The sequence below is a fragment of the Paenibacillus sp. S-38 genome (assembly GCF_049942825.1).
GTDB lineage: Bacteria > Bacillota > Bacilli > Paenibacillales > NBRC-103111 > Paenibacillus_G.
Genome location: NZ_CP187970.1, coordinates 2342053 through 2457395, shown reverse-complemented (window position 1 = coordinate 2457395; position 115343 = coordinate 2342053). Strand labels below are relative to the sequence as shown.

The window sequence follows — 115343 nt, the reverse complement described above, 5'->3', positions numbered from 1 at the left end:
AGACCCGGTGCTTTGGACTTCTGCGGCGGGATGAAACCGGAAGCTTCCACATAGCCCGCTTCCTCCACCATGAACTTTACCCAAGCCTCCGCAAGCGGCTTGTTCTTGCTGTTCACGTCGATGCCGTAGAAGTAGTCGGCGCTGAGCGGGGCATTCAGCTTGCCGCTGTTATCATATGGGAACGGGAAGTAGCCGATATCTTCCTTGGCCGCGCCCGCGCCGATCACCTGGTTGATCACCCAGTTGCCGAGGAAGTACATGCCGGCTTTGCCACTGGCGACTTCGCCTTTAGAGGCTTCCCAGACGTTCGAGTACAGATCCTTCTCCACGTAGCCTTTTTCCTTCAGCGTTCTGACGATCGTGAAGCCCTTACCGAACGCACCCTCCACCTTGAAAGGCTCGTCGGTCTCGGTCATCTTGTCAAGGTACTTGGCGTCCCCGCTCGAGAACTGGACGAGCACCTCGCCCCACTCCTTCATCGGCCACTGCGCCCCGTTGTTGATGTAGATCGGAACAATGCCTGCCGCTTTCAATTTCTCGCAGGCGGCGTAGAATTCATCAAGCGTCTTCGGAATGGAAGTGATGCCCGCTTTCTCGAACGCCTTTTTGTTGTACACGATCCCTTCCGTCGACACGCCTGACACGATCCCGTAGATTTGGCCGTTATCGGCCTTGTAATCCTTGAAATACAGGTCGCCGAGGCTGTCGGCCAGACCGTTCACCGGAGCGAAGAACTTGCCGAGATCTTTGTTGGCGATGTTCGTCGGGATGAGCATGACGTCCCCGACATTGTTAGCGGACAGCCGGACGCGCATATCCGATTCGTAGTTCGTGATCCCTTCAAATTCGATGTCTTCGACCTTCGGATATTTCTTCTTGAAGGCTTCTTCATACTTGTCGAAGGTGCCGTCATTCACGAGGTCCGTGCGCTGGGTCACGAAGGTAATCTTCCCTTTGACTTCCCCGCTGCCTCCTTGGTCACCTGCAGGAGCCGCATCCATCGACGGCTCGGAATTGCCTCCGCAGCCTGCCAGAGCGGTGGAAGCAAGGGCAACAGCCAGCATCGTACCGAACATTTTGTTCATGTGTAGAATCCCCTTTTCGTCTGAAAATGAATGTTATCGCTTACAACCCTATTGTATAAAGCCCAGCTGCAAATTTCATTGTATTCTGTTATCAAAAATTGTCCTAAAATACTGACTAAATATCATTAAGAAAAATAACAATAATAACGTATTATCAGTGCGAATCCCTCTACTCTTTGACCGAACCGCTCGTCACACCCGCATAAATGAACTTCTGAAGGAACAGGAACAGGATAATCGCCGGAACAAAAATAACAATGATCATCGCCGCAATATAGTTCCAGCTGGCCGCATTGGGTCCGACGAATTGGAAGATTGAAGTGGATACGACCTGCAGGTTCGTCTTCGTCATGTACAGGAACGGAATGTAGAAATCGTTGTAGATATAGATCGTCCGCAGAATCACAACCGTAACCGTCGCCGGCATCAGCAGCGGGAAGATGATATTCCAGTAGATCCGGAACAGGGACGCCCCTTCGAGCATCGCGCTCTCATCCAGCGAGTAAGAGATATTGCGGATAAACTGCAGGTAGATGATGATCGAGATGACGTCCGCCCCCAGGTACAGCAGGATCGGCGCGTGAATGTTGTTGATCAGCCCCAGAGAATTCATCAGCCCGTAGGTGGCGACCTGTGTCGTTACTAGCGGCGTCACGGAGGCGAGCAGGTACATCCCGATGATGACCTTCTTCAGCTTGAAATCAAAGCGCCCCAGCGCATAAGCGACCATGGTGCCGAGGATGATATTGCCCGCCACCGACAGCCCGATGATGTACAGCGTATTCGGGAACGCCGTCGTCAGGATTTTCGTTTTGGTGAAAATATACTCGTAGTTCTCCCAATGCAACCAATCCGCCGGAAGGGCAAACCGGTTCTGCAGGTATTCCTGTTTCGTCTTCAGCGAGGTAATAAATACCGTATAAGGCGGGAATAACACGACGAATACCCCGATGAACAATGACACATACTGCAGCGTCCGGATGAAGACCGACTGCTCTCTCATCTACTCGTCTCCTCCTTTCAGCAGCAGGCGCTGCAGTCCGACAAACACCAGAACGATCAGCAGCATCACGACGGCGAGTGCGGAGCCGAGGCCGACCTGCTGGAACTTGAACGCCACGTCGACGGTCTTGATGATGAATGTCTCCGTGTTGTTTGCGCCGAGCATCATGATGTACGGAATCTCAAACGCTTCCAAAGCACCGGTAAGCGTCAGCAGCAGCAGGAGCTCCATCACCTTGCGGATGCTCGGCAGCGTCACATGCAGGAACTGCTGCGTGGAGGAAGCGCCGTCAATGCGGGCGGCCTCATAGATATCGCCCGGAATCGACTGCAGGGTGCCGAGGAAGATGACCATGCTCAGTCCCATGTACTTCCACATGGATACGAACGCAAGCGCGAAGTTGACGATCGATGGGTCGCCGAGCCAGTTCTGCTTCCAGCCGGAGAGTCCGACGAGATCCAGGAAGGCGTTAAGCGTGCCGTATTGGTTGTTGTACAGCGCCTGGAACATGAACACGATGGCCACACTGTGCATGATGTAAGGCAGGAACAGGATGACGCGGAAGCCGTTGCGCCCCTTGAGCTTGCTGTTGAGCAGCACGGCAAAATACAGGGCCAGGCCCGTCTGGAGGAGCCCGCCGATAAAGTAATAGGCGTTATTCTTCAGCACACCGAAGTATTCCGCATTGCCGAAGATCTCCCGGTAGTTCTGGAAACCGACGAATACTTTCTCGGTTAACCCGTCCCACTCCAGGAAGCTGTAATAGAACAAGCTGAACAGCGGATAATACGAGAACGTAAGAAGCAGCAGCAGCGGCAGGCTCAAAAAACTGACCAGAATAATGGATCTTTGCGTGTTGTAGCTGAAATTCATAGGCCGCAGCCCCCTCCCATCCGAATGTCTTTACGTCTTTCTCTTTTGACTAAGTATGCGCTTTCTTCATTGCTGCAAAGCATAATGCTTAGTGTTCCACGAGGCTTTTCTCCCCCGGTATCTGCTCTCCATCTGCCTGTGCTGACCTCCCGGCTCCATTTGTTATCGCTTGCATGCTTTGATTATAGAGGGGTTCATCCCTTGATAAAATGCACTCAGTAAGCATTTCTTGTCTTCAATTATCCAAATGGACCGCTAATGGATCCATATAGTCTTAAGGGACATGGAATGGAACCCCGGGGGGCAGCGATGCGCCAGTAATAATAACACATATAACAAAATATAGGCATGCTTCCCCATTTTCAATAGTAAACAGGCTTCTTTTTGGATGAAACCCTGTAGATACGCCGACTTTAAGCTAAGTAAACGCATTCAAAAAATGTATTGACTTTTTCATCCAGCCCATTTTATGATAAATTAACGCTAACAGATCAAACTACGCATCGCAGTTACCTTCCATCGGTTCCCCTATGTTAGCGATTCATTCCGAGGAAAGGAGTTCGGTGAGAGTCTGATATCCGTTATTTGCAAGCGCTTTATTTATTTCATGTAGAGGAGATGCGATTCATGAAAAAAACTCTGATGCTCTTCACCCTGACTTCCCTGCTCGTCAGCGGGGTCCCGGCTGCTTACGCCCACACGGCTGCGCCCGTGGACACCTCCGCCTCTCAGAAAACCAAGGACACTTACAATTGGCTCACCCACCTGCCGAACCGCACGGATAACCGGGCCGTTTCCGGCTTCTTCGGCGGATACAGCAACAATGGCTTCTCTACCACCCAGCTTGAAGAGTTAAAAACGGCAACAGGACAGTATCCCGGCATCTTCGGCTGCGATTACGGGGCCGGCTGGGCTTCAGCCTCGGATCCCACTACGCTCATTGACTACACCTGCAATTCCACGCTGAAATCCTACTCGACTAGCGGCGGACTGATCACCGTCAACGTTCACTATCCGAGTCCCGGTTACGCGACGGGGGGCAACCTGAACACGAAGCTGACGAACTTCAGCGATCTCACGAACCCGAGCACCGCGACCGGCCAGCGTTGGAGATCCTACCTGGATAAGACGGCCGCCGGCCTGCTGGACCTGCAGAATGCCGGGGTAACGGTGCTGTGGCGTCCCTTCCACGAGATGAACGGCGACTGGTTCTGGTGGGGCAGCCAGGATGCGGCGGCGTTCAAGGCGGCGTGGATCGACATGTACAACTACTTCACGAACACCAAGGGCCTGCATAACCTGATCTGGATCTATGCACCGGACTTCAGCAGAGGCAATCGTACGGCATACTATCCTGGCGGCAGCTACGTGGATATTGTGGGCCTGGACGCGTATGACGATAATCCGGAGACGGCTGTAACCGGCTACGACGAACTGGTGGCCTTGGGCAAGCCGTTCGCCCTCACCGAGATCGGGCCGGATACATTCGGTACGTTCGATTACACCAAGTGGCTGAACGCGATCAAGACCAAGTTCCCCAAGACGGTGTATTTCTTCGCCTGGAATGACAGCTGGGCACCGCACCGCAACCAGAATGCCTCCGCTCTTTTCAACGACTCCTGGATCGTCAACCGGGGTGAGATTAACCTGAGCTCGGTCACGGAGAGCGGAGGCTCGACGCCAGGCACAGGCACCGCCACGACGCTGTATAACTTCGAGAGCTCCACCGAGTCCTGGGCCGGCACGAACATTACCGGCGGCCCCTGGACCACGACCGAGTGGAAAGCCAGCGGGAGCTCTTCTCTCAAAGCGGATGTGAACCTCGGCGCTGCGACCAAGGAATACACGCTCAGCCGTGCCTCAGCACAGAATTTGTCCTCCAAATCCACACTGAAGGCCGCTGTCAACCGCGCTTCCTGGGGAACCGGCACCGTTACCGCCAAGCTGTACATCAAAACCGGAAGCACCTACCAGTGGTACGACGGCGGAGCCGTAACGGTCCCTTCGACGGGCACAACGCTCAGCCTCTCGCTGGCCGGCCTCGCGAACCTGTCCGACGTGCGGGAGCTCGGCGTCCAGTTCACGGCGGCATCCGGGAGCAGCGGCACGAGCGCCATCTATGTGGACAACGTGACGGTGGAGTAATTCTGCGGTCTGCAGGTTAAGATCAGGACAAATGCTCCTGGCATCTGACCCTTCAGGTGCAGCACCAACAGGGCAGGTTTCCACCTCCTTTCCGGAGGGAAACCTGCCCTGTCTCTATCTGTCTGTATTGCTATGTGGCTATAGGCATTGCTGTGATGCCCTGCTTATTCGGCAAGCCCGCCAAGCATGGCTGCGATCTCATCCATGCAGTCCTCGGCCTGCGGATAGCCCTGTGCTTGTCGAAGAAGGCGTCATCCATTCCTCTGTATCGGATCAGCCGGGTGCACACCCCGGCTTCTGCCAGACGGGCGGCATATGTCTCCCCTTCCAGACGGAGCATATCGTATTCTGCCGTCACGATCAGGGTCTCCGGCAGCCTCTCCACCGACTCCTGCAGCAGTGGAGAGACAGCGGATTCGCCGGATCGTGCCCCTGCAGATACAGGGCGTTGAACAGCTGCCCCGCCCCCCGCAGCGCTTCCAATCCAGGGAGAATATACTCCTTATCGGCGCTCGGGCATATCTTTTTGCGCTCCGTTATGCTTCGCATAAAGGTCTCTTTCAAAAAGATATCTCCTCGCTCATAACAAGCGAACAAAACCAATAAATGATCTGAAGAAATTCCCCCTTCCGTCTGGAAGCTTCGGGGTAAGTCTTCATAAGCAGCACAAAATAGCAGCGGCAGCCGGAGGGATGGATTCAACCCCCGTCTGCCGCTGTCCTGGCTGCAGGCTTTGCTGTTTTTAGACAGAGCAGCAGGCATTCTTGCTTTTGCCGCACAATTTTATATGGATTTCGTTGGGATGGTGCATGTTCAACTTGGATGACGGTTGCCGTAACTGTTCTACGGGCCGATGATACCGATATGGTTGTTAAAGTCATCCAGAAGCCACAGTCCCTGCTCTTTCTTCAGAACGAAGGTATCCGTAATCTCCTTTTCTTTCTCATTTGTGGTAATAACCCGCACCTTCACGTTCTTCTTTGTAGGGCTCAGCCCACATATGCTTACAATTTCGTAGCTCTGAATCTCACCATACCACCATCTATCGTTCATCAGTTTACCGTGGCTGGAAGCTGCCCCTTTCATGAAATAGGGAGCATCTGCCATTCGGCAAACTACTCCCTGTTTATGCGCTATCGCATCCCGTTTACTTAAGCCTCACTGCTAATCAAACGATCACGGACTTCTGTCAATGCGAATCCAAGCCAATTTTTTCCCGGCCATAACATGGGGTTAAGTGCATTGGGATGATCTTTAGCAAGCCCAATCCCCCATATCTTGTCAACAGGACTCGCCTCAACAAAGATCCGGTTTCTACAGCTTTTCATGAAGCTCCAAAGGCTGTTGTTTTGACTGAACTTAGCCAGATTTCCTTTTCGCACTATATCGTAACAACGGCTTTCCCAGATCTCATTGTCAAACCCTTTAACGGCCCGTCCATAAGCCTTCATCTCTTTGGGATCTTTTGCATTCATAATGGCTTCAACCATTCGATCGTCCCTGAAAAGTCTCGCTTTTTCAGCCATCATATACTGTTCGGCACAGCTATATTGTTCGCCTTCCACAACAAAGCGGCTTTCCCACCACTGACTAAAGCAGCTGGCATTCATGCTGCCATCAGCTGCAGGCGTATGGCCCCAGAAGAAAAGAAACTGTATTTCCTCCCCAGCTTGATAAGCATGCCGCAGTTCTTTAATTGAATAGTACATCCCAGGCCCTCACTCTCTGCACTTTATTGGATTTGGTTATTCGAATAGGAGGGAGGCACTACGAGATTCAAGCATTTCTACCGCACATTGCTCCAGTAATGCAACCATTTTACGGTATAAGGATCCTCCTAAACTTAGTCGTCTAACCCCCAGTTTCTGCAGCTGGATCCAATCGGTAAGGCCGGGAAGCGCCATTACATTGAGTGGTGCAGTGGTGCTGGATGCGATGGTTTTGATTTCTTCTTCATTCTTCAGCCCGGGTACGAAAATCCCGGATGCTCCGCTATCCACATATTCTTTCATCCGAATCATGGTTTCGTTGAGCGGATTCAGATTCAGAAGATAGGCATCGATCCTTGCGTTGATAAAAAAATGGTCGAAACCGTTCTTATCTAAGGCCGCTCTTATTTTGGTAAGTAGATGGCATTGTTCCGAGAGCGGCTTCAGTCCTGTGGCACCTTTCATGGAATCTTCGATGTTGATTCCGGAAACCCCTAGATTCGCCACCTTCAGTACATTGCTGACAATCGTCTCATCGTTATGGCCATAGCCTGACTCTATATCCGCTGTGACGGGAATCTGTACATGATCAACAATTCGCTGAATCACAGAAAGCTGCAGTTCGAAATCGATCGCTTCCCCGTCCGCGTACCCCAGACTTTCGGCTATCCCCCAACTCGTTGTACCGATCGCTTTGAACCCCGCTTTTTCGAGCATACGTGCAGAAGTTAAATCCCATGCGTTTCCCAACACGAGCAGTTCGTCCGATTCGTGCAGCTTTTGAAACAGCTCCCTTGTACTCATATTCTTTTCCTCCCAGATGTATCGTTTAGGCCCCCATACTCCCCCAAATAATACCACATCATGGAACGGTCCATACCGACGTTTTTTCGGGAAGTACAACAGAAGGAACTACAACGTGAAGGCACTCTCTACTAGAGCGGTTGCTCTCGTACTGTGTTGAATTCCTTTGGGGTGACCGCGTTCGTACTCAAACACAGAATGCCGGGCGACGGCCATGGACAATCGCTCGATGTTCCTTTGCAGGATGGGCAAAGAGCCGTTAGGCTTGTGCGGAGCATGGCCTCCCACTATGGGATCCATCCGGATAAGGTAGGAGTGATGGGATTCTCTGCGGGCGATCATCTCGCCTCGACTCTGGGCACCTGCTACGACAGAATCGTGTATGAGCCTATTGATTCGGTGGATCGTATTAGTGCCAGACCCGATTTTCTCGTATTAGGTTATCCCTGCATTTCTTGCGATGGATGGGACCAGAACGACGGACGAGACCGCTCCCCCCCCCCCCCCGCTTATGGAAGTGTTAAAGAAATATAGTACCGGTAAGTTGGTTACAAGGGATACGCCCACAACTTTTATTATGGTTGCAGATGATGATACCGTAACTCCGGCAGAACATAGCGTCAACTTCTATCTTGCACTGCGACAAGCACGCGTCTCAGCGGAACTGCATGCGTATAGGGCGGGAAGACACGGTTTTGGCATGGGGAAAACCAAAGGACCCGTGCAAAGCTGGACGGACGCATGTAAAAGTTGGTTAGATACCGTGACTGCTACATAGGTTCATTGCAACGGAAATGAGACCTTGCCGGACGGTATGCCGCTACCGAAGCTTCCTAGTCTGCTGAATCTACAATAAGAAAAAAGACGCAGCCTATTTTTAAAAACGACTTGGCTGCGCCTTTTTGTGCTGCCTTTTTGGCTTTTAAACCGGCCTGGATATTCGATTCTTAAGCTAGGTCGTTCATTGGCCGTCCAGGGCCTCTCCGAGCCGTTCCAACAACACTCTAGTTCCGTGTTCACGCTGTTCAGGCGTATCGAGACCGTCCAGAAAAACGCCCTGCTCGGTATAGATCAAGCGCGTGCCGTCGCCCACGGACTCGAATTCCACCGTCGTTACGGAGACAGACATCCGCTTGTCTTCCATATCCAGCGTGTATGAGTATACAATGCGCCTATTCTGAACAATCTCCTGATAGCAAGCATCAAATATGTAAACCGGTCCCCCAGGCGGACCACCGCGATTGAATTCGCGTCCACCGACGCGGAAGTCGAACTCGTCGGCTTTGGGAAACCAGCTGGCTTTGCCTGTCTGACCTGCCCATGCAGCGAATACGCGGGCAGGAGAATGGTTATAGTTTCGTTCAATGACAAATGTGGAATGCTTGGCAGATCTTTCAGTCACAGTCGAAGCCTCCTTCTTGTCCGGGTTCATCCGGATGCTCGTCTAAATATTCCCCAAGGCGGTCGAGGTGGAGATCCATACTCGATTTTCGCTCGGCGAAAAACTTCTCATGATTCATTCTCATCGTTCGCATGATGTTCATACAATGCTCAACGGTAAACGGTTCGTTCCTTTGCATCCGCGTCGATATACTCTCAAGCTCGTGCAAGAGTTTCTGCTGCATGCGGATATTTTCTTTCAGGCGGTCTATTTGAATAGCAACAATGTCTGACAAGCTGAGTTGATCTCCGACCATAACGGCTTTAATCTGCTCTAGCGACACCCCGAGCTCCTTTAAGGACAAGATTTGCTGCAGGCGTGAAATGTCCTTTTCGGTGTAGAGTCTGTAGCCGGACGGCGAATGGCCGGATGGTGAAAACAAGCCGATCCCGTCGTAAAAACGCAAAGTTCGTATTGTGACTCCCGCCATTTTTGCAAGTTCTCCGACTTTCCACCGTCGTTCCATGATCAGCCCCTTTCTTGATCGCTAGCATTTCACCGGTAACTTCACTATAAACCGTTACGTTACGTAATGGTCAAGAAATCATAAGAATTTTTTTCCAATGCCGCTTGTTCACGTATAACTTGCCTTCAGAAAGAGGGCGTCGCTAAGCGCCAGGAATCTCTCTTTGTGCTGATGCGAACGAGTTGAGATAACCAGTCTCCCATATATCCTATACCGGACGGACCCAATCAGCACTAGAGTCACGAGCAGCTTGATCAAGATCCAGTAATGCTTGAAGAGCCCTCCAATTCGCCCCAAGGGTGTCAATAATTTTCCAAATAGACCAGGAGGATGGTCTCCTGGCATTCGTATTCCGTCTCATTCCCCAAGAAAAAGACAGCTAAAAGACGCACCGATACATAAACCTATCGGGCGCCTTATCATTAGCTGTATTTTATTTTCCAGTTTCCACCTTCACATCTGCGTCGAAGCCCCGGCACCGTTCCTGGCCGCTGCCGCGGCTTTTCTTCCCGTCGGCTCTTCCGTTATGCCGTTCCCTTCGCCCGGTACTGCCCCGGCGTAACCCCCGTCCATTTCTTGAAGGCGTTCTGGAAGGCGCTCGGCTCGGAGAAATGCAGCAGATAAGCGATATCCCCGACGGAATATCCCGGCTGCTTCAAGTAGCCTAACGCCAGTTCCTTGCGGAGGGCGGCCGACAGCTCGTTATACGACGTATCCTCTTCTTTTAACTTGCTCTGCAGCGTCCGCGCGCTCATGCCGAAGGAATCCGCCGTCTCCTGCAGCGTTGGAAAGTGAACCGGCATGCATTTCATCATCCAATGATATACCCGGTCAGAGAAGGTGTTTCCCTGCAGCAGCCGGTTCCGCGCTTCGTCCGCGATCGACTCGAACATCCCGCGCAGCTTCGGGTCCGAGTAGAGGATGGGATAATCCATCACCTCGCGGCTCATCCGCAGCACCGTCTCGGCTTGACCGAACCGGGGCTCTACTCCGAAGACCTGCAGGTAAGGAGCCGTATCAGCCGGTGCCTCGTGCATAAACTCCACCCCGGTCAGCGGTACTCGCCGGTGGCTCAGCCTGCCGATCAGATGATAGATCGAAGAGGCCATATCCTCCATGCAGTGGCGGGATAGCCGGCCCTTCGGGTCATCGGAGAACAGCCGGAGCAGCACGTGCTCCCCCTCCTCCTTCCAATCCAGGTTAAAGCCGCTGCACAGAATGACATTATACCGCCGGTAGGCTGACAGCGCGTCAGCTACCTTCCCCGAGTGCATCATCACATAGCCCAGAATTCCCATATCCATCACATCCATCAGCCGGCCCTGGTGCAGTCCAAAATAATCATCCTGCGTATACTCCACGGCTGCGATATTCAGCCGCTCCAATTCCTCTGCCGGGATGCGGGCTTCCACATCCTGCAGCAGGCTGTAATCGAAGGATGCATAGCGGCAGAAGCACTCCGGGTCGAACCCCTTATGGACGATCGTCTTCATCACCGGGTATACCATGGAGATCGCCATCGTCTGGCTGCTCACGTCCACTCCTCCTTTTGCGTGATTAAGCAGGTTCGCTGCGCCTCAGATCATTGGTTCCTTTGGCCAAAGGCCCTATGATGAGTATAACGCACCGAAACGAAGGGGAGAACCGAAATGACAACGAAAATTCTAGTAATCACAGGACATTCCGACCCGCAGAGCTTCTGCACTGCCCTGTCTCAAGCATATAAGGACGGAGCTGCAGGCCGCAGCGCCGAGGTCAGGGAGATCGATCTCAGCCGGATCACATTCGATCCCGTGCTGAAGTACGGGTACCGCCAAAGAACCGAGCTGGAGCCCGATCTGCAGGAAGCCCAAGAGCTCATCCGCTGGGCCGATCATCTTGTGATCGTCTATCCCACCTGGTGGGGGGCAATGCCCGCGGTGCTCAAGGGATTCATCGACCGGATCTTCCTTCCCGGCTTCGCCTTCCAGTACCGGAAGAACTCCGTGCTGTGGGATAAACTCCTCACCGGCAAAACCGCGCGGCTCATCGTCACGATGGATACGCCCCCTTGGTACAACCGCTGGATCTACGGACACGCCGGGCACAACGTCATGAAGCGCAATATCCTGCACTTCTGCGGTATCAAGCCGGTGCGCATCACCGAGATTACGCCGATCAAATCTTCGACGGCGGAGCAGCGCGCCGGGTATCTGGAGCGGGTGAGGCGGCTCGGCGCCAAGCTGGCATAGCGCCAGGAAAGCCGGCCGGCAATCCAGGGCAGGCCGCCTGCCGATCACCCATACCACAGAAAAACAGCCCGATCCTCCCGATCGGACTGTCCAAAGAACGTCTGCAAACCTTCGCTTCGTTGGCCACTGTGCCTCTTACACCGTTCGCTCCTGCCCAGAGCCAGAGCCTACGTTCTGTGCCTGACTTACCTTCCGTCTCTTCATCCCTTCCGCCCAGTAAGCCGTCAGAATCGGCACAATGATGGAGGTGACGATGACGCAAGCCGCGACTAAAGCGGTTGCAGACTGCGCCGCGGGCATGAACTCCGGCTTCATGTTCGCAATAATCATCGGATTGGCAACCGCCGCGCCTGCCGTACTGGAAGCCGCAAGACCGGCTGTGCCGTTCCCGCCGCCGATCCACTTGTCGGCCAGGATCAGCGGGATGCCCGTGATCACGATGACCGCCGCACCCAGCAGAATCCCCAGGAAGCCGGTCTGCAGAATGACGCCGAGGTCGATGGAGTTCCCCAGCGCGAAGCCGAAGAAGGGAATCATCGTATGGGTCGCCTTGCCGAAAAATTCCCGCAGGTCGTGATCCAGGTTGCCCAGGATGAAGCCGATCAGGAACGGCAGGACCGCGCCGACGAACAGATGCGGCTCGAAGGAGGCCAGCCCCGTGGTGCCGAGGATCAGCATCGTTACGAGCGGGCCGGATTCGAGAGACATGAGCACGAAGGCCCCTGCCTCTTCCTTGGTGCCGTACTGCTGCATGATCGAGGCGTACAGGCCGCCGTTGGTCATGTCCATCGCAGCGATCAGCGCCAGCACCGAGAGCCCCGCGAAGAAGCCCGACTGGATCCCGCCTTCCGGCAGGAATTGTCCGGCAATGAGCGCGACGATCCAGGCCACGGCAATCTTGGTGAGCACCAGCGTCCCCGACTTGCGCAGCACCGTGCCGGTGGCCCTAACGTCGATGCCGGCTCCCATACAGAAGAACCAGACCGCCAGGATCGGCACGGTTCCGGTCATGAGACCGTTCGTGAAGGAACCGAAATACTTGCCCGAATCGGGCCAAAAGGTGTGTACTACCGCCCCGATGAACAGCGGTACGAGCATCATGCCGCCGGGGATTTTATCCAAAGCTTTCTTGATAGCCATCTGACATCACCACTTTCTTCCTCAGTAGCATATTTCGCTGCTGGTTCCGGGAAGGCCCGGCTTATCTCCGGCTTAATCCCAGCTCCGGGATCAGCTTGGCGAAGGCATCGTGGCTGGTCTTCATCTGCTCCCGGAAGCCTTCGCCGTCCCGGACAAGCAGCCCGAGCCCGTTATCTTCCATGTACCTGCCGAATTCTTCTTCTCCCGCCGCCTTCATGAACGCATCCGCCAGCACCGCTGTCACTTCATCCGTCGTATCCTTCGGCACGGCAAGCCCTCTCCATGTACCGGTGAACTGGACGCTGAGACCCGTGGCCTCCTTCAATGTCGGCACACCGGGCAGCGCTCCGGACGGCTGCTCCGCATTCACCGCGAGCATGCGCAGCTTCCCCTGCTCCACATAGGTCTTCACTTCCGCCGGGCTTACCGGCACCGCGTCGACGAAGCCGCTTATCAGCGCGGATACGGCGGGCCCGGCTCCTTCGAACGGAATATGGCTGAACTTGACCCCCGTGCCCTTCTCCAAGGTGGCCGCCGCCAGATGCCAGATGCTGCCGGTTCCCGCGTTGCCCATCTTCACCTTCCCTGGATGCGCTTTCGCAAAATCGAGAAACTCCGCCGCCGTAGTCCACGGCGCTTCCGCCCTCACGGTAATGGCCGACGGGTCCAGATTCGTCTGGGCGATCGGCTTGAAGTCCTCGTAGGTGACCGGCAGCAGTCCCAGATGCGGCAGCGTCGTCAGCTCCGCCACGAGATAGGTGACCGTGTATCCGTCCGCTTTGGCCCCCGCGCCTTCCATCAGCCCGATGGAGCCGCCGCCGCCCGTCCGGTTGACTACCGTGATCGGCTGGGGAAGATGCTTCTCCGCCGCCTTGGCCAGCGCCCTGGCCGTCAGGTCCGTCCCGCCTCCGGCGGCATACGGGACGATCAGGGTGATCGATTTCCTGGGAAATGCCTCCGTCCCGCTCCCCGTTCCTTTCGCCGGAAGCCACTCTCCCGTGCAGGCTGTCAGCAGCAGAAGGAGTGAAGCGGCAGCGCCGGCCCTCCGCAGGCAGCGGCTCGATCGTCTTGTCATCACGTTCATGCCTCTCTTCTATAGTAGGATGTGCCCTATCACCTCCCGAGGTTATGGATGGTTAACAATTCACCACAGCATAACGGGAGTGTAACGCATACCGGCCCATCGGCCAATCGTTCAATCTTACGGAAGATCCTCCGATATGCCGGAGGGGCGGGGTTTCGGCTGATCTGCATACCCGCCGGAAGATTTGGTGCCTTCCCGGTACCTGCCCGGCGTAATGGATTTAACCCTGCGGAACGTACGGATGAAGCTGTTCTCATTCTGGTAGCCGACCCTCTGGGCGATGTCGGCGATCTTCATCGGGGTCTCCTCCAGCAGCCGGCAGGCCTTGTCGATTCGAAGGTGCGTCAAATAGTCGTAGATCGTGCTCCCCGTCTCTTCCTTGAACATGCCGCTCACGGACGACACCCCCATCCCCACACTGTCCGCGATATCCTGCAGTCCGATATTGCGGTCCAGGTGGGCCGCCATATAGTCCTGCATCCGCTGCACGAGCTGGTATTCCCTCGTCTGTCTCCGGCTGCCGAGACCTTCGGCCACAGCCGTCAAGCTGTGTTCGAGCAGGTCCGCGATCTCTTCAAGCGCCAGGGCGGCGCCCTGGCCCGGGGTATAATCGGCGAGCCCGGCCGGAGGAACCAGCCCGTGAAGAGCAGCGGTTCTCAGCAGCTCCTCCACGAGCGCATCGACCTCCTTGTATACGCAGGAGGGTCTCGTTCCGCGCACCCGGAAGGCCTCCGCCCAGCTCCGGGCCCACTCCCCCCATGACCGGCTGCCTCCAGCCGCCAACGCGCCGAGCTCATCCGCCGGCCCTGCGTCCCCATGACCGGCCGGCTCGTCCTTCGCGATGAGGTCCATCGCCTCCGAGTAGACCTGGATGCTGCCGTACCCGGCATAGAGCCGGTACGATAACGCCTCTCTTGCTTCCGATAAGGAGCGGGCCGCCTGGGTGACCACCGGTACGGCGGTCCCGATGCCGAACGACACCGACATATTCAAATACTGCGAGAGCGCTTCCCGAAGCCGTCCAGCTTCGTGCTGCAGCGCCTCGGTACCGCCCTCCGACTCCGCATTCCTCGGCTGCAGCAGCAGGACGGCCCCATCCGGCCCATTCCCTATACATACCGCTCTCCAGGCAGGCTCCAGGGCCTCGAAGAGAATATTGTTCATGGCATACTTCAGCAGCATCCGGTCCTCTACCGGATAACGTGAAGCCCACTCCCCGTACCGGTCGACGGATACGACGATCACCGTCAAGTCGCCGTTGCTCCAGTCCTGAAAATACTGCTCCCACTTGGCCTGCGCCTCCCGGGCGCCGAGACTTCGGTCCAGCAGATCCTCAAGAAACTTGGCCCGCAGCTCCGGCAGGCTCTGCCGGGCGACCATCGACTCCCTGTGCCAGTCCTCCACCAACTTGCCGATGACCGGTTCGAGGTCATATAGATCTCCCTGTGCGGCCGGGTCTCTTTGCACCGGATGCAGCAGCTTCTGAATCCGCTTCAAGGGACGGAAGGCCGCGTAGTTATAGGAATACACGGCCGCGCAGCCCACCGTGATGGAGAGCAGGGAGAGCAGCAGCATCATATCGCGGGCGAGCTTGGCATTCTTCAGCAGTTTCTCCATGGGCACGAGGGAGATCATCCTCCAGCCCGTCACGTCGGAGAAGGTCTGGTTGGCCATATACTCCTGCCCGTCCGCCTTCACATAGGCGAAGGGCCGGACATCGAGTCCTCCGGTCACGGCCTGCATCTCGGAGAGCGGTATCGGCATATTCAGCTTGGGGTAGATCAGATCCCCATCCAGATTGTAAACATACAGATAGTTTGTGGATGGGGTATACATCTTGGAGAACAGCCGGTCATAGTCCAGATTGACGATCACGGCCCCGGTGACCTGCCCATTCTGACGGACCGCCCTCGCTAAGCTGAGGAGCTCGGTCCGTCCCGCACCCGCCGGGCCGTCCGTAGTTCTGCGTTTCACGAGCAGGGGTTTGTCATTCAACTCCTGGAGCCAGGAGTCCCACGGCTCCCCTGCACTCCAGAGGGCTTGAAACCCGTCCAGACTCGAGACGCGGGAGCGGCCTTCCCTGGCCAGCACCTCGATCGAATGAAGATCCGGCTTCTCGGCAAGAGCCAGCAGGTAAGCCTGAAGAGAAGCCGACCGGGCTCCCCGTTCCGAAGCATCCGCCCCGATGAAGCCGAGTGCAGACTCCTGGTAAGACAGATCGACGGCCTTATTGTCCGCTTCCCGGAACGCCCGGTTGGTCACATCCAGATTGATCTGGAGCAGCTCCACATTCGGAGTATTGAGCTCCGTATCCAGCACGCGGCGGTACTGGGCATAGGAGAACAAACCGATCGCTCCGATGCATACCGAAATGCAGAGAGCGAGCAGCAGGATCAGCCTTGTTCTTTTGTTCGCTAGTATATAGTGGAACCGGATTCGAAGCATTCTTCCGCCCCCCTTCTTCTGCCTCTCTGGCAGAATTTCTCTCTTATTCTATTTATTCTGATCTGGTTGAAGGGGGAAGTCAAGAAATGGGAATACAGAACCACAAGACCTGCAACATACGACCTATATGTTCGCAGAATAATGTCGAACAACTCTATGATTCGGGCCTATCCCCTGATATAATAGCTTGGAAATGCTAGCCAAGGAGGCCTATCTTGTTGAAACGTTATCCCTTTTGTCTCAGTTTACTCCTCGCCGTTTCCTTGACCGCACAGGCGGGTGCGGCCGCACTTCTGCCGCCGGAGGCCCAGCAATCCTATGCTCGGACAGAGCTTCAGGAGCTGGCTGACCGCGGCGTGCTGGGTGACGAGCTTCTGGCCCGGCCCCAGGAGGCGATCAGCCGCGCAGACTTCATCGGGGTGCTCGTCAGAGCGCTGGCTCTTGATGTGAGCTCCCCGCCAGAGGTGCCAACCTTCACCGATGTGCCGGATGACCACCCGTCCTATCCATACATCGAAGCTGCCGCGAAGGCCGGCCTCGTCCAAGGCGTCGGAAGCGGTCTCTTCGGAAGCGGACTGCCGCTGAACAGGGAAAGCATGGTGGTCCTGTATGTCCGCGCCCTGGGTCTGCCGGTCGGCGGCAAGGGCGACCTGCTGACGTTCACGGACAAGGACGCCATCTCCCCGTGGGCGCGCGATGCGGTTGGCGCCGCGGTGGAATACGGTCTGATCTCCGGCTTCCCGAACCATGAATTCCAGCCTCAGGGTACGACGACGCTTGAACAGGCCGCTTCCGTCACCGCACGGTATATCCGGGCGGAAGATGCGGCTGCACAGGACAAGGAACAGAAAGAGCCGAAGAAACCGGAGCCGGCACCGGTTCAGCCGGGCCCTGACGACAGCAGCCCCTCCTCAGGCGGCAGCGGCGGTTCCAGTTCCGGTTCGTCTTCATCCGATGGTAAAGGCAGTTCAGATTCCGCCTCGGACCACGATGACGATGATGATGAAACCGATGACTCGGCATCGGCACCTGTACCGTCTCCAGAGACACAGGACGTCGAAATTATTCAAATCTATTAAAGGAGTCCCCTTACTTATGACAGCAAGACGTGTGCACTCCCTGCTATTATCCGCTTTCCTTGCCGGCAGCCTGCTGCTTGGGGCGGCTGCTCACCCTGCTCCAGCAGCGGCTGAAGACGAAACCTCGGTCTGTGCTTCGGCCGGAGAAGAGACCGTTTCTTCGAATGTGTATGACGGCAGCATCGCCCCGGTGCCGCAGAGCGATCTCGAGATGGTGCGCATGTGCCTGCAGAATAACTATCTGTATGAAGTGCCCGCCGATATCCTGGAGATGGACTCCATCAAAGACATGATCGCCGCGGTGCAGGGGCGTTTCGGCGAGCCCTATACGCGATACATGACAGCAGCAGAGTATGAGGACTACCTGGGTCGCATCAACCGGGAGTACGGAGGAATCGGCGCTTTCATTCAAGGCGTCTCCGAGGGACTGGTCATTACGGATGTGTATCCGGACACACCTGCCCAGGAAGCCGGTCTGCTGGTTGGCGATTTCATCAAGGCTATCGATGGGAACCTCCTTGCCGGTATGCCCGAATCGGAAGCGGCAGCCCTCCTAAGAGGCGAGCCGGGAAGTGTCGTGTATCTATCCGTTCAACGGGACGACCGAACCATTGAAATTCCGGTAACCCGGGAATTCATCGATCTGCCCGTAGTAACGGGTACCCTGCTCGATGGCCATATCGGATATATCCGGTTAATAACGATGGCGGATGATACAACGGAACAGTTTCTCGCTGCAGCAGACAGCCTGGCCCAGGAGAACACCGACAGCTACATCATTGATCTTCGGGGGAATACCGGAGGATTGGTACTGCCCGCCCTCGAGATCGCAGACTTGCTGCTGCCTCCCGGCAGTGGAATGATTCAATTGAGCACCAGGCAGGATGGGAACACTTTGGAATCGGCCTCCGGTCCCCTTTGGAATCCCGGCAAGCCTGTCTTCCTGCTGGTCGACCGTCTTACTGCAAGCGCAGCCGAGCTTCTGACTTCCGCTCTCCAGGAGAATCAGGCGGTTTATACCCTTGGAGAAACCACGTTCGGCAAAGGAGTCAGTCAACTGCATATCCCGCTTCCCGAAGGCGGCGTACTGATTCTCACGGATATGGAATTTCTCGGTGGTGTCAGCGGTGAGAGCTATAATCACATCGGCCTGAAGCCCGACTTGTCCCTGGCTTCCCTGCCTGCGGAGGATTGGCTGCGGATCGCCGCCATGCTCATTCACCCCGAAGCAGGCACGAAGGACGGCGACCTCCGGCTCCGACTGGATGGTCAGGAGCTCATGCTCTCCGGAGAGGTCCTCCGGCAGGAGCAGAACACGGCCGCCTTCCGCCATCTGCTCCAGAGAGCGGAGCCCGGCTCAGTGGAGATAAGAAGCAAAGAGGCCTGGATTCAGGCAGGCGAGGCCGCACTGGAGCAGCTTTGGCCGCTCTACTACCCAGGGTTCAAGGATATGGGAACCATGGGCCAGGTGCCGCTCGACAAGACGTTCCATGTCGTCTTCTCACAGAGCATGAACCCGGATTCCGTGACAGCGGACCGCGTTCGGCTGGTTGAGCAGGAAACGGGCCATGAGGTACCCGTCGCGGTCAGCTGGAGCCGGACGGACGAGCTGCATGTCGTTCCTGCTGAGGCCCTGAAGGCAGGAACAGCGTACTGGCTGGCGATCCAGCCCCCGATGCAGTCCGCCCAAGGGAACCCGCTGAAGAGCGGCGCCGTTCTTGAAGTAACCACGGTGGAGTAGCTCCCTTACTCAGTCAGTCCAAATACCCCCATTTCCCGTCAGGCGGTGTGAGCTTCTCACTCCGGCCTTTTGGGAAATGGGGGTTATTTGGTTAAACGCCTGCTCTATCACTGCGGTGTCCAACTTAAACGGTGTAGGCCAACTTACAGCAGGTTATAGAATAATACCGCTCCGGCGATAACCGCACCGATCATGACAGGGAGAGTCACCCTTTGGTTCAGAAGGCTGACTTTGGTGCTGAGCTTAGCCAGCAGGTAATCCACGAACCCGAGCCCTACAGAAATGAGGAGAATCCAGATCAACCCGTTCGGACCGTAGAACATTTCGTATTTGCTGATGAAGACCATAAAGATGAGAAATAACTGCCAGTGGATGAGATACTTGACGTCCATGCTTCTCTCCCCCTCACCATCAACCTTATTATACCAGTTTATTGCCCGGAAACTCTCCACGCCATATCCATTCCCTCTCTAATCTACTCCGCTCTACCGGGACCGCTGAGAGGCAGCAGGCCTCTCTACTTCAACCTGATCTGGTAGGAGCCCTATCTCACCGCCGTCCATACGAGGACAGAGGTGCGAGTAGTACGCCTACCGGACGGATGGCCTCAGCTGCAGCGGCTGCATGCGGAGCTGATCCGCTATGTGTCTCGGGCGGCAGCGATCCGCGACCTACAGTTCGCGCCGAAGGTATGCGCTCAGCCTCCGCATCCGGTGACCGATCGTTTCAGCACGGCGCCCCAACGTTCGTTTTACAGTAGGAAGTGTGGTATCTTATCGGGCTGTTTTCCAGCATTACCCTGTTGATAACGCACCGGACTTCCGCTATTTTCATCAATTGAATAATAAAAAAATACCGCCCTATAGGCGGTATCTCGGTTGAAAGCAAGGGTTGTCCCCTTACGGGATGAGTCTGCTCAGCTATGCCTTAGAACAGCGGCTTAATCAACGAATAGCCGATGATGATGGACAGCAGGATCGTAATGTGGTTCAGCGAGAAGATGAACATCGCCTTGGCCCAGCCGCCGGGCTGCATGCGCCGGTAGCCGACAAGACTGAGGATAAACCAGCTCAAGCTGAGCACAGCCGCCGTCACGGCAATAAACGGACTGAACGGCCAGAACAGAATACTGGACACCAGCAGCGCCGCGAGGTAGAAATTCGTCTGCAGATAGGTGCGGTGGAGTCCTTTGACTACCGGAAGCATCGGAACATTGGCCGCGCGGTACTCTTCGGTCCGGCGGATCGCGATGGCATAGAAGTGCGGCATCTGCCAGACGAGCATCAGCACGAACAGCGCGGCGATCCCCCAGTGCATCATATCCGGTGTAATGGCGGCCCAGCCGATCAGCGGCGGCGTGGCCCCCGAGAGGCTGCCCACCTCGGTATTATAGACCGTGCGGCGCTTGGTCCACATCGTATAAGGGACCACATACAGGAACAATCCCAGGAAGCCGAAGAGCGCGGCCAGCGGAGTAGCTAGATATAGTATGATCAATCCGGCGGCAGCCATTCCGATGCCGATCGACAAGCCCGTGCCTGTGCCGATCCGCCCTGTAACCGTAGGCCGCTGCTTGGTGCGTTCCATAATGATATCGATATCCCTGTCGTAGAGATTATTGAACGCACCTGCCGAGCCGATGACCAGTGTCGATCCGACAAATGCCAATGCGATCTCTATAACCTTATCGAAGAACGGGATGTCCAGAACAAACAGCGCCATACTGAGCCCCGCGAACATTGCGATCAGATTGGATTTGATAATGCCGATCTTGATGGTATCGAACAGTACCTTCGTGAACGGAATGGCCGCGAGGTCATAGCCCGCACCAAGTTGATTTCCTTTTAACGTGCGCATGAATCAAACACGCCCTCCCTGCTCTCTTTGTTCCTCTATCTTATCACATTATCGCCCTCAAATTGCGATTCATCCGCAAACCATCATCATTCTGTCATAATCCTGTGGCAAAACGGTTAAAACAAAGAAAGCCACCCTATATAGGATGGCCATAACTTAGAGGTTATTCCGCTTCCGAAACCACGGTAAACCGTTCCTGGAGGTGCTGGGGATTCTCCACCTCATCCAGAATCGCTACCGCATAATCGGCATAGCTTACATAGCTGTCTCCTTTTTCGTTGACCATCAAATGGTCCTTGCCCTTCCGGTAAGCTCCCGTGCGCTTGCCCTCCGGGTTGAAGAAGGCCGCCGGGCTGACGAAGGTCCACCGAAGCTCTTTCTCCTGCTGCAGATCCTCAAGGTTCCGGCCTTGGTTGGATGCCGTGGCGAAGTATTCCTTGGGGAACTGTGGCGTGTCCATCAGCCTGGTCGTCTTCGCTTCATCCACATAGAGGCTGCCCGCTCCCCCGACAACGATCAGGCGGGTGCCGGGTGCGCCTTTCAGCGCTTCGATGAGCGCTCGGCCCGCTTCCACGTGAAGGTGCTCCTGCCCGGGTGCGGCACCGAACGCATTGACTACAACGTCGAAGCCCTGCAGATCGCCCGAAGTCAGATCGAAGATATCCTTCTCCAAGATGGATGCCTGCAGTCCCTGTGCTTTCGATGCATTTCTGACGATGGCGGTCACTTCGTGTCCGCGGCTCACCGCTTCCTTGGCAATGACGGTACCCGCTTTACCTGCCGCTCCGATAATTCCGATGTTCATATCAAAACCTTCTTTCCGCATTGGTGTAACTAACATTGCTACATGTAACTATATTAGTTACATGTAGTGCTTTTGTCAACCCTTTTTCGCTCCCTATGATCGATTATCGTTAAAATGCGCGGTACGACAAAAAAAGCCGGGGGATCATGCGATCATGTCCCGCGGCTGTGCAGCGTGATGGTGCCTGTCTTTCCTTCCTGCAGGGTCCTTCCTCCCGGCCTCCCCTTGTCTTTATAGGCAGAACTGCACGAATACCGGGGAGCGGAGCATGCCAGCCCGGGTCCAGCTTTGCATTTTCACCTTAGCCTTCAGCTTCGGTTCCAGGTACACGAACTCCCCGTCTTCGCCGGTTGTGAGCTGCTCTCTTACGCCGTCGAAAGCCGACCGGATCTTCGGGGTCACGCCAAGCTCGATCAAGCCGGCAGGATTCAGCTTCCCTCCCGGCCCCGCAGCGGCGGCCAGCCACCCGAATCCTTCTTTCTTATAGCCGGTAAGATACACCTCCGCGTACTGCCAGTTGGTAATCTTCAGCCAGGCTTCGGACCGGCGGCCGACATAGACGGAATCCAACCGCTTGGCCACGATGCCTTCGAGCCGCCTTGCCGCAATCTGCTCGAAGAGCAGCTCGCCCTCCTTCGGTACAACCGGCACCTTGGCCATATACGGATTGCCGAAGTCGATCCCGGCCAGGATTTCCTTGCGCCGGTACAGCGGCAGGCCCCGCAGGTCCGCTCCGTGATAGCGCAGCACGTCGAACACTATGTAGTTGACCGGCCGCTCGGCGGCAGCCCGGCGCACTTCGTCCGGCTTCCGCAGCGCCAAGCGGTCCATCACGGCCTCAGAGTCGATCGCGCCGGAAGCGTCCGTGACCGCCACCTCCCCGTCAAGGACAATGTCGTCCAGAGGGATCGGACCCAGCTCCGGATACTGGAAGGTGCAGTCATGGTGATAACGCGTATACAGCCGCGTCTGCCCTCCTTGGCGGGACAGAACAAGACGGTGGCCGTCGATTTTCGGTTCGAACAAATATTGGTCATTCGAGAATGGATGCTTCGCCGTCTCGGGCAGCATCGGAGAGATAAACACGGTTCAAAACCACCTCATTACCGAGTATATAGCGGCAGACACCCGCCGAGTATCGGTAAATTATCCCGCAGGGCATGCCACGGCGATGCATAAAAAGAAAAAGCACCTCCTTTCCTTCAGGAAGGGGTGCTATATGGAGTCCCGCCGGACCAAGACGCTCGGCAGCAGGAGTTCCTTCGATTTTCTTTTTGGTGAAGCAATACGCTCCAGCAGCAGCTCGGCCGCCTTCTCCCCGATCTCGTAGGCGGGCTGCCGGATCACCGTCAGCGGCGGTGTAATGACTTCCGTCCATTCATAATCGTCGTAGCCCAGAATCCCGAAGTCCTGCGGAATGCGGATCCCGTGTTCCTTCAAATAACTGGTCGCTCCCAGACATAAGGTGTTGTTGGCGGCAAAGAGAGCCGTCATCCGCTGCTGCTCGAACAGCTCTGCCGTCATCCGGTAGCCTGTCTTCCAGGTGGTGTCGTAGGTTCTGCGCGTAAGCTCCTCATCATAAGGCAGGCCGTGATCCTTCAGCGCCTGGACATACGCCTGGTACCGCAGGCTCGTCGAGGAGATGTCGAGCCCCCCGGAGAGAAAGCCGATCCGCCGGTGCCCCTTCTCGATCAGAAGCTTCATGCCCTCGTAGCTGCTCCGGAACCCGTCCGCGATCACGCAGTCACTCTCGAACCTGGAGGGCTTCCGGTCGATATACACCACGGGATAGCTGCCGAAGGGGGGCGACTCCTGTTCTTTGCCGAAGCCGCTCGTCGGAGCGAGGATCAATCCCTCAATATGCTGGGAGTTGAACACTTTGATCCGTTCGATCTCCTCTTCCGGGCTTTCCATCGAGTTGCTCAATAACAAATGGTAGCCGCTCTTTTTGAGGACGCTCTCAATTCCACTCGCAATCGCCATAAAATACTGGTGCGTGGAATCGTTTTTCTTGATCGGAACGATCAGTCCGATAATATTCGAGCGCTGGCGCCGCAAAGAGCGGGCCGCCGGATGGGGCAGATAGTTCAGCTCCTGCATGGCATCGTTTACTTTTTGTTTGACTTCATTCGACACATACCTTGTATTGTTGATGACGTGGGATACGGTTGCCGTCGACACCCCGGCGAGACTCGCCACATCCTTGATTTTAGCACCCATTTCGTTTCCCTCTCGATTATCCGTCTTCCCTGATGATGGATTGATGATAATCCTAATCATACCGCCGCCTCCCCGAATCTTCAAGTGGCCGTCCCCGTATAAGATAAACGGCTTGGCCGTCCTTTATGGACGATGAGCGTTGATTAAAAATATAAGATTACGGGATCGAGCCTTCGAGAGATATAAATTCTTAGATTTGAAAAAAAGGCATTAGAGCGGGTCTAATGCCTTCGTCATATCTCTATGAACCCCCGCTCCGCTTGCCTCCGAGCGCTGATCCGGCTTCGTTAATTGCGGAGTTTATCCAGCAGCACGGCAATCACGATCACGAGCCCCTTCACGATCAGCTGCCAGTAGTAGTCGACATTGAGAAGGGTCAACCCATTGCCGAGCACCGCCATGATCAACACGCCGATAATGGTGCCCTGAATGCGCCCGATCCCGCCCACAAAGCTCGTGCCGCCGAGGATGACGGCCGCAATCGCATCGAGCTCGAAGCTGATCCCCGCATTGGGCTGTCCGGAGATGACCCGGCCGGCCATGACCACGCCTGCAATGCCCGCCATCAGACCGCTGAGGGAATACACGTGAATCAGTGTCCGTTCCACCTTGATACCGGTTAAGCGGGCCGCCTCCTCATTGCCTCCGATGGCGTATACGTGGCGCCCGAACATCGTGTACTTCAGTACAAAGAACATCGCGATATACACCACGGCCATGATATAGATCGGGGTGGGAATTCCCAGCAGGGTGCCGGCACCGAAAAAGATAAACAGCTTATTCTGAAGCACGACAGGCAGCCCGCTGCTGATGACGAAGGCGATGCCCCGCAGATAGGTCATGCTCCCCAGCGTGACCACGAAGGACGGCAGCTTCGCCACGGCCGTCAAATAGCCGTTAATCGCTCCAGCTACGTAGCCTACAACAGCTCCGGCTGCCATCGCAGTGACGGGGTGCACTCCGCTGTTGGACAGCATCACGGAGATCACTCCCGCCAGGGCCAGCGTGGCGCCTACCGACAGATCGATGCCTCCCGTCAGAATGACGAGAGTCATGCCCGCTGCCAGGATTGCCGTAATGGAGGACTGCTTCAGGATGTTCAGCATATTGCTCGCCTCTGTAAAGTAAGGAGCGAACAATGCCAGCACCAGGCACAGCAGAACCAGGATGATCAGCATGCCGAGCTGATTCCATAGGGGAATCATTTTCTTCCTTAACGAGATGGATGGACTTGCGGTAACCTGCGTATTCATGCTCATGGCCTGCTCTCCCCCGTTGCATAATACATAATCTTCTCCTGCGTCGCTTCCCCGCGGGATAATTCCGCCTTGATTCTTCCCTCATGCATCACCAGAATCCGGTCACTGACACCGAGGATCTCCGGCAGCTCGGAAGAAACCATGAGAACGGCCAGCCCCTTCTCGGCCAATTGGCAGATGATCTTGTGAATCTCCGTCTTGGCTCCCACGTCGACTCCCCTTGTCGGCTCATCGAGCAGCAGCACCTTCGGCCCGATCGACAGCCACCTGGCAATGACGACCTTCTGCTGATTCCCGCCGCTCAGCCCCATGACATTCTGTGCCGACGTCGCCGTCTTCACACCGAGCTCCCGGATGTACTGCTCCACCTCGGCATCCATCTCTTTGAATCTGAGCATCCCGCCCTTGCGGTAGTGGTGCATCCGGTTCATGATAATGTTCTCCTTCACCGAGAGGTTCGGGAACAAGCCCTGCTCCTTTCGGCTCTCCGGAACATGGGCGATGCCGAGTCCGATGGCGTCCAGCGGCGAAGCAATATGCACCTGCTGCCCGTCCAGCAGAATTTGGCCGCTGCCCAACCGGCTCACGCCGAAGATCGTCCGAAGCAGCTCCGTTCGGCCGGCCCCCACGAGTCCTGCCAGCCCAACGATCTCGCCGGGGTACAGCTTAAGCGACACGTTCCTCACGATGCTGCGGTCCGACACCTCTTTCAATTCGAGCACCGGCTTGCCGTCGCGGCGGGAGGAAGGAGAGTCCTGCACGGTCTCCTTCCGGAACAAATGATGCAGCTCCCTTCCCACCATGAGCTTCACCAGGTGATTCGGGTTGGTCTCCTTGATCGGCAGACTGGCAATGTACTGCCCGTCTCTCATCACCGTGCAGCGGTCGGAAATCTGGAAGATCTCCTCCATACGGTGCGAGATGTACACGATGGCCACGCCTTTTCGCTTCAAATCTTCAATAATCACAAACAGCTTGTCGATTTCCTTATCCGTCAAAGAAGCCGTCGGTTCATCCATGATCAGAATTTCGGAATTAAAGGACAGTGCTCTCGCGATCTCCACAATCTGCTGCTGGGCGACGCTCAGACTGGACACCTTCATTCTCGATTTCAGCGTGGACCCGATCGACTGCAGCACCTCCTCGGCCTTCTCATGAATCTCATTCCACTTGATAAGACCGAACCGATTCTTCGGAAACCGGGTTCCCATGAAAATATTCTCTCCGATCGTCAGGTTCGGCGACAGGCTGATTTCCTGATGAATGACGCTGATCCCCCTGAATCTTGCTTCTAGCGGACCGTTCCAGGCAACCTCGGCACCCTTGTAGACGATCCTGCCGGAATCGGGGCGGTGGATGCCCGACATGATCTTCATTAGAGTCGATTTGCCCGCTCCGTTCTCGCCCATCAGCGCATGGACCTCGCCCTTGTACAGCGTCAGGTCAATTCCCCGCAGGACCTGTACGCCTGAAAAGGATTTGCTGATTCCCTGCATCTGCAGCACCGCCAGACGCATATTCTTTCCATCCTGCAGCATCACTTCCGGTTCCCGCACTACGGTCATGCCGCCACACTCCTCTCCGTTCTTGCCGCATCTTTGGCCGCAGCGGCCGGTGATGTCTCGGGGGACACCACCCATGCTCCTGACTTACCGGTTACCAGCCCCGGTACTGTTCCACATTCTCCTGCGTAATCAACTCCACCGGAATGAGCACCTGGGCATCAAGGGTCTTGCCTTCCTTGAGCTGAAGGCCAAGTTCGACAGCCTTGATCACCATCTCGTTAGGAAATTGGGCGGAGGTGGCTGCGAAAGCTTTCTTTTCTTTGAGGGCGGTTACCGCATCCGGAGCCCCGTCCACCCCGACGATGAAGAATTCGCTGTCCCGGCCGGCCTGCTCGGCTGCGATCTTGATACCCACGCCTTCCGGATCGTTGATGGCAAATACGGCATCGATCTTCTTGTTTGCCTGCAGAATGTTCTCCATGACGGACAGCGCCTTCTCCCGGTTGCCTTCGCCGTTCTGCTTCGCGATCACCTTGATGTCCGGATACTTCTTCATCACTTCTTCGAAGCCCTTGATGCGATCCGTTACCGCCGAGACGGGAGGACCGTCCATAATGACGATGTTCCCTTTGCCGTTCAGCCGCTTGGCGAGGTATTCGCCCGCCAGGGTGCCGGCCATCACATTGTCGGACATGACGACCGTTTGGATTCCGCCTTCAGCGAATCCGTCGACCGCGATAACCGGGATGTTCGCCGCTTTGGCCTGTCCTACGGCTGCAGCAATGCCCTTGGAATCAAACGGGCTGAGAAGAATCAAGTCGACCTTCTTCGTAATGAAATCCTCAATCTGTGCGGTTTGCTTGGCCAAATCCTGGTCGGCGCTTACGGTAATCACTTCAGCGTTGAATTTGGATGCCGCCTGCTGGGCGCCCTTGGACATCGCGACGAAGAACGGGTTGCTGAGCGTCGGTACGGTCAGACCGATCCGGATTTTCTTGGCCGAGGGATCCTTGGCGCTGCCGCTTGAGGCAGGCTCGGTGCCTGCACCGGAGGCGCAGGCCGACAGGATGATGAAGCAGATCAGGGACATGATCATAGCGATAGGCTTGGTTACCGTTTTCATTGGTTTCATTGGTTTTCCTCCCGAAGGTAATCTGTTTTCTTTGTTTGTGCAGCTGACCACCGATTGGTTGAACTGTGTGATTAGGGCAATGAATGAAGCTCGGCAGCACCTCCTTTCCAGCAGGATTAGGCGAAAGCGATTGCAATTAGTTAATCGATTACGTAAGAGCAGAACGAAAGAGAAAGTACACGTTGGGTGTAGATGTGGTTAATCTATTGCGCAAGGAGCAGAAACTAATGGATACACTATGGATGCACATGGGATGAACAAGCGGTTAATCGTTTGTGTATGAGCTAAGCGAAAGGATGCAAGTTTGGTGCATATGAAGTTTTTGTTTGGGCCAAGCGAATGGACGCAAGTTGGCCTTGCAGGCGGTTAGATCGATACGGTAATACGATAGGATGCACATTGGATTAGCAGGCTGCCAAGCGATTACGTATGGGCTAAAACTCTATGCGGAAGCGAAAGGATGCATGCTGGTTACATTGCGGTTAATCGATTACGTTTGAGCCAGACAAAAGGATAGGATTCCATTGGAAATAGGCATCCAGTTAATCGATTACGTATGGACTAAGTGAAAGGATGCACGCTGCGCGTTCATGCAGTTAATCGCTTGCGTATAGGTCAAGCGAAAGGAAACCCGCTGCGCTAACATGTGGTTAATCGATTACGTATGGACCAAACCAAGGGCTGAAAGTTGGATACCTATGCAGTTAGTCGATTAGCCCGCAAACAAACTTAGGCTTGTGAACAACCAATAATCCAAGGGTCCGCAGGTACCTCTTCCGCTTGCCAGTTCATAATCGAATGACTGACTTAGTTAATCGATTACGTTTGCTTGCTAATGATATGTAATCGTATTCATTCACCGCTGTTTGCATTATATGTCCTAATAATTGGATATGTCAATCCCTATTTTAGAATTATTCCCCATCACCTAACCCGTTAGCCCTCTCTTCCTCATGATAAATTCCTCTGACTTGGGTTGAGGGGTCACCAGGCCGGCCGGAGGCTCAAGCATCCGCGGAACCGAAAAACGGGAAAGCCCATGGCTTTCCCGCGGAGTTCATTCGCCCCTCTACTCCACTCACTGCCAAGTCCTGCAGCTTCTCCGTTTCGGGTGGTCGAAGAAGCGTAAGGACGAGGGGATGACCGATCCCGGTACGGGCAGCTGCAGGATGCTTGGCGGCCCGACTCCGGCCTTCCGGCCCTAGAGCAGACCGTTCGGATAGACGACCACCTTCAGGCATTCGCTCTTGTGATTCAGCGCCCGCTCCATCGCTTCCTGCGTCTGCTCCAGCATGAAGCGGTCCGTGATCAGGCTCTTCGCATCGACGATGCCCGACGACAGGAAGCGGATCCCCTTCGGATACGTATTCGCATAGCGGAAGATCCCGTAGATATCGACTTCGTTGTCCGCGATAAACGGTACGTTGAGCGGGATCTCATCCTGCGCGGGGAGTCCGACGATCGCAAGCTTCCCGCCCCGGCGGAGCGACCCCAGCGCGGACTGCAGCGCCTTCGGATTGCCGGCCGTCTCCCAGGCGACGTCGACGCCCCGGCCGCCCGTGAACTCCTTGACCGCTTGCAGCGGATCCTGCTCGCGGATGTTAACGGCATGGGTGGCGCCGAGCCGCTTCGCCGCATCGAGCCGCAGCGGCTCCAGGTCGGTCACGATGATCTCGGCCGCCCCGTATGCCTTGGCTGCCGCCACAGCCATGAGACCGACCGGCCCCATGCCCATGATGGCGACGGTCGAGCCCGGCTGAAGCCCCGTACGGGCCGCCGCATGGATGCCGACCGAGAACGGCTCCACCAGTGCGGCCTCTTCGTAGGAAAGGCTGTCCGGGATTGGGAAGAGGAAGTCCTCACGGATTTTGATATACTGCACGAAAGCCCCGTCATAGGGAGGCGTCGCCAGGAACTCGACATCGGGACATAGATTGTACCGGCCTGCCTTGCAGGCTTCGCAGCGTCCGCAGGTGACGCCCGGTTCGACGGCCACACGGTCTCCTACTTCAAACCGGCTTACCGCAGACCCCACCGCCGCAACGTCGCCGGCGCATTCGTGCCCGAGGATGAAGGGCCCCTCCACGACATACGGGCCGATCCGGCCGTGCGTATAATAGTGCAGATCGGAGCCGCAGATGCCTACTGCCATGACTTTGACCAGCACCTCGTGCGGCCCGATCTCCGGAACGGGCATCTCTTCGATCACGATCGACCGCGTACGGTGCATCACCGCTGCCCTCATTGTCTTCGGAAGCTCATGCTCTGCCATCTTCATCCCAACCTCTCCATGGTTATGGTACCGCCGCCGCTTGCTTACTTGACCAATTCCGTCGGATTCATGCCGGTGAACTTCTTGAAGAGCGTGCTGAAATACGGCACATTCTTGTAACCGACCTTCTCCGCCACTTCGTACACGAGCATGTTTCTCTCCAGGAGCAGCTCCCTCGCCTTCTCAATCCGGACACGCGCCAGATAGGAGTTGAAGGCTTCGCCGGTCACATTCTTGAAGATGATCGCCAGGTAGTTCCGCGAGATGAGCAGCTTGTCCGCCAGCTCTCCCAGCGTGATGTCCTCGGCATAATGCTCATGGATATAGCCTACCATGAATTCGACCGCTTTGCGGTGTTTTCCGCTGCCCTTCAGCTCCCGGCTCGAGCAGATCACGGAGATTTTATCCTTGAGCCACTCGGCCAGCTGCCCGGGTTTCGTAAGTCCCGCCTTCTCTTTGGCAATCTGCCCGCCCCCGAACAGGTCGTCGAGCACCTGGCCGGTCTCGTACAGGGTATACGCCAAAATGCCCCACAGCTCGCCCGCCAGCATCTGCAGATCGCCGGGAGTGAGGTCTCCCCGCTCTTCGAGCTGACGCATATAATCGTCCACGATCCCCTGTGCCTGCTGGAGCTGAGAACTCTTGATCGCCCCGGCCAGCTCCAGGTAGAACTTCACCGGCCGCATCCTGACCGGCTGCACGCCGCTCTTCCCGGCGGCTCCGCTGCCATACAGCTCATACCCCGGCGCCATGCGCTCTTCCTGCAGGTCGATGGCCCGGAAGGCTTCCTCCGTGGAGTCCGGAATGTCGGGCCAATGCTCCTTGACGGTCCCGACTCCCACGCGGATCACGAGCTTGAGATAGCCCCCGACACAGTCGATCAGCCGCGTACCAAGGCGCTCAAGCCGCTGCTGCACCCCCTCCGCACTCTCCCCCTTCTGCGGATGAATGACGAGCGCCGAGCGGGTGCTGTGCAGGTCCGTATACTCGAACGCTGCGAACAGATCTCCCGCGATCTCCGAGGCGATATTACTGATCGCAAAGCGGAACAGGTTCCAGTCGGTGAGCGAAACTTCGCTGGCACGGAAGTCGCGGACGACGTCGATCCCGACGACCACATGCTCCCGCTCCGTCCAGAAGCGGTACGCCGGCGGAAGCATCCCCTCCTGGTGATAGAAGCTGTCGAGCGTACCGGCGGCGGCGGACTTCACCCATTCCTTCTGGATGAAGGGCTCATAGACCGCCAGCTTCTGCTCCAGCTCCTCCTGCCGGCTCCGCTGCTCTTCCCCCTTCAGCTCCTCGATGACTTTGCCAAGAATGGTCTTCAGCGTCGGGATGCTGACCGGCTTCGACAGATAGTCGCTGACATTCAGCCGCAGTGCCTGCCGGGCGTACTCAAAGTCGGAATACCCGCTCAGGATAATGACCTTGCCGTGAAAATCCCGCTCCCGCAGCTTCTCGATCATCTCGAGCCCGTTCATGACCGGCATATAGATATCGGTAATCACGATATCCGGGTCGTGGGAGTGGATCATGTGAAGCCCTTCCTCTCCGTTCAGGGCTTCGCCCGCCCACTCGGAATTGAGCTCCTCCCAGGGGATGGCACGTTTCATCCCTTCCAGTACATTCCGGTCATCATCAATAATCGCGATCTTCCACATCCGGTCATCCCCCTCTGCATGCCGGAACCCGGACAGGATCTGTCCGGGCTGCGGCGTGTTCTTATCCTACCTGCCTGATGCTTACTGCCGATCCTTTATTTCTCATAGTTTTGCGCGCTCTTCTTCAGCTGATCGAAGGCGGCCTCCGGCGACAGCTTGCCGAAGCTGAGCTGGTCGCGGACCAGCGGCCAATCCTTGTCGATGAAGTTCGTCCATCCCTTCGCGCCCGGCGTATAGGTCTGTCCGTCCTTCTCCGTGGCGTGCAGCAGCGCCAGACCGATCTTGTCCGTCTCGCTCATGTCCGATTCCAGCGAAGCGGCGATGTCCTTGTTCACCGGAAGGCCGCGGACCGTCTTCAGAATTTTGCCGGCCTCCGGATCGTTCACGAACCAGTTCACGAACTTCTTGGCCTCTTCCGCGTTCTTCGAGTGGGCGGAGACGCCGAAGAACATCGAAGGCTTCAGCCAGCCGCCGGCCTCTTTCCCGCGCGGCATCGTCACGAGAGCGTAGGCGCCTTTCTTGAGGCTGTCCCAAGCCCCGTAGTTGTTGGAGAAGCTCAGGCGGAAAATAATTTTGCCCGACACCATCAGGTCCATCGTCGGGTCGAATTCCTTATCCGACGCATTGAGATCCGCCGGCGGAACAATCCCTTCCTGGCGGAGCTCGGCGAACTTCCTCGTCCACTCGAGGAACGCCTCCTGGTCAAGATTGAACTTGCCGTCGTTCGTAATGATCGTTCCTTTGCCCTTGCTGTACTGGTAGGCGCTGTAAGCGAAGTAATCACCGGCGAAGTCCTTTGTGAAGTATTGGCCCTTCGGCAGCTTGCCTTTGGTTTCCTTCGCCATCGCGAAGAAATCGTCCCAGGTCCAGCCATCCTTCGGAGCGGCAATGCCCACCTTGTCGAGCGCAGCCTTGTCGTAGATCATGCCGTAAGCGACGGAGCCGAGCGGCACGGCCACCTGCTTGCCGCCGGCCTGCCCTCCGGAGAGCACCTTCGGGTCCACCTTGGCGAGATCGACCTCCGGCGTCAGTGTCGCCAGCTGGCTGCGCGCCGCCCAGTCCGAGATCCACCCCGGATCCAGCTGGAAGATATCCGGCGCATTGTTCGACGCCGCCTGCGTGGACAGCTTGTCCAGATACCCGTCCATCCCGGAGAACTCCGGCTCGAAGGTCACGTTCGGATGCTGCTTCGTGTATAGGTCAAGCACCGCCTTCGTCGCATCGTGGCGCTCTGCCGAGCCCCACCACATGATGCGCAGCTTCACTTTGCCGTCACCTGCCGCTGCGGCTCCGCTGCCGCTTCCTTCCGTGTTCGTGCCTGCTCCGCTGCTGCAAGCCGCGAGAGAGCCGGCGAGCGCTCCGACGAGCAGGACGTGTAGAGAACGTTTCCATTTCATCATGCTATCGATCCCCCTGCATTGTATGATAGATGCCGTACGATTATCGTACCAAGACCGATTCTCCTTGGGTATAAGAGAGATGCACAATCTCCTTCAAAATATACGAAGGATGCGTCACGGTTCGGCCGGTCGCTCGGGGGCCGGAGGCTGAGGCAGCTCGGGAATGCGGACCGTCACCCGGGTCCCCCCCTCCTCCCGGTCCTCCAGCATGACCCCGAAGCCTTCGCCGAAGTAGCCGAGCAGCCGCTCTCTGACGTTGCGGATGCCATAGCCCCCGGTCGGGCGCTGCGGCCGGTCCTCCGCCTTCCCGCGGAGCCCGCAGCCGTTGTCCTCGATCCGGACCGTAATGATGCCGCCGTCAAGGGCCAGGCTCAGCCGGATCCGGCCCTCGCGCCGGCCGTGGAAGCCATGGGTGACCGAGTTCTCGATAAACGGCTGCAGCGTAAGCTTCGGGATGTAGAGCGCCTTGAGCTCGGACGGCACCTCGATCTCATACTCCAGGCCGCTGCCCCAGCGCAGCTGCTGGATCTCCAGGTAGCTCTCGACATGCAGGAGCTCGTCGCCGATGGAGATGAAGCTGCTGCCGTTCGACAGCCCGATCCGGAACATCCGGCCCATGAGCTCCAGGATTCGGCTCATCCCCCCCTGTCCCGCCGCAATCGCCATCCAGTTCAGCTGGTCCAGCGTGTTGTACAGGAAGTGGGGATTGATATTGGCCTGCAGCGCCTCAATCTCGGCCTGCCGCTGCAGCTCGTAGCGGCGCTGCAGCGAGAGGTACAGCTCTTCGATCCGCTCGTTCTGCTTGCGGTAGCCGGAGAACAGCACGCCGAACTCGTTGCGGTAATCCTCCGGCAGCTCGGTCTTCTGGCGTCCGGGTGTGTAGGAGCCCATCGCCGAGAGGAGCAGCTTGATCGGCTTCGTGAACTGGCGGCTGAGCCAGTGGGTGAGCAGCAGCGTCAGGACGACCGCCGCCACGCCGATCAGGGCGATCACCTCCGCGAGGCGGTAGCTGCCGGCCGAGATGCGGCTCCAGGGCGTTACCTCCACGATCGTCCAGTGCGTGTCCGGCGACTTCGAGTAGACGAGCAGGGTATCGGCGGCTTTCGGTCCGGTCTTCAGGCGCGCATACCCCGACTCCTTCTGCGCAGGGTCCAGCCAGCCGGAGGGGATCGCTTCCAGGGGAATATCCCCGGACTTCAGCAGCGGGCTGCCGCTGTCGTCCAGCATGACCCGGTTCGCCTCCTCCGCGTGGCCTGCCAGCATGGCCCGGATCGTATCCGCCTTCACGTGAATGATCAAGACGCCGAGCCTCCGGCTGTCCGTCGTCATCACGTTCCGGGAGAAGCTGAGCACGGCCACGTCGCCCTGGACGCTCGGGACCGTATGCTCGGAGGACCAGGCGTAATCGTTGGTCTTCATCACCTCGAACCATACCTCCCCCGGCGCCTGCGACAGGTCCCGAAACTGGATATAGTTCTTCGGATCCCCTATCACCGGACGGTCCATGTACAGGTCGATCCCCTGGATCAGCGGGATCGAGTAGGTGAGGTTGGCCAGAGTCTGGGCCACCTTCTTCGACTGCTGCAGCCGCTCGAACCCGTCCTGCCGTTCGGTCAGGAACGAGATCAGCTCGCCGTCCCGGGAGGTCGACAGCGAGATCTGCTCGACCGTCACGAGCCGGGCGGCAATCTCATTGTTGAGCTCCCCCAGCAGCTGCTGCTGATAATAGGACGTTGTCGTCGCCAGCTCCTTGGAAGAAATCCGGAAGCTGGCGACCGCAGTAATGGCCAGCACGGCGATGATCAGTGCAGCGAAGCTGCGAAAGAACAACCGGTCGACCCGGTATTGTTTGAACGGATTGGTCATAGCTGTGATCACCCGCCTATGCGTCAAGACTCCTTAAGATAGACGGCAATTCATCCTCAACGGACGAGCCTTGGCTAATGCCCCGGATGCAGACAAAAGGCAAAGCAGCGAAAACCCCGCCGCTTCGCCGCTTTGCCCTTGCCGTCTTCGGATAACCTTTTTACTCATGTTAGCCCTTAATCCCCGAGGTTGCAATGCCTTCCACAAAATACCGCTGCAGGAACATGAACATCAGGGTCGCCGGTACGATCGAGACCAGGGACATCGCCAGGAGCTGGCCCCACTGCTGGCCCGCCTGGGAATCGTTGATCATCCGGATCGCCAGACCTACCGTGTACTTATCGACTGAGTTCAGATAGAGCAGGTGGCCGAGGAAGTCGTCCCAGTTCCACAGGAAGCAGAAGATTGTGACGGTCACGATCGCCGGCTTCATCAGCGGCATGATGATCCGCAGGTAGATGCCGAACCAGGAGCAGCCGTCCATTTTGGCCGATTCGTCAAGCTCTCTCGGAATCCCCCGGACGAACTGCACGAGCAGGAAGACGAAGAAGGTGCCGCCGGCCCCGCCCGCCAGCAAATGCGGCACGATGAACGGAAGGTACGTGTTCACCCAGCCGAGCTGGTGGAACATCGCATACTGCGGGATGATGAGCACCTGGCCGGGGAGCATCAGCGTCAGCATGAGCAGCGAGAACCAGAACCGCTTCAGCGGAAAATCAAGCCGTCCGAAGCCAAACGCGACGAGTGTGCTAGAGAGCAGTGTCGCGATCAGCACCGCAATCTCCAGAGTGAACGTGTTCACGTAGAACTCGGTGAAGGAGTGCCCCGGCACGGAGTACCAGCCGTCCGTGAAGTTGCTCCACTTCGGCTCGGCCGGGAAGAGATTCGGCGAGCTCAGCTCGCTGTTCGACTTGAGTGAGGCGCCGATCCACCAGATCACCGGATACACCATGATCAGGCTGAACAAAATCATGAAAGCATGCCGTGCCACGTTCTTCATGCGCCCTTCCTCCCCCCGGCTTCGCCTTCGTAGAACACCCAGTATTTGGACGTGGCCGCCACCGTCACCGAGACGGCGACGATCATCAGCAGCATGACCCACGCCAGTGCCGACGCATAGCCGAGCTGGTAGGAGCTGAACGCCCGCTCATACAGATACATCGCGTACACCATCGTTGAGTTCATCGGACCGCCGTTCGTGATGACGAAGGCCGAGGTGAACATCTGGAACGCATTGATGATCCCCATCACAAGATTGAAGTACAGCGTCGGGGAGAGCATCGGGAGCGTGATCTTCCGGAACTGCATCCACCGGCTCGCGCCGTCCACCGAAGAAGCTTCGTACAGATCCTTCGGAATCTGCTTCAGCCCGGCCAGGAAGATGACCATCGAGGAACCGAACTGCCACACCGTGAGCAGAATGAGCGACCAGAGGGCGGTATCCGGATTCGTGATCCAGCCCCGGCCTTCGATGCCGAAGAGCGCCAGTACGCTGTTGAAGAAGCCGTCGACGCCAAACATGTTGCGCCACAGCAGCGACACCGCGATGCTGCCCCCGATGAGCGAGGGGAAGTAAATCGCCGTCCGGTATGCGGAGATGCCGCGTACCGCCTTGTTCAGAATCACGGCTACGAGCAGCGCCGCGATCAGCTTCAGCGGAACGGAAGCGAGCACATAGAGGAACGTTACTTTTACGGACTGCGTGAACTTCTCGTCGATGGTGAAGATGCGCTCATAGTTGCGGAGGCCCACCCACTGGATCGGCTCCATCAGCGTATAGTCGGTGAAGGAGTAATACAGGGACAGAATCATCGGATAAGCGGTCAGCCCGATAAAGCCGAGCAGCCATGGCATGATGAACAAATAGCCCGCAATCGGAGCGTCCCAGCGTTTCAGGAACGATCCGCGTTTTTTCTGGAGGCCGGAAGCGGCCTGGATAGCCGGACCTGCAGCACGGTTCATACGATCACCTCTCGTTTGGTTTCGCTTGCGCTTGTTACCTTCATTATAGAGAGTGCAGGCGCAGTGCTAAATGAGGGCAATCCTCGAATTCTTTTAAAAAATAAGAAAACCCCCTAATTGGGGGGGCTTTATGATCTCTGCGTGCCAGTCCATACGGTAGGTACCGGGTGTGGAAGGGGTATGGGGTTCCAACCGATCTTGAAGTCGTGTTGGAAAGGACACGATGTTCAAAGGCGGCCCGTAAAATTTCCAGCCCACCATTCCCTCTCCCTCTCTCATCTACCTCTGCGTGGCTCTACTGAACCCAAAGTAAAAGTAGGGCGGAAGACAAGCCCCGCTCTGACTTTTTATTAATTGTAACCCCACTGGTCAGAGGTGTTTTTCGAAGAAGTATATTCGCGGTTTAGCTGAAGGTTATCAACATTTTAAAATAGCGGAAATGAGATGCCTTATTGCGGTATTTCCCTTGGTTTCCCGCGGATTAGCGGAACTCAGGTATCTTATGTGCCTGAAAATCGAGGGATTCTCCCCTTCTGGGCTCAAATAGCGAACCTCAGTTCCGCTAATCCGATGCCGATCACTATTATCCCGGCAATAGCGCACTTCAGTTCCGCTATGTGCCAAGATAACCGACATACCTCCCTTGCTGCTTGTGCGAACGGGCAAGGAACGAGCCGTTTGCTTCACAAGTTATAATGAGCAGGTAAGGAGCGGGCCTTGGGCCATCACAAGTTACAACGAACGGGCAAGGACCAGGCTGTTTGCCGTCACAAGTTACAACGTGCGGGCAAGGAACGGGCTGTTGTCATCAGAAGTTACATGAACGAGCAAGGACGGGCCGTTTGCCGTCACAAGTTACAACGTGCGGGCAAGGAACGGGCTGTTGTCACCAGAAGTTACATGAACGAGCAAGGACGGGCTCTCTGCCGTCACAAGTTACAATGAGCGCGGGGGATAGGCCCGCCGCTGATGACTCCCCCTGTGGAGTGCACTTCTCGTTCATGTAATCGCTTCCGCCATCCATGTCTCTCCTGCTCGCACAGACGCTTCGAGAAGGCAAAGGGTACTTCCGTACCTGCCTTTACTTTTACCGGCTCCCTTGCGGCCCGGGGAGCAGCTTCACCCATCCAACCTGCGTACGGCTTCACGACTCCATGTACCGCAAGAACCATCAAGCTCCGTGTCGGATCAATAAATCGTGCGACCCTGCTCATCCGCGATCCCGCTCTTGCGGAAGAAGTAGGTGTTGATGATGTCCCGCCACTCCCGGGCGTGCTCAACCTGGTGGGTGAGACGCTCGGCCACCTGCCCGTGCAGCTCCTCGTCCATGGTACCGGCAAGGCCAGCCCATGCTTCCTTCAGCCGGTCCGCACGCTCCACGCCTTCGAAGTGCGTGTCATAGATGTGCTGAATGACGGTTTTGCCCGAATGCAGCTTGTGCGTGTACGGCACGTGATGGAAGAACAGCAGCAGCTCGTCCGGGCAGTCGGCCAGCGACTCGTAGACCTCGGCGTTGCGTCCCTTGTACTGTGCAGTGTACCCCGTTCCGGAGGCCACGGTGCGGTCCACGCCGATCCCTTGACAGTCGGCAAAGTGGTACGTGCCCCATTTCGAATATTCGTAGCCGTCCACATTCGGCCCGTAGTGGTGGTCGGGATTGACCATCCAGCCCACGCCGAGCGGCGCCGTATACGACTCGTAGATGCTCCAGGAATCCATGAGCATCCCCAGCACGGTACGGACGACCTGCTCATCGGGGCCGAACGTCTGCCGGATCCACTCTCCGGCAATCTCTTCGGCGGACAGCTCGGGATTCCAGGCCAGCCGGCCGAAGCCGTACAGATTCGCCTGTGCCAGCAGATGCCCGGTCCAGTTCGTATCATCGCCGATGTTGGAGACCGCCGCGAATCCGCTGTGGCGGCTGCCGAGCAGCGAGCCGTCCACGATCCGCTTCACCGGGGAGCCCTCGCCCTTCGCATACGTATCGAAGTCGAGCACTTCCTTCCACTGCGGCACCAGGTAGCAGAGATGGCGCTGCTGTCCCGTATATTCCTGGGTGATCTGGAATTCGATGACCTGGTTCGTCTCCTCCAGCCCGCCGAAGAGCGGGGAGGCCGGCTCCCGCACCTGGAAGTCCATCGGGCCGTTCTTGATCTGCAGGATGACGTTGTCCAGGAAACGGCCGTCCAGCGGCATGAAGTGATCGTAAGCCGCACGTGCCCTGTCCGTCTGGCGGTCGCGCCAGTCCTGCTTGCAGTTATACACGAAGCAGCGCCAGATCACCAGGCCACCGTAAGGCTGCAGGGCCTCCGCGAGCATGTTGGAGCCATCTGCGTGATCGCGCCCGTAGGTGAACGGGCCCGGGCGGTTCTCGGAATCCGCCTTCACAAGGAAGCCGCCGAAGTCCGGGATGGCGGCATACACTTCTGCCGCCGTGCTTTTCCACCACGCGCGAACCTCCGGATCGAGCGGATCTGCCGTGGACAGGCCGCCGATCTCGAGCGGGCTCGCATAGTTAATGCTGAGGAACAGCTTGATCGCATACGCGCGGAAGACCTCCGCTATCTTGGCGACTTCCGGAAGGAATTCCTTCGTGAGCAGCTGGGTTTCGTACCGGTGCACGTTCACGTTGTTGATCGCAATGGCGTTGATCCCCGTCGAAGCGAGCAGGCGGGCATAATCGCGGATGCGGTCCAGGTTCTCCGTGATCCGGTTGTTCTCGTAGAAAATGGACTTCCCGGCATAGCCCCGTTCGATGCTGCCGTCCATGTTGTCCCACTGGTTGATCATGCGCAGCCCGTTCACCGGGTTCTCCACGGCATTCAACTCCTCCGGCGCCGCCCCGGTACGGAGCAGGCGCAGAAGATGGAACACGCCGTACAGTACACCGGCGGGCGTCTTGGCGCCTACAACGATGCGGCGCCGCTCCCGGTCGGCGCGGATGATGAAGCCCTCCGCCCCCGTCACGGCTGCGGCGGCATCCGGGCCGAGCGCTTCATCCAGCAGCGCACTGCTGCCGAATGTGCCGAGGAGCACGCCGCTTCCGGATGCCCCTTCCCCGGCCGCCTGAATCACGGACGGCTCCACGCCGTATAATCCTACTGCCGCTCTGCACCACTCCGCACGAGCGGAGTCGATCGCTTCATGCTGTTCGGTGACGCTAACCGTGCCGAACCAGTCCCAGGCTCCTTCGATTGCCCCTTTTCCTGTTCCTGCCTGGGTTCCAAGCCACGCGTCATAGCCCGCAGCCTGATCTCCCTTCCTATGTGCTGTCATCTTGCCACTCCTCCTGCTTCTGCCGCTTGGATCAAGCGATTGCCTTTCTTTTCATATAGCCATAGAATCGCGGTAACGCCGCGTGGATAATATTTGCTGCCGATAATCTCCCCGGAGAGGATCTGGTCGCTCCAACACCAGTAGGACAGCTGCGGATGGAGCAGCCAGTTCACGTGCGCCTCGTCGGCCTTCGCCCCGCGCTCGTCCCAAGTAACGCCGAGAATCGTTCTGGCGATGAACTGGCACAGGTAGCTTTTGCTGAGCCAAGAGTTATTGCTAGTCGACGACAGCTTCCAGGCGCCGTCCTCGAACAGGCACACGCCCGGAGCGAGCACGGTCTCCAGGTGCTTCGTGAGCGCCTGGATGTACGTACCGAAGCGTCCCTGGGGATCGAGCGCATCCCCGCAGCCCGTGAAGTGAGGGAACACAAGACCCTCGATCGCAGGGATGATCCGGGAATCGTTGTTCTCGCCGATCACAGCCGGAATATTGCCGTCATCCGTCAGCTCGGCGGCGATCGTCGAAGCGCAGCGCTCCGCCTGCTGCCCCGCCTCCCGGGAGAGCTCGCCGAGCCCTTCGCGCGCGAACAGCTTCTCGAGCCCGACATAGACCGCCCAGCACTTGCCGGCGAGGTAGATGTTGTTGCGCGATTGGCCGAGCGACACGTCCAGGCTGTCGTAGGTCGAGATCTCCGCGCCGCCCTGCGTGCGGGTGCTGTCGAGGCCCATCAGCCCGTTGCGCTTCTCCGCTTCGGGATGATCCCGGTGCAGCATGCTCTCGAAGCACTGCCGGATAACCCCAAGCTGCTTCGCCGTGAACTCGCGGTCCTGCGTCTGCTCGATGTAGACGAGTGCGCAGCACAGCCAGTTGACAAGCTCCTCGTGGCTCATGTAGGAGAAGCAGTCGCTGATGCCGGCCAGCTCGTAAGCGGAATACTGCGGGCGGGAGAACACATTGGCCACGCCCATATCGTGCGTGAACGTCAGGCCGCCCGGATATTCCGTCTCATTGCCGGGGAAGCGCACCTTATCCTCGTAGCTGTACCGGTTCACGAACAGCTCGAGCTCATTGCGCACCGTCCACGGGTTCAGGATGAGCTCATAGTACAGCTGGTCCGCCGTCAGATCCAGCGTGTTCATCATGCGGTACTCGCCTTCGTTCACGACCCAGATCGCCTGGCCCGAGGCATCCAGCAGCTGGGTGCTGCCGTAGTAGCTGTGGATCGCATGGTCCAGCATGAACCGCTGGTCCGGGGACAGCGCCTCGGCGCCGATCCACTCGTCGGCTGCGGTGCAGGACGCCGTCAGGTCGGAGAAACGGTCCAGCGCATAACCGGCCACTTCCTCTATGGAGTGGAAAAAGCGTGTGTAGTAATAGAACGCGTCGATCCCCGACGTGACCAGCCCTCCGCGGTAGAAGCATACCGCAAAACGATAGGTGCGCTTCTCCCCGGGAGGCACTTCCATCAGCAGCGCGCCCGTGCCGCCGAGCCCGAAGGCGTAATTGTGCGGGAGCTTCGTCTCCAGGATGCGCTCTAGCGAGAAGCCGAGCGCGCTGATCACGCCTTCATCCTTCGTGGCAATCGCGGTGGACCTTCCTTGCCCGATACCGGTCAGCCCGCCCTGCCCCATGTCGTCGAGACGCCGCATCGCACTGTAAGGGTCACTGCCCTCGTAGCCGAAGAAACCCCGGCGCGCGGTGGTGCCCTGTGTGTTATCGAGCGTCAATTCGGCGAAAACAGCCGGCACGATCGCTTCCTTGAGCAGGACGGGGTCCCCGGTCCCCGGCTCAGGCACGGAGCGGACCGGCGAATACACGCGGAACGTCAGGTCTCCCGCCCGCCACGTATCCGTTCCCGTCCTGAACTCCCGTGAGATCGAGCTCTCCCCGAAGGAGATCAGGCCGCTCGCCTTACCCTTTTCTCCCGCTTTCTCCACGTCATAGCGAGCGCTTGCATCCTCGACCTCTTCATAGAACGGCAGCGCCTCATAATATCCCCCGCTGCGGGACTCGAAGCCGATATAGATGTTCTCGTCGGCCGGCTTGCCGAGCTCGAGGCCCAGTCCGCCGCGCTTGCCGCGGAATCCTAATGTAAAACTGGCAAAAGCGCCGATCGGTGCATGATGCGCGTTAAAAAACAGGTTGGTATTCGACATCGCTGTGTTCCTCCCTCAATGTGCCGGAGCTTTCCGCCGGATCTGTCAGTTTAGGTCCATCCTAGCACAGCCTTCTTGAGTGAAACCATTGTCAAATCGAGCAGTAATTTACCCAAATCGGGCCAGTATGCTATACTGGAACGCAAATAGAGTAAACGCATACATGAATGACATCTGCCGAAACTAAAGAGCCGGCAGAAGCGAAGGAACCAACTGAAATGAAAGAACCAACTGAAACGTTGGACAATCAGCCACTCCCAGACCGTGCGTACGCTGCAAATGCTCACAGCTTACAGCTGCCTCAGAGACGATGCAGTCAGCACGGACATCGCAGTGATTCGCACATCTGCCTGCAGACCGAGTGGAACCCACAATGATTCTCGCATCAGCGTGCAGATCGAGTAGACATCACAAAGATTCGCACATTACCGCAAACCCTGCAAAGGAGCAACCATCCATGGCCGGCTCGTATCCCCCGCCCTCTCTCGGGCACATCATCGACGAAGTCCTCCTTCCCGATGTCAATACCACGATCAACCTGTTCGGGATTCACCTGCGCCGGGTGAGCGGAAGCTGGGATTACCCGATGCATGAGCATTCCCAATTCGAGATCAATTACCTGCTCGAAGGGGAGCAGCTCATGAAAGTAGAGGGCGCTGCGCTGCACCAGCAGGCCGGCGACCTCATGGTGATCCGCCCCGGTCAGACGCATGCCAGCCGGAGCGCGAACGGGCAGCCGTTCACGTATTTCTGTATCCACTTCAGCATCGACGATCCGCTGTTCCTGTCCATGCTGGGGCGTCTGCAGCAGACGCTGTTCCACCGGGACAGCCCGCTGACCCGGCAGGTCGAACCCCTGCTCGCCAGGCTGATCGGGATCACCCGCCTCGCCGGCACAGCGACGATGGCCCAGCGGATGCGGCTGCACTCGGCGATCTTCGATCTGTTCGGCGCCTTGTGGGAGGCGGTATCCCAGGAAGCGGACACGCTGGCCGCCTCGTACGAGAAGGCTGAGCTCGCCCACCAGATCCGCAGCCGCCTGCAGGGGCTCGCCAGCCAGCACTTCAAGCAGGGCATCCCGCTCGAGCGCCACTACGGCATCGACGACATCGCCGCCGAGCTCGGGATCAGCACGTCCCACTGCTCCCGCGTCTTCCGCCAGGTGTACGGCACCGCCCCCCGGGCGTATTTGTCGGAGCTTGTGCTCCAGGAAGCGAAGGTGCTCCTGTCGAACTCCCTGCTCTCCGTCGAGCAGATCTCCTCCGTGCTGGGGTACAAGGACATCGCCCACTTCAGCCGCCAGTTCAAGCGGTGGACGGGGAGCTCCCCGAGCGGGTACCGGAGGCAGCACGCCCAAGTGGAGGAGGAGTCGACTTGAGATAACGGCTTATGCCGTCCTTTTTAGGTCGATGCGCGTTTATTAAAATGGCAGAAACGGGCTAGAGCGAGTAATCCCTTCAGATTTTAATAAAAGAGACTCTCCAAGCTGATTTGGAGAGCCCCGAAAAACACAGGGGACAGCGGCTTGCCACGGCCGTACCGTTCGCCGGTCATGCCTCCCCCTTGTCAGTCTCCAAGTACGGCGCTACACCACCTGGAACACCGGCTTATCCGCGAGGAAGTACACAGGCACTTCAGGGAACCTGCGCCGCAGAAGCTCCGCCAGGTACCGCATGCCGGGCTCTTCGCTCTCCGCATGGCCGAGCATGATCAGCCCCTTGGGCCTTCCCTGGTGGACCGCATCCCGGACGTACTCGGGCGTTTCCCACTCCGGCCCTTCGCCGGCAATGATCAGATCGACCTGCCCCTTCCCGAACAGCGGGATCGCACTGCTCCCTCCGCCCCGGTAGCCGGCCAGCAGGCCAATCCGCGTACACGGTGTGGACAGGTCCCCACTCACCCGGACGAAGGAAAGGCCGAGCCGGTTTTTGACATAGGCGGCCGCCTCCCCGACCGTCAGGGCGGGAACCTCGACGATGGAAGCGGCAGGGAGGTCCTCCACGACATACTTCTCCCAGCCGAGGCTCTGCAGCAGGCCGGTCATAATCCCGTCCGGCCGGTACCGGTGCCAATAATCATGGAAGCGGTAGATCGCCAGGCCCGACGCCTCGATCCACTGCCGTTTCTCCAGATACACGGGATCCCGTTCGAGGAAGTCGGCCGGGTCATGGTGGCTGTAATACGCCCCTTCATGGGCGACCACCAGATTGGCCCCCAGGGCAGCCGCCTGCTCCAAGACGTGCTGCGTCGGCATGAAAGCCGTAACGATGCCGGTCACCACCATATCCGGACGTCCGGATTTGAGGGTGTCGACCGTCTTCTCAAGGAGGCCAACAGGCTCTTCCAGCACTCGGATGACCTCTCTTACCGTCAGCTGCGTCATCGCTGCACTCACACTCCCGCGTAGGCCATGAACCCGCCGTCCACGGGCACAGTGATGCCGGTGACGAACCCGGACATGCTGTCGTCGGCCAGCCAGATCAGCGTGCCGATCAGATCGTCCGGCCGGCCGAACCGGCGCATCGGGGTGTGCGTGATGATCTTGTGGGAGCGCTCGGTGAGCGAGCCGTCCTCGTTCGTCAGGAGCCTGCGGTTCTGCTCCGTCAGGAAAAAGCCCGGCGCGATCGCGTTCACACGGATGCCGACGTCGGCCATATGCACGGCGAGCCACTGGGTGAAGTTGTTGATCGCCGCCTTCGCCGCACTGTAGGCCGGCACCTTCGTCATCGGGCTCGGCGCGCTCATCGAGGAGATGTTGATCACCACAGCGCCGGGCTTGTTAATCATCTGCTTCGCAAACACCTGCGTCGGGATCAGCGTCCCCAAGAAGTTCAGGTTGAACACGAAACCGAAGCCCTCGTCTGTCAGGTCGAAGAAGGTCGTGATCTCCTTGTTGAGCAGATCCTCCGGCTTCAGTGTCTCATTCGTCGTGCTGCCCTTCGGGTGATTGCCGCCGGCCCCGTTGATCAGAATGTCGCACGGCCCTAGCTTCTCGCTGATAGTATCCGCCGCCGCCTTCACGCTCTCCGTGCTCAGAACATCACAAGCGACGGCCAACGCTTCGCCTCCCGCCTCGCGGATCCGCTGCGCGACCGCCTCTCCCTTCTCCACCGTGCGGTTCAGGATCGCCACCTTAACCCCATGGCGTCCGAGCTCCTCCGCCATCGCGGAGCAGAGCACTCCGCTCCCCCCCGTCACGACGGCGACTTTTCCCTGCAGATTCGTATGCACCGGTATCATCAGGCACTCTCCTTCGCATTTCGTTCCAGGGCGTCCCATACCCCCCACAAATACATGATCCCCAGCGCCCGGTCATACAGCCCATAGCCCGGACGGCACTGCTCATCCCAGATATGGCGTCCGTGATCCGGTCTAGCGTAGCCGGTGAACCCGTTCTCATGGTACGCCCGGACAATATCCACAATATCCACGGTGCCGTCGCAGGCCCGGTGGGACGTCTCGATAAAATCGCCGTTCTCATACACCTTCACGTTGCGGATGTGCGCGAATGGAATGCGGTCCGCGAACTCCCGGACCATCGCCGGAATGTCATTTGCCGGATTGGCTCCGAGCGAGCCGCTGCACAGCGTAAGCCCGTTGGACGGGCTGTCGACCAGCTTCAGCAGCCTCCGGAAGTTCTCCCGGCCGGTCATGATTCTCGGCAGGCCGAAGATCGGCCACGGCGGATCGTCCGGATGAATCGCCATCCGGATGTCGTGCTGCTCGGCCGCCGGGATCACCCGCTCGAGGAAGTACTGGAGGTTGGTCCATAGATCCTCCTCCGATACTTCCTTGTAGGCGTCGAAGAGCGGGGCCAGCCTGCGCAGCCGCTCCGGCTCCCAGCCGGGCATCGTGAAGTCGGGGTTCAGCGCGATTTTGCTCACAAGCTCCTGGGGATTCATCTCTTCCACCTTGGCCTTCTCGTAGAACAGGGCCGTCGATCCGTCCTCATGCGCCTTGAACAGATCGGTGCGGATCCAATCGAAGACGGGCATGAAATTGTAGCAGATCGTCTTCACACCAACCTTCGCCAGCTTCTCGATCGTCCGAATGTAGTTGTCGATATACCCATCCCGCGTGGGCAGGCCCAGCTTGATGTCTTCATGCACGTTGACGCTCTCGACGACCTCCAGGTGAAGCCCGTATTCTTCCACCTGCCGCCGGTAAGCCTCAATTTTGTCCATCGGCCATTCTTCGCCGACCGGCACATCATGCAGTGCCCAGACGATGCCTTCGACACCGGGAATCTGCTTGATCTGCTTCAGGGAGACCGTATCGTTGCCTTCCCCGTACCATCGGAACACCATTCTCATCGCTCAAGTCCCCTTTGTTATTCCTGAAAATAGTCCGGATAAACGCTTCGCAGCTCGGGCAGCTCGACATCCAGCTTGCCCAGATGATGCTCGAGCCGCTCGGCCACAAGTGCCTCGTCGCCCTGCTCGACCGCCTCCAGCAGGCCTAGATGCTCCTCGATCATCTGCGGCATGTAGTGGTACTGCCGGAGAGCCAGGCACCGCAGCCGGTTCAGGTGCCCCCGCATCTGGGTGATCACCTGCTGCAGGGTCGCATTGCCTGTGACGCCGATCACGGCCTGGTGGAACGCTTCGTCGAGCTGCAGGAACCGCGCCGCATCCCCAGCCTCCGCCGCTTCACGCTGCCTCCCGAGCAGCTCCTCCGCCACGGCCTTGACGCCCCCGTGCTCGCCGGGATCCCACAGCCTCGCAGCGAGCTGGAACGCGCCGAGCTCAAGCTGCTCGCGGATGAACCGCGCCTCGGCCACCTTGCGCACGGAGATTCGGGCGATCCGGGTCCCCCGCTGCGGCAGCACCTCCAGCAGCCCTTCGCTGACGAGCAGCCGGATCGCCTCGCGGATCGGCGTACGGCTGACGCCGAGCTCTTCGACGAGCTCGTTCTCGTAGATCATGCTCCCGGGTATGAGCCGCAGCGACACGATGTCTTCGCGGATGGCCTCATACACCCCCTGCGATTTGCGCTGGGCTGAGCCTTCCGAAGTTACGTCTGGAATGGGTATCCCCTTCCTTTCTTCGTATGGGATAGCGCTGCTGCGCCCCCTGCTTGTATACAAGATACTAGATAGAGTTATTGTACCCGCTCACCATCTTGTATACAAGTATAAATTTGCACAGTACATTCCCACCCCTTGGTATGCAAAAAGCCCCCCGGCGTCAGCAACAGAGGGAGGATTTGCTATTGGAACAGCCACCGAATGGGGAGATCGATGTGCTGACCAGTTTATACCATGGAAGTCATGCGACATATGTTAAGGGTGGATTTTGCTGTGAAAAATGAAAAGCCCTTATCCGAAATAACCGGCAATGGCCATATTTACAATTACTGGATTCAGTACGATGATATTTAGGCAATATTGGTTAATCCCTATTTAATAGAAAGAAGATCAAAATTAGTAATAGGCCTGCTATCCCAAAAATAGGAATAAAAAAATTGCCGGTTAGACTAACCTCTACAGGGTCCGGATTCCCGTCTACCCTACCAGCCAAATACCCAGCTTTCCATATATGCGAAGATATAGCTGCTGCAGAGCGTTCAATAGTATACATCATACCGCTGGCTGCTAGACTGATAAATCCTAAGATAAGCAACAAGTTTTTTTGAGCCTTCACCGTACCATTCCTTTCCTGTTTCTCTTTCTATGATAGTTATTTTTATATCATCATTATAGTCTATATACAAAGGAAAAGGCTTGGGTGCAATCCCAAGCCTCTTTCAATCCCGTTGGTACCCAGACTCCACCAGTCCTTTTACTCACATACGATGGAGACGCTCGCTTCGTTCAGCCCCTCAGCCGAAGCCGTCAGCCGAATCGTCCCGGCCTGCTTGCCCGCCTGGACCACCACCAGACACCGCCCGTGGTACGCAGATCGGGCATTCGCTTGATACGGCTCGTCGCTGTTCAGATCCCCGTTATCCACACCGAGGATTGCACCTTCCCCTTCCAGCTCGAAGGTTATGGCATGCGCCGCATTCGGAACGGGCACCCCGTGCTCATCCGACACAAGCACTTCCACATGTGAGATGTCGACGCCATCGGCGGCAAGCCGGGTGCGGTCGGCCTGCAGGGTCAGCTGCCGGGCGTCCCCTGCGGTCACGAGCTCGTGGGTGCATACGATTCGGCCCGCTATCCGGCCGATCGCCTTCACCCGGCCCGGCGCATAAGGCAGATGCCAGACCATCAGGCGGTCCGGATAGTCGGCCAGCCGCTTCTCCTCGTAGGACTCGTCGCCTACGACGAGCTCCACGCTCTCGCAATTCGTAAACGTCACGAGCCTGAGCAGCCTGCCTTCATAGTGCGGGAAGGTCCAGTGAGACGCCATCGGCGGCGACATCCAGTGCTTGGTCCACTGCGGAGTATGCCCCTGCTCCAGCGTGTCGTCGAAGACGGCGATCTGCACCATCGGCTCTTCCGACCACAGGCTCATCTGCAGATACGAGACCGGCTTGCGGAAACCGCACGTATCGATCAGACCAGAGGACCAGCCTTTGGAAGGATAGGCGGATTCGCCCAGATAGTCGATGCCGGCCCAGACGAATTGGCCGATGACATAGTCGTGCTTCACGACATCGAACCATGGGTTGACCGGTTCATAGCCCTTGACCCGGCTGCCCTTGCCCCGGTAGAACGGGAACGTCTCCGTCCCGAGGATCAGCGTATCCGGCATCGCTTCGCGGTACTGCCCATACCACTGTTCCTGGTAATTCAGGCCGAGGATGTCCACCCGCTCCGCCAGCTTCCGCGTATGCGCCACCTTCTCCTCCACTGTGCCGCTGCGCAGGCTCTTCGGCCAGTTATGCGGCTCGAGCGCGCAGGTGACCGGACGGGTCGGATCCACGGCATGGCAGCGCTTCACTAGCAGGTCCAGCATCTCGAGCATGGAGTCCTGCCCCTGCTGCTCCACTTCGTTCCCGACGCTCCACAGGAAGATGCTCGGGTGGTTGCGGTCCCTGAGCAGCATCGCCTCGAGGTCGGCCTGCCACCATTCATCGAACAGCTCCGCGTAGTACAGCGATTTCCACTTGTCGAACGCCTCGTCGACCACGAGAAAACCTATCCGGTCGCAGAGATCGAGCAGCTCCGCAGACATCGGATTATGGGCGAAGCGGACCGCATTGCAGCCCATCTCCTTCAGAACGCTCAGCCGGCGCTCCATGGCCCGGTCGTTGTAAGCCGCTCCCAGGCAGCCTAGATCGTGATGGATGCAGACGCCCTTCAGCTTCGTGTTCACTCCGTTCAGGAAAAAGCCTTCCCGGCTGTCGAAGCGGATTTCCCGGATCCCAATAGGAGTGACGTAGTCGTCAACCACCCGTCCGTCAACAGCCACCGAGGTATACGCACAGTACAGCTCCGGACTCTCCGGGCTCCACAGCTTTGGCGTCTCCACGCGAATCTCCTGAGCGTACTCCGCTGTCTCCCCGCCCGGAACGACAGCCTTCGATTCCGCTCGGCCGACGACGGCACCATCCGCATCCACGATCTCCGTGGTGACCGTGCAGGCCCTGCCCTCAGCGTATCCATTGCGGATAGTTGTACGAATATCTACCTTCGCCGATGCCGCCGACACTTCCGGGGTGGTGATGTATGTGCCCCACTGGTCCACCTGCACAGGGTCCGAGGAGATCAGCCTCACGTTCCGGTAGATGCCCGATCCGGAATACCAGCGGTCCGGAGGCATGACCGTATTGTCGACCTTCACCGACAGCACGTTCTCCGCATCCCATTGCAGATACGGGGTGAGATCATACTGGAATGGAACGTAGCCGTAAGGCCTTTTTCCGAGATCGTGTCCATTGATCCATACTTCACTGTTGTTATGGACCCCGTCGAATTCGATGACGATCCTCCGCGCTTGGTCCTCCGCATCCACCGTGAATTTCTTCCGGTACCAGCCTACCGTCCACCGGGGCAGGTAAGCGTGGCTGCCGCCGTGCACCATGTCCGGATCGAACGGTTCTTCGATGCTCCAGTCGTGGGGCACATCGAGCCTCCGCCACTGGCTGTCATCGAAGCCGGGATGTTTCGCCCCCGCATAATTTCCTTTCGTGAACAGCCAGTCCGTGTTGAAGGGAATGACTCTTCGATGCTGCAGGCTTACTTTCGAAGCAACAACCGTCATGGGTACACCTCTTCTTGGGTATTTATTGGCATGCCTTTCAGTCCCCTTGAGCCTCTTCCGCCGGTCAGCTCTTCAACGCCCCGACCATAACCCCTTTGACGAAATACTTCTGCAGGAAGGGATATAGGAGCAGGATCGGCCCCGTCGTTACCATGATCGCCGCATACTTCAGCGTCTCGGCCACGCTCTGGCTCTGCGCCAGCGTCGTCGTCCCGATCATATTCGCATTGTCATTCTCCAGAATAATATTGCGGACCACCAGTTGAACAGGGAACAAAGTCTGATCCCGCAGGAAAATCATCGCAGAGAACCAGCTGTTCCAGTGCCCTACGCCGTAGTACAGGATCATCACGGCCACCACCGGCATCGAGAGCGGAATGAAGATGCGGAAGAGGATCGTGAAGTGCCCGGCGCCGTCCAGGAAGGCCGATTCCTCGAGCTCCTTCGGCAGCGACTGGAAGTACGTCCGCATGATGATCAGGTTGAAGGTGCTGACGGCCGACGGGAGAATCAGCGACCACAGCGTGTTGGTCAGCCCATAAGCCTTCACGATGAGATAGAAGGGAATCAGTCCCCCCTGGAAAAACATCGTGAACACGACAAACATCATGATCGGCTTGCTCAGCTTGACATCATCCCGCGAGAGAAAATAAGCGCCGAGCGACGTCATGGTCAAGTTGATGGCGAGTCCGGCAATCAGCACGAAGAGCGTATTCTTGAAGCCCTGCATCAGGGCCGCGTTGCTGAAGACGGCCTTGTAGCCGTCCAGGGAGAAGCCCTGGGGCCAGAGCAGGATCCCGTCGAAGGAGATCAGCCGGTTGCCGTCGCTCAGCGACGAGAACAAGATATAGAGCAGGGGGTACAGCGTCGCGATAATCAATACAATCATGATCAAATAGTTGACGATGTCAAATATCCGTTCGCCCAGTGTCGGTTTGATCAAGTCGGTCCCTCCTTACCACAAGCTGTTCTGGCTGACCTTCCTGCTTAGGTAGTTGGCTGCCAGAAGTATGCCGAAATTGATCAGGGAATTGAACAGCCCTACGGCGGTGCTGTATCCATAGTTGAACTCCAGAATCCCCTTGCGGTACACATAAGTCGAGATGACATCCGCCGTCTCGTAGATGCTTGCGCTGTACAGCAGAATAATCTTCTCGAAGCCGACATTCATCAGGTTGCCCAGTGCAAGGATCAGCATGATCATGACCGTAGGCAGGATGCCCGGCAGGGTGATATGCCAGATTTGGCCGTGCTTAGTGGCCCCGTCGATCTTGGCTGCCTCATACTGCTGCTGGTCGATGCCGGCGATCGCCGCAAGATAGATGATCGTGCCCCAGCCGACCTGCTGCCAGATCTCGCTGATGACATAGATCGGCCGGAAGGACTCCGGCTGCTGCAGGAACGCTGCCCGCTCCCCTCCGAAGAAGGCGATCACGTCGTTAATCAGCCCGTCGGACAGGGTAAAGTAGCGGATAATGCCTGCCACGACAACCAAGGTAATAAAATGCGGCATGTAGGTGATCGTCTGGGTAATGCGCCGGAAGAGGCTGCTTTTCAGCTCGTTCAGCAGCAGAGCGAGGATGATCGGGGCAGGGAAGCCGAAGAACAGGTTCGTCAGACTGAGCAGCACCGTATTCTTGATCACCCGGAAAAAGTAGATGCTCGAGAAGAAGCTCTCGAAGTGCTTGAACCCGACCCACTCGCTCCCCCAAATGCCTTTGGCGGGTACAAACTGCTTGAAGGCGATAACCGCGCCGTACATGGGCGCATAGTGAAATGCAATGTAGTATGCCAGCACAGGGAGCATCATGAGATACAGCCACTTGTTGCGGGTGAGGTCTTTCCTTAAGCTGATCATCACACCACCGTCCCTTATTCAGCTCATGATGGACAGGACCGGGGATGCCTGCCTGAGGCTCGTCCCCAGCCAGGCCACTGCCACCGGTCTCCGCCTGAATTCACGGTTTCAGATCGGCACTTTGGATTCGCGCCTCCGTCTGCCGCTTCGATTTTACCGCTTCATTTTTCCCTTCGAACTTCCGTTTCGATTTTCTGCTTCGATTTACCGCTTCGCTTTACCGCTTCAGGTACCGCTCGTACGCCGCCTGCTGAATCTCCAACGCCCGCTCAATGCCGAGGCCTTTCATCTGCTCCACATATTTGTCATAGGCTTCCACCGGCTCGGCGCCCAGGATGATCTTCAGCTCCGCCTCCTTGACCAGGGCGTTGATGTCGTTCATGATACTCGCCATCTCATCAGCCTCCTCGGCGGTCGGCGTCACCGGCGGCAGCAGATGCTGGGCATGGTTCGTGTTTCTCCAGACATCCAAGGCGGCTTGGGTCTGCGGATACTTGGCCGGCAGGTTGTTGTCCCGCTGGATCATCGGGAAGTTCGTCCCGTGGGCATACTGCATCATGACCTGGTCGCTGCCGAGCCCCTCCGGATTCTTCACGACGAGATCCTTGTATACGGGCTTGCCGTCCTTCAGCTCATACGTCACGCCCTCGATCCCGAACGTATTGAGCATGCTGCCTTCCTCGGAATAAGCGTAATCCAGCCACCGCATCGCGGCTTCCACGTTCTTCGTCTTCGCCGAGATGACCGCGGAGCTCGTGCCCGCATACGCATTGTCGAGCTGGCCGAACTCCGGCTTCGTGCCCTTCTTCAGCACCGGATACGGCGCAGCGACATAATTGGCCTTCGGATCCGCAGCCTGGGCGGCGGAGTTGTACTTCTCGATGTAGAACTGCCAGCCGAAGGTTGCTCCGCTGACATTGGACGTCATTTTCTTATCCACCGTCGCCGCGTCAATCGAAGCGAAGTCCTTGTCGATCAGCCCTTCCTTGTACCACTGGTTCATCGTCTTGAGGTACTCCTTGTACTGGGGCTCGAGGTAGCCGTAGACGACCTTACCGTCCTTGACATAGTAGCTGCCCATGACCCCGTAAGCGCCTGCGAAGCCGGCTGTGCGCTCCCCTAAGAACATCGTGCGGAAGGTGACGGGGGCCGCGGCGTTCTTCTTCTCCTTGAAGGCCTTGAGCACGGTATACCATTCGTCGATGGTCTCCGGCACGGAAAGTCCGAGCTCGTCCAGCCAGTCCTTGCGGATGATCGGACCGCCGTACACCCGGCCCGCCTCCGAGCGGATGAACGGGAACGCGTAGTAGGTGCCGTTATCGGTCTTGATCATCTTGTCGATCTCCGGATGCTCCTGAAGCGCTTTCTTCAGGTTCGGCGCATGCTGGTCGATGAGGTCGTTCAGCTTCAGGATATACCCCTGCTCCACCGCTTTGTCCGGACCGCCCGGATACTGCAGCCACGTATTGAGGAAGATATCCGGCAGCTCTCCGGAGGCCAGCAGCAGACTGAACTTCTGGTCCGACATTGGCGTGCCGCCGAGATGCTTGATCGCGATGCCGGTCCGCTTCTGGTATTCGTCGTCGATCGGCGCTCTCGCAGGGATGCCGCCCAGGGATTCCGTCATATAAGTCAGTTCCACATTGCCCGGCATCGGATAAGAGAAATTCGCGTTCGCGCTTTGGCCGCTTTCCGCCGTGTTCGGCTTCGCTGACTCTTCGCCGCCCTGCCCGCCTGTACATCCGGCGGCCAGCAGAGCCGACCCGAGAATCATCGTGCATGAAGTGTACAGCTTTCGTTTCGTGAGTGTCTTCATCAAGCATCCATCCCCCACCATGGTATGATTGGCCTTCGTGTTTCCGCTCCCCCACTGTAAGGCACGGGGCTTGCCGCAGACAATGTTCAATTTCGCAACTGCGTTGACCATACGAAAAAAAGACGATCGTTCGTTTGAAACCGGTCGTCTTTTTCCACTAATCCCTCTTGAATCCCTATTGAATGCTCTTGGATCCCTATTGGATGCTCTTGTACTTGCCGGGCGTGATGCCCTCATATTTCTTGAACACCCGGATGAAGGCGCTGCTGCTCGAGAAGCCGGCCTTCACCGCCGTCTCGTCAATCGAGGTTCCCTGGTCGAGATGAGCCTTCGCCCGGCCGATCCGGTACTGGGAGATGAAGTCATGCAGCCCCTGGCCGGCATGCTCCTTGAACAGCTTCGATACATACTGGGGGGTAATGCCGAAGTGGGCTCCGATCTGGGACACACTGAGATTATCGTCCGCATAATGGGCCTTCACGTACTCCTCCACCTGGCTGCCGATGCCCTGGTTCGAGGCAAGAGAGAGCCTTTCGTTCACGCTGCCGCACACCAGCGTCACAATCTCCATGAGCTCCTGCCGGAAATCGGCGCGTGTGGAGCAGGCAAGCAGCCGCTTCACCGGACGCCGCTCCTCCCACACCGGAGACCGTCGAACTTCCGGCGGAATACTCTTCATCATCGTACTGGCGAGATCGATCATCGCGCAGCGGATCATATCGATGGACGCGTGCTGCCCGAAGATGTGGGCCATCAGCCCGTCGATCATCCCGGTCGCCTTGTCCAGCTCGCCGCTTTTGATGAGGTTGATCAGGATCATCTCGTCATTCATCGACACGTAGTAGTCCGTTTCCTCCGGCTTGATCTCCTCGTACCAGATGAATCCGCTCTCCTCTAGCAGCAGGCTGAACTCCTGGGCTTCGAGCGCCTGCAGGAACCCCTGGTGAATGCCCTTCAGCCCGGCCTGCAGTCCGCTCCCCGCCGCGGCGAAGGCCAGACGGTACCTCCGGCCGATGAATTCGAGCGCTTCGGACAGCGCTTCCTCCACATCGTCCTTCCAGGAGAAGGCATGCTCCGGATGAATGTTAATCAGGGCTCCGAGCATCCCGTCAAGGTCCGTGAAGTGAATGCCGTGCCGCTGCCCGATCAGATCCGTCACGATATTCGAGACGATGAACTGGACCAGATCAAGGGCGATACCGCTGTCCTGCCCCGGCTCCATATGAAACAGCAGCACGGCATACTGGTCCGACTTCCAGTTCATGCGGTAGATCCGCGCCGCCTCATCCATGGACATGGACTCCTCCGCTTGTCCTTTGAGCAGGCGCGACAAATAATAGCCCTGCAGCACGCGCAGCTGCTGGTCCTGCCGGATGTTCATCTCTTCGCGCTCCTGCAGGGCCGCGAGCACGTTCTCCCGGATGAAGGTGTATTCATCCGTCGGGCTCCCCTCCCGGTCCTTCTTGAACCGGGAGAAAACATGGACGAGCTCCCGGACCGGACCATAGTTCTTGCGGGCGAAGTAGGAGATGCCCCCCGCCCCGATCAGGCAGCACAGCAGCAGACCAAGCAGGTTCAGATTGCGGATCTGCCGGGCCTTCTCCCAGAAGATATCCGCTGGGAAGACGGAGACGTACCGCCACCTCGCCGTATCCGAATCCAGGGAGGAGATGATGCTCTCGGGCGCTTCGTTTGACGCTGCCAGGTAGGCAGCCGGGACCGTCTCCTCCTGCCGGTTCTGGAACAGCACTTGGTCATGCTCGTCCATAATTACAATGCGGCCCTGGTTCACCCAGTCCACGTTCTCCAGCATGTGCTGTATTTTGTTGCGGTTGATCGGCATCATGAGCGTACCGGCCGGCCGGCCCACTCCCTTGTTCGTTAAGGATTGCTGAAAGACGACCGTCTCGCCCATCCGGCCGGCATCCATGACGGGCATCTGCCGGTACAGCTTGCGGCCCGGATCCCGCACGGCGTTCAGCCACATTTCATAAGTGAACGGGGGCGTCCGGTGCGTCACTTCGTAGAACATCGCGGCATCCGCATAGGTTTCGCTGGAGAGGACCTTGTTCAGCGGATTCGAGTAAATATAGATGCCTTGGATGAAATCATTCAACGCCTTGTACTTGCTGAGCTCCTGCCCGGTCTGGTACACCTGGAACGAATGAGCCGATTCCGTATCGCTCCCAAGCTCCAGGAACCGCTTGATCTCCGGATCGATCGACAGCTGGGCGGCCAGCTTCTCGGTCTGCTTCAGCTCATTGTCGATCACGTATTTGACCTGATTCAGCATGGCATTGCTCGCCCGCCGAATCTCATATTCCACGATCTCCCGGGTCTGCATGTAGACGACCGCACTGATGAGAACGGGTATGATCATGATCACCGCGTAGGATACAATCCACTTAAACGCCACGCTTCGGCTCCACTGCTTCCAGTTTCGTACCATATCCTGCGCTCCCCGAATGCCCATTTTTTCTACATTATATCCGACCCCCCGAAGAATTCAAGGAAACGGTTTCAGAACACGGTCCCCATTTTCGCAACAAAACCGATCTACAATAAGAAAATGATCGACAATTCGTAAACTCGGCCGGGACTGCCGGCGCTCCCGCACGATTCAAAAAGCAAACGCACCCCTGCAGGAGGAGTGCGCCGTGACGCCCGGGATGGTTGTCCATTCTGATCAATTGCCGAGCGGTTTGCGATTCTATACGCTCGATCTTTCGACGAGTTCAAAAGGAATTTCGATCCGGGACGGAGGGGCTGCAGGCTGCACCAATCTTTGGTAAAAGGCCAAAAAAGCCTGCCGGCCGATCTCCTGCAGCTGCTGGTCGATCGTCGTCAGCTGCAGCGCCTCGGAGATCGGCTGGTTATCGAAGCCCACGACAGCCAGCTGACCGGGGATCGGTATGTCCAGCTGCCGGGCGCGGGCCAGGACACCCGCGGCGGCTTCATCGCCGGTGACGAGCAGAGCCGAAGGCCGCTGTGCCATTCCGGCTATGGTATCCATCACCCGCATGCCGTCCCCCAGCATCGTGCAGCCTTCGAAGATCCACTCCGGGTGCAGCGGCTCGCCCATCCCGCACAGCGCGTCCGCATAAGCCGCGTACCTCTGGCGGCTGCTCTCGCTGTCCCGCCTGCCGATGCAGAATCCGATGCTCCGGTGCCCGCGGCGGTTCAGGCAGCGCATTCCCGTAAGGAATGCCTCGTAATGGTTCGTATACACGGATGAGATCCCCTCCAGCCGCACCGACTCACAGGCCGCGATCGGCCCGTCCCCTGCGTAAGGAGAGATCTCGGACCAGGGCAGCTCGTGGGAGCACAGAATCAGGCCGTCCACATGCCTCGTCCGTAGCATATGGAGGTAACGCCGCTCTTCATCCGGGTCATAGTTCGTCTGGCAGAGCAGCGCCGTATACCGGTGCTTCAGCGCCTCCTCCGTCAGACCGCCCAGCAGCGCATGGAAGTACGGATGATGGCTGAACGGAAGCACGACCCCCACCATCCCCGTCCGCCCTGTCGCCAGGTGGACGGCATTGGAGTTGGGGCTGTATCCCGCCCGCCGCATCGCTTCTTCCACCCGTCTGCGCTTCTCTTCGCTGACGTAAGGATGGCCGTTCAATACCCGGGATACCGTCGCAACGGAAACCTGGGCGGCCTTGGCAATCTCCCGGATATTCGCCATGGGTTCTCCTCCTTTTCTTTGCAGACTGTCCGCAGGATGGGAACGTTCATTCTCGCGCGGAGCCTTCCTGCGGCCTGTTTAAGAATGCTTCTGCCGCCATGTTGCCAGCCGCTCCTCCGTCAGCGTGCCCGGCACGGGCATATAAATGCAGCACATCAGGTTCTCGAGGTCATTGATCTGGTTGAAGGTTATAATCTCAAAATGCAGCCGCCCCATGACTTCGTGCTCGATCTCCACCTGCATCCCGTTCTTGTCGGCCACCTCGTGCAGCGGCCACCACGCCGCGAACTCCGCGCTTCGCTCCATCAGCGATTCCGTCAGCTCCGTGTACCAAGGCTGGTCAGCGGCTGGATCGTACACCTTCCGGTAGAACGAGAGCGCCACCTTGGTCGATGACTCCCAGTTGACGATCTTCGTCCGGAAGGCCGGATGCAGGAAGACGAGGCTCAGCATCTGCCGGTCCTCTGGCGGGATCAGGGAAAAATCCGCAAAGATCCCGCAGGCTTCGGCATTCCAGGCGATGAGGCGGTTTTGGGGGCCGATCACGAAGAACGGATAAGGTGTACACCGGACCAGATTCATGAAAGCGGGCGACAGCCGGTATTCGGACAAGTCCCTTGCCGGAGGAGTATAACGCCCGGCTAGCAGGTAGATGTATTGGCGTTCCGTCGCGGTTAACTTCAGCGCAGCCGAGAGGCGGTCGAGCACCTCCGCTGACGCGGAGACCTCGCGCCCCTGCTCAAGCCATGTGTACCATGTCATGCTCACGTCGGCGAGCTGGGCGACCTCCTCGCGGCGCAGTCCCGGCGTCCGCCGGCGCGTATGGCCCGCCGGCAGACCCGCTTGCTGGGGAGACAAGCTGCTTCTCCGTCTTTTCAGAAATTCACCTATTGCTTTTCGGTTACGGCTGGCTTCCATCGAGCGAGACCCCCATCCGGGTATTTTTTATACTAGTTACGTCTCCTACTGTCTCAAGTATAGAAGGCATGCTACCCTCGATTCAAGCGTCGTTACTCACGCGCCAATCTACTGCTGAAAGAAGGAATGCCTTATGCCGCTCCATCCCCAAGCCGAACAGTTTCTGAAAGACACCGCCTCGCTCCCCTTATCCCACGAACTCGAGCCGGAAGCCCTGCGCGCTCTGGTCGCCGGAACGGCCATGTCCGGGACGCCCCCGCTTGCCTCGGTGACGGATACCCATGCCCCCGGCCCTTATGGCGACCTCCCCCTGCGGATCTACCGGCCGGTGAAGGAAGGCCTGCTGCCGGTGATCGTATTCTTCCATGGAGGCGGCTTCGTCCTCTGCAGCGTCGACAAGTACGATCCGCTCTGCCGTAAGCTGGCCGCCGAAACGGGATGCGCCGTCGTCTCAGCCGATTACCGGCTGGCGCCGGAGCATAAATTCCCCACCGCCGCCCATGAAGCCGTATTCACGGTCAAGTGGGCCGCCGAGCAAGGAGCTGCGCTTGGCTTCGATGTGTCCCAAATCATCGTGGCGGGGGACAGCGCCGGCGGCAATCTGGCTGCCGTGGCGGTACAGCAAGCCTGCAGCGATGACTTGCCAGGAACCATCATCGGCCAAATCCTCATTTGTCCGATGACCGATTTCTCCCATGAATACGAATCCGAAAGACAGTATGCATCGGGCTATTTTCTGAACCGGGACATGCTGGATTACTTCACACGCCACTACCTGCGCGGCGATGCGGACCGTCTCGACCCGCTCGCTTCCCCCATGCTGGGACGGCTCTCCGGCCTGCCGCCGGCACTCCTCATCACAGCCGAATATGATCCTCTCCGTGACGAAGGCGAGGCCTACGGCCGCCTGCTGATGGAATCCGGCGTGGGAGTCGTGGGAAGGCGCTACCCCGGCATGATTCACGGCTTCTATGCCATGACCGACTTATTCGATGACGGCCATACGGTATACGAAGACATCCGGCGCATGCTCCACGGCCTCCTGCCTGCTCCCCTGCAAGGATAAGCGGCATCGCCGTCACAGCATAAACAGCCCACCTGTCACAGGTGGGCCGCAGCGCCATATACGCAAGGTTAAGCTTGTGGAGATCAAGAGGTAGTCGACAAGCTCCTGCCTCCCGTCCGGATGACTTCCCGGTACCAGTGGAAGCTGTCCTTCGGGATCCGGCGCAGCGACTTCGCATCGGTCTCGTCCCTGTCGATATAGACAAACCCATAGCGCTTCTGATACCCGTTCAGCCAGCTGAGCACATCGGTGAACGACCAGCTGCAGTAGCCGATCAAGTCCACGCCGTCATGGATCACCTGCTGGCATTGAAGCAGATGGGACTTCATGTAGGCAATCCGGTAGTCGTCATGGATGGTATCGTCCGCCTCCAGCTTGTCGAACTCTCCCAGTCCGTTCTCCGTGATGAACACCGGCAGGCCGTAGCGGCTCGTAATCCGGCGAAGGCCGATCCGCAGACCGATCGGGTCGATTGCCCAGTCCCAGTTCGATGTCTCGAGGTTCGGATTCGGCGCGGTCTTGTACAGGCCCGGCATCCCGGTCGATTGATTGCTGCCCTTCTGTCCTGTCGTATTCATTCGGCCTTCGGCGACGCCATCCAACGGATTGTGTTCGTAGGTGATCGTCTGATAATAATTGACGCCGACGAAGTCCGGCCTGCCCCGGCGCAGCAGCTCCAGGTCCCCCTCTTCGAAGACAGGGGCCAGTCCCTGCTCTTCCAGATACCGCAGGGGGAGCTGCGGATACTGTCCAAGGCAGTACACATCGAGCCACCAATAATTGGTGAACTCCTCCGCATTCTCGAACGCCAGCATATCCTCGGGCTTGCTGGAAGCCGGATAGGCAGGGGAGTAAGCAAAGCTCGGTCCGATCTTGCCGTGCGGCACAAGCCTGCGGAAAGAATCAATCACTCTGGCGTTGGCCAGGAAGGCGTGGTGGTTCGCCTGGTAGAACCGTTTGCGGTTCTTGACGCCCGGCGGATGCATGGCGGTAATGAAGCCGTGGTTCGTATTATAATTTTGCTCGTTAAGCGATACCCAGTATTTGACCCGGTCGGCGTAGCGCTCGAACAAGGTGATGCAGTACCGGTCAAAATCCTCGATAATGCGCCGGGATTCCCAGGCTCCGTATTCATCCATGAGAGCCTGGGGGACATCCCAGTGGTACAGCGTCAGCACCGGCTCAATGCCGTGGGCGAGCAGCTCGTTGATCAGGTTGTCATAGAACTGCAGGCCCGCTTCATTCACTTCACCATGGCCGGAGGGATAGATCCGCGGCCAGCTGATCGAGAAGCGGTACGCCTTCAGGCCCATCTCCGCCATCAGCGCGATATCCTCCCGGTACCGGTGGTAATGGTCCATGGCCATGTCTCCGTTGCTGCCCTTATAGGTTTTGCCTTCGATCTTAGTGAATAGATCCCACACCGACGGCCCCTTCCCGTCTTCGTTCCAAGCGCCTTCAATCTGGTAAGCGGCCGATGCCGAGCCCCAGAGAAACTCCGGCCCGAAGGGGCGCAATTCGCGATGAATCAACTATCGTTCACTCCTCGGTTGAATAAGTATATTCCTTCTGTGCACCCCATCAGTATAAAATATGAAACGCGTTACAGAGCAAGAGCTTCATTTGCACGCTTCATTTGCCCGCATCCTTTGCTCACCTTGGGTACCCTCTAGTCTTCTTCTTGAAGAGCCTGAAGCCATACAGCACGAAGACCGCAAGACATACGGTAAAATCCAAAAACGGCCAGTAGCTGCTTGCCAGATCGTTAAAATACGCGATGTCCGGAAAGGCGACGATGGAAGATACGAGCAGGATCATGCCAAGCGGCAGCGTCATCAGCTTGGGCTCCTTGAACCCGGCAAGCTGGGAGACCCCCAGATTCAGCGCATAGAAGTTCAACACCGTCTTGAAAAAGGTGGTAATGATCCACATAATCCCCAGAATCACTTCAATGCGCTCAAGGAAATTGCCGATCCCGATCTTCTTCGCCAGCGAATAAGCGGGATAAATCTGATTGGCCGCGACTGGAGCTCCGATGACCACAATGGTAAGTACAATGACGATCTCCAGGACGATGCCGCCGATCAGAGCGCCGATAAGCATGCTCCGCGGCATCTTCTCCTTGTTGTTCGTGGAAGACAGAATCGTGAGCATACAAACGGCTTCCGCGAACGGAAAGGTAATGGCCGTCAGCGATCCGTAGAGTACCGGCTTGACGCCGCTGCCCAGAGGGATCATTACATTCTGAAGGTCGATCTCCGGCAGGAGGCAGACCGCCAGCAGGCAGAACAGCAGGAAAAAGTGGGGGAACAGGATCTCTCCCGTACGTGCGATCGTCTCGATCCCGAGCCGTGCTCCAAGCACGACAATGAACAGGAATAACAGCTGGATCGATTGAATGGGGGTCAGCGGCATGATCTGCGTCGTCATGAAATCCCCCATCTCCCGGACCTGTGCCGATACCATGAGCAGAAAATAAAAACAGAGCACGAAGGCAGCCGCCCGCCCCCCCCACTTCCCCAGCTTACGGCTGCTGTACTCATACAGATTCATCTCCGGATGAAGCTTCCCGAGCCTAGCGAACAGATAGATAAAGATCAGGCCGATGATCATCCCGATCAGTCCCGAAATCCACGCATCCTCCTTGGCATACATGGCGGGGAAGGAGGGCAGCACCAGGATGGAGTCTCCGATGACGTACAGCGTCACCAAGACGGTTAGCTGCCGGTTGCTTATTTTCACCTGGCTCTGCATGACACTCACCTGCCTTGGGCTTGAACTCTGCCGCGCACCCAGGTGAGGGCAAGCAGCAGGAGGGGAAGGCCGACCTGAAACGGGAGATGAAGGTACAGCGGGACGATCTTCAGTCCGACTTCGATATGCTTCATAAAGCTGTCCGTCATGACCAGCGAATATAGAAACAGGAGGAGGCCCAGACACAGGGTGAGCTCTCTGCGCCGTTTCCGGATGTGAAACAGTTCCGCGAACCCCAGCATCGAGGCATACAGGAAGACCGTGATCTTGAAAAAGTCTCCGATAATTAATGTAACAATGGCGATCACTTCCATCCTCTCGATAAATTCGCCCAGCCGGATTTTCCCCAGCGTCCGGAGGAGCGGGAAGGTCGCATTCTCGGCCCCGTAGGGGGAGAGTACGCTGATGTTGAGCGTAATGATTATGCTTAGGGCGAAGCCGCTGATGAGAATGACGGTCAGTCCGGTCTTTCTGGCGAGCCGCGGATGTTTCAGGGAAGGCAGCAGCATCGTAAACACAACCAGCTCCCCGAACGGAAACGTGGTGGTCAGCGGGAACGCCGTCTGGAGTACTGGCTTCCAGCCATGCTCCAGAGGGGGAAGCATATTCTCCCACTGGATCGCATTCGAAGCGATAAGGAGGAACAAGGACAGCACCCCCAGAAATGCAATGACGCCCAGAAGAAGCTCGCCCAACCGTCCAATCGTTTCAATGCCGAGCAGACAAGCGTATATCACCGGAAGGACCATCACCAGAAGGACGACAGCCATCGGCGTCAGCGGCAGGATGGAGCTCAGCAGCAAAGCGCCGAAATCCCTCATGTCCCTTGCCGCAATGTAAAAAAAATAAAGCATATACAGCATGGCCGCCAAGCTCCCGAGGGGCCTGCCGAATCCGCTCTTCAGCCAGCCGACCAGAGAATGGTACCCGTGCTTGCGGTACAAGCTGTCATAGATCAGGAATAGGAGCAGACCCGCGGCCATGCCGAACAGAATGGCCAGCGGGGCATCCTGCTTGGCCTGCATACCGAGGCCGACCACCACGGAGGTGCCCATTTCGAATATCAGCATGACCGCGGCAAGTTCACCTGCATTGATTTTCTGCATCACGGTCCCCTTTCCGTTCTTACACCTGGAGCAGCTGCTTCAGCAGATCCGATACCGGCTTGTACACCACGATCATGATTCTCGAAGGGTTCGGCAGCTCCAAATTGGTGGCGAACTCGAGAATGTTGAGGCCCGTTCCGGCCAGCAGCATCCCGAAGAAGACGATCCGTTCCCTTCTCCGCTGCTTCCGCCAGATCGGGGAATCGATCCATAGGAAGAAGAGTGCAGCGGCAACGATAGACAGAACAATGAACGGCATCCCACGTTCTCTCCTTCATCTTTTAAGCTGGAAGATCGGGTTGGCGACGGTACCCAAGCGGCGGATTTGGAAATCGGCTTTGACGTACACCTGCATCTGAGGGAACAGCTTGTCCCATTCGTCTTTGATTTGATCCCAGCCCTTGGGGTCCGATCGTCTGATCTTGTCCCCGAACCCGAAGATATCCGACTTATACTTCTTTTGGGCTGCCGCCAGGGCGGCCTTCACAATCTCCTGCAGCCGCGCACTTGCGACCCGCTCCAGCTCGTCGATCGTTTCGGGCTTGGTCAGATCCACCTCGCACTGGACCTCCCCGATATTGCCCTCATTGCGGACCTCGATGGTGATCTCCGGTTTTCCGCCCACCACCCTCCCCGTCATCACGGTTTTGGAGCGGACGATCTCGAGATTCATCTGCCCCCCTTTGGGACAGCGCATCGATCCCACGGTCCGGTACACCTTATTGGTGATGTAGACATAGCCCTTGCTCTCCTTCTCATCCAGCCATCCGATCAGCTTATCCTTTCGGAATACCGCCAGACTCGAGATCTTGATTTTGGTTTCCGGGTCCGGCATGCTGAGCTCTTTCTTGCTTGAAGCCTTCTTTTTCCCTATAATCTTGACCCCGGTAAGCACTGGATTCCTGCCCTCCTTGACCAGATCGTTAATGAACCGGTCCAGCGTAATGGTCAGTGCCGGGGCCCATGATTTCTCCGATTCATACAGCGAGGTGAACAGTTTGTTCGCCGGCACCTCTTCGATCGCGGTAAGCACCTTCAGGATTTCTTCGGCCCGGGACTCTTTGGCGACCACGATATAGAAATCCGTACGCATCTCATGATTCCTCGACAAAAAATCCAGGATGGGGGCAACACCCTCTTTGGCCAGGCTCTCCCCCAGCACGAGAATGCGCAGATGGGACAAGTAGAGTCTGCGGGGACTTTCCTCGGTGATCCGCCCAATGGCTTCGTAGATCGTTTTGGCAGTGGTCTGGTACACGGTAACCGGTGAGTTGCCGCCTCCGCCCTGCCTCGAGGCTACCTCCCTCGGCTCAACCACCTGTGCGGTGATCCGGTAGCCGCCCTTATCATCCTTATCGATGCCAAGCCCCATATTGATGGCCAACTGGTTCATCTCCCTGCGGTTCCAGCAGCCGGTGAGCAGAAGCGTACAGCAGGCGATCAGTATGGGGACAACGAGCATTCTACTGTACATACAAGCTCCTCCTTACGGTCAAGCGGGGCCTCTGGATTTGCGGACGGGGGCGGGCTCGATCCGGGTCGAATCCTGCTGGGAGATCAGCCTCGGCCGATTGCGCTGCATCCAGCGGGGCAGCCGGAAGAGGGCGTCATCCTGATCCCCCGGGATAAAGGGCCCGAACGGACTCATGTAGGGTACGCCGAACGACCTCAGGGAGCACATGTGCAGCAGCAGGGTGATCGTCCCGATGGTCACCCCGTACAGGCCGAACGAGGCGGCGAGACCCATCAGAATAAAGCGCAGCATCCGGATTGTAATCGATAAATTGTAGGCCGGGAGCACAAAGCTGGAGATGGCCGTGATCGCCACCACGATGACCATCGCCGCAGACACAATGCCCGCTTCGACAGCCGCCTGGCCGATGACCAGGGTACCTACGATGGAGATCGCCGACCCGACGGCCTTTGGCATCCGGATGCCGGCTTCCCTCAGGATCTCGAAGGTAATCTCCATGATCAGCGCCTCAATGAAGGCCGGGAAGGGCACTCCCTCCCTCTGCGCCGCCAGGCTCATCAGCAGGCGGGTAGGAAGCATCTCCTGATGGAAGGTGGTGATGGCGATATAGAGCGAAGGCGCGCTGAGCGCGATAAATAATGCGAAAATCCGGATGAACCGGATCAGCGTACTGATATCCGCCCGCTGGTAATGATCCTCCGCCGATTGATAAAACTGCATAAAGAGCGCAGGGACCATAAGCACGAATGGCGTACCGTCGACCAGGATCGCGACGCGCCCTTCCAGCAGCCCTGCAGCGATCACGTCCGGACGTTCCGTGTTGAATACCGTCGGAAACGGGCTCCACTTGTTGTCCTCGATCATCTCCTCGATGTAGCTTCCTTCCAGGATGCTGTCGAGCTTAATCCGGCCCAGGCGCAGGCGGACCTCCTCTACGATCTTCTCATTGGCCAGCCCTTCTATATACATCACGGCAACCGCCGTTTGGGTAAATTCACCCAGCGAGATGCTCTCCAGCCGCAGCTTCGGATCTTTGATCTTCCGGCGGATCAGTGCCGTATTGGTCCGCAAGGTTTCCGTGAAGGCTTCCTTCGGCCCCCTCACGACATTCTGGGCCGTAGACTCGGTGACACTCCGGTCCTCCCAATGTCTCATACCGATCGACAGAGCCTGCGGAATCCCGTCTGCCAGCAGGAGGACCTGTCCCGACAGCAGCGAGCTCATCAGGCCTTGGCGTTCCTTCATCTCCTCGACCGAGCCGGCGGTCAACACAAGCTCCTTCAAGCCCTGCAGCAGGGAGCCTTCCGACCGCTGGAGCAGGTCCATCTCGTGAGAACCGATCCCGTTCATCAGGGGGGTCAGGACAAAGTGCTGCACCGCATTCGTGTCCGTCAGGCCTTCCGTATACAGGATGCAGAAGTTCAGCTGCCCGTCCGGGCCTGCACGGAAGGTTCTAGACACGATATCTTCGCTGTTCCCCACATCGCGGAGAATCCCGGTGACATTCTCCTCCAGGGAGGAGGACAGGGGCCGGGCAGCGTGCGCTGCCTGCTCCCGGCCGCGGCCCGGAGGGCCGCCGGCATTCTTCAACTCATCCATCCGTGGCATCTTCCTCCATTAAGGGACTTGCTCTGGATATCATTTCCCAAAGAGGACAAATTATGTTTCTCCCCCCACTCGAAGGCTCAACTCTTCGAATCCGATTCGCGGCACCCCGGAAGAAAAACAGACTCCCTCGGCCTTTTCGCCAAGGGAGTCTGTTTCTTGTTCGGTGGGTGAACCGATTAATTGACCAGAGAGGAGGGCCAGGCACCATACCAGGAGTACCCGGTTCTCCGTTCCTGCTCAATCTCACTAAGCTTGTACTTGACCACCCCGTCCCGTCCTGCGAAGATGGGCTTATTCGTGCCGATCTCATAGAAGCGGGCCCAGATCGGAGATGCGTTCGGATCGCTCACGACCACAACATCATCGCTGGTCTTCACGACTTTGATTCCTGTAAGCTTCACTGCGCCAAACCACTTCACCGCAGCCTGAATCGAAGTGGCGATCTGCGGGGTTGAAGGGCGGGTCTGCAGGAATTTGACAATGCCCACGCTTTCCTTGGCGCAAAGTGAAGGAACTTCATACGCTCTGGCACCGGCAGGCTTCAGAGTGACGGAATCATGCTGTTGTCCCCAGGCCGTCAGCTGTCCGTTCACCACAAGCTGCGTTTTTAACAGGCATTCCACCCCCTTAGCGACGGCATTCCTGCTTTTATCCGCTAAGGTGCTGTCAATGAAAGAAAAATCTCCTTTTTTATTGGCGACTTCGTCCAAAAGAATCATGACGTTAATCATGGCATCATCATTATAAGTGATATGGTTGTGATACCCGGAGCTTTGATAGATCTGCGGCCATCCGCCGTTAGCATACTGCATCGTCAATAAGAATTGGATCCCTTTAACCGCTGCTGCAGAATATTGGCTGTTTTTTGTCTTTTGATATTCGGCGGCCAATCTTCGAATTTCGGTATAGGTCGCTTTGTTGTCGATCGTTGACTTGGCCCAGTCTCCGCTGGTAACCGAATAGTCTTTTCTCCAGCCCCCGTCGGACTGCTGGTATTTTAAAATATCGGAGATCGAGGCTGTTGCGCCCGAAGCATCGGCAGCGTATACGGTGGACGAAGGCAGCACGGCCAAGCCTGCGGAAGAAAATGCAAAGGTTACAGCCAATACGACGGCGGCATATTGTTTTTTGAATCTGATCATGTTACACACTCTCCTTTATTTGAACTAGAATCATGGATGGAACGGTTGAGACTCCTCCCCCTTTATCCTCACGACATAAAAAAGTAGATTTTAAAATGATTGTAAGCGTTTCCTACATCCCCAGTTTAATTTTACATATTTATCCTTTATTTGTCAAATAACTAAACAAAGTTTGTAAAGAGGCCGGATTGTTCCAGCCCAAACAGCCCGCAGCAGCCTGATCTCTCAGGCCGGCAGGCTGTTTGGGCTGGGGTTGGCCAGGTCAGCCCGCAGCCGCCGCTTTGTCCGCGACATACTGCACGTCCGTCCTGTCGACCACTCCATCACGGTTCAAGTCGTAGCGGGCGTCGAAGCCCGCCTCTCCGCTGCGGAGCCCCTCGTGGCGTGCGATAAGGACCAGATCGCCGAGGCCGATCTTCCCATCGCCGTCATAGTCTGCTCCGCCTGCCGTTACGGTCAGGCGCACCGGGTCGCCCAGCGGGCGGACGGTTCCGCTGCTGTCCGCGAGCTGCGAGGCGCCGCCCTCGAGCACGAACTCCCCGCTGCCGCGCTGCAGCACGGTGAACCGCAGGGTGACGAGACCTACGTCACCGTCGTGACCGGCGCGGCCGCCAAGCAGCGTGCCGGCCAGCGCCGCGGAGCCGTCGGCTGTCTTCTGGCTGAGCAGGGCGTCCTGCTTCTCCGTACCGAAGGAGGAGTCCAGCCATACCTGCGTGAGCTTGAAGCGCGCCCCGTCGTAGTTCAGCTTCAGCAGGAAGGCGTACAGATCCTCCGCATCTTCGGCGCGGATCTTCAGTTCCAGGGAGGAGCCCACATCCAGAAAGCCCGGCTTCGCCGTGAGCGAGAGAGGCGCAGGCACCGGCGCGGGTGTATAAGCCGGCGTTACAGCCGAAGCCTCGATGCCCTGCGCGGTAACGTTCCCCGCAGCATCCTGTGCGGTGACCCGGAACGTGTAGTTCGTTTCCGGCTTCAAGCCGGTAACGGCGTAGGCGTATACTTCACCGCTGACGGTCTGCAGCAGCTCCCCGTTCGCATAGATGCTGTATGAGGCCACCCCGAGGTCGTCAACCGCCGGGGTCCAGGCCAGGCCGGCGCTGCTGTACGTGATGTCCGTTACGCTGAGCGCGGCGTTCGTCGGCCAGACCGGCGCCTTGCCGTCCCCAGCAGGCACATCCAGTGTGACTGCGGTGACCGACGGCCGGACCGGGCTCCGGTTGCCTGCCGCATCCAGCGCTTCGATCCGGAAGGTGTAGGAGGTCGCCGGCGAAAGCCCGGTAACGGCATAGCTGTACGTGCTTCCGGACACGGTGACGAGCTGGGCACCCTCCCGGTAGACCCTGTATTCGGTCACCGCCTGATCGTCCACGGCCGGCTGCCAGCTCAGGTTCAAGCCCTGATAAGTCACGTCCGTGACCGCGAGTGCCTTGCTCGGCTCGGACCAGCGGGGCGGAGTGTAATCCCCCGGAGGGACCATACCGGTATTCAGCCGGAACAGCCCGCCGCTCACGGACTGATACCAGCTGCCGTCCGCATAGTAAAAGGACATATCATAATAGGAATAGGGCGTTATTTTCTTCGGCAGCGTGTCTCCCGGGGCATAGGTATAGAAGTCCTGGTTATAAATGAGCCCCAGCCCGCCGAACGGCGTCAACTCCAAGATACTGGAGTATCCGTTAAAATAGGTCACCTGCGTTACCGTTCCATGAGGCGACTCCAGAAAGATTTGATTGCGTCCGGACGCGGTGGATTGAGTCACGGCCTTCCAGCCGTTATTCTCGTGCAGGCTGCCATGTTCTTTTTTGAGCAGAGGGACAAGCTCCTCGCTGTAGGGCGTCACGGCCCCTGTCTCGGTGTCAATCAGAATATTCCGGGGATGCATATAGGCATACCGCCCATCCTCTTGTACCGTGAGGTAATAGGTCGGGGTTCCGCGGTCCCCGGGTGTGGTTTGGACGCCGGTATCGATCAGCTGTCCGTCATGCCATACATGAATGCTGCCGTAATCTTGCCCGATGGACAGTATGGCTCCCGTGCGGGTCAGATGCATATCCGATACGTAGAAATTTTCCGGATCGGACGCGGTTTTATATACAACGGATTCCGATCCGTCGCGAAGCTGTTTGATCCGCAGACTGCCTTCGGGGCTCACATACAAGACCCGTGAGCCGTCGGCATCCACAATCCGGCCCTTCACGTCGTACACAGGAATCCGGGTGACGGGATCCACATACAGGAGGTAGGTTGATATGAACCGGCGGTAGTGGTTGCCGTCATATACCTCCACTCTGTAAGTCAGAACCTGATTTTTGTAAGCGGACAAGTCCACTTCGCGGCTCAGGGCCCCCGACGCCTTGAACGTTTCAATCGTTTGGCTGCCCAGACTGATTGCTGCGACAATCTTCGGAGTCGACAGCACATCGCTGGTCTGAACCTCGGCTCTGAACTTCCCGTTGTGGACCAGGGTATTCGGCGTAACGCCGCTAACCGTCACTTCGGGCGGCGCGTCGTACAGGAAGGCTTTGGAGACCGATTTGGCGTTTCCGAGATAATCCTGCGCCGTTACCGTTAAGGTCTTGGTCCCCTGCTTCAGACCGGTCAGCGGGAAGTAATTCCCCCAGTAGCAGGCATAGTCATAGTAATCCCTGCATTCCCTGAAGGGCAGCTCGATCTCCTTATCGTCGATCTTGGCGGTTACCTTCTGCAGCTCATATTCGGATTTGATCGTGACGGAGACATAAATCTGCTCATACTGCGGCTCTCCGCGATCAAAGTCGTTGAGCTTTAGAGTCATCTCCCCCGCCCCGTGCGCATACATGGGAACCAGCAGCAGCACCAACAGCCCGATCCACCATCCGAACACAGTCCTTCTCATCGTTTTTTCACCCATCCCCTCATGATACACTTTGTATTGAACAATAGGCGATACATCCATGCTCCCTGTATGCATTCGGCATCCTTCTACAGCATCCTCCATCCTTAACGATTCTTTAGAAAGGATTGAATATTTTACCTAATCGAGGAAAAATACTATCGTTAGATCAAGCTGTCCGGCGAAGCCATGGCCAAGTAAAGGATCCGATTTCGGATGGACGTTATCGCATAAAAAAACAGCCGCCCCTAATCTTACAGGGTATAGCTGTTTCCTCTATACAAAATTACTCCGACTCTTCTTCCTTGTAAGAACTCGATGGATCCACCGCGATCGTGTTTGTATCGCCATTCCATGTCACATTGAAATCGATCACTTTGGCGACATCGCGCAGTTTAAAATAGGTGCTGCCGTCGATCAGATAGGCGGTCATCCGAACCGCTTGGCCGTTCACGTATAACGTCGAATCCGAAGCCGCTGCTTTCATGGGCGCGGACGCTCTGTTACCGGATGCGGAGAGTTCACCGGCGGCTGCCGTGTACGCTTCGTTCGAAGTCAGGCTGATCGCATTTGCAGCGCCGTCCCACGTCACGTTGAACTGCTTATCCGTGCCCGAGAGTACCGCCGCCAGATCCCGCAGCTTGACATAGTTGCTGCCGTCCAGATGGTACGCATCCATTGCGGCCGGTTTCCCATCCACCATCACAGAGGAGGTTGTCGGAGCGGCCGATACGACGGCTTGGGAGGGTGCGGCGCTGATCTCATCCATCCAGGCGAACAGCTCCTCGAGATCGTAATCCCCGCCGTGCCCCTGTCCCCAAGGCAGCGCGAAGTCAACGCTGTAGCCTTTATTCTCCAGCGCTGCGGCTAGAATAGCCGGAACGGCGATGGAGGTATCATTATCCGAGGTGCCTTGGCGAATCCGCCAGTTGGCCGCGGTAGTTGCGCCCTCGGTACCGATATAGTACATCGGGTTCATCATCTTCACGAGCGCAGCGTCAGCGAGGGTGCCTTCCACCGTGCTGTTCTCCAGGCCAAACTGGGTAAAATGCTGGACATTGGCCGCCGCCGTGCCGAACAGCTCGTTCTCGGCATTGCTGAGATCCAGACCGTCGAAGGCGGAAGGGGTTTTCATTCTTCCAACGTAGGCGAGATATTGGTCAAAATCCAGGTCGGTGACCGTTCCGTCCTTCAGGGTAATCCAGGTCAGCGGCGAGAGATCCGTACCGCTGTCCAGCGCTTTTTGCGCCGATGCGATCACATAAGATGTAAGATATTTTTTAAAGGATCCATTCCCCTCGGCATCCAGGGTCAGCAAAGTTCCGTCGGCAGCGGTAATCCCGAGGCTGTTCACATACTCGGGGAACATGGCGCTCAGCTCGTCCGAGATCGCGATCTGATCTTCCGTCAGTGTGCCTTCGACCATCGTCCGTTTGATGTTATAATCCGTATCCTTGGAGATCACCAGCTTCTTATAATCGTTCATTCCGTTGAACAGCCACTCATAAGCCATGTCCGCCCTGCCGAAGCTTCAGACCCAGCTCCGAAGCGCTGCCCAGGTCGAGCTCGCACTCGATCTCATACGTCCCGCCCTTCACGCCCGACAGGACATGGGTACCCGGTGTCAACGTTACGTCCTCCCACTGTTCCTGTTCTCCGCGCAGCTTCTGAAGCTCAGCCACCGGCTCCTGCACCAGCCGGACTCCGACGGGCAAGGTCTTCAGGGACAGCACCCGCGGAAGCGTCATGGCGCTTCTCCAGCTGCCCGTCGGCGTGAGGTTGGCATATTTCCAGTTGCTCATCCACCCGCTGAAGAGCCGGCCCCCATCCGTCCGGTTCGCATCCGACCAGGTCACACCGGCATAATGATCCCTTCCGTGGTCCAGCCACAGCACGGTGTCCGTCGGTGCATCGCTTGTGAACCCCCTGCCGTCAAAGCTCCCGACAAAATACTGGGTCCGCGAGCCTTCCGGGCGATCGGGGTTGTCGCCGATGCTGACAATCAGCACCCACAGGGTCCGGTCCGCCTGTCCGTCTACAGGCAGCTCGATGAGGTCCGGGCATTCCCATACGCCGTCGTGCGAGCCGGCGCCCGCCCCAAACTCGCTTGCATACGCCCATGCCTTCAAGTCGGAAGACGTATAGAACAGAACACGGTCCCCCGCTGCAATCACCATGATCCACGTCCGCTCGGGAGCATACCAGAACACTTTGGGATCCCGGAAATCGGCCAGCTGTTCATGGTCAAGCACCGGATTCCCCTCATAGGTCACCCAGGATCTTCCTTTATCCAGGCTGTAAGCCAAGCTTTGACGCTGTCTCGGACGCCCCGTATCCGGATGCTGGTCCGCATGCGTGAAGACCGCCACCAGACCCGGCCTGCCACCGAAGAAGCCGCTGCTGTCTTCCCAATCCACGACGGCGCATCCCGTGAAGATCTGTCCGTGACGGTCCGGCCTCAAGGCTATCGGCAGATGCTCCCAATGCTTCAAATCCGTACTTACCGCATGCCCCCAGTGCATGGGCCCCCAGGTGGTTCCGCCCGGATGATATTGATAGAACAGATGGTACTCTCCGTCCCAGTAGACCATGCCGTTCGGGTCATTCATCCAATTCGCCGGCGGTGTAAAGTGAAATTGCGAGCGGTATTTTTCTTGGTATGGCGTGGTATTCATGGATCATCTCTCCCATTCCCTTTATTTATTGGGTCACGCTGCGGTCATACCCGGCCTGCTTGATCTTCAGCCACTCCTGCAGGCCAAGGCGGTCCAGTTCTTTCAAATAGGCCGCCCATTCCGCTTCCACTTTGCCGTTCTCGATCCACTCTGTACGCATACGGAGTGCCGTCCAGCGGCAGGTGCTTCAGCATGTTCGTCGATGGATCGAGCTCAAAAATGTTCTGCTGGGCGGTATCACCGTAAGTCCCCCAGTTATTCTGCACGGACTGGAGCGGATCGTACAGCTGATCCATCCACTTGGCCGTGGCCTCCAGGTTCTTGTTCTCCTTGGTGACCACCATCCGGCCCCGGTCAAAGCGCATCCCGTTCGTTCGGGTCACATTCTTCTCGCCCGACGGTCCCTTAAGGGCCGGCATCAGGTCGTACTTGTCATTCGCTCCTGTAATATTCACTTTATCCCAAGTGAAGTAGAGGCCGTATCGTTCCTCCTTGCCCTTGGCGAGATAAGTAATCCAGTCCTGAGTGAACGCTTCAATATCGATCAGGCCCTCCTGGTATAACTCATGAAGGAACTTTACCCCTTCCTTGAACCCGTTATCCGATGAGGTGAACAGAAACCTGCCGTCATCGCTGACCATCGTGTGGTCCCAGCCCCTTCTTGAAGCTCGGCATCTTTCTCAATGAGGCCGTCCAGCGGGATGATCGTCCCGTCCTTCGCCAGACGCAGCAGGTCATAGTCCCCCAGGCCCGCATCGAAGATGGCGTCCGGCAGGTCCCCGGTGGCCAGCGCCAGGTTCCTCTTCTCCGCGAACGTTTCGCTGGTATAGCTCTTCCACTCAATGTGAATCCCCGTCTTCTGCTCCATCCGCTGGAAGATCAGCTTCTGATTGGGATCCGCCGGAGCCAGCGGAGAGCTCTGTGTCATGAATTTCAGCGTCACAGCGGAATCGCTTCCCGTGCCTGCGGCATCCGCTGCCCCGGAGTCCTTGTCGCTGCAGCCCGTTACGGCCAGCATCGATGCCGCTGTAATCATCACTGCCTTGGTGAAGTGTTTCATATATACCCCTCCCTATAGTCGAACCTGAATCTCCTGAATCTCCTGATTCTCCTGAATCTCCTGAATCACCGCGCCCGCTTTCTGTCCATACGTATTATTCCCATCCTACTTTAAGGAACCGACCATAACCCCCTTCTCAAAGTACTTCTGGAAGAACGGATACATGATCAGCAGCGGAAGGCTGGAGATGACAATCGCCGCATATTTAATGATTTCGGATAACCGCTTCATCTCTGCCATCGCCAGCTGATCCCCGATCATGCCGGGAGCCACTTGATTCTGGATGAGGATGGACCGCAGCACGAGCTGCAGCGGATACAGCTTCGGGTTCTCGAGATAGATCATGGCGTCAAAGTACGAATTCCACTGACCGACAAAGGCGTACAAGGCGAGCACGAACATAATCGGCTTGGACAGCGGAAGGATAATCCAAACAGGAGCAGGTCGGAAGCCCCGTCCACCTTGGCCGCTTCATTCAGCTCTTTCGGAATGCCTTTGAAGAAGGTCCGGGCCAGAATAATATTCCATACATTGACGGCACCGGGAAGAATGACGGCACACTACACTCTAACGACACAAATTCACCTACATTAACGACACAAAAGTTCCAACATTACACTAGTACAACTGAATTTATTCTTTAGATGTAAAAAAAAAATCGCTTTTTAAGGCGATTTTAGAATATGCTTTGTTGATGATTTAAATAGTTTTTTATTTTAAACGTTTTTCTATTTGTTCCTTTGCGTAGTGGCTGCTTATCTAGTATATCAAAATCTTTTTTAACATATTTGGTTGTGGTGCAAAAAACTTCCCCCATGGTATTATTGGCTGAACTGAAAATGTGGGATGGGGTAAACTAATATGGAAACGATATCGAATTTGTTCAAATGGAAACATTATGAGGCGGAAAATTATTTTGTTAACCGTTAGATCCCTAAGGATAAGATTGATCCCAAATATTATGAATTAAGAAAGGGTCGATATGTCGTTGCTGAAGGGGAGGGGTATCGAACAGATAATAATTTCCTTACGTCCTATGGAGACAATGGCTTGGATGCTCTGCAATTCAAACTAACGGCCGGAAAGATCGACAAGGAGAAAATGAACCAAGAAAACGGCGTTATCGTTATACAAAAAGTAAGCACGACTACGGAAAGTGGAAAACAACTAATTATCGATCAAACCCGCTTTAAGGTTGGAGATCGCATCAAAATTCGATCAATTGACGGAGACCGAAAAGTTTACCAAACCGTGACAGTGGTCGGAATCGTTGATCAAGATTTGTTGTTGAAGGGGCATAATAGCAGTGAAATTATTTCAATTCATTACGACGCCGGAAGTTTATTCCAAGATTATGGGGATCGACCATAATCCAGAATCTTCATCCTTGCAAATCCGGATATATCGAACCAGCCTATAACAGACTATCTCAAATCGTTAAATGAAAAAGACGCCGGATTTAACTACAATGATCGAGTGGCGGAAGTCGCCCAAGCCAAAAACGACGCAATGACTTTCAGCATCTTGCTTTACGGTTTTATTGGTGTCATTGTGTTAATTGCTTTTGTGAACATTGTGAATACAGTAAGTACGAATCTCATTCTTCGTACGAAAGAGTTTGCAGTTCTAAAGGCTATCGGCATGACCCAGCATGAAGTGAGGAGAATGATTATTTTAGAAGGCATATTTTATGGTCTGCTTGCCGCCGTGATCGGGATTATCATTGGGACGGCTCTGGATTATGGCATACTTGATCTCTTCGCAGGTGCGTTGGATATAGCTTGGGTGATCCCGTGGTACAGTATCGGCATTGCTTTTGCAGGTTCGATTATTACTACGCTTGTCGCAACGCTTTGGCCGATGTACAGGTTAAATAAAGTAAATATCGTAGATGCTCTTCGTAGGGAAAATTAGAGTACACTAGCTGAAAAAGAGTCCATAATTATCGAAGCGAGAAGAAGCTCGGCTATAAAATAAGCTAACGGGGGACGAGTTCAATGAAACAGCGACAGTCTAGGACTTTATTTTCTCGTCCTTGGCTGTCGCTGTTTCAATTTCTAGGGTCAGTCTAATACTTATTTTATGAAGTCTCACGGTTTGGCGATTCGAATAGCCGCATGGAATAAAGACATCCAGTCTACTTTATTTTCTGCTGGCATCCATGCCCTGTTTCTGTTACAAAATCTTATCCATTTACTTCAATTTGAGGATTCTATACATGACAACGGCGATCTCAGCCCTAGTCGTATTTTCCAATGGGCGAATCCGTTTGTCGCTCCCTTCAACAATGCCCTTACCCAACATCGCATTGGCGCTGTCCACAGCATAATCGGAAATGTCTTGATAATCATCGAATGTATGGATATCAATTTTCGAGTCAAGGGCTCCTTTCTTGGTAATGTTCAGCGCCCTTGCCAGCATGACTATCATATCCTGTCTGGTAATCGCCTCTTTCGGAAGGAACTCATTATTGCCCATACCATCCGTAATCCCTAATTTCTTGGCAATGCCTATTTCCCTGTAATAATAGTCGCTCGACTTGACATCGTCAAAGTTAGAATCGGCATCAGCGGTTAATTCTAGTGTACGTACCAGCATAAGCATGAAATCCGCTCTAGTCACATTATTTTCCGGCAAGAACTTCGTTTCGGCAGCTCCTTGAATAATCCCCTTCGACGCCAATACTTCGATTTGCTTCTTCGCCCAAGGAAAGGAGTTAATATCTTGAAAAGTCTTATTGACATAAGCGACGGCATACTTACTGAAATGTGTTGTAGTAAAAATGACTTTGCCGGCCGATTGATCGTACTTACCGTTCGTCACAGGGATGATGGCCCCTGTAGGATCCAAGTACCATACTACCAGATGTTCAATGTTATTCAATTCTTCTTGAACAGGCTTGTAGTTGATCGAGAGTTTCACTGGTGCGGCATCATTATGCCAGGCAATTGTTTGGCCATCAACTAAAGCATTAATCTCTACAACTGGTCTTGAACCAATACTGTGGGCGGCTTCTGCCGGAATGGCGGCTTTATCGCTAGCTTTAAGTTGTAGAGTAACTTTACTTTGGCTGTTGATATTCATATTAGCCAGCATATTCCCAGGCACAACGATGGTTCCAAACTCATTCCGTATCTCCAACTGATGAGCTGCACTAATTGAATTCAGATACGAGACGGGAAGGTCGACAGCATACCCCTTGGCTCCGTCTAGCTTCTGCTGATCCAGTACAATGGTTTTTATACCATTCTCATCAGTCTTAGCTTTTTCCAAAGCATTTTTGATGGTTTCAGTAGAAATGTCAGCTTGTGCTACACTATCTTTCAAGGTTGATTTCAAGACGACTTTGTCGTTGAAATTTTGAGGCAACGTCGTTATTACCGGCGTTGTTACCGTTGATGTTGTCGGTGAATTATCCGACGATGAAGTTCTTCCATCCTCAAGAACGACTACCGTTGCAGATGTACGATATCCGTGATATTCGGCTGAAACTGTAGTAGTACCTGCCTTCAAACCAGTAAGCAATCCATGACTGTTAACAGCAACTACTCCTGGGTCAGCAGAAATGTATGCGGCAAGATCCGTGATATCTTCGTTACTACCATAGTCTTTATAATCGTAGACAGTCAGCTCTTTATTTACATAAACATTTTGATACACAGACTGATATACAGATGAGGTTTCCGGAATTAAGTTCAGCGAACGAACCGTCATTTGATGAGTGCCATTCCTTGATAATTGATATTTCGAGTTGTCCAATTGGATGTTCTTGATCGTTTCGTCTCTCCGGCTGCTTCTCATCTGATACAGCTTTAAAGAGTTCACTTGCAGACTTCCGTCCTTGGTATACAACTCAATGCCCTTGCTTCCCGGGTCTGGAAAGATCAGATCCGTAATGACTTTCTCTCCATCATTAGCGAACACTTCAACCGAAGACCAGTCCAAATAAATATGCAATTTGATTGTATCATTCTTCGGAACAAGAGGAGCTTCATTCCTGACAGGAAAGTCCGAGTGAAAGCCAATATTACCAGAATGAGTCCTATCAACAAAAACCTTCTGTTGAACTGCATCATAACCGATTAAGGTTTCCTCTGTTTCCGACTTCCGTACTTTAAACCCGAATTCCGTAGCATCGGTAAGGTTAAATTCCACTTCGATCTCCATCTTGTCTCCGTTTACAGAAGAGAGAACATTTACCCCTGGCTGGACTTGGAAGTTGCTCCAGTCCAGAATCGGCATCCGCAACTGATCCAAAGCATCAACAGGCGATTGGATCAACTGGAGTTGGCCGTTGACCGATTGGAGCTTAAGCTCACGAGGCAACGTCATGGCGCTACGCCAAGGCGATGTCGGGGTGTTACCCGCATATGCCCAGTTATTCATCCAACCGATCAAGATACGTTTGCCGCCAGGAGCATTGTTGTATGTAACAGCTGCGTAATTATCCTTCCCGTAATCAACCCAACGTGCGCGCTTCATGTTTGTTTCGATTAGATGGGTTGGCTGGGCAGGCTCGTCTGCCAATGTGAACTGGTCGGCATTAATGTGTCCCCAACCGCCGGTATTATGATCAGCAAGCTCAATGTTAGCGGTCTTTCCTTTAAACTGACTTACATCCCAGCTGGTCCAGTCCAACGTTTCATCGTCATTACCGGTGCTGTGTCGTACAACTTGCCCGTCTATCATCAATTTTGCGGAAACATCATTCGCTACGGGTTGAGAAGCCTCATCGGAGAACATAATTTGATCCACAAGAATATGTCCCCAACCACCCGAATTCTGGTCGACAATCTGAATGCTGGCAGTCTGTCCTGCGTAAGCATCTACATTCCAATGGATCCAGTTCAAGGTCTCGTTGTTTGAACCGGTAGCGGACTCTACAACCTTTCCATCTACGATCAGGTTAACACTGGTGGGCTGGACATCTGTTCCCCATGGATGGTTGCCGCCTCCAACGAGCAGGTTGATATAATGCTTGTTGATAGTGAACGATGGGGAGTTGATGGTTCCCATTGCACCGTCTCCGTCAAAGAAAGTATTCACTAACTGGGTTCCCACGAAGCTCCGGACTTCTCCCTGACCTGGAAGAGTGCCTTTGGCAGGCGCTTTATTAGCCAAATCCCCGGTGGCTTGCCACCCGTCCCCGAATGTAATACCTTCAAATTCTGCAAAGGTAGTGCCGGACGGGATGCTGAAGTTCTTCGTTGAACCCGGAACATAAGGGTGTTTGCCGCCTCCGACAAGAAAATTGATATAATTCTTGTCGATAACAAAGTCTGGTGAGATCAGTGTTCCTTTCGTTTCATCATGTCCATGGAAGCCGTTAATATAACCCGCCCCCATCCAGTTCATGACGAACTGCTGATCCGGCAACGTATCCGTAGCCGGAACATCACCGAAAGCGCTTCCCGAAACGGTCCATCCATCAAAATCGCCATTGTCAAAATTTCCGAGCGCTCTACCGACTGGGGGCGTGTACGGAGCGTCTTCGGAATCTGTAGCATCGGGTGTGAACGTTGTTCCGTCGAAGTTGCCAATGAAATATTGGGAACCCGAACCTCCTGCAACCCCACCGGGATTCAGATTAACGATAAGCACCCACTTTTGTTGATCCGGATGATTCGGATCCTGAAGCGGGAACAGATCCGGACACTCCCAAGCCCCGCCGATAGCACCTTGCTGACCAAAATCGCTCAAATGCGTCCAATTTTTCAGATCTGGGGAGCTATAGAAGGTTACTAGTCTCTTATCTGCAAGGACTGCGGCCATAATCCACTCCTGCTTTGCTTCATACCAGAATACCTTCGGATCGCGGAAAGCCTTCGAATTGATATCGAGCACCGGGTTGCCGGAGTACTTGATGAAGGTCCGACCATAGTCTGTGCTGTAGGCCAGTGCTTGTGATTGCTTGCCATCTGCGGTGCTTGTGTAGACCGCAACCATTGCAGGGCTATCTTTGGTTCCTAATCCGCTGGTGTTATTGAAATCAACAACAATACTGCCGGAGAATACATCTTCTTTCTCATCCTTGGGAATGGCAACACCGAGTTCAGTCCAGTGGACCAGGTCCTTACTAACCGCATGGCCCCAAGACAAGTTGCCGAATCCATTACCAAACGGGTTGTGTTGGTAAAAAAGGTGATACTCTCCCTTATAGTAGACAAGCCCATTCGGGTCGTTCATCCAATTTTTTGCGGGAGCATAGTGGAACTGAGGCCGGAACGTTTCCTTGTAAAGGCCTGTATCCGTTTCCGCATTACTTGCGAATGCGGATTCGGGAACGGTTGCTAATGCCGCATTGGATGCGATAAGCATCAGCGCCAAATATTGGGCAAGCTTCTTTTTGATCAATTGAGATACCCCTTTCATACCATAATCAAGATTTGTTTTGCATTACTGATAAATGGGATTGGAGTCCCCCCACTGTTTGAAGACGCTACCATTTTCCATTTCACCTCCCTTCGATAGTTTCCAACTCGAATTCGGTTACGTATTATAATTTGAATGCTTCGACTGTATCCTTCAATGTTTGTGCTATATTCGATAGTTCATTCGCAGAGGATGCTAATTCTTGCATGGATGCTGTTTGTTGTTCAGTAGATGTCGAAACTAAACTAATGGCATTCATATATTCCATAGTAATTTTAGAACTTTTATCCAACATCAATTTCATCTCTGCCATAAACGTATGTACGCTGTTAACAGATTTGGTCACTTCCGTCGATTCATTGGCAATAAGCTGTACCGCTTGAATCGAAGAAAGATTTCATCAGAAACGACTGTGAACGCTTTCCCGTTTGAACCTGATTGTGACGCAATGATCCCTGCATTAATCGATAATATTTTCGTCTTTTTGGCCATTTCTGATAAAACCCCATTTAATGAATGAATCTGTGACGACTTTTCTTCCAATTTTCGAATGATATTCACCGAATCAATCGTACGAAGAGAAGTATCGTCGATTCGTTCAATGGCTTCTTTAATCAATTGCGCTCCGCTCATTGCCTTTTCCAAACCAACCGAAGAAGCTGTCGATGCGGAATTCGTCTTTTCCAAAATCATATGTAATTGTTCAATAGCACTAGCAGCGGCAGTAACCGTATCCGTGATCAATTCATTCTGGATTTCGGTTCCGTTTACTACTTGTTGGAGACTTTCAGAAATTTCAGCAACAGCTTGTGCTGTTTGTTCTGAGGTTAATGTTAATATGCCGGAAGTATTTGCAACTGATTCCGAACTTCTTAGGATGTTATTTATCGTCGTTTTGAGATTGACCGCCATTTGATTTAAACTTACAGCCATTTGACCAAATTCATCTCTGCTTCGCACTGCAATGGTTTGGGTTAAATCACCGTGCGACATATGGAAAGCGAGATTGCTAGTGTGTTGTAATCTTCGGAATACATGATTTGTCCGTTGTTACGATAAGCGTAGGAGCCGTAATATTTCAAATAGCCCTTGTATTGGTAAGGCTCATACCATACTCCAACCCCAAATGTATCTGGATTGGTCGACAACAGGCCTTCGATAATTGAAAAAATATTGTCCTTTGATAAATTCATGCCTACATTCTCTATCGTTCTTGCCATACTTTCCGGAATCTTGCTGTGGGCTTTTAATATGAGTTGGATACTCCGAATATTCGAACTTAACTGATATTCCATTTTTTGCTTAACTTCGTTGTCAATGATATTCTTGGAGCTCGAATAACTCAACCATGACATGAAACTTAATGCGAGAAGTAGAAACGGCAATATCGTTAGGAGTATGCGTGTTCGTATATTCTTAATTCCAATTCTCATATCAAAAGCCCCAATTCATTAGTTTTGTATACGCAAGCGATCCAAGAGAACTGCAGCTACTATGACGGCTCCTTTAACAACAAGTTGCCAATAGTAGCTTACATCCAGTAATGTCAAACCGTTGCCGATAACTCCCATGATGAGCACACCGATAATCGTCGACTGAACTCTTCCGACACCGCCGGTTAGACTAGTTCCGCCAAGCACCACAGCCGCGATTGCATCAAGCTCGTAGCCGATTCCCGCTGTCGGCTGTCCGGAGAACAACCTGCCTGCAAGCACAACACCTGCTAATCCCGATAATAATCCGCTGATTGCGTATACTTTGATTAATGTATTCTCGACCTTAATACCTGTTAGACGCGCCGCTTCTTCATTGCCACCAATTGCAAATACATGTCTGCCAAACATCGTATACTTCAATATGATAAACATCACGATATACACGATGAGCATTATATATATCGGGGTCGGGATAGCAAGTATGGTTCCGGAACCAAAAAACTTAAAAAATCCTGAACTAAGTACAATTGGGAATCCACCGCTTATGACATAGGCGATCCCTCTCAAGTACGTAAAACTACCCAAGGTTACGATAAACGAAGGCAGTTTGGTCTTTGCTGTAAAATATCCGTTGATTGCTCCAGCCAGATAACCAACAGCAACTCCGGCAAGCATGGCGACTAGCGGATTGACTCCATGCGTTGAAAGCATAACGGATATTACTCCCGATAATGCAACCGTAGATCCGACAGATAGATCGATGCCGCCGGTTAAAATAACAATTGTCATTCCAGCTGCGAGAATCGCAATAATGGATACCTGCTTCAAAACATTAATGATGTTACTAACTTCCGAGAAGTTAGGAGCTACAAAGGATAAAATGATGGACATCACGACCAAAACAATTAGCATGCCTAAATTATTCCAAATCATTTTCAAATTCAAACTTGTGTTTTTTTCGCTTGACTTCATCGATTGAGCTCCGGTATTCATCTTATCTCCCCCGTGGCATAGAACATAATCTTTTCCTGAGTAGCTTCTTTCCGTTCCAAATCGGCTTTAATTCGACCTTCATGCATGACCAAGATACGGTCACTCACACCCAATATTTCCGGAAGCTCTGATGAAATCATCAGTACAGCCAAACCGTTTTTCGCCAACTTGCAAATGAGTTTATGTATCTCCGTTTTGGCGCCAATATCAACGCCTCGAGTAGGTTCATCAAGTAAAAGCACTTTAGGTTTTATGGATAGCCATCGAGCGATAAGCGCCTTCTGTTGGTTCCCTCCGCTAAGGCTTACAATTTTCTGTTCCTTATTAGCCGTTTTGATTCCAAGTTCTTGAATGTACCGTTCAGCCTCCTGATCAATGTCGTTCCAGTTCAACAAAGCTGCCTTGCGGAATTTTTGCATTTCAGCCATGAGGATATTCTCTTTAACAGACATATTCAAAAACAAGCCTTGTTCTTTGCGGCTTTCCGGGACATGGGCAATACCCTGCCTTATTGCATCTATCGGGGAATGAATATTCACTTTCTTCCCGTCTATCCAGATTTCTCCTGATGCCAGAGGGGATAAACCGAAAATAGCCCGAACCAATTCGGTTCTGCCTGCGCCCACAAGGCCTGCCAGTCCGACAATTTCACCTGAATGGACTTTTAGCGAAATGTCCTTTACTCTTTTGTAGTCCGAAACGCCCTTCAACTCTAAAACAGGGTGTTTATCTTTAATCGAAAGCGTATGATTTACAGTTTTTTGAAATAAATCGTTCAATTCCCGGCCGACCATCGTTTTTACAAGCAATTCCGGATTCGTTTCCTCGATAGGGCAGGAATGGATCCATTGACCGTCCCGAAGTACCGTACACCGGTCTGATATTTTAAAAATTTCATCCATACGATGAGATATATAGACAATGGCTACGCCTTGCTTCCTCAAGTCATCAATAATAAGAAACAGCTTGTCAATTTCCTTGTCGGTCAGTGAGGCTGTCGGTTCATCCATGATAAGAATTTCGGACTTGAAAGATAAAGCTCTTGCGATTTCTACCATCTGCTGCTGGGCAACGCTTAACGTCGAGACTTTCGTCTTAGCGTCTAAATTAGATCCAATCGAATTCAATATTACTTGTGATCTGTTGTATACTTCATCCCATTTGACCATTCCTATTTTATTCTTAGGAAATTTAGTTCCCATCAGGATGTTCTCGCCTATTGTCAGGTTCGGTGAAAGATGTAATTCCTGATGAATAACGCTGATGCCATTCTCTCTCGCTTCCATAGGATTGTACCAGGATACGGGTTTACCTTTATATATGATTGTTCCAGACTCCGGCCGATAAACACCGGCCATGATTTTCATAAGGGTGGACTTGCCCGCGCCATTCTCGCCCATAAGCGCATGAACTTCTCCGCTTTTCAGCTCAATTTGCACGTCTTTCAAAACCGTTACCCCTGAAAAACTTTTCGAAATGCCCTTCATTTGCAAAACCGTGGTTGGTTCATTGGGGCTGCTTATCCTCTTTTCTTTCAGTACGGCCTCCACGTGTTTTCACTCCTATGATTTGAATTAGCACGAGGTACTCCAGCCGAAAGCTGAAGTACCGCATTACTATCAAAAACTCCTTGTGCAACGTTATTTTTTACCAACCTTTATAGCTGGCAACGTTTTCTTGGGTGATCAAATCAACCGGAACTTTAATCAGAGATTCGACCTTCTCACCTTTCATAATGCTGAATCCAACCTCAACTGCCTTTTGAATCATATCGAAAGGATGCTGCGCCGAACTTGCTGCAAAACTTTTCTTTTCATTCAGAGCTGTCACCGCATCAGGTGCGCCGTCTACACCAACGATAAACAATTCTTTATCACGACCGGCTTGCTCGGCAGCAATTTTTGCTCCTACGCCTGAAGGATCATTGATAGCGAATACGGCATCGATAGTCCCTTTACCATTTGCCTGCAACATATTTTCCATCATCGTAAGCGATGTTTCACGGTTACCATTGCCATTTTGCTTAGCCACTACTTTAATTCCCGAACCTTTGATAGCTTCTTCGAAGCCAGCAATCCGGTCCGTTACTGCAGATACTGGAGGTCCATCCAAAACCGCTACATTTCCTTTACCATTCAAACGCTTCACTACATATTCTCCAGCTAATTTGCCCGCGAGGAAATTGTCGGATGTGACCACGGAATTCACTCCACCGTCCGCACCTACATCAACAGCGATAATCGGAATCCCTGCCGCTTTTGCTTGCGTTACAGCACCGGCAACCCCTTTGGAATCTACCGCGTTTACTAAAATCATGCTAACTTTCTTAGTAATGAAATCTTCAATTTGCGAAGTTTGTTTGGCCAAGTCGCCGTCTGCACTTACTGTGATGACTTCCGCATTGTGCTTTTTAGCCGCATCAGCCGCACCTTTGGACATGGCTACGAAAAAAGGATTGCTTAAGTTTTGTACAGTTAAACCAATCACTACTTTTTTATCATTTTTAGCCGCATCTGCAGGCTTTTCATTTGCTTTTGTGGCTTCAGGAGCTTTTGTCTCAGCAGCTGTTTGAGACGTATTCGTTGAGCATGCTGATAATGCCACTAAGAAAATAGATAGAACAATAAACATTAGACCCTTTTTCATTTAAAATTTGCCTCCTAATTGAATTGTTCTTTAAAGAGTTGTTGTACTGCCGCAAAGTATGTGCTGCGACACCGGGTCACGCATCTTTCTTTTTTATCACCTCTCCTACGGTCTTTTTCGTAAATACAACGCCCCAGCACAGTCTCAATCATACCTTCGATCAACGCGAATATTAATAGAAAAACATATTGCAATTGTTGAGTAATCTCTACTACATCGTACAAAAAAAAAATTGAAATAAAAAAACCAGCAAAGCAGACGCTAGTTTTTTCGTTTCATTATATTTCTTCTATTCTATAATAGGCAGCCAAATATTAACGGTTGTGCCTTGCCCCAATTCACTCTCATAATGAAGCCCATATTGTTCCCCATAATAAATCTTGATTCTTTGATTTACATTTTGCACACCGATTCCATTCCCTTGCTTTGACGAACGCTTGTATTGATAAACGTCCTGGATCTCCTCCGGAGACATTCCAATTCCATTATCGATAACCTGAAGAAGAATACTGTCCCCTCTTCTGATTCCCGTAATTTGAACAATACCTACACTATCTTTATTTCTTAATCCATGATAAATGGAGTTTTCCACCAGAGGTTGCAAAATAATTTTGATTACTTTGTACGACAAGATGCTCTTGTCAACGTTGATTTCAAAATCCAATTTAGATTTATATCTCATTTTTTGGATTGTTAAATAGTTTTCAATATGCTCGATTTCGTTTGAAATAGTAATGAATTCTTGTCCTTTACTGATACTTATCCGGAATAACTTGGCTAAAGATGCTGCCATTAGGACGACTTCGTTCGATTTTTTACTCTCTGCCATCCATATAATCGAATCCAAGGTATTGTAAAGGAAATGAGGGTTTATCTGAGCTTGCAGCGCCTGCAACTCACTCTTTCTTTTTAACTCCTGCTCCCTCGCATTTTGCCGCATCAGTTCTTTAATTTCTATCGTCATTCGATTAAATCGCTTGCTTAAATGCCCGATTTCGTTAGAACTTTCAATATCGACCTGAGTGTCAAAATTCCCCCTCTCTACCTCTTTCATCGAACTTTCGAGATGTTTAATTGGCCTTGAAATGCGAGAGGAGAGAATAAAGGAAAGCAGAACTGCAATCAGAAGAAATCCTATCCCGCCAACAAAGGCGTACATTTGCAGCTCATGCTTATTGGAAACCAATTCATCCACATAGGTTACCCCTACAATCTTCCAACCAGTGCTTTGCGATGTTTTAATTGTATACATCCGACTATTTTTCCCCTCTGAAGTCACAAAGCTGCTCCCAGGGGTTTGCATCACTTGAGATATCAGTTCTTTTTTTTGATTCGCGCTTATTAGCTGCTGATCCGGGTGGTAAACAATGCTTCCGTTTGCATCCAAAATGAACACATATCCTTTATTTCCAAGCTTAATCTTATTACAAATGTCGTTAATAACACTGTAGTTCAAATCAACAAGTAGAACGCCAAGCTTTTCACCGCCGACATCGCTATTCAGTTCACGACTCAAGGATATCACCGAAGTGTAATCGTTAAGAATCATATTTTGAACATGTGAAGAAGAAATGACAACCTTCCCCTTCGCTTCGATTGCTTTCTTATACCAGCTTTGTTCTATCGGATCTACTTCAGGATTGATCTGAATATTGTCATTGTAAGGAATGATTTTCCCGTTAGTGCCAAATATAAGAACCGACGAAATATCCTTTCTTGTATTCAATACAGTATTCAATTGAAACGATATTTTCTGTCTCAAATCCTCCTTACCGCTTGCACCAAGGTATACCTGCTTCAAGAGGTACTCTTTGATGTCATAATTGGAAAGAACCATTTGCGAAATATTTTCCATATAGTTGATATAGCTGTCAATGTTAGAACTAACCTGTCCCATGAGCTGGTACGTATAGTCGCGAGAATTCTTTTTTACAGCCTCTGTGGTAAGGTGATAAGACATCCATGCAATAACGGTAATCGTAGCTACAATTAAACATGAAAAAGCAAACGCTATGTTTGATTGTATACTTTTGAAACGAAAAAAATGAATCAGTCGATTCCCTACCATTTACACGTCCCCTTCACAACATTTTGCGATATACGGTAGGAGTCATACCCGTTGTTTTTTTGAAAATCAGGTCAAAGTAATGAGGGTCCGTATAGCCGACACGATCAGCGATTTCGTAAATCTTCAAATCCGTACATTTCAGAAATTCCTTCGCCTTCTCTACACGAATGCGAGTCAGATAACTTTTGAATGTTTCTCCCGTGTGCTTTTTGAAAATTAAGCTAAGATAACTTGTACTGAGAACCAGATATTTACAAACCATATCCATGGATATGGTCGCATCCGAATAATGCATTTTAATAAACTCTTCCGCTTTGATAGCTTGCATCTTGCACAAATTGATTCTTGTTTCTGTGATGATATCAGTGATACGCGTGCAGTATACTTTTAACCAATCTTCAACTTCATCCAGTGTTTTTAATGCATAGATTTCGGTTAACGGTCTTTCGTGAATGCTTCCACGATGCCCGTCACGAATCTCAAGCTCGTCCAAAGCATCAATAATCGAGACAATGATTTGCTGTATATGAATATAACAGCGGTCCATGGTCAAATAGGAATCCTTTATATTTTTCATAATATTTTCAACGATGGCTTCAATCTCCTGTTTCGTTCCGGACTTCAAACAGTTGATGAGCTTTCTTTCCCAGAACTTATCATAAGGTATGTGTTCTTCCGTTCTTCCTTCAATATCGCTTATATGAATGATTTGATTTTTTCCCAAAAAGAAGCGATAATCAAGTGCAGCTAAAGCCTTTTTATGAGAATGATGAATGTGATGCAGAGAATTGCATATCGACCCTACACCAATAGAAACAGTAAACTTCAGATACTCTTTAACAGACTGGCTAATATTTTCAAGAATACTTACCGCTTCTACTTGCAACACCTCCGCATGATCACCGCAAAGTACCGCAATTGTCTTTTCATTATTACTTTGGAAAACGATTCCTTTCACTTGCTTCGTTATAATTTCTCCACTGATATTACACACTGCAAAATAAAGCAATTCTGTCTCGCTTTCGGGATAAAATCTTTGCAACTCTCCGTGATCATCCACATCAATCACAGCAACTAAATAAAGACTTCCCGATAAATTGAAATCCAAGTAGGCAAGCTTCTCCTCAAGCTTACCTCCCCGCAAATTACCTGAAACCAACTGATTCAAAAACCTTTCTCTCAAGAGAGGCATACTCTCTATCAGCTGTTGTTTAAGCTTGCTTAAATCTTCCACTTTGCGATTCTCTTCATCCAGATCCGCTTTTACTTTAGAGAGGATTTGTTGCAATTCACCAATCGTATTCGGCTTTAAAATATAATCATGCACCTTTAGCTTTACTGCTTGTTGAGCGTATTCAAACTCATCGTATCCCGTGAGAATAATGATTTTGATACGAGGATGATGTTCAAATAGATGCCGTGATACTGCCAAGCCATCCATGAAGGGCATATTGATATCAGTTAAAACGACATCAGGTTGAAGCTGTTCCAAGGCTTGGATCACCTCGCGACCGTTTTCAAAGTCGCCAACAAGATCAAATCCCAGTTCCTTCCAATTAAGGCTATTCCGAATTCCCACCCTTACGTTGTCTTCATCATCCGCGATTACAATCTTATACATAAATCCTCCGCTTTTACCATCCTTTATAGCTATCCACATTATCTTGAGTGATCAAGTCAACTGGCATTTTAATTAAGGGCTCTACATTTTCGCCTTTCAAAACTTTAAAACCTACATCCATTGCCAATTTAATCATTTCAAAAGGATACTGTGCCGAACTTGCGGCAAAGCTTTTCTTTTCTTTTATCGCATTAACGGCATCCGGTGCACCGTCAACCCCAACGATAAACATTTCTTTGTCACGGCCTTCTTGTTCAATTGCAATTTTAGCCCCAACTCCAGAAGGATCATTAGTGGCAAATACAGCGTTAATTTTACCTTTTCCGTTAGCTTGTAAAATGGTTTCCATCGTGGCAAGCGATGTTTCGCGGTTACCGTCCCCATTTTGTTTAGTAATGACCCTAATTCCAGGAGCAGATTGAATCGCTTCTTCAAATCCGGAGATACGATCCGTTACCGCAGATACAGGCGGACCATCGAGGATAACAATATTACCACTGCCTTTCAATCTCTTAACCATATATTCCCCGGCTAATTTTCCAGCAAGATAGTTATCCGACGTCACAACAGTGTTCACACCTCCATCCGCTCCTACATCAACTGCTATGACCGGGATACCAGCCGCTTTTGCTTGGCTGACTGCACCGGCTATACCTTTGGAGTCTACAGCATTGAGAAGAATCACACTTACTTTTCTTGAAACAAAATCCTCGATTTGAGCAATTTGTTTAGCCAAATCCCCTTCTGCGCTTTGTATAATTACTTCGGCACCGTGCAGCATCGCGCCTGCGGTAGCTCCTTTGGACATCGCAACAAAGAAAGGATTACTTAAATTTTGCAAAGTAAGCCCTACCACGATTGTTTTTCCTTTTTTATTCGGAACTGTTTTTTCTGCAGGCAATGGCGCAACTGCTGCTTCAGGTGTTGTTGAAGGCTCCGTTAAATTTCCTGATGAGCATGCGGTAAGCCCAACCATAAGAAATGCAACGAACATAAATAGTAGTCCTATTTTTCTTTTCATATAAAACGATCCCCCGGGAACAACCTTTATTTGCTCATGAGAAAAAACTTGCATCCTTTCACGTACATCTAACCAGCCACAAGAACACCAATGTTTCTTCTTAGGGTGAACAGCTTTTTCTATAAAAGAATGTAGTTACGCTTGTTGCCTGATTCAGATTAATTGTGATTAGAGTCAGCATTAATTTCCAAGTATACGGGGACTTTTATTGTATTTAGGGGAATTTACTTATTGTTCCAAACTTTCCACGTGAGCAATTGAAATAACTCCACAACCGATAAATCCAAGTTTCTTTACCATGTCTCCTCCTAATTTTGAAATTCATTGCTTAATTAACTATAATGATTTTTGGCTTTTCAAACTTTCTACGCCTAGAGCAAGCGCCCCACACAAGCCTGCATTATCCCCTAACACTGGAGCAACAATATAGCTATTAATATCGTCGAATAAAGCTGTATCACTGATATAACCGTTCAAATTTTGCTGAACATAGGAGCGGATCAAAGGGAAAAGCTGCTCTTGATGCATAACTCCTCCACCTAAAATAATCTTTTTCGGTGATAGCATCAAAATGGTTGTACTTACCGATTGCGCGATATAGAAAGCTTCAAGTTCCCAGGCTGGATGAGTAGCGTCAAGCTCATTTCCTTTCATGTGCCAGCGCCGTTCGATCGCCGGTCCAGCAGCCATCCCTTCCAAACAATCCTTGTGATAAGGACATATACCTTCAAAGTTGTCCTCCCCGTGACGTCTAACCAAGATGTGTCCGCCTTCTGGATGTACAAGACCATGAACCAATTGTCCCTCAATATATACGCCTAGACCAATACCAGTGCCAATAGTATAATAAACACAACTATCCAAACCTTGTGCCGCCCCCCATTTAGCTTCACCGAACGCAGCAGCATTTACATCAGTGTCCCAACCGAATGGGACATTAAAAGTTTGCTTCAATACTCCTAGGAAATCGTAATTGCTCCATCCTGGTTTAGGCGTCGTAGTAATATAGCCATAAAAAGGACTTTTGGGATCAACATTAATGGGTCCAAATGTCCCGATACCGATAGCTCTAACATTTTTATCTGAAAAATAAGTAATTACGTTCTTTATCGTTTCCTCAGGATGTTCTGTTGGAAAACTAATTCGATCCTCAATGAATCCCGTTTCATTACCGATACCACAAACGAATTTAGTTCCACCAGCTTCAATAGCTCCAATACGCATCATATGAATTCCACCTACTCTTCTAATAGTATTCTATCGATTGTTTCTCAGAGGATTAACTTAGGTTGGGAAGGTTAAACCATTATAATTGATAAATGCCTTGTTCAATACGCTGAACGCAATATTCAGCGAACTTGTAATAATCAAAGTCATGGTGATTTTCACCTTTCGTAAGTCCGCTATAAAACAACCCCCACGCAACCTCTCGAACCATTGATACGAATTTCATATCTTGAAAAATGTGTAATGTATCTTCCTCGAAATATCCGAAATATAACTTCAACCACTCACGTTCATCTTTTTCACTGAATTGGTTTGTAAGCGGGATGAGCGTCAATTCAAAGAAGACATCCCCCATCCCCGATAACTCCCAATCAATAATTTGTAATTGCTTATTCTTCGTATAGATCATATTGCATAAGAAGGAGTCATTGTGACAGAATTTGTTGTTATATTTCTTGTCATTACTACGTTCATGCGCGATTTTCTCTACCCGATTCAAAATTTGGGTTAATCCATCCGGATACTTGACTTGAAACTGATCTGCCCCTTTTAAATATCCATGAATTAAATCATATGGAGTACATATTCTAGCTTGACCATCCATACGATGTATTCGTTTAAGACGATCCATTATCATGCTTTTGATATGATCGTCTTTCAAATCATTCTTCTCAAGCAGTCGACCTTCAATAAATTCAGTGACTACAAATTTTTCCGGATTATGACAGTAAATAACCTTTGGACCAAATCCTTCACGATTTATCGTATGCATCACGTCTACTTCTGAACAACGTGTAAGATTTAAATATTCGTTTTGCCTGCTATTGATGCGTAGAACATATGTACTTTGTTTGGTATGAACCTTATAGGTTCGGTTGCAAAGCCCACCTCCAAGAATTTCAAAACTTAAGAGTTCATGGTTTAGTTCCGGTACTTCATGAATAATTTCCTCAACTTTCATGTTCAATAGGATCCCCCCCCCCCCCCCCGCTTCGGACAAGTTGACAAACAAAAAGGCCGCATGTTGCAGCCTTTATTTCATTAAATGCCATAAATGCCATGAATAGAGTTCAATGAGTAAATAACAAGTGACTCTACTTTTGCCTCGCCACCAATGACAAACATATCCATGTCCGTACTCGATGGCGCAGGGAAAATCTGATCGGTTATGACACACTCACCATCATTTACAAACACTTCTATTGAGGAATGATCAACAAAAATCTGTAATTTCAATTTTCCATTCGGAGAATGCGCTTGTACTTCATGCATGCACGGAAATTCACCATGGAAATCGGACTCACCTGAATTGCTACGGTCAACAAAAAATTTTCCGGTAACTTTGTTGTAACCCACAACCGTTTCCTCCGAATCTGACATCCGCAGCTTGAAACCAAACTCCGTCGACGAGGCCAGGTCTACCTCGCAAATTAATTCGAATATGTCACCTTTAATTCCCGATAGAATATTTTTTCCTGGAACAACGGCAATGTTTTTATATGTCGTAGATCTTTGCCGCAACTTTTCCAGTTCGACCACAGGCTTCTGCATGAGCCGGATTCCAGATGCGTTTTCCCTTAATGATAAAACTCTCGGAATAGTCATGGCACTTCTCCAGGTTTCAGTCGGCGTATGATTCGCATACTTCCAATTGCTCATCCAGCCAATGAACAGCTTTTCTTGGTTACTCAGGTTAATATCCGACCAAGTTACTCCGGCATAATTGTCTCGGCCATGATCAAGCCATAACACGGTTTCAGGTCCTGAATCATTAACGAATGAATATCCGTCAAAGCTTCCAGTAAAGTATTGAGTCCTCGAACCTTCAGTGAACTTAGGATTATCTCCAATGCTTACAATTAGTACCCACTTGGTTTGCTTTAAATCTCCATTAACTGGAAGCTCGATGAGATCTGGACACTCCCATACACCATCATGAGAGCCATCGAGGCTGCCGAACTCACTTCCAAATGACCAATCTTTCAAATTGGCTGATGTATAAATATGAACCCGGTCCCCCGCCGCAAGCACCATAACCCACTGCTGCTTCGGCTCGTACCAGAATACTTTTGGATCGCGAAAATCAATGATTTCTTCGCTGTACAGAACAGGATTTCCATCGTACATCGTCCATGTTCTGCCTTTGTCTAAACTGTAAGCTAAACTCTGTCGCTGTCTGGGGCGATCCGAATTGGGATATTGGTCCGCATGGGTGAATATGGCCACCAGACCCGCTTTACCGGCGAAAAAACCGCTGGAATCCTTCCAGTCAACGACTGCACTTCCTGAAAAGATATATCCATTATGATCCGGTGCCAATGCAATCGGGCGGTGCTCCCAGTGAATGAGATCCGTACTGATCGCATGCCCCCAGTGCATCGGCCCCCAAGTCGTCCCATTCGGATGATGCTGATAAAACAAATGATACTCGCCTTCAAAGTAAACCATACCGTTAGGGTCGTTCATCCACTTTGACGGTGGGGTAAAATGAAATTGCGGTCGGTATTTTTCCGTATAAGTGATCGTTGACATTTCTTCCTCATCCCTCCGTATATAAAGTTCAGAGCATGACCTCATATCGATTTTGCTCCGGCCCTCTATGGTCATCTGTTATTTCTTCATGCTTCTGTCGTAACCGTCTTGTTTAATTTTCAACCATTCCTTCAGACCAAGGCGATCCAGTTCTTTTAAATAGGTCGGCCATTGTTCTTCAACTTTGCCGTTTTCAGTCCATTCCGATCTCATTCTATTGATATAAGGGAACAAATCGGCTTCGATTCGAGTAATTTTACTTAGTTCATCCACAGAAAAGAAGACGTTTGGATAATTGTTTTTTGCTTTCATGTCCGGAACCATGATTTTTTTCAAGATATCCAGTCTCCAAGCAGCATCGTCCGGCTTTGTTGTAACGGTTCCGTAATAGCTGTCCAATATAGCCAACGGTCCATCAACCGAAGTTTTCTGTCTTAATTCTACTGGTGCAGCTCCCTGCAGCGGCAGATGTTTCAGCATCTTCTTCGTTTCATCGAACTCAAAAATATTTTGTTGCGTTGTATCTCCGTACGTCCCCCAGTTGTTTTGAACCGATTGCAGCGGATCATACAGCTGGTCCGCCCATTTCGCCGTAGCTTCCAGGTTTTTGTTGATTTTCGTAATCACCATGCCCCGGCCTCTACTGAAGCCAACCCCGTTCGTTCTTGTGACGTTTTTCTGACCGTCCGGGCCTTTCAGTGCAGGCATGACGTCGTATTTGTCATTCATGCCCGTAATATTTCCTTTATCCCACGTAAAGTATAAACCGTAGCGATTCTCTTTTCCTTTGGCGAGAAACGTATTGAAATCCTGCGAAGGAGCCTCTATATCTAAGAGTCCGTTTTTATACAAATCATTCAAATATTTAATGCCCTCTTTGTATCCGTTTTCCGATGCCGTGAAAATCACTTTGCCGTCATCGCTGACGACTAGATGGTCGTTGTTATCCCCTAAACCGAAGGAGCCGAACAAGAATGTCAAGTCTTCGGCACCGGTCTTTCCATCTGGACCTGGTTTGCTAATGAAAGACATAGGAATGGTTTTTCCGTTGCCAGCAGGGTCATTTTGCTTGAAAGCGAGAAGTACTTGTTTCAATTCTTCGGTTGTGGTCGGCATTTTGAGTCCTAATTTATTGAGCCATTCTACGTTGATCCAAGGCAAATCGTCGACTGCCTGAATCGCTTCTTTGCCAGCCCCTAATTCCTCAATCCAAGGTAAGGAATAAATATGCCCATCCGGAGCGGTGATCATCGCTTTATACTGCGGCGCTTTCTCCAGCACTTTTTTAAAGTTAGGCATATATTTATCGATCAAATCTTCTAGTGGGATAATAGTACCGTCTTTCGCTAACTGCAGGATGTCATTGTCTGTAAAATCCGGGCGAAAGATCGCGTCTGGAAGCTCGCCAGTAGCGATAGCTAAGTTTCTTTTTTCAACAAATGTATCTCCTGAAACCAGGGTCTTCCATTCAATATGAACACCTGTTTTTTCTTCTAAACGCTTGAAAATCAGCTTCTCATTGGGATCTGCAGGGGCAAGCGGCGAGCTTTGGGTCATCATAGTCAATGTCACTTTTCCAGTCTTGGCGGATGAGGTGCCGGCAGGTGTGGCATCATTGTTGTTTGCTTCTGTACATCCAGATAAGAGCAAAATTGTTGCAAGAGACACAATCATAGCTTTTGCGGTGCGTTTCATGATTAAAGACCTCCTAATGATAGATAATATAGTCTTTTCTATATGTGCAGCCTGTTCACTATTTTAATGAACCTACCATGACACCTTTTTCGAAATACTTCTGGAAGAATGGATACATAACGATGAGTGGAAGACTAGAGATCACAATAGATGAATATTTGATCATTTCGGAAAGCCGCTTCAGCTCAGCAAGCGCTAATCGGTCGCCAATCGAACCCGGAGGCAATTGGTTTTGAATTAGAATGGATCGCAGTACTAACTGCAAAGGGAACAACTTAGGATTATCCAAATAAACGAGAGCATCGAAATAGGAATTCCATTGCCCAACAAAAGCGTAGAGAGCTAACACGAACACGATAGGCTTGGAGAGCGGCAATACAATTCTAAAAAAGGTAAGCAGTTCGGAAGCTCCGTCGACTCTGGCCGCCTCTTTTAATTCTTTAGGAATACCATTAAAGAAAGTTCTTGCTAAAATGATGTTATAAACATTCACTGCTCCGGGAACAATGATGGCCCACGGGGTATTTAGCATTCCCAAATTTTTCACGACTAAATAAGTCGGAATCAATCCTCCGCTGAAAAACATCGTGATCACAAAAAGCGTCATGAAGAAATTTTTCCCCACAAAACTGCTGGTAGATAGCGGATAAGCGGCAAATACACACACGGCAACTGTAATCGCAGAAAATCCAACGGAGTAAAGCATCGCATTGACAAATCCCCTAAGCATTCCATCATTAACTAATATTTTCCTGTAGCCTTCGAGTGTGTACTTGGAAAAATCGAAGGTTATACCTTTGTTCAGTAGTTCGGTCGGATCCATGAAGGAAGCAACAACAATATAGATCAAAGGAAACAAAACGATCAAAACAAATAGTGCTAATAAGATATAATTCACGCCTAATATAACGCGGTCTAATAGACTGTGCTTGAAATTCATACGACGGCTCCTTTATATGCTTAGTAGATGCCTTCACCTTCGTTTAATTTTTTTACAATGAAATTAACCAGTATCAGTAAGATCAGATTGATGACAGAGTTAAAAAGACCAACCGCTGATGAATAGGCATAATCCCCTCGCTGCAAGCCCACTTTGTACACATACGTTGGCAGGATTTCAGACGTAGGTAAATTCATTGGGGTTTGCAATAAGAAAGCTTTCTCAAATCCAATCGACATAAGCCCTCCCGCAGCCAAGATAAATACAATCGCGATGGTAGGTTTGATCGTTGGCAGGTCGATATGACGGATCCTTTGCAAGATACCTGCTCCATCAAGCGTCGCAGCGTTGTGCAGTTCTGGGTCTACACTTGCTAGTGCAGCCACAAAAACGATCGATGCCCACCCGGCTGTCTGCCAAATCCCGCTCAATATATAAATCCACCGGAAATATGCAGGATCCGTCAAAAACATAACCGGCTTCCCTGTAACTGCAGTGATTACGACATTTAATGGACCTGTCGGGGATAAGAAGATAAATACCATCCCGATAACGACTACAACAGAAATAAAATTAGGCGCGTATAGAATAAGCTGAATGTTTTTCTTAATTACAGCACCTCGTAATTGATTGAGCATTAAGGCTAAAATGATTGGAATTGGAAAGCCTAGTATAAGACCAAACAAACTTAGCTTGAATGTATTCATAAAAATGATCGTAAAATTCGGCGATGTTAAAAAATCAGCGAAATGTTTAAAACCAACCCAGTCACTTCCTAGAATTCCTTTACTTGGTCTAAAATCCTTAAAAGCAATGATTGCCCCATACATAGGCACATACTTAAAAATAATAGTAAGTATAAAGGCTGGTGCTATAAGCAAATATAGAAAGTAATTTTTCTTTATAAACTCTAGTTTGCTAAAGAGAGCAGCCTTTTTTTTCTTTCGCACATTATTTTCATTGTCCAATTTCACTACTTGTTCCAAGTTATAACCTCCTGTGTCTTCTAATTAAATGAATATTACATTTGCACATTTATTAACCCCTGCCCAGTCCCGAGAAAGTGCTTACATTTTGTCTTGTTTACAATTTACACCCTGTAATCACTTAAGTCAACACAATTTTGTAAAGCAAAAAAAGTTTTTTTGCCCACAAAAAAAATATTCATTTTGTTACTTCATACTTTTTTCTTGTTAATTTATACTATTTATATCAAAATATTCGCAAAATTAGTTTCATAGTGTACATTTACAAAAAAAAAATTACACATAAAAACATTCATTTTGCACATTATTATTCATTCATTTGTCTACACTACCTTTCTTTGTGTCCGCACCAAATCAAGATTACAAATGCACCTTCAATTGCATTTTTATTTACATTTGCATCTTTTTCTGTTGCTCTTTCCTTCGATTTGTTATACAGTTACCCTATAGACCTTCATCTGATGTCAAAACCCGTTCATCGATGCTGAGCATCTATTAGTAAAGGGGTAAATCATGCGCAAAGAAAAAACTACTGTGCAATCCATAGCCGATTCATTAGGGTTATCCAGAAATACAGTTTCCAAGGCACTCAACGGCAACGAAAGCCTTCCGGTTGAAACGCGAAATAAAGTATTAAAGCGGGCGATTGAACTCAATTACAAGCAGTTTGCCTATGTCGACATGGATAGCGTTCTCACAAAAAAAACAGGAAATATTGCTCTGCTAACTTCGAGCATACCCACCAATTCTCATTTTGGAGCCTCCTTATTAAGCGGACTTGAGAAAAGGGTCAGTTCCGAAGGTTATAATTTATCGTTCCACATTGTACGCGAAACGGAGATCGAGTCTCTCCTTCTTCCCAATAATTTTGATAGAAACAAAGTAGATGCGATTATCTGCATTGAATTATTCGACCCCAAGTATAGTCAGTTCATTGATCAGTTAGGTATTCCAGCTATTTTCATAGATGGTCCTGCAGATATGATGTACACCGACATACATTCTGATGTGATTTTGATGGAAAATGAACATAGTACATTCGTCATGACAAAAAAATTGATCGATAAAGGCCTACACAATCAATTAGGGTTCATCGGGGATTATAATCATTGCAAAAGCTTTAATGAAAGATGGGCAGGCTTTAACCGAGCGCTGGTCAGCTCCCTTCTGCAAGTTAACCTATCATATTGTATCGTTGACGAAGACCGTTTCATATGCGATGTCAAATGGCTGGAAAAAAGGTTAGAAGAGATGAAGCCTCTCCCCACCGCTTTTATTTGTGCCAACGATTTTATTGCTATTAATGTCATGAAGATTTTAAAAAGTAAACATGTACAGATTCCTGAAGATATTACGATCTGTGGTTTTGACGATTCACCTGAATCCGAGATTGTAGAACCGCATCTTACGACTGTCCACATTTTCAGAGACGAGATGGGGATTATCGCAGCAGAATTGCTGTTGTCACGGATTCATGATCCTTACAAACCGCCTCAAGTCATTCACGTTAAAACTACCCCCATTTTTAGAAACACTACAAATGTATCTCATTGAAAGTTTCAAACACGTAGTTCTCCCCCTCACGTCGACTTGAAGTTGACTTGAGGTTTTTAGTTTTGTACGGTTGTGGTGCAAAAACTTTGGCTGAACTGAAAATGTGGGATGGGGTATACAAATATGGAAACGATATCGAATTTGTTCAAATGGAAACATTAAGAGGCGGAAATTATTTTGTTAACTGTTAGATTAGTATTTGAAATTTGTTTGAGTTATCGTGATTTAGCAGACATGATGAAAGAACGAGGATTGAATATCTCTCATACGACGATCATGCGATGGGTCTATCAGTTCGGGCGTGAAATAGACAAACGAATTCACCACGATTTAAAAATAACAATCGATTCTTATCGAGTGGATGAAACTTACATCAAAGTTAGAGGTCATTGGAAGTACCTTTATCGAGCAGTAGATTCTGAAGGAAGCACGATAGATTTCATGCTCTCCGAAAACCGCGATATAACGCTTTTTCAAGAATGCGTTATCATCGCCACACAATCAATTGCCGCGAGTGATTACGGTGGATAAGAACCCTGCTTACCCAGCGGCATTAGAATAGTTAATAGTTTAAAAGGAGCTATCGAAGCGGATGAAATGTCAGGATGCCTTTCTGCAACTGAGCTAAAGCGCGAACCCACTTCTTATTGAAATAAACAGAAAGCACCTTAATCCATCGGCTGTAGTGAAAGTTCAAGGTGCGTGCATATTTCTCTTGGGTTACCAGCCCAGATTTTCGTAACTATCAATTAGCAAATTGCTCTGTCACTCTCTTATAAAGTTTTATTTTGACTTAATTCCGAGAGTCTTTGCAGTCTCTTATGGAACCATTCTCTGGCTTATTCCTCTTTGGTCATTTCCATAAGAATAGACCTTTCAGTTATATCAATAATTCTCCGATAATTATTAATTTCTGGAACATTAAAAAAACCTCTCGCAGCATACTCTTCAAATATACTTAAATCCACTCTACAACTTCGTATTAATACTTCACTTCCCATTTTCTTCAATACCTCCTGAGGGCAAAAGTTTAGTTTCTCTTTAAAAATAAATGACCTATATTTACTCTTTACAGTCGTAGTTCCTTTTGAAGCTAACAAATTGACAATGTTATCCAGAATAAGCCCCCACTCTTTCGAGATAGACATATTTAGAAATTTCACCTCTTTCCAAAGATATACTTTTTGAGAAATACTCATTTGATTCAATAATGAATTCTCTTCAACAGCAAATTTCTTTTCGCCATGATTTTCCATAACGTTTGGATAGTACTGAACACTTTTGTGTATTTCGTAATTAGTTGCATTTTTTAAGTGGCAATCTCCTCATAGTCTAAGAACTGCTCTTTAATAGAAGCAGATATAGACAAGATGCCTAACTCATATAAAAATCGATTGATATTTTCATGATCATATTTGTATCGGAAAACAGTCTTAAATTTGCCTACAACCCCATATTCGGGCCAGGTTTCACATTTTACTTCCTGACTTTTTAGGGCATCACGTATTAGCTCTTTAATTAATTCAATTTTCTTTTCCGTATACTTAAGTTTCTGATAATTCCCTTTCGCAATAAATAAATCAAACTCCGACAGACTCATAGACTCCTCCAAACGAATCAACAGGCTAGATTAAAACCCTCTATAATTTAGTGCACACAGAACGAACATGCTTGTCTCTCTGGCAAGGAAGTCAATGTCCAGTTCTGGATCTTGTAATACTGACTCAAAAAATTCCCAGTGCTTAAACATCAAAATTGAACTTATTATAAGCGTCAGTGTAAGGTCGAGAGAATTATACAAAAACAATCCATAATCTTTTCCTAAGACATGAGGAGAGCAGATCCCCTTCTTTTTCTTTACAATTGCATAGCCGATTGTTCATTTGTAACTTTCTTGTGTTGATATTTCGGTAGAATTAGTATACATTGAATGTAATTTCGATGATCTCCGCCGGCTCAACGATCCGGCCATCTGTCCCATAGAGGAGTACTTATCATGAACAAAGAAAAAATTACGATTCAACATATAGCCGACTCGCTGGGGTTATCCAGAAACACCGTCTCCAAAGCGCTGAACGGCAGCGAAACCATCCCGGCCGAGACCCGAAGCAGGGTGATCAAGAGAGCCATCGAGCTCAAGTACAAGCAGTTCGCCCTGATCGAACCGGAAGAAACTTCCTCCAGGGCTCCGGGCAACATTGCGCTCTTCACCGCCAACATGCCGCATAGCACCCACTTCGGCACCTCGCTGCTGAGCGGATTGGAGAAGATGATCAGCACGGAAGGGTTCAATTTATCCATCCACATCGTACGGGAGACCGAGCTTGAAGCCTTAACGCTGCCTGTGAATTTTGACAAGACGAAGGTGGACGGCATCGTTTGTATCGAGCTGTTCGACAAGAACTATACCGAGTTCATTCACAACCTGCAGATCCCGACCATCAGCATCGACGCGCCATCCGATCTCCTGGGTCCCGACCTGGGGGCCGATGTGCTCTTGATGGAGAATGAACACAGCACCTTCCGGCTGACCCAAACGCTGATCGACAGCGGCCATACCCGCCTCGGATTTGTCGGCGATATCCGCCACTGCCGGAGCTTCCATGAACGCTGGACCGGATTCACAAGGGCGCTGAGCGCCGCCGGTCTGCCGCAGGATCCTTCGCTGTTCATTACGGAAGCGGACCGTCTGATCTCGAACCTCTCCTGGCTGGAGGAGAGAATCAGCCTGCTGGACGCCCTTCCTACCGTCTTCGTCTGCGCGAACGATTTTATCGCCATCAATGTCATGCGGATCTTAAAGCAAAAACAGGTGCGCATACCTGAGGATATTGCGGTCACCGGCTTTGACGATTCTCCTGAATCCCAAATCGTCGAGCCCCAGCTGACCACCGTCCATATTTACCGCGACGAAATGGGCCTCCAGGCGGCAGAGATGCTGCTGTCCCGGATCCGCAATCCGCACAAGCCTCCCCAGGTCACGCACGTGCAGACCAAGCCGGTGTTCCGGAGCTCTGCGGCTGTGCCGGTGTCCCGACAAAAGGAATATAAAAAGATCACGTAAACCAGATTCTCCTCAAGAAAAAGGACCTCGTCCTCCACTTTACAGTGGAATTTGAGGTCCTTTCGTTTGAACATTGGCGCCCTCCCATGTCATGCGAACATTTTGGGGGCAGCCCCTGTAAACCTGCCTTCATCCGGCCGGATGCAATATTCACAGCAGTTCAGCTGCAGGTTTTCCTTCACGGCCGGCTCGCAGGTACTTTTCTTAGGAAGCTCACTGGCTGGCGGTCTTAAAGTTACCTTTGGAGTCCACCGTCAGGATCAGCGTGGTCGCGCCTTTCTTCAGCGCATTGTTGATGTAGCCCATGTCGACCGTATATTTGGCCGATTGGATCCGCAGCTGCAGCCGTTTGATTCCTTTCTTCGATGCCTGGCTGAACTCCTGGAGCGGCACGCGGATCTGCGCTTCCTTCACGGTGGTAGAAGACTGCAGGGCGACCGCAGCCGTATCTCCGCCTGCCGACTGAATCATCTTACGGATATCCTGTGATGCCACGGCTTCAGACACTTTGCCGTAAGCATCCGTCTTGACAGGCAAAGTTAAGGTTCCGTTCAGAACGTGCTTCACCCGCAGAACCGCTTCTCCGGTGATGCCGGAGCCATCCTGTGCGGCAGCCCTTACTTTAACGAATCCCGCACCGCTCGTCTGAAGCACGCCACGATCCGTCACCTTGGCGATATTCGTTGCTGCGCCGTTCAGATCCGTGACACTCCACTTCACTGCCGGATTCGTCGCGCTGCCCGGTGTAACCGCCGCATGAAACGGCAAGCTGCCTGGGCCGGTAAATTCCGTCACGTTCCCTTCCGCCGTAACTTGGATGGCGGTAACGGAAACGCCCTTGATGGTAATGCTCCGGCTGCCCGTCAAACCGGAGCCGTCAGCGGCAGCAGCCGTCACCTTCACCGTGCCGGCCGAGGCTGCCGTGAGCGTACCCTTGGCATCGATCGACGCCAGTGACGTCGGGGAGCCGTCCACGCCCGTAACCGACCAGTTCACACTGCCGACGTTCGCCGCCGAAGGCGTAACCACGGGGAAGAAGCTCAGCTGCCCGCCGGCCGCTACTTCATCGGCAGCGGCATACACGCTCAGTTCGGACGCCGGAACCGCATGGGTGCGGATGTTCGGTACAGGCGGCTGCTCCATGCCGTTCCCGAGGTAGTAGCTCAGATGCGGCGGTTGGTTGTAGCCGGTATTCTGCCAAGCGATGCCGAGCCGGTAGACCGGATCATGCATCAAAGTAACGAAACGATGGTCAGTCCGATCCGTCGTCGAATAGATGCGCAGCTCCGAGCTGTCGTCGGTGCGGACCATGACCTCCTCCCGCCAGTCGCCGAACAGATCGGCCTGCAGGGAAGGATTGCCCTTCGTATCATTGTTGGATGACGTGCCTTCGAACGTGACAAGATTGTTCAGCCGGTTGTTTACGTAGTCCCATTTGTCGATCTTCGGTGTGCCCTGTCTCACCGGGGTTGTGGTCCAGTTATGATCGAGCAGCTCCCTGCTCAAATCGCCGTCCCACCAGACCGCGAAATTCGAAGACGGGATACTGCCGGAGATTTTCTCGCCCTTCGCGCTGAACAAGCCGCCCGTGGTACTGTTCCACTCGCCGTCGATGGCCCACACCTCTTCGCCCCGCCGGGTAGGGTCGATGTCGGCGCTCAGTCCGCGGCCGACGTCGATGCCGACCTGCAGCTGGCCCCACAGCACTCGACCGGTCTTCGCGTCCTTCATCTCCGCCGAATACTCAGCCGCCGTGTTCTCCTGCACGGCCCATTCTTCCAGCCCTAACCGGTCGGGATTCAGATCGCTCAGATGCATCGCATCGCCGTGCCCGAGTCCCGAGCTCCAGAGGCCCGTACCGTTGTCGTCGATGGCGGCAGCTCCGGTAATAATCTCATCCCTGCCGTCCCCGTCCACGTCAGCGACAGACAATTGATGGTTGCCTTGCCCCCGGTAGGCTTCGTTGCCCGGCGTATTCGAATCGAAGGTCCATAGCTTGGTCAGCTTGCCGTCCCTCCAATTGTAGGCGACCAGCACCATACGGGTGTAGTAGCCGCGCTGCATAATCACACTCGGTCTTTCGCCGTCGAGATAAGCGACCGCCGCCAGGAAGCGGTCCACCCGGTTGCCGTAGGCATCTCCCCAATCGGAGACATTGCCTCTCTCCGGCTCATATGCTTCTGTAGCCAGCGCTTTACCGGTAGCACCTTCAAATATCGTGTGATATTCCGGTCCGGTAAGAATGTAACCGCTCGAATTCCGCCAATCGGCATTCGTGTCACCGATGACGTTCCCCTGCCCGTCGATCGTGCCGTCGGCCGTGCGGAAGGTGACTTCGGCCCTGCCGTCCCCGTCCAAGTCATACGCCATCATGTCGAGATAGTGGGCGCCTGCACGGATGTTACGGCCCAGATCGATCCGCCACAGGAACGTGCCATCCATCCTGTAAGCGTCTACAAGCGTACTGCCCGTATACCCGCTCTGCGAATTGTCCTTGGCATTGGTCGGATCCCACTTCAGGATAATCTCATATTCCCCGTCTCCGTCCAGATCGGCGGTTGTCGCATCGTTCGCCCGGTACGAATAGGCTTCGCCGGACACCGTAACGCCGTCGGCCGGCTTACGGAGCGGGACACTCAGATAGTTCGTATCCCATACTTTAACGGTTTCCGATTGCTTCTGTTCGACTCCATCCACTACAGTCCGGACGAAATACGTGGAGCTGCCCGTTCCGGCCGGATCCACCATATTGGTACTGCCGGTAATCGGCGAGGTGTTCACCTTGACTCCGTCACGGTACAGGTTGAACGCCGCATTCCCGGGATCCGTACCCAGCAGGCGCCAGCCGGCATAGACACCGTCCTGCGTTTTCATGGCAACGAGGCCGCGGTTCAAGCTTTCCATTTGGCGGGGAGCAAACTTCACCGGCGTCTCCTGAACGGTGACTCCCGAAGATTCGGTGCCGTCCGCATAGAAGCCTTTGACGATGAAGGTATACGTATTCCCGTTCGTTAACCCTTTTACGGTGGAGATGTAAGTCCCCTTGGGAACCGTATCGACCAGAGTCAGGCCCTGATCCGCATTCACCTGATAGATATGGGCCGATTGATAGGTTGGGTCCAGCGTCTCTTCCCACCCGATCTTCACTTCCGAATCGCGGGGTTCCGTGGCAACGAATTTGAGATTCGGCGATTTCTCCAGCTTGGTCACGTGAATGGTATAGGTTCTCGAGATATCGGAGTACACCGCGGAGGTCACGCTCACCGCAATATTCGTTGAAGCCTCCGTGATCGGTACGTCGGCGGACATCCCGCTGTCGACGCCGGTCTCTCCCACTTTCACCTTCACGTTCCCCGGATTGCCGGCTGTAGGGATCACGGTAAGGCGGTCCGTGGTAGAGGGAACCTCGACTTCATACGATTCCACCGTCGGATCGAACACGGGGCTCAGCTTCGGAGAGTAGCCTTCCGAGGCAAGCTTCAGATCGGCCAAGGACAGATCGAGCGAAGTCAGACGCACGTTCGTCAGATTGATGGTTCCACCGCCCGGATTGACATAGAATCCGAAGGAGCTGATTTTGGATCTGCTGCTGTAGAAGTTTTCATTCCAAGAGACCGTTTTCCCGTTATTGAGATCCGTCATCGTTATGGTATATACTTGCCCCGGGATATTGAACACGATCTTGAACCGGTACCAATGGGTCACATCATAGGGAACCACATTGGTCGTTGACGAACCCCCGCGCTTGATGACGCCGGCATCCATCTGATAACGCAGAGCCGCCGCACTTGTCGCGTTCACTTTGCCGTCCATCACCCACAAGGTCCCGCCCTTGCTCGTCGGCATATTCGCGTCGAACTCCATGATCATGCCGCCGCCCTGCGCAGTGAAGCGCTGGCCGACATAGATCGAACCGGTGGTATTGTTGGTGATCGACCCGTACGTTCTTCCGGTAACCGTATCTTGAACTACGGTCATGTCGGGAGTCGATCCCTCCTTCGTCCAATTGTTACCGCTTCCAACTGTGAACGGACCGGGCGCATAGCTGCCGAAATTATCATCAGCCAGCACCGAGTCTGCGGCGAACGCCGCCGGTGGAGCAACCGGAAAAACCATCGCCAGCACCAACAGGACGATCATCAGCTTGGACCATTTCAATTTCGCTGGGGCAGCCTTTCCTCTCTCTAACATCAATTCTTCCTCCTCATCATAAGTCCCGATACTCACACAAGTTACGTATGACCCGCGCTTCCAAGTCCAGGCAAGTTCCCTGTACTGCCGTCCGTCCCATCCACGAAGACGAACGCAATTCTACTGAACACCTCCTCCTTCCCCCTCGGTAAGGTGATCATCCGCAATACCGACAGGACTGCTTTATCAGTGTATAGTCAAAAAGAGGCATATGAACATGCAAATTTCAGTGTTCCTTGTTCAAAAAACCGGGGTGCAAAAGAGTCCAAGCGTCCAATTGCCGCAAAAAACGCAGATCTTATCCAGCTTTCCTGCACCGCGGACAAGGGGACGGCCCGATTCATGCGGCAGGGTTCGCTTCAAATGCAAACAGGGAACAGCTGCTCCCTCCGGACGGTCTGTTCCCTGTCTGTTCCTCACCTGCTTCATCATGTGTTAAGCTTATAGCCGTTGATCTTCAAATGCGCATGGAACATCTCTTTCGACGAAGGAAGCGCCTCCGGCTTCGGCCACGTTCCCGAATTCCAGATCGCAGAAGATTTCAGCGCTCTGGAGCAGTGAATGTAACACGCCTGCGCCTCCACCACCACGCCAAGCTGCGGCGTCTGGCTTCCTGCCTGCAGCTCGCTCAGCACCTTGGGCGTCCGTATGATGCGGGCCCGGCCATTGATCCGGAGCACCTCCTCCATGCCCGGAATGATGAACACCATGCCGACATGCGGGTTCCCTAGGAGGTTGAGCAGGGAGTCGGCACGCCGGTTCCCCTGCCGCTCCGGGAAGATGAGGTGCTTCTCGTCCCAGACCCGGACGAAACCCGGAGCGTCTCCGCGCGGGGATACATCACAGCTCCCGTCCGCATGGGAAGTAGAGAGAAAAAAGAGGGGAGACATGGCGATGTATCGCCGAATCTGGTCATCGAGAATCCCCACCGCTTTTTGCACCATGGCTTCATGCGGAAAGCCGACGACCGCCCGCAGCTCCTCTTCCGTCGTGATTTCGTCCGCGTACAAATCGAGCTGCTCCATTTTGTCCTCTCCCTTCGTGCCCCGGTTACTTCTTCAGCATGCTCGACAGGACATTGTCGATCATCTGGCTGTTCGCAATCGTTCCGGTATACAGCCAGCTGGCCGACTGGTCGTATTCATAGACATGCCCGTTCTTCACCGCGGGAATGCCGGCCCATACCGGATCCTTCAGCAGCTCATCTTTCGTGACGCCCTTGCTGTTCACGATAAACATATGGTCGATCTTCATCTGAGCCAGCTTCTCTGCCGCAATCGGATTCCAGTTCGCGGTAGCCGTTTTAGAGATTTCCTTGATTTCATCCGGCGGCGTCAGTCCCAGATCCCGGTAGAGCACGTCACCGCTGGATAATTTCTCGTTCGGCACATAGACGGCTTTGGCGGTTACCCAGAGAACGGCCACGGACTGGGTTCCGACCGCCTTCTGCAGCTGCTCCTTCGCATCCTTCACTTTGAGATCGTAGTTCTCCAAAGCTTTTTTGGCTTCTGCGCTTTTGCCCAGCACATCGCCCACCGTCAGCAGCTCCTGCCGCCAATCATTGTTGACCCCGCTCCCTACCGTGAAGGTCGGGGCAATTTTGGCATATTGGGCGTACTTGTCTCCGGCCACCTGCTCCGCACTATCCACGAGGATCAGGTCCGGAGTAAAGCTCATGACCGATTCGAAGGGAAGATCGCTTGGAATCGTCGGAATGCCGTTCAGCTCTTTCTGCAGGTAGGCCTGCACCGATTTGCCGCCGCTGACCGACCACTGGGCGACCGGCTTGACCCCAAGAGCAACCAGGTGATCCTCCAGGTAGGAGGCGATAATGCGCTGCGGGTTCGCCGGGATCTTCACTTCATGCCCCAGCGCATCTTTCATCGTGCGCTCAGCTGCAGGCTTGGCCGTCTCGGACGCCCCAGGGGATGCGGCCGGAGAGGAACTGCCTGCCGCCCCCTGCTCGGTCGAGCTTGCGCATCCGCTCGCTGCGATGGCTGCGCCTAATACCACGCCCAACAAGGAATATGTACGTTTCTTCATTATAAGATGACCTCCGTTGATGTTATCGAGTAAGGGAATAAGGAATTAAGCTTTCGATTTGGACAGCAGATATAAAAAATACGGTGCGCCGATCACCGCGACGACAATGCCGGTGGGCACCTCGGATGGCTGCAGCATCCACCGGCCCAGCGTATCGGCTGCGAGCAGCATCAGAGCGCCGGTAAGCGCCGAAGCGGGCAGCAGGTACCGGTGCTTTGGCCCAACGAGCAGCCTTGCCAGATGCGGACCGATCAGTCCGACGAAGCCGATCCCGCCGCCGACCGCAACACATACGCCGGCCAGCACTACGGCCGCCGCCAGCAGCCTTCGGCGTTCCCGTTCGATGGCCACCCCGAGCCCGGCCGCCACCTGTTCTCCCAAGTGCAGCACATCCAGCACACGGGCCTTGTAGAAGACCAGGGGAAGCAGGATGAGCATCCAGGGCAGGACGGCCGTGACATACTTCCAGCTCGTCCCCGATATGCTGCCTGCAAGCCATACCGCGACGAATTGGTACTTCTTCGGATCGAGGCGGATTGTCAGCACAAGCATCAGGGCTCCCATGCCCGCCGCCACCGCGATGCCGATCAGAATCAGCCGGGTGGAAGAGATGCCCTGCTCCTTTTTGTAGGCGAGCAGGTAGACCATCGCCGCCGCCGTTCCCGCCCCAAGCAGGGCCAGAAGCGGCATGAAGAATACGGGGGCCTCCTCTTTCACAGGAAAGAAGGAAATATACAATACGACCGCCAGACCTGCTCCGGCATTGATCCCCAGCAAGCCCGGATCGGCCAGCGCATTGCGGGAGACGCCCTGCAGGATGGCTCCCGATACGGCGAACCCCGCTCCGACGAGCAGGGAGATCACGATGCGGGGCAGCCGGAAATCAAATAAGATCAGCTTCTGCTGATCCGTGCCGCCTCCGAAGAGCGTTCGGGCGACATCGGCGGGAGAGAGGCGGATCACCCCTGTATTCATGCTGATGATAAAGGCAAGGAGGATCAGCACACACAGGCCTGTTATGACAGCTGCGGCACGTGCTGCACGATGATTCCTGTCCGGAGCCGCTTGCAAATGCACCACCTAGAGCTCCCTCCTTTCCCTGCGTGCCAAATAAATAAAGAATGGAACCCCAAGCAGGGCGATGACCGCCCCGATCGGCGTCTCGAACGGCGGGTTCACCATTCTTGCGCCGATATCGGCGAATACCATGAGCAAGCCGCCGAGTATGGCCGAACAAGGAACGATCCAGCGGTAGTCGCTTCCGACGAAATATCGGGCCATGTGCGGAATCACCAGGCCGACAAAACCGATCGGTCCGACCGCCGACACGGCCGCCCCTGCGAGCACCAGCACCAGCACCGAGCCGCAGAGCTTGATCCACCCGGTCCGAATGCCGAGTCCGACCGCCATCTCTTCGCCCAGGCTGAGCATCGTAACGGACCGGGACAGCAGCAGTGCGCCAATCACACCGGCGATCACCCAGGGAGCCATCATCTGGACCTGCAGCCATTTGGCGCCGGCCATTCCTCCGGCATGCCAGAACACCAGATCCTGCGCCATATGGGAGTAGATCGCCGTTCCTTCGCTGAGAGCGACGAGCAGCGCACTGACCGTCGCCCCGGCAAGCGCCAGCCGAACCGGCGTCAGCCCGCCCTTGGCAAGCGCTCCGATCCCGTAGACCAGGCCGCTTCCCGCGGCAGCGCCGAGGAACGAGAGCAGGATCAAGTATTGGAACGGCAGGTTCGGCAAAAATGCAAAGCAGAGAGCAAGTGCCAGACCGGCTCCGGCATTCACTCCGAGCAGACCCGGATCGGCGAGAGGATTGCGCGTCATGCCCTGCATGATCGCTCCCGACACGGCAAAGCAGGCGCCGACCATCGCCCCGGCCAGGGCTCTCGGCAGGCGAAGCTCCTGAATGATCCGGTGCTGCGTCGCTTCGGGATTAAAATGAAACAGCGCGTCCCACACGGTGTGGAGTCCGATGTCCGAAGCGCCTACCGATATCGATAGCCCGAGGCCAAGCAGAAGTGCGATTGTCCCCCCAATCATGATGAGCGCTGCCGTCACCGGACGCGACCGGATGACAGGCTGAACCGGTTTATTCCATGATGTCTCCATCCATTTTCTTCCCCCGACGAGTTTCAGTGATAAACGTTCTCAATACTAAAGGATAATGATAATCATTATTAATTGAACTGTCAATGCCTTGAAGGCGAATTTAACATGAATTCAAAGTGCGGCCGCTCCGCTGGTGCTGCGGTACAGGCAGACAAGGGGAACTTAACCCTCCACAAAAGCAAAGAGGCTCAGGCGGGACCCCTCCCCACCTGAACCTTACCTAATCCAGACCTTTGAAATAAGTTTGTAAGGCCTCCGAACTTGTTCCCGCGGCTCCAAACATCGTGTCCGGCCCCGTCCACTCTCAGTACCTTCCTCCTCAATTTAGATGTGACAGATATTCAAATGCCGTTGTTCCATATACGCTTTTAAAATGTCTATTGAGATGGGTTAAATCAACAAAACCGCATGCAGCTACCGCTGAGTAAATATCCCTATGATTTTCGATTACTTGCTTTGCGCGTTCAATCTTGCAGTTAAGAAAGTATTGATAGGGTGAAATTCCGGTATGAGCCTTGAATAATCGGATAAACTGGAATTTCGATAAGTGCAGCTCTTTACAGATTTCATCAAGCTTAAGTACATGCTCCATGTTCGATTGAAGCATCTCCTTTGCTTTTCTAACCAGCGCATTATCTTTTCTGTCGTCTGTAGAAACATTGCTGCAAACCAGACGATCCGCAAGGGATAAGAGCAATTCGCTGGATAACGCCTCATCTTGTTCACTTAAGACGGATTGAGCAAGACGTAAGATTCGTTGTTCCAGACCATAGTCATACACAATAGGAGTTGAAAATCGTACGATTTCCTTCTTCTCGGCAGCCTCTAAGAGCAATGCGGGATCAATATATAACATCACATAATCAAGGCCCGTATGATCATGAGCCATTCCGTCATGGGCTTGTTCCGGGTTAAAGAGCATAATCCCATTCTGATAGGATAATTGCAAAGCGCCATCCAAGTTATAGTGCTGGATACCGCGCAGCGTAACTCCTACGGCATACTCCTGGTGAGCGTGCTTTTTATATTTGATGGATTGTCAAGCTAAGTGCGACAGTTCTTCCATGAAGGATTCGTAAGCAGATTTCCAGCCAAGACATTTTCGAGGTCGATGATTGATCAGATCGATGGCTTCTGCCAGCTCTTCATCCGTAACCGTGGCCAGATCATAACCCTTGGGGAAAAACTCCCGTAAAAGTCCATTTGCATTCTCATTAGAGCCTCGCTGCCAAGAAGAGTAGGGATCTGCGAAATAAACATTGATGTTATGATGGTGTTCAAGAGAGGCATAACAGGCGAACTCTTTTCCACGATCAGTTGTTGCCGTTTGAAAGGTTCCCTGCGGATATTGGCTCACGGCCACCCCAAAGGCCACCTCCATCGAATGTGCTGTACGATCCGGCATCTTTATAGCGAGGTAGCGACGTGTCTTTCGCTCGACGAACGTAGCTGCGCAGGCCTTACTGCTTCCTCGGCTGGAGACCACGGTATCGATCTCCCAATGTCCGAAGGTTGTGCGTTTACGCACTTCTTTGGGGCGCTGGTGAATCGACGTCCCAACCAGAAACCTTCCCCTTGTTTCCTGGGGTTGCCGCCGCTTTCCTTTGTGACGCAATACATCTGTCTCTGAAACGGACAACCGGCGGTCATAGAGCCATCTGTAGATCGTCTTAAAGCAAACCAATGGCTTTCCTTCGCATCTGCGTCTTTCGGCGATCTGCTCGGGTGACCAGGTTTGTTCTAATTTCTCTTGCACCTCTGCTGCAAGCTCCGAAGTAAATTTACCGACCGGTACGCTAGCCATTCTTCGTTTGTGATACGCATTTTGAGCTGGCAGGGCGACGTAACACTGTTCGTACTGGCCGCGTTTAAGTTCACGGGCAATAGTAGCATGATGCCGCCCGAGCTGACGGCCAATGGCACGTGTCGACCAGCCAAGCCGATACAATGTCTCTAGTTGTCCACGCTCAATTATGCTAAGATGGGAGTAGCTCATGTAGGGGTTCTCCTTGTAAATGGTGTTGTGGTGACTTCCATTTTACACGAATCCATACATGGGCCTTTTGTTTTTTCTAACTGTCGCACTTCATATTACAATCTGTCATTTAAATTCCGTCATACTTGCCGATAATGCAGTAATCCCCGCGGATTTTTTATAGACGAATTTGTCCATTTCAACCACCTCTGAGTAAACTTGCCTACATCCATATCATAACGGCAGCGTAAGCTAAACATAAGGCCATGGTTACATTCACTGTCTTATTATGCTTTTGTAAAAAATCCCTGAAGACTGAACCGAAAAGAACCCAAGCAGTAAACGCTAAAAATCCGATGAATGTAATCGCCAGTACACTTATCGGCACCACAGAGACCGCGTTGTCATAAGGCATAACGAAAGTGGGAATTACAGTTATGGTAAACAGGATCACCTTTGGATTTAAAAACTGCATAAGAAAGCCGGACAGAAAGGTAGCCGTTTGGGTTACAGTCGGATTCGATGGATCCGTTTGGTAGAGTTGATATGCCAGATAGAGCATATAACCGCTTCCGATGATCTGCATCCCCATGATCAGTTTCGGTATGACCGTGATCAGCATCGTATTCAAACCGGCGGAAATAACAAGCAATACACAAAAACCAATGGTTGCCCCATAAGTATATTCCATTGCCTGCTTTGCCCCAAATCGATGCACCGTGGATAAGATCACAATATTCGTTGGTCCCGGTGTAAATGTAGCAATCAAACAATAAATCAAAAAAGATGTAATATCCATGAGAATGCTCCTTTCAAGCTCTTCTCACCTATCCTACATCTCAAAACGGAAGGACATATAGTATATTATTGCAGACCAGGATCTTCTTCCGCTACGGATCTGAGCCCTAAACCTATCTGCCGGATTCAACGAAAAAGGGAGCAGCTGCCGCGCGGCGATCTACTCCCTGACCATACACTTTTATTCCCAATTCTTAAATAACTTACCTCTAATTATCTAAAATCTCAATATACCCTTCGGTTCCATGCACGCGAATCCGCTGCCCATCTTTAATCCGTGTTGCCGCATTCTCCACTCCGACAACGGCTGGCAGGCCATATTCCCGTGCGATAACGGCTCCATGGGTCATCAGTCCGCCCACTTCGGTGACCAGGCCTTTGATGGATACGAATAATGGCGTCCAGCTGGGGTCCGTAAAGGCGGTGACTAAGATATCTCCCTCTTCTAGATCCGCATCCTCCATGTTTAAAATGACACGCGCACGTCCCTCTATAACTCCGGCAGAAACAGGAAGGCCAACAATAGCATCGGCGGGGACATTTTCTCGTTTGTACACACCTGCAATGATTTCACCGTCAGACGTAATCACGCGAGGTGGAGTCAGCTTTTCATATAATTGGTACTCGTCTTTTCGTTGGCTGAGGATCCCGTAATCCAGTTTATGGGTGCGTACGACTTCGTGCAGCTCTTCAAAAGAGAGATAGTAAACATCTTCTCTTTCAGTAATGACGCCCGCTTGTACGAGCTGTTCGGCTTCTTTCAGGATAGCCTGCTTATAAACGAAGTAGCGATTCACATAGCCATATTTGGGATATTCACGATAACCGATGAAATTCCGGATTAAGTCGATCTTTCGTTTGGTCTCTTTGACTTTTTGTTCCCCATCCGGTAATAGCTTCAACCGTTCCAACAACTCTTGCTCTTTCTTCAATGCTTCCTGCCGCCCTTGCTCAAATTTCCGGTGGCTGGCATTAGGCTCAAAGTTTTTGATATTATTCAGAATCATGGGGACCAGCGTAATTGGTTTTTCGCTCCAACGGGTTCTGGTAATATCGATTTCTCCGGTACACCGCATCCCGTACTTACTGAGATAAGCGTGGATTGCGTTTTGCGCTTCCTGTCCGCCTTCAAACCTAACCAGCTCATCCAGGAAGTGATCCTCTTTTACCTGCTGTAAATAATCAATCACGTCCGGATAAGGACGAATCGCATCGGCGACATCCAACAGCGCCAATCCCATTTCCGAAGTAATATTGTTTGG

General features: G+C 53.4%; 89 protein-coding genes and 4 pseudogenes (2 of these 93 only partly in view). 13 read left to right on the top strand and 80 right to left on the bottom strand.

Going from position 1 to position 115343, the window contains the following annotated elements:
• The 3 genes from ACP26L_RS11420 to ACP26L_RS11410 all read right to left on the bottom strand — a co-directional run.
• On the bottom strand, positions 1–1085 hold the 5' portion of the coding sequence (locus tag ACP26L_RS11420; protein WP_426452638.1) for an ABC transporter substrate-binding protein. Its footprint begins 208 nt before the window's first position; 1085 of the gene's 1293 nt are visible here — the first part of the coding sequence; its start codon is at positions 1083–1085; the stop codon falls past the left edge of the window.
• A gap of 169 nt (positions 1086–1254) precedes the next feature.
• Entirely contained in the window at positions 1255–2088 is an 834-nt protein-coding gene (locus ACP26L_RS11415) for a carbohydrate ABC transporter permease (RefSeq protein WP_426452637.1), read from the bottom strand.
• Entirely contained in the window at positions 2089–2961 is an 873-nt protein-coding gene (locus tag ACP26L_RS11410; RefSeq protein ID WP_426452636.1) for a carbohydrate ABC transporter permease, read from the bottom strand.
• A gap of 627 nt (positions 2962–3588) precedes the next feature.
• Between ACP26L_RS11410 and ACP26L_RS11405 the strand changes: the two genes are divergently transcribed.
• Positions 3589–5106: a glycosyl hydrolase gene (locus tag ACP26L_RS11405; RefSeq protein ID WP_426452635.1), complete on the top strand. Its 1518-nt coding sequence runs from the start codon at positions 3589–3591 to the stop codon at positions 5104–5106.
• A gap of 130 nt (positions 5107–5236) precedes the next feature.
• Here ACP26L_RS11405 and ACP26L_RS11400 read toward each other — a convergent pair whose 3' ends face one another.
• From ACP26L_RS11400 to ACP26L_RS11380, 5 genes are all read right to left on the bottom strand, one after another.
• Positions 5237–5491, bottom strand: a complete 255-nt coding sequence (locus ACP26L_RS11400) for an alpha/beta hydrolase fold domain-containing protein (RefSeq protein ID WP_426452634.1) — start codon at positions 5489–5491, stop codon at positions 5237–5239.
• Complete coding sequence (locus ACP26L_RS11395; protein WP_426452633.1) at positions 5467–5670, bottom strand: hypothetical protein; 204 nt, start codon at positions 5668–5670, stop codon at positions 5467–5469. Before ACP26L_RS11395 ends, ACP26L_RS11400 begins: the two co-directional genes overlap by 25 nt.
• Before the next feature lie 279 nt (positions 5671–5949).
• Positions 5950–6159, bottom strand: a complete 210-nt coding sequence (locus ACP26L_RS11390; protein WP_426452632.1) for a hypothetical protein — start codon at positions 6157–6159, stop codon at positions 5950–5952.
• Between the two features lie 98 nt (positions 6160–6257).
• Positions 6258–6815, bottom strand: a complete 558-nt coding sequence (locus ACP26L_RS11385; RefSeq protein WP_426452631.1) for an NADAR family protein — start codon at positions 6813–6815, stop codon at positions 6258–6260.
• A 36-nt stretch (positions 6816–6851) separates the two neighbouring features.
• Complete coding sequence (locus ACP26L_RS11380) at positions 6852–7619, bottom strand: isocitrate lyase/PEP mutase family protein (RefSeq protein ID WP_426452630.1); 768 nt, start codon at positions 7617–7619, stop codon at positions 6852–6854.
• Positions 7620–7817: 198 nt separating this feature from the next.
• On the opposite strand from ACP26L_RS11380, the gene ACP26L_RS11375 reads away from it, so the two are divergent.
• Entirely contained in the window at positions 7818–8153 is a 336-nt protein-coding gene (locus ACP26L_RS11375; RefSeq protein ID WP_426454905.1) for an alpha/beta hydrolase, read from the top strand.
• Complete coding sequence (locus tag ACP26L_RS11370) at positions 8080–8397, top strand: alpha/beta hydrolase (RefSeq protein WP_426452629.1); 318 nt, start codon at positions 8080–8082, stop codon at positions 8395–8397. Before ACP26L_RS11375 ends, ACP26L_RS11370 begins: the two co-directional genes overlap by 74 nt.
• Before the next feature lie 183 nt (positions 8398–8580).
• On the opposite strand, the gene ACP26L_RS11365 is transcribed toward ACP26L_RS11370, so the two are convergent.
• From ACP26L_RS11365 to ACP26L_RS11355, 3 genes are all read right to left on the bottom strand, one after another.
• Positions 8581–9021, bottom strand: coding sequence for an SRPBCC family protein (locus ACP26L_RS11365; protein ID WP_426452628.1), 441 nt, complete (start codon positions 9019–9021; stop codon positions 8581–8583).
• Positions 9014–9526, bottom strand: a complete 513-nt coding sequence (locus ACP26L_RS11360) for a MerR family transcriptional regulator (protein WP_426452627.1) — start codon at positions 9524–9526, stop codon at positions 9014–9016. Before ACP26L_RS11360 ends, ACP26L_RS11365 begins: the two co-directional genes overlap by 8 nt.
• Before the next feature lie 524 nt (positions 9527–10050).
• On the bottom strand, positions 10051–11061 hold the full coding sequence (locus tag ACP26L_RS11355) for an AraC family transcriptional regulator (RefSeq protein ID WP_426452626.1): 1011 nt from the start codon (positions 11059–11061) through the stop codon (positions 10051–10053).
• 114 nt (positions 11062–11175) lie between these two features.
• Here ACP26L_RS11355 and ACP26L_RS11350 point away from each other — a divergent pair, with 114 nt between their 5' ends.
• Positions 11176–11757, top strand: a complete 582-nt coding sequence (locus ACP26L_RS11350) for an NAD(P)H-dependent oxidoreductase (protein WP_426452625.1) — start codon at positions 11176–11178, stop codon at positions 11755–11757.
• 135 nt (positions 11758–11892) lie between these two features.
• On the opposite strand, the gene kdgT is transcribed toward ACP26L_RS11350, so the two are convergent.
• The 3 genes from kdgT to ACP26L_RS11335 all read right to left on the bottom strand — a co-directional run bounded on the left by kdgT (position 11893) and on the right by ACP26L_RS11335 (position 16426).
• Positions 11893–12897: a 2-keto-3-deoxygluconate transporter gene (gene kdgT / locus ACP26L_RS11345; protein WP_426452624.1), complete on the bottom strand. Its 1005-nt coding sequence runs from the start codon at positions 12895–12897 to the stop codon at positions 11893–11895.
• 61 nt (positions 12898–12958) lie between these two features.
• Positions 12959–13972 carry a tripartite tricarboxylate transporter substrate binding protein gene (locus tag ACP26L_RS11340; protein WP_426452623.1) on the bottom strand — a complete coding sequence of 338 codons (1014 nt, stop codon included), beginning with the start codon at positions 13970–13972 and terminating at the stop codon, positions 12959–12961.
• Between the two features lie 126 nt (positions 13973–14098).
• A complete protein-coding gene (locus ACP26L_RS11335; RefSeq protein WP_426452622.1) occupies positions 14099–16426 on the bottom strand; it encodes a helix-turn-helix domain-containing protein in 2328 nt (775 codons plus the stop codon).
• Between the two features lie 215 nt (positions 16427–16641).
• Between ACP26L_RS11335 and ACP26L_RS11330 the strand changes: the two genes are divergently transcribed.
• Positions 16642–17505 carry an S-layer homology domain-containing protein gene (locus tag ACP26L_RS11330; protein ID WP_426452621.1) on the top strand — a complete coding sequence of 288 codons (864 nt, stop codon included), beginning with the start codon at positions 16642–16644 and terminating at the stop codon, positions 17503–17505.
• 16 nt (positions 17506–17521) lie between these two features.
• Entirely contained in the window at positions 17522–19246 is a 1725-nt protein-coding gene (locus ACP26L_RS11325) for a S41 family peptidase (RefSeq protein ID WP_426452620.1), read from the top strand.
• Between the two features lie 143 nt (positions 19247–19389).
• On the opposite strand, the gene ACP26L_RS11320 is transcribed toward ACP26L_RS11325, so the two are convergent.
• The 16 genes from ACP26L_RS11320 to ACP26L_RS11245 all read right to left on the bottom strand — a co-directional run bounded on the left by ACP26L_RS11320 (position 19390) and on the right by ACP26L_RS11245 (position 42617).
• Positions 19390–19638: a hypothetical protein gene (locus tag ACP26L_RS11320; RefSeq protein WP_426452619.1), complete on the bottom strand. Its 249-nt coding sequence runs from the start codon at positions 19636–19638 to the stop codon at positions 19390–19392.
• Positions 19639–20173: 535 nt separating this feature from the next.
• Complete coding sequence (cyoE, locus tag ACP26L_RS11315; protein ID WP_426452618.1) at positions 20174–21103, bottom strand: heme o synthase; 930 nt, start codon at positions 21101–21103, stop codon at positions 20174–20176.
• Between the two features lie 163 nt (positions 21104–21266).
• On the bottom strand, positions 21267–21908 hold the full coding sequence (locus tag ACP26L_RS11310; RefSeq protein ID WP_426452617.1) for an NAD(P)-dependent oxidoreductase: 642 nt from the start codon (positions 21906–21908) through the stop codon (positions 21267–21269).
• Positions 21909–22139: 231 nt separating this feature from the next.
• Positions 22140–22994, bottom strand: coding sequence for an ATP-dependent DNA ligase (locus tag ACP26L_RS11305; protein WP_426452616.1), 855 nt, complete (start codon positions 22992–22994; stop codon positions 22140–22142).
• 129 nt (positions 22995–23123) lie between these two features.
• Positions 23124–24128: a LacI family DNA-binding transcriptional regulator gene (locus ACP26L_RS11300; RefSeq protein WP_426452615.1), complete on the bottom strand. Its 1005-nt coding sequence runs from the start codon at positions 24126–24128 to the stop codon at positions 23124–23126.
• 287 nt (positions 24129–24415) lie between these two features.
• Positions 24416–25387 (bottom strand): ABC transporter permease subunit, encoded by a 972-nt coding sequence (locus ACP26L_RS11295; RefSeq protein WP_426452614.1) that lies wholly within the window; start codon positions 25385–25387, stop codon positions 24416–24418.
• A complete protein-coding gene (locus tag ACP26L_RS11290; RefSeq protein ID WP_426452613.1) occupies positions 25384–26952 on the bottom strand; it encodes a sugar ABC transporter ATP-binding protein in 1569 nt (522 codons plus the stop codon). The genes ACP26L_RS11295 and ACP26L_RS11290 overlap by 4 nt, the downstream gene beginning before the upstream one ends.
• Before the next feature lie 91 nt (positions 26953–27043).
• Positions 27044–28024, bottom strand: a complete 981-nt coding sequence (locus ACP26L_RS11285) for an ABC transporter substrate-binding protein (RefSeq protein ID WP_426452612.1) — start codon at positions 28022–28024, stop codon at positions 27044–27046.
• Between the two features lie 1201 nt (positions 28025–29225).
• Positions 29226–30302 carry an NAD(P)-dependent alcohol dehydrogenase gene (locus ACP26L_RS11280; RefSeq protein ID WP_426452611.1) on the bottom strand — a complete coding sequence of 359 codons (1077 nt, stop codon included), beginning with the start codon at positions 30300–30302 and terminating at the stop codon, positions 29226–29228.
• A gap of 38 nt (positions 30303–30340) precedes the next feature.
• Positions 30341–31957 (bottom strand): response regulator transcription factor, encoded by a 1617-nt coding sequence (locus ACP26L_RS11275; RefSeq protein ID WP_426452610.1) that lies wholly within the window; start codon positions 31955–31957, stop codon positions 30341–30343.
• 95 nt (positions 31958–32052) lie between these two features.
• The gene (locus ACP26L_RS11270) at positions 32053–33357 is read right to left on the bottom strand and encodes an ABC transporter substrate-binding protein (RefSeq protein WP_426452609.1); all 1305 of its coding nucleotides are present in this window, start codon (positions 33355–33357) and stop codon (positions 32053–32055) included.
• 114 nt (positions 33358–33471) lie between these two features.
• Positions 33472–35223 carry a cache domain-containing sensor histidine kinase gene (locus tag ACP26L_RS11265; protein WP_426454904.1) on the bottom strand — a complete coding sequence of 584 codons (1752 nt, stop codon included), beginning with the start codon at positions 35221–35223 and terminating at the stop codon, positions 33472–33474.
• 169 nt (positions 35224–35392) lie between these two features.
• Positions 35393–36223 (bottom strand): carbohydrate ABC transporter permease, encoded by an 831-nt coding sequence (locus tag ACP26L_RS11260; protein ID WP_426452608.1) that lies wholly within the window; start codon positions 36221–36223, stop codon positions 35393–35395.
• Positions 36220–37185: a carbohydrate ABC transporter permease gene (locus tag ACP26L_RS11255; protein ID WP_426452607.1), complete on the bottom strand. Its 966-nt coding sequence runs from the start codon at positions 37183–37185 to the stop codon at positions 36220–36222. Before ACP26L_RS11255 ends, ACP26L_RS11260 begins: the two co-directional genes overlap by 4 nt.
• Positions 37186–38373: 1188 nt before the next feature.
• On the bottom strand, positions 38374–40461 hold the full coding sequence (locus tag ACP26L_RS11250; RefSeq protein ID WP_426452606.1) for an alpha-glucuronidase family glycosyl hydrolase: 2088 nt from the start codon (positions 40459–40461) through the stop codon (positions 38374–38376).
• Positions 40458–42617, bottom strand: coding sequence for a glycoside hydrolase family 52 protein (locus ACP26L_RS11245; RefSeq protein WP_426452605.1), 2160 nt, complete (start codon positions 42615–42617; stop codon positions 40458–40460). The genes ACP26L_RS11250 and ACP26L_RS11245 overlap by 4 nt, the downstream gene beginning before the upstream one ends.
• Positions 42618–43074: 457 nt before the next feature.
• On the opposite strand from ACP26L_RS11245, the gene ACP26L_RS11240 reads away from it, so the two are divergent.
• Positions 43075–43995 (top strand): helix-turn-helix domain-containing protein, encoded by a 921-nt coding sequence (locus ACP26L_RS11240; protein ID WP_426452604.1) that lies wholly within the window; start codon positions 43075–43077, stop codon positions 43993–43995.
• A 207-nt stretch (positions 43996–44202) separates the two neighbouring features.
• Here the strand turns inward: ACP26L_RS11240 and ACP26L_RS11235 are convergent, their stop codons facing one another.
• The 11 genes from ACP26L_RS11235 to ACP26L_RS11185 form a co-directional block, all read right to left on the bottom strand.
• Complete coding sequence (locus ACP26L_RS11235; RefSeq protein WP_426452603.1) at positions 44203–45000, bottom strand: Nif3-like dinuclear metal center hexameric protein; 798 nt, start codon at positions 44998–45000, stop codon at positions 44203–44205.
• Between the two features lie 8 nt (positions 45001–45008).
• Positions 45009–45857, bottom strand: a complete 849-nt coding sequence (locus ACP26L_RS11230; RefSeq protein WP_426452602.1) for an SDR family oxidoreductase — start codon at positions 45855–45857, stop codon at positions 45009–45011.
• Positions 45857–46930, bottom strand: a complete 1074-nt coding sequence (gene uxuA / locus ACP26L_RS11225) for a mannonate dehydratase (RefSeq protein ID WP_426452601.1) — start codon at positions 46928–46930, stop codon at positions 45857–45859. Before uxuA ends, ACP26L_RS11230 begins: the two co-directional genes overlap by 1 nt.
• Positions 46931–46947: 17 nt before the next feature.
• Positions 46948–47595, bottom strand: coding sequence for a GntR family transcriptional regulator (locus ACP26L_RS11220; RefSeq protein WP_426452600.1), 648 nt, complete (start codon positions 47593–47595; stop codon positions 46948–46950).
• An 802-nt stretch (positions 47596–48397) separates the two neighbouring features.
• Positions 48398–50767 (bottom strand): glycoside hydrolase family 2 TIM barrel-domain containing protein, encoded by a 2370-nt coding sequence (locus ACP26L_RS11215; protein WP_426452599.1) that lies wholly within the window; start codon positions 50765–50767, stop codon positions 48398–48400.
• Between the two features lie 64 nt (positions 50768–50831).
• The gene (locus tag ACP26L_RS11210) at positions 50832–51710 is read right to left on the bottom strand and encodes a carbohydrate ABC transporter permease (RefSeq protein WP_426452598.1); all 879 of its coding nucleotides are present in this window, start codon (positions 51708–51710) and stop codon (positions 50832–50834) included.
• Positions 51711–51722: 12 nt separating this feature from the next.
• Complete coding sequence (locus ACP26L_RS11205) at positions 51723–52625, bottom strand: ABC transporter permease (protein ID WP_426452597.1); 903 nt, start codon at positions 52623–52625, stop codon at positions 51723–51725.
• Positions 52626–52842: 217 nt separating this feature from the next.
• Complete coding sequence (locus ACP26L_RS11200; RefSeq protein ID WP_426452596.1) at positions 52843–54441, bottom strand: extracellular solute-binding protein; 1599 nt, start codon at positions 54439–54441, stop codon at positions 52843–52845.
• 196 nt (positions 54442–54637) lie between these two features.
• A complete protein-coding gene (locus ACP26L_RS11195) occupies positions 54638–56890 on the bottom strand; it encodes an AraC family transcriptional regulator (RefSeq protein WP_426452595.1) in 2253 nt (750 codons plus the stop codon).
• Between the two features lie 261 nt (positions 56891–57151).
• Complete coding sequence (locus ACP26L_RS11190) at positions 57152–58129, bottom strand: LacI family DNA-binding transcriptional regulator (protein ID WP_426452594.1); 978 nt, start codon at positions 58127–58129, stop codon at positions 57152–57154.
• A gap of 78 nt (positions 58130–58207) precedes the next feature.
• On the bottom strand, positions 58208–59047 hold the full coding sequence (locus ACP26L_RS11185) for a helix-turn-helix transcriptional regulator (protein WP_426452593.1): 840 nt from the start codon (positions 59045–59047) through the stop codon (positions 58208–58210).
• Between the two features lie 133 nt (positions 59048–59180).
• Here ACP26L_RS11185 and ACP26L_RS11180 point away from each other — a divergent pair, with 133 nt between their 5' ends.
• A complete protein-coding gene (locus ACP26L_RS11180) occupies positions 59181–60113 on the top strand; it encodes an alpha/beta hydrolase (protein ID WP_426452592.1) in 933 nt (310 codons plus the stop codon).
• 83 nt (positions 60114–60196) lie between these two features.
• Here ACP26L_RS11180 and ACP26L_RS11175 read toward each other — a convergent pair whose 3' ends face one another.
• The 12 genes and pseudogenes from ACP26L_RS11175 to ACP26L_RS11120 all read right to left on the bottom strand — a co-directional run.
• Entirely contained in the window at positions 60197–61645 is a 1449-nt protein-coding gene (locus tag ACP26L_RS11175) for a glycoside hydrolase family 1 protein (RefSeq protein ID WP_426452591.1), read from the bottom strand.
• Positions 61646–61766: 121 nt separating this feature from the next.
• Positions 61767–62855, bottom strand: a complete 1089-nt coding sequence (locus tag ACP26L_RS11170; RefSeq protein ID WP_426452590.1) for a GerAB/ArcD/ProY family transporter — start codon at positions 62853–62855, stop codon at positions 61767–61769.
• Between the two features lie 17 nt (positions 62856–62872).
• On the bottom strand, positions 62873–63973 hold the full coding sequence (locus tag ACP26L_RS11165) for a GerAB/ArcD/ProY family transporter (RefSeq protein ID WP_426452589.1): 1101 nt from the start codon (positions 63971–63973) through the stop codon (positions 62873–62875).
• A 19-nt stretch (positions 63974–63992) separates the two neighbouring features.
• Complete coding sequence (locus ACP26L_RS11160; protein WP_426452588.1) at positions 63993–64232, bottom strand: hypothetical protein; 240 nt, start codon at positions 64230–64232, stop codon at positions 63993–63995.
• A gap of 15 nt (positions 64233–64247) precedes the next feature.
• Complete coding sequence (locus tag ACP26L_RS11155) at positions 64248–65447, bottom strand: Ger(x)C family spore germination protein (protein WP_426452587.1); 1200 nt, start codon at positions 65445–65447, stop codon at positions 64248–64250.
• Between the two features lie 18 nt (positions 65448–65465).
• Positions 65466–67046: a spore germination protein gene (locus tag ACP26L_RS11150; RefSeq protein WP_426452586.1), complete on the bottom strand. Its 1581-nt coding sequence runs from the start codon at positions 67044–67046 to the stop codon at positions 65466–65468.
• Positions 67047–67231: 185 nt separating this feature from the next.
• Positions 67232–68197 (bottom strand): pectate lyase, encoded by a 966-nt coding sequence (pelA, locus tag ACP26L_RS11145; protein WP_426452585.1) that lies wholly within the window; start codon positions 68195–68197, stop codon positions 67232–67234.
• 262 nt (positions 68198–68459) lie between these two features.
• A complete protein-coding gene (locus ACP26L_RS11140; RefSeq protein ID WP_426452584.1) occupies positions 68460–71069 on the bottom strand; it encodes a fibronectin type III domain-containing protein in 2610 nt (869 codons plus the stop codon).
• A 283-nt stretch (positions 71070–71352) separates the two neighbouring features.
• Positions 71353–72579 carry a subtype B tannase gene (locus ACP26L_RS11135; protein WP_426452583.1) on the bottom strand — a complete coding sequence of 409 codons (1227 nt, stop codon included), beginning with the start codon at positions 72577–72579 and terminating at the stop codon, positions 71353–71355.
• Positions 72569–73741, bottom strand: coding sequence for a glycoside hydrolase family 32 protein (locus ACP26L_RS11130; RefSeq protein WP_426452582.1), 1173 nt, complete (start codon positions 73739–73741; stop codon positions 72569–72571). Before ACP26L_RS11130 ends, ACP26L_RS11135 begins: the two co-directional genes overlap by 11 nt.
• A 25-nt stretch (positions 73742–73766) precedes the next feature.
• Positions 73767–74801 (bottom strand): annotated as a pseudogene (locus ACP26L_RS11125) (hypothetical protein).
• A 105-nt stretch (positions 74802–74906) separates the two neighbouring features.
• Positions 74907–75358 (bottom strand): annotated as a pseudogene (locus ACP26L_RS11120) (carbohydrate ABC transporter permease); the annotation flags it as partial.
• A gap of 493 nt (positions 75359–75851) precedes the next feature.
• Between ACP26L_RS11120 and ACP26L_RS11115 the strand changes: the two are divergent.
• Positions 75852–76172, top strand: a complete 321-nt coding sequence (locus tag ACP26L_RS11115) for a hypothetical protein (protein ID WP_426452581.1) — start codon at positions 75852–75854, stop codon at positions 76170–76172.
• A gap of 105 nt (positions 76173–76277) precedes the next feature.
• Positions 76278–76715 (top strand): ABC transporter permease, encoded by a 438-nt coding sequence (locus ACP26L_RS11110; RefSeq protein WP_426452580.1) that lies wholly within the window; start codon positions 76278–76280, stop codon positions 76713–76715.
• A gap of 279 nt (positions 76716–76994) precedes the next feature.
• Here the strand turns inward: ACP26L_RS11110 and ACP26L_RS11105 are convergent, their stop codons facing one another.
• The 16 genes from ACP26L_RS11105 to ACP26L_RS11030 all read right to left on the bottom strand — a co-directional run bounded on the left by ACP26L_RS11105 (position 76995) and on the right by ACP26L_RS11030 (position 98302).
• Positions 76995–81155, bottom strand: a complete 4161-nt coding sequence (locus ACP26L_RS11105; protein ID WP_426452579.1) for a GH32 C-terminal domain-containing protein — start codon at positions 81153–81155, stop codon at positions 76995–76997.
• Between the two features lie 142 nt (positions 81156–81297).
• Positions 81298–81486: a hypothetical protein gene (locus ACP26L_RS11100; protein ID WP_426452578.1), complete on the bottom strand. Its 189-nt coding sequence runs from the start codon at positions 81484–81486 to the stop codon at positions 81298–81300.
• 29 nt (positions 81487–81515) lie between these two features.
• On the bottom strand, positions 81516–82166 hold the full coding sequence (locus tag ACP26L_RS11095) for a methyl-accepting chemotaxis protein (RefSeq protein WP_426452577.1): 651 nt from the start codon (positions 82164–82166) through the stop codon (positions 81516–81518).
• Positions 82148–82468 (bottom strand): hypothetical protein, encoded by a 321-nt coding sequence (locus ACP26L_RS11090; RefSeq protein WP_426452576.1) that lies wholly within the window; start codon positions 82466–82468, stop codon positions 82148–82150. The genes ACP26L_RS11095 and ACP26L_RS11090 overlap by 19 nt, the downstream gene beginning before the upstream one ends.
• A 156-nt stretch (positions 82469–82624) precedes the next feature.
• On the bottom strand, positions 82625–83602 hold the full coding sequence (locus tag ACP26L_RS11085; RefSeq protein ID WP_426452575.1) for an ABC transporter permease: 978 nt from the start codon (positions 83600–83602) through the stop codon (positions 82625–82627).
• Positions 83599–85152: a sugar ABC transporter ATP-binding protein gene (locus ACP26L_RS11080; RefSeq protein ID WP_426452574.1), complete on the bottom strand. Its 1554-nt coding sequence runs from the start codon at positions 85150–85152 to the stop codon at positions 83599–83601. Before ACP26L_RS11080 ends, ACP26L_RS11085 begins: the two co-directional genes overlap by 4 nt.
• A 97-nt stretch (positions 85153–85249) precedes the next feature.
• A complete protein-coding gene (locus ACP26L_RS11075) occupies positions 85250–86248 on the bottom strand; it encodes an ABC transporter substrate-binding protein (RefSeq protein ID WP_426452573.1) in 999 nt (332 codons plus the stop codon).
• A 289-nt stretch (positions 86249–86537) separates the two neighbouring features.
• Positions 86538–88316, bottom strand: coding sequence for a sensor histidine kinase (locus tag ACP26L_RS11070; protein WP_426452572.1), 1779 nt, complete (start codon positions 88314–88316; stop codon positions 86538–86540).
• Positions 88317–88329: 13 nt separating this feature from the next.
• Complete coding sequence (locus ACP26L_RS11065) at positions 88330–89937, bottom strand: response regulator (protein ID WP_426452571.1); 1608 nt, start codon at positions 89935–89937, stop codon at positions 88330–88332.
• A gap of 13 nt (positions 89938–89950) precedes the next feature.
• A complete protein-coding gene (locus ACP26L_RS11060) occupies positions 89951–90958 on the bottom strand; it encodes a substrate-binding domain-containing protein (protein WP_426452570.1) in 1008 nt (335 codons plus the stop codon).
• Positions 90959–91294: 336 nt separating this feature from the next.
• Positions 91295–92182 carry an ROK family protein gene (locus ACP26L_RS11055; protein WP_426454902.1) on the bottom strand — a complete coding sequence of 296 codons (888 nt, stop codon included), beginning with the start codon at positions 92180–92182 and terminating at the stop codon, positions 91295–91297.
• A gap of 82 nt (positions 92183–92264) precedes the next feature.
• The gene (locus tag ACP26L_RS11050; protein ID WP_426452569.1) at positions 92265–93146 is read right to left on the bottom strand and encodes a phosphotransferase; all 882 of its coding nucleotides are present in this window, start codon (positions 93144–93146) and stop codon (positions 92265–92267) included.
• An 80-nt stretch (positions 93147–93226) separates the two neighbouring features.
• Positions 93227–94717: a glycoside hydrolase family 32 protein gene (locus ACP26L_RS11045; protein WP_426452568.1), complete on the bottom strand. Its 1491-nt coding sequence runs from the start codon at positions 94715–94717 to the stop codon at positions 93227–93229.
• Between the two features lie 78 nt (positions 94718–94795).
• Complete coding sequence (locus tag ACP26L_RS11040) at positions 94796–96412, bottom strand: ABC transporter substrate-binding protein (RefSeq protein ID WP_426452567.1); 1617 nt, start codon at positions 96410–96412, stop codon at positions 94796–94798.
• Positions 96413–96470: 58 nt separating this feature from the next.
• Complete coding sequence (locus tag ACP26L_RS11035; RefSeq protein WP_426452566.1) at positions 96471–97352, bottom strand: carbohydrate ABC transporter permease; 882 nt, start codon at positions 97350–97352, stop codon at positions 96471–96473.
• A gap of 20 nt (positions 97353–97372) precedes the next feature.
• Complete coding sequence (locus ACP26L_RS11030) at positions 97373–98302, bottom strand: ABC transporter permease (RefSeq protein WP_426454900.1); 930 nt, start codon at positions 98300–98302, stop codon at positions 97373–97375.
• A gap of 549 nt (positions 98303–98851) precedes the next feature.
• Here ACP26L_RS11030 and ACP26L_RS11025 point away from each other — a divergent pair.
• Complete coding sequence (locus ACP26L_RS11025) at positions 98852–99892, top strand: LacI family DNA-binding transcriptional regulator (protein WP_426452565.1); 1041 nt, start codon at positions 98852–98854, stop codon at positions 99890–99892.
• Positions 99893–100063: 171 nt separating this feature from the next.
• A pseudogene (locus tag ACP26L_RS11020) lies at positions 100064–100451 on the top strand (IS6 family transposase); the annotation flags it as partial.
• A 280-nt stretch (positions 100452–100731) separates the two neighbouring features.
• Here the strand turns inward: ACP26L_RS11020 and ACP26L_RS11015 are convergent.
• Together ACP26L_RS11015 and ACP26L_RS11010 are read right to left on the bottom strand one after the other, a co-directional pair.
• Entirely contained in the window at positions 100732–101148 is a 417-nt protein-coding gene (locus ACP26L_RS11015) for a hypothetical protein (RefSeq protein ID WP_426452564.1), read from the bottom strand.
• Positions 101149–101201: 53 nt separating this feature from the next.
• Complete coding sequence (locus tag ACP26L_RS11010; protein WP_426452563.1) at positions 101202–101492, bottom strand: hypothetical protein; 291 nt, start codon at positions 101490–101492, stop codon at positions 101202–101204.
• A 396-nt stretch (positions 101493–101888) separates the two neighbouring features.
• Here ACP26L_RS11010 and ACP26L_RS11005 point away from each other — a divergent pair, with 396 nt between their 5' ends.
• A complete protein-coding gene (locus ACP26L_RS11005; RefSeq protein ID WP_426452562.1) occupies positions 101889–102956 on the top strand; it encodes a LacI family DNA-binding transcriptional regulator in 1068 nt (355 codons plus the stop codon).
• Positions 102957–103169: 213 nt separating this feature from the next.
• Here the strand turns inward: ACP26L_RS11005 and ACP26L_RS11000 are convergent, their stop codons facing one another.
• The 9 genes and pseudogenes from ACP26L_RS11000 to ppsA all read right to left on the bottom strand — a co-directional run.
• Positions 103170–107147: a cadherin-like beta sandwich domain-containing protein gene (locus tag ACP26L_RS11000; protein ID WP_426452561.1), complete on the bottom strand. Its 3978-nt coding sequence runs from the start codon at positions 107145–107147 to the stop codon at positions 103170–103172.
• A 428-nt stretch (positions 107148–107575) separates the two neighbouring features.
• Positions 107576–108172: an MSMEG_1061 family FMN-dependent PPOX-type flavoprotein gene (locus ACP26L_RS10995; protein ID WP_426452560.1), complete on the bottom strand. Its 597-nt coding sequence runs from the start codon at positions 108170–108172 to the stop codon at positions 107576–107578.
• Between the two features lie 25 nt (positions 108173–108197).
• Complete coding sequence (locus tag ACP26L_RS10990) at positions 108198–109193, bottom strand: ABC transporter substrate-binding protein (RefSeq protein ID WP_426454898.1); 996 nt, start codon at positions 109191–109193, stop codon at positions 108198–108200.
• A 42-nt stretch (positions 109194–109235) separates the two neighbouring features.
• Positions 109236–110270 (bottom strand): FecCD family ABC transporter permease, encoded by a 1035-nt coding sequence (locus ACP26L_RS10985; RefSeq protein WP_426452559.1) that lies wholly within the window; start codon positions 110268–110270, stop codon positions 109236–109238.
• Positions 110271–111308 carry a FecCD family ABC transporter permease gene (locus tag ACP26L_RS10980; protein ID WP_426452558.1) on the bottom strand — a complete coding sequence of 346 codons (1038 nt, stop codon included), beginning with the start codon at positions 111306–111308 and terminating at the stop codon, positions 110271–110273.
• A 319-nt stretch (positions 111309–111627) separates the two neighbouring features.
• Positions 111628–112338: pseudogene (locus ACP26L_RS10975) on the bottom strand (helix-turn-helix domain-containing protein); the annotation flags it as partial.
• 9 nt (positions 112339–112347) lie between these two features.
• Positions 112348–113304 (bottom strand): IS30 family transposase, encoded by a 957-nt coding sequence (locus tag ACP26L_RS10970; RefSeq protein WP_426448119.1) that lies wholly within the window; start codon positions 113302–113304, stop codon positions 112348–112350.
• A 202-nt stretch (positions 113305–113506) separates the two neighbouring features.
• Positions 113507–114082 (bottom strand): LysE family translocator, encoded by a 576-nt coding sequence (locus ACP26L_RS10965; RefSeq protein WP_426452557.1) that lies wholly within the window; start codon positions 114080–114082, stop codon positions 113507–113509.
• 208 nt (positions 114083–114290) lie between these two features.
• Positions 114291–115343 carry the end of a phosphoenolpyruvate synthase gene (gene ppsA / locus ACP26L_RS10960; RefSeq protein WP_426452556.1) on the bottom strand. Its footprint extends 1569 nt past the window's final position, so 1053 of the gene's 2622 nt are visible here — the last part of the coding sequence; its start codon lies off the right edge, out of view — the gene reads right to left on this strand; the stop codon is at positions 114291–114293.

Coding starts and splice junctions, on each gene's coding strand:
- ACP26L_RS11415 (WP_426452637.1), bottom strand. CDS start 2,088: ATGAGAGAGCAGTCGGTCTTCATCCGGACGCTGCAGTATGTGTCATTG.
- ACP26L_RS11410 (WP_426452636.1), bottom strand. CDS start 2,961: ATGAATTTCAGCTACAACACGCAAAGATCCATTATTCTGGTCAGTTTT.
- ACP26L_RS11405 (WP_426452635.1), top strand. CDS start 3,589: ATGAAAAAAACTCTGATGCTCTTCACCCTGACTTCCCTGCTCGTCAGC.
- ACP26L_RS11390 (WP_426452632.1), bottom strand. CDS start 6,159: ATGAACGATAGATGGTGGTATGGTGAGATTCAGAGCTACGAAATTGTA.
- ACP26L_RS11385 (WP_426452631.1), bottom strand. CDS start 6,815: ATGTACTATTCAATTAAAGAACTGCGGCATGCTTATCAAGCTGGGGAG.
- ACP26L_RS11380 (WP_426452630.1), bottom strand. CDS start 7,619: ATGAGTACAAGGGAGCTGTTTCAAAAGCTGCACGAATCGGACGAACTG.
- ACP26L_RS11375 (WP_426454905.1), top strand. CDS start 7,818: ATGCCGGGCGACGGCCATGGACAATCGCTCGATGTTCCTTTGCAGGAT.
- ACP26L_RS11370 (WP_426452629.1), top strand. CDS start 8,080: ATGGATGGGACCAGAACGACGGACGAGACCGCTCCCCCCCCCCCCCCG.
- ACP26L_RS11360 (WP_426452627.1), bottom strand. CDS start 9,526: ATGGAACGACGGTGGAAAGTCGGAGAACTTGCAAAAATGGCGGGAGTC.
- ACP26L_RS11350 (WP_426452625.1), top strand. CDS start 11,176: ATGACAACGAAAATTCTAGTAATCACAGGACATTCCGACCCGCAGAGC.
- kdgT (WP_426452624.1), bottom strand. CDS start 12,897: ATGGCTATCAAGAAAGCTTTGGATAAAATCCCCGGCGGCATGATGCTC.
- ACP26L_RS11340 (WP_426452623.1), bottom strand. CDS start 13,972: ATGACAAGACGATCGAGCCGCTGCCTGCGGAGGGCCGGCGCTGCCGCT.
- ACP26L_RS11335 (WP_426452622.1), bottom strand. CDS start 16,426: ATGCTTCGAATCCGGTTCCACTATATACTAGCGAACAAAAGAACAAGG.
- ACP26L_RS11325 (WP_426452620.1), top strand. CDS start 17,522: ATGACAGCAAGACGTGTGCACTCCCTGCTATTATCCGCTTTCCTTGCC.
- ACP26L_RS11320 (WP_426452619.1), bottom strand. CDS start 19,638: ATGGACGTCAAGTATCTCATCCACTGGCAGTTATTTCTCATCTTTATG.
- cyoE (WP_426452618.1), bottom strand. CDS start 21,103: ATGCGCACGTTAAAAGGAAATCAACTTGGTGCGGGCTATGACCTCGCG.
- ACP26L_RS11310 (WP_426452617.1), bottom strand. CDS start 21,908: ATGAACATCGGAATTATCGGAGCGGCAGGTAAAGCGGGTACCGTCATT.
- ACP26L_RS11300 (WP_426452615.1), bottom strand. CDS start 24,128: ATGGGTGCTAAAATCAAGGATGTGGCGAGTCTCGCCGGGGTGTCGACG.
- ACP26L_RS11295 (WP_426452614.1), bottom strand. CDS start 25,387: ATGAGCATGAATACGCAGGTTACCGCAAGTCCATCCATCTCGTTAAGG.
- ACP26L_RS11290 (WP_426452613.1), bottom strand. CDS start 26,952: ATGACCGTAGTGCGGGAACCGGAAGTGATGCTGCAGGATGGAAAGAAT.
- ACP26L_RS11285 (WP_426452612.1), bottom strand. CDS start 28,024: ATGAAACCAATGAAAACGGTAACCAAGCCTATCGCTATGATCATGTCC.
- ACP26L_RS11280 (WP_426452611.1), bottom strand. CDS start 30,302: ATGAAGATGGCAGAGCATGAGCTTCCGAAGACAATGAGGGCAGCGGTG.
- ACP26L_RS11275 (WP_426452610.1), bottom strand. CDS start 31,957: ATGTGGAAGATCGCGATTATTGATGATGACCGGAATGTACTGGAAGGG.
- ACP26L_RS11270 (WP_426452609.1), bottom strand. CDS start 33,357: ATGATGAAATGGAAACGTTCTCTACACGTCCTGCTCGTCGGAGCGCTC.
- ACP26L_RS11265 (WP_426454904.1), bottom strand. CDS start 35,223: ATGACCAATCCGTTCAAACAATACCGGGTCGACCGGTTGTTCTTTCGC.
- ACP26L_RS11260 (WP_426452608.1), bottom strand. CDS start 36,223: ATGAAGAACGTGGCACGGCATGCTTTCATGATTTTGTTCAGCCTGATC.
- ACP26L_RS11255 (WP_426452607.1), bottom strand. CDS start 37,185: ATGAACCGTGCTGCAGGTCCGGCTATCCAGGCCGCTTCCGGCCTCCAG.
- ACP26L_RS11250 (WP_426452606.1), bottom strand. CDS start 40,461: ATGACAGCACATAGGAAGGGAGATCAGGCTGCGGGCTATGACGCGTGG.
- ACP26L_RS11245 (WP_426452605.1), bottom strand. CDS start 42,617: ATGTCGAATACCAACCTGTTTTTTAACGCGCATCATGCACCGATCGGC.
- ACP26L_RS11240 (WP_426452604.1), top strand. CDS start 43,075: ATGGCCGGCTCGTATCCCCCGCCCTCTCTCGGGCACATCATCGACGAA.
- ACP26L_RS11235 (WP_426452603.1), bottom strand. CDS start 45,000: ATGACGCAGCTGACGGTAAGAGAGGTCATCCGAGTGCTGGAAGAGCCT.
- ACP26L_RS11230 (WP_426452602.1), bottom strand. CDS start 45,857: ATGATACCGGTGCATACGAATCTGCAGGGAAAAGTCGCCGTCGTGACG.
- uxuA (WP_426452601.1), bottom strand. CDS start 46,930: ATGAGAATGGTGTTCCGATGGTACGGGGAAGGCAACGATACGGTCTCC.
- ACP26L_RS11215 (WP_426452599.1), bottom strand. CDS start 50,767: ATGACGGTTGTTGCTTCGAAAGTAAGCCTGCAGCATCGAAGAGTCATT.
- ACP26L_RS11205 (WP_426452597.1), bottom strand. CDS start 52,625: ATGATCAGCTTAAGGAAAGACCTCACCCGCAACAAGTGGCTGTATCTC.
- ACP26L_RS11200 (WP_426452596.1), bottom strand. CDS start 54,441: ATGAAGACACTCACGAAACGAAAGCTGTACACTTCATGCACGATGATT.
- ACP26L_RS11195 (WP_426452595.1), bottom strand. CDS start 56,890: ATGGTACGAAACTGGAAGCAGTGGAGCCGAAGCGTGGCGTTTAAGTGG.
- ACP26L_RS11190 (WP_426452594.1), bottom strand. CDS start 58,129: ATGGCGAATATCCGGGAGATTGCCAAGGCCGCCCAGGTTTCCGTTGCG.
- ACP26L_RS11185 (WP_426452593.1), bottom strand. CDS start 59,047: ATGGAAGCCAGCCGTAACCGAAAAGCAATAGGTGAATTTCTGAAAAGA.
- ACP26L_RS11180 (WP_426452592.1), top strand. CDS start 59,181: ATGCCGCTCCATCCCCAAGCCGAACAGTTTCTGAAAGACACCGCCTCG.
- ACP26L_RS11165 (WP_426452589.1), bottom strand. CDS start 63,973: ATGCAGAAAATCAATGCAGGTGAACTTGCCGCGGTCATGCTGATATTC.
- ACP26L_RS11160 (WP_426452588.1), bottom strand. CDS start 64,232: ATGCCGTTCATTGTTCTGTCTATCGTTGCCGCTGCACTCTTCTTCCTA.
- ACP26L_RS11155 (WP_426452587.1), bottom strand. CDS start 65,447: ATGTACAGTAGAATGCTCGTTGTCCCCATACTGATCGCCTGCTGTACG.
- ACP26L_RS11150 (WP_426452586.1), bottom strand. CDS start 67,046: ATGGATGAGTTGAAGAATGCCGGCGGCCCTCCGGGCCGCGGCCGGGAG.
- pelA (WP_426452585.1), bottom strand. CDS start 68,197: ATGATCAGATTCAAAAAACAATATGCCGCCGTCGTATTGGCTGTAACC.
- ACP26L_RS11140 (WP_426452584.1), bottom strand. CDS start 71,069: ATGAGAAGGACTGTGTTCGGATGGTGGATCGGGCTGTTGGTGCTGCTG.
- ACP26L_RS11135 (WP_426452583.1), bottom strand. CDS start 72,579: ATGGCTTATGAGTGGCTGTTCAACGGAATGAACGATTATAAGAAGCTG.
- ACP26L_RS11130 (WP_426452582.1), bottom strand. CDS start 73,741: ATGAATACCACGCCATACCAAGAAAAATACCGCTCGCAATTTCACTTT.
- ACP26L_RS11100 (WP_426452578.1), bottom strand. CDS start 81,486: ATGGCAGAGATGAAATTGATGTTGGATAAAAGTTCTAAAATTACTATG.
- ACP26L_RS11095 (WP_426452577.1), bottom strand. CDS start 82,166: ATGTCGCACGGTGATTTAACCCAAACCATTGCAGTGCGAAGCAGAGAT.
- ACP26L_RS11090 (WP_426452576.1), bottom strand. CDS start 82,468: ATGGAATATCAGTTAAGTTCGAATATTCGGAGTATCCAACTCATATTA.
- ACP26L_RS11085 (WP_426452575.1), bottom strand. CDS start 83,602: ATGAATACCGGAGCTCAATCGATGAAGTCAAGCGAAAAAAACACAAGT.
- ACP26L_RS11075 (WP_426452573.1), bottom strand. CDS start 86,248: ATGAAAAAGGGTCTAATGTTTATTGTTCTATCTATTTTCTTAGTGGCA.
- ACP26L_RS11070 (WP_426452572.1), bottom strand. CDS start 88,316: ATGGTAGGGAATCGACTGATTCATTTTTTTCGTTTCAAAAGTATACAA.
- ACP26L_RS11065 (WP_426452571.1), bottom strand. CDS start 89,937: ATGTATAAGATTGTAATCGCGGATGATGAAGACAACGTAAGGGTGGGA.
- ACP26L_RS11060 (WP_426452570.1), bottom strand. CDS start 90,958: ATGAAAAGAAAAATAGGACTACTATTTATGTTCGTTGCATTTCTTATG.
- ACP26L_RS11055 (WP_426454902.1), bottom strand. CDS start 92,182: ATGCGTATTGGAGCTATTGAAGCTGGTGGAACTAAATTCGTTTGTGGT.
- ACP26L_RS11050 (WP_426452569.1), bottom strand. CDS start 93,146: ATGAAAGTTGAGGAAATTATTCATGAAGTACCGGAACTAAACCATGAA.
- ACP26L_RS11045 (WP_426452568.1), bottom strand. CDS start 94,717: ATGTCAACGATCACTTATACGGAAAAATACCGACCGCAATTTCATTTT.
- ACP26L_RS11040 (WP_426452567.1), bottom strand. CDS start 96,412: ATGAAACGCACCGCAAAAGCTATGATTGTGTCTCTTGCAACAATTTTG.
- ACP26L_RS11035 (WP_426452566.1), bottom strand. CDS start 97,352: ATGAATTTCAAGCACAGTCTATTAGACCGCGTTATATTAGGCGTGAAT.
- ACP26L_RS11025 (WP_426452565.1), top strand. CDS start 98,852: ATGCGCAAAGAAAAAACTACTGTGCAATCCATAGCCGATTCATTAGGG.
- ACP26L_RS11015 (WP_426452564.1), bottom strand. CDS start 101,148: ATGGAAAATCATGGCGAAAAGAAATTTGCTGTTGAAGAGAATTCATTA.
- ACP26L_RS11010 (WP_426452563.1), bottom strand. CDS start 101,492: ATGAGTCTGTCGGAGTTTGATTTATTTATTGCGAAAGGGAATTATCAG.
- ACP26L_RS11005 (WP_426452562.1), top strand. CDS start 101,889: ATGAACAAAGAAAAAATTACGATTCAACATATAGCCGACTCGCTGGGG.
- ACP26L_RS11000 (WP_426452561.1), bottom strand. CDS start 107,147: ATGTTAGAGAGAGGAAAGGCTGCCCCAGCGAAATTGAAATGGTCCAAG.
- ACP26L_RS10995 (WP_426452560.1), bottom strand. CDS start 108,172: ATGGAGCAGCTCGATTTGTACGCGGACGAAATCACGACGGAAGAGGAG.
- ACP26L_RS10980 (WP_426452558.1), bottom strand. CDS start 111,308: ATGGAGACATCATGGAATAAACCGGTTCAGCCTGTCATCCGGTCGCGT.
- ACP26L_RS10970 (WP_426448119.1), bottom strand. CDS start 113,304: ATGAGCTACTCCCATCTTAGCATAATTGAGCGTGGACAACTAGAGACA.
- ACP26L_RS10965 (WP_426452557.1), bottom strand. CDS start 114,082: ATGGATATTACATCTTTTTTGATTTATTGTTTGATTGCTACATTTACA.